This is a genomic window from Pantoea sp. S61, from assembly GCF_016625145.1.
GTDB classification, from domain to species: domain Bacteria; phylum Pseudomonadota; class Gammaproteobacteria; order Enterobacterales; family Enterobacteriaceae; genus Pantoea; species Pantoea rwandensis_B.
Window position 1 is genome coordinate 1 of record NZ_JACVUO010000015.1, and the last position, 114,535, is coordinate 114,535.

The 114,535-nt window shown below is 56.1% G+C and carries 108 protein-coding genes, 2 tRNA genes and 1 riboswitch (1 of these 111 cut by a window edge); of the genes, 67 read left to right on the plus strand and 43 right to left on the minus strand.

The window, feature by feature from the left end; all coding sequences use genetic code 11:
- Positions 1-415: 415 nt before the first annotated feature.
- The 4 genes from IAE30_RS22325 to IAE30_RS22340 form a co-directional block, all read right to left on the minus strand.
- Positions 416-492: transfer RNA gene (locus IAE30_RS22325), tRNA-Pro, on the minus strand.
- A gap of 125 nt (positions 493-617) precedes the next feature.
- The gene (gene eptB / locus IAE30_RS22330) at positions 618-2,309 is read right to left on the minus strand and encodes a kdo(2)-lipid A phosphoethanolamine 7''-transferase (RefSeq protein WP_200681042.1); all 1,692 of its coding nucleotides are present in this window, start codon (positions 2,307-2,309) and stop codon (positions 618-620) included.
- 259 nt (positions 2,310-2,568) lie between these two features.
- Positions 2,569-2,997 carry an organic hydroperoxide resistance protein gene (locus IAE30_RS22335; RefSeq protein WP_038643852.1) on the minus strand — a complete coding sequence of 143 codons (429 nt, stop codon included), beginning with the start codon at positions 2,995-2,997 and terminating at the stop codon, positions 2,569-2,571.
- A gap of 97 nt (positions 2,998-3,094) precedes the next feature.
- Positions 3,095-3,559 (minus strand): MarR family winged helix-turn-helix transcriptional regulator, encoded by a 465-nt coding sequence (locus IAE30_RS22340; protein ID WP_038643853.1) that lies wholly within the window; start codon positions 3,557-3,559, stop codon positions 3,095-3,097.
- A gap of 61 nt (positions 3,560-3,620) precedes the next feature.
- On the opposite strand from IAE30_RS22340, the gene IAE30_RS22345 reads away from it, so the two are divergent.
- Positions 3,621-4,214 (plus strand): HD domain-containing protein, encoded by a 594-nt coding sequence (locus tag IAE30_RS22345; protein ID WP_200681043.1) that lies wholly within the window; start codon positions 3,621-3,623, stop codon positions 4,212-4,214.
- 43 nt (positions 4,215-4,257) lie between these two features.
- Here IAE30_RS22345 and IAE30_RS22350 read toward each other — a convergent pair whose 3' ends face one another.
- From IAE30_RS22350 to IAE30_RS22380, 7 genes are all read right to left on the minus strand, one after another.
- Positions 4,258-4,554 carry an HTH-type transcriptional regulator gene (locus tag IAE30_RS22350; RefSeq protein WP_034827767.1) on the minus strand — a complete coding sequence of 99 codons (297 nt, stop codon included), beginning with the start codon at positions 4,552-4,554 and terminating at the stop codon, positions 4,258-4,260.
- Positions 4,555-4,923: 369 nt separating this feature from the next.
- Positions 4,924-8,523: an urea carboxylase gene (gene uca, locus IAE30_RS22355; RefSeq protein WP_200681044.1), complete on the minus strand. Its 3,600-nt coding sequence runs from the start codon at positions 8,521-8,523 to the stop codon at positions 4,924-4,926.
- A gap of 80 nt (positions 8,524-8,603) precedes the next feature.
- Positions 8,604-9,239 carry an urea amidolyase associated protein UAAP2 gene (locus IAE30_RS22360; protein ID WP_038643857.1) on the minus strand — a complete coding sequence of 212 codons (636 nt, stop codon included), beginning with the start codon at positions 9,237-9,239 and terminating at the stop codon, positions 8,604-8,606.
- Positions 9,239-9,946, minus strand: a complete 708-nt coding sequence (locus IAE30_RS22365) for an urea amidolyase associated protein UAAP1 (protein WP_200681045.1) — start codon at positions 9,944-9,946, stop codon at positions 9,239-9,241. Before IAE30_RS22365 ends, IAE30_RS22360 begins: the two co-directional genes overlap by 1 nt.
- Positions 9,947-9,957: 11 nt before the next feature.
- The gene (locus tag IAE30_RS22370) at positions 9,958-10,719 is read right to left on the minus strand and encodes an ABC transporter ATP-binding protein (RefSeq protein ID WP_200681046.1); all 762 of its coding nucleotides are present in this window, start codon (positions 10,717-10,719) and stop codon (positions 9,958-9,960) included.
- 14 nt (positions 10,720-10,733) lie between these two features.
- Entirely contained in the window at positions 10,734-11,546 is an 813-nt protein-coding gene (locus tag IAE30_RS22375; protein ID WP_034827756.1) for an ABC transporter permease, read from the minus strand.
- A 14-nt stretch (positions 11,547-11,560) separates the two neighbouring features.
- Entirely contained in the window at positions 11,561-12,619 is a 1,059-nt protein-coding gene (locus IAE30_RS22380; protein WP_200681047.1) for a putative urea ABC transporter substrate-binding protein, read from the minus strand.
- Positions 12,620-12,681: 62 nt separating this feature from the next.
- Positions 12,682-12,776, minus strand: a riboswitch (guanidine-I (ykkC/yxkD leader).
- 408 nt (positions 12,777-13,184) lie between these two features.
- On the opposite strand from IAE30_RS22380, the gene IAE30_RS22385 reads away from it, so the two are divergent.
- From IAE30_RS22385 to IAE30_RS22440, 12 genes are all read left to right on the plus strand, one after another.
- On the plus strand, positions 13,185-13,907 hold the full coding sequence (locus IAE30_RS22385; RefSeq protein ID WP_038643864.1) for a FadR/GntR family transcriptional regulator: 723 nt from the start codon (positions 13,185-13,187) through the stop codon (positions 13,905-13,907).
- Entirely contained in the window at positions 13,904-14,899 is a 996-nt protein-coding gene (locus IAE30_RS22390) for an ABC transporter ATP-binding protein (RefSeq protein ID WP_038643865.1), read from the plus strand. The genes IAE30_RS22385 and IAE30_RS22390 overlap by 4 nt, the downstream gene beginning before the upstream one ends.
- Entirely contained in the window at positions 14,896-15,957 is a 1,062-nt protein-coding gene (locus IAE30_RS22395; RefSeq protein WP_200681048.1) for an ABC transporter ATP-binding protein, read from the plus strand. Before IAE30_RS22390 ends, IAE30_RS22395 begins: the two co-directional genes overlap by 4 nt.
- 18 nt (positions 15,958-15,975) lie before the next feature.
- Positions 15,976-17,493, plus strand: coding sequence for an ABC transporter substrate-binding protein (locus IAE30_RS22400; RefSeq protein WP_200538354.1), 1,518 nt, complete (start codon positions 15,976-15,978; stop codon positions 17,491-17,493).
- Positions 17,494-17,510: 17 nt separating this feature from the next.
- Positions 17,511-18,452: an ABC transporter permease gene (locus IAE30_RS22405; RefSeq protein WP_045815032.1), complete on the plus strand. Its 942-nt coding sequence runs from the start codon at positions 17,511-17,513 to the stop codon at positions 18,450-18,452.
- A gap of 2 nt (positions 18,453-18,454) precedes the next feature.
- Positions 18,455-19,336: an ABC transporter permease gene (locus IAE30_RS22410; protein ID WP_200681049.1), complete on the plus strand. Its 882-nt coding sequence runs from the start codon at positions 18,455-18,457 to the stop codon at positions 19,334-19,336.
- A gap of 9 nt (positions 19,337-19,345) precedes the next feature.
- Positions 19,346-20,944, plus strand: a complete 1,599-nt coding sequence (locus IAE30_RS22415; protein WP_200681050.1) for a gamma-glutamyltransferase family protein — start codon at positions 19,346-19,348, stop codon at positions 20,942-20,944.
- Positions 20,945-21,218: 274 nt separating this feature from the next.
- Positions 21,219-21,932: a DUF3053 domain-containing protein gene (locus IAE30_RS22420; RefSeq protein ID WP_038643872.1), complete on the plus strand. Its 714-nt coding sequence runs from the start codon at positions 21,219-21,221 to the stop codon at positions 21,930-21,932.
- Between the two features lie 479 nt (positions 21,933-22,411).
- Positions 22,412-24,346, plus strand: coding sequence for a PTS mannitol transporter subunit IICBA (locus IAE30_RS22425; protein ID WP_200681051.1), 1,935 nt, complete (start codon positions 22,412-22,414; stop codon positions 24,344-24,346).
- Between the two features lie 94 nt (positions 24,347-24,440).
- Positions 24,441-25,589, plus strand: coding sequence for a mannitol-1-phosphate 5-dehydrogenase (mtlD, locus tag IAE30_RS22430; protein WP_038643875.1), 1,149 nt, complete (start codon positions 24,441-24,443; stop codon positions 25,587-25,589).
- Between the two features lie 76 nt (positions 25,590-25,665).
- Positions 25,666-26,199, plus strand: coding sequence for an MltR family transcriptional regulator (locus IAE30_RS22435; RefSeq protein ID WP_038643876.1), 534 nt, complete (start codon positions 25,666-25,668; stop codon positions 26,197-26,199).
- Between the two features lie 88 nt (positions 26,200-26,287).
- Complete coding sequence (locus IAE30_RS22440; RefSeq protein ID WP_038643877.1) at positions 26,288-26,650, plus strand: YibL family ribosome-associated protein; 363 nt, start codon at positions 26,288-26,290, stop codon at positions 26,648-26,650.
- 7 nt (positions 26,651-26,657) lie between these two features.
- Here the strand turns inward: IAE30_RS22440 and IAE30_RS22445 are convergent, their stop codons facing one another.
- From IAE30_RS22445 to IAE30_RS22455, 3 genes are all read right to left on the minus strand, one after another.
- Positions 26,658-27,662 carry a VirK/YbjX family protein gene (locus IAE30_RS22445; RefSeq protein WP_200681052.1) on the minus strand — a complete coding sequence of 335 codons (1,005 nt, stop codon included), beginning with the start codon at positions 27,660-27,662 and terminating at the stop codon, positions 26,658-26,660.
- 191 nt (positions 27,663-27,853) lie between these two features.
- The gene (gene sodA, locus IAE30_RS22450) at positions 27,854-28,471 is read right to left on the minus strand and encodes a superoxide dismutase [Mn] (RefSeq protein ID WP_038643878.1); all 618 of its coding nucleotides are present in this window, start codon (positions 28,469-28,471) and stop codon (positions 27,854-27,856) included.
- 187 nt (positions 28,472-28,658) lie between these two features.
- Positions 28,659-29,684, minus strand: a complete 1,026-nt coding sequence (locus tag IAE30_RS22455) for a LacI family DNA-binding transcriptional regulator (protein WP_200681053.1) — start codon at positions 29,682-29,684, stop codon at positions 28,659-28,661.
- A 294-nt stretch (positions 29,685-29,978) separates the two neighbouring features.
- On the opposite strand from IAE30_RS22455, the gene IAE30_RS22460 reads away from it, so the two are divergent.
- Genes IAE30_RS22460 through alsE form a run of 4 tightly spaced genes read left to right on the plus strand, consistent with a single transcriptional unit; the run spans position 29,979 to position 32,728 of the window.
- Positions 29,979-30,419 (plus strand): PTS sugar transporter subunit IIA, encoded by a 441-nt coding sequence (locus IAE30_RS22460; protein ID WP_038643880.1) that lies wholly within the window; start codon positions 29,979-29,981, stop codon positions 30,417-30,419.
- 18 nt (positions 30,420-30,437) lie between these two features.
- Positions 30,438-30,704: a PTS sugar transporter subunit IIB gene (locus IAE30_RS22465; protein ID WP_034827725.1), complete on the plus strand. Its 267-nt coding sequence runs from the start codon at positions 30,438-30,440 to the stop codon at positions 30,702-30,704.
- 29 nt (positions 30,705-30,733) lie between these two features.
- On the plus strand, positions 30,734-31,996 hold the full coding sequence (locus tag IAE30_RS22470; protein WP_034827723.1) for a PTS ascorbate transporter subunit IIC: 1,263 nt from the start codon (positions 30,734-30,736) through the stop codon (positions 31,994-31,996).
- A 51-nt stretch (positions 31,997-32,047) separates the two neighbouring features.
- Positions 32,048-32,728 carry a D-allulose 6-phosphate 3-epimerase gene (alsE, locus tag IAE30_RS22475; protein WP_038643882.1) on the plus strand — a complete coding sequence of 227 codons (681 nt, stop codon included), beginning with the start codon at positions 32,048-32,050 and terminating at the stop codon, positions 32,726-32,728.
- A 109-nt stretch (positions 32,729-32,837) separates the two neighbouring features.
- Here alsE and IAE30_RS22480 read toward each other — a convergent pair whose 3' ends face one another.
- Positions 32,838-34,178 carry an aspartate aminotransferase family protein gene (locus IAE30_RS22480; RefSeq protein ID WP_045815038.1) on the minus strand — a complete coding sequence of 447 codons (1,341 nt, stop codon included), beginning with the start codon at positions 34,176-34,178 and terminating at the stop codon, positions 32,838-32,840.
- Positions 34,179-34,350: 172 nt separating this feature from the next.
- On the opposite strand from IAE30_RS22480, the gene IAE30_RS22485 reads away from it, so the two are divergent.
- Complete coding sequence (locus tag IAE30_RS22485; RefSeq protein WP_045815039.1) at positions 34,351-35,127, plus strand: DeoR/GlpR family DNA-binding transcription regulator; 777 nt, start codon at positions 34,351-34,353, stop codon at positions 35,125-35,127.
- Here the strand turns inward: IAE30_RS22485 and fdhD are convergent.
- Complete coding sequence (gene fdhD / locus IAE30_RS22490) at positions 35,124-35,906, minus strand: formate dehydrogenase accessory sulfurtransferase FdhD (RefSeq protein WP_231638497.1); 783 nt, start codon at positions 35,904-35,906, stop codon at positions 35,124-35,126. The two genes, IAE30_RS22485 and fdhD, sit on opposite strands and share 4 nt — an antisense overlap.
- A 304-nt stretch (positions 35,907-36,210) precedes the next feature.
- Here fdhD and fdnG point away from each other — a divergent pair, with 304 nt between their 5' ends.
- From fdnG to IAE30_RS22535, 9 genes are all read left to right on the plus strand, one after another.
- Positions 36,211-39,258 carry a formate dehydrogenase-N subunit alpha gene (gene fdnG, locus IAE30_RS22495; protein WP_200681054.1) on the plus strand — a complete coding sequence of 1,016 codons (3,048 nt, stop codon included), beginning with the start codon at positions 36,211-36,213 and terminating at the stop codon, positions 39,256-39,258.
- A gap of 10 nt (positions 39,259-39,268) precedes the next feature.
- On the plus strand, positions 39,269-40,168 hold the full coding sequence (fdxH, locus tag IAE30_RS22500; protein WP_038643888.1) for a formate dehydrogenase subunit beta: 900 nt from the start codon (positions 39,269-39,271) through the stop codon (positions 40,166-40,168).
- On the plus strand, positions 40,168-40,809 hold the full coding sequence (gene fdoI / locus IAE30_RS22505; RefSeq protein WP_045815103.1) for a formate dehydrogenase cytochrome b556 subunit: 642 nt from the start codon (positions 40,168-40,170) through the stop codon (positions 40,807-40,809). The genes fdxH and fdoI overlap by 1 nt, the downstream gene beginning before the upstream one ends.
- Positions 40,809-41,735 (plus strand): formate dehydrogenase accessory protein FdhE, encoded by a 927-nt coding sequence (fdhE, locus tag IAE30_RS22510; protein WP_200681055.1) that lies wholly within the window; start codon positions 40,809-40,811, stop codon positions 41,733-41,735. Before fdoI ends, fdhE begins: the two co-directional genes overlap by 1 nt.
- A 129-nt stretch (positions 41,736-41,864) precedes the next feature.
- A complete protein-coding gene (locus IAE30_RS22515; RefSeq protein WP_034827706.1) occupies positions 41,865-42,476 on the plus strand; it encodes a glutathione S-transferase in 612 nt (203 codons plus the stop codon).
- A gap of 13 nt (positions 42,477-42,489) precedes the next feature.
- The gene (selA, locus tag IAE30_RS22520) at positions 42,490-43,869 is read left to right on the plus strand and encodes an L-seryl-tRNA(Sec) selenium transferase (RefSeq protein WP_200681056.1); all 1,380 of its coding nucleotides are present in this window, start codon (positions 42,490-42,492) and stop codon (positions 43,867-43,869) included.
- A complete protein-coding gene (gene selB, locus IAE30_RS22525; RefSeq protein ID WP_200681057.1) occupies positions 43,866-45,716 on the plus strand; it encodes a selenocysteine-specific translation elongation factor in 1,851 nt (616 codons plus the stop codon). The genes selA and selB overlap by 4 nt, the downstream gene beginning before the upstream one ends.
- Positions 45,717-45,825: 109 nt before the next feature.
- The gene (locus tag IAE30_RS22530) at positions 45,826-46,110 is read left to right on the plus strand and encodes a type II toxin-antitoxin system ParD family antitoxin (protein ID WP_045834139.1); all 285 of its coding nucleotides are present in this window, start codon (positions 45,826-45,828) and stop codon (positions 46,108-46,110) included.
- On the plus strand, positions 46,097-46,384 hold the full coding sequence (locus tag IAE30_RS22535; RefSeq protein WP_197080242.1) for a type II toxin-antitoxin system RelE/ParE family toxin: 288 nt from the start codon (positions 46,097-46,099) through the stop codon (positions 46,382-46,384). Before IAE30_RS22530 ends, IAE30_RS22535 begins: the two co-directional genes overlap by 14 nt.
- Before the next feature lie 49 nt (positions 46,385-46,433).
- Here the strand turns inward: IAE30_RS22535 and glyS are convergent, their stop codons facing one another.
- Both glyS and glyQ read right to left on the minus strand, forming a co-directional pair.
- Positions 46,434-48,503: a glycine--tRNA ligase subunit beta gene (gene glyS, locus IAE30_RS22540; RefSeq protein ID WP_200681058.1), complete on the minus strand. Its 2,070-nt coding sequence runs from the start codon at positions 48,501-48,503 to the stop codon at positions 46,434-46,436.
- 9 nt (positions 48,504-48,512) lie between these two features.
- On the minus strand, positions 48,513-49,424 hold the full coding sequence (glyQ, locus tag IAE30_RS22545) for a glycine--tRNA ligase subunit alpha (protein WP_034827699.1): 912 nt from the start codon (positions 49,422-49,424) through the stop codon (positions 48,513-48,515).
- A gap of 342 nt (positions 49,425-49,766) precedes the next feature.
- Here glyQ and IAE30_RS22550 point away from each other — a divergent pair, with 342 nt between their 5' ends.
- The 10 genes from IAE30_RS22550 to IAE30_RS22595 all read left to right on the plus strand — a co-directional run bounded on the left by IAE30_RS22550 (position 49,767) and on the right by IAE30_RS22595 (position 60,278).
- Positions 49,767-50,159, plus strand: coding sequence for a RidA family protein (locus IAE30_RS22550; protein ID WP_038643895.1), 393 nt, complete (start codon positions 49,767-49,769; stop codon positions 50,157-50,159).
- A complete protein-coding gene (locus tag IAE30_RS22555; protein ID WP_200538347.1) occupies positions 50,159-51,130 on the plus strand; it encodes a D-2-hydroxyacid dehydrogenase in 972 nt (323 codons plus the stop codon). Before IAE30_RS22550 ends, IAE30_RS22555 begins: the two co-directional genes overlap by 1 nt.
- 86 nt (positions 51,131-51,216) lie before the next feature.
- The gene (locus IAE30_RS22560; protein WP_038643898.1) at positions 51,217-52,113 is read left to right on the plus strand and encodes a transporter substrate-binding domain-containing protein; all 897 of its coding nucleotides are present in this window, start codon (positions 51,217-51,219) and stop codon (positions 52,111-52,113) included.
- A 76-nt stretch (positions 52,114-52,189) separates the two neighbouring features.
- Positions 52,190-53,716 carry an amino acid ABC transporter permease/ATP-binding protein gene (locus tag IAE30_RS22565; protein WP_038643899.1) on the plus strand — a complete coding sequence of 509 codons (1,527 nt, stop codon included), beginning with the start codon at positions 52,190-52,192 and terminating at the stop codon, positions 53,714-53,716.
- Complete coding sequence (locus IAE30_RS22570; protein WP_038643900.1) at positions 53,703-54,743, plus strand: alpha-hydroxy acid oxidase; 1,041 nt, start codon at positions 53,703-53,705, stop codon at positions 54,741-54,743. The genes IAE30_RS22565 and IAE30_RS22570 overlap by 14 nt, the downstream gene beginning before the upstream one ends.
- Complete coding sequence (locus IAE30_RS22575; RefSeq protein WP_200681059.1) at positions 54,743-55,666, plus strand: ABC transporter substrate-binding protein; 924 nt, start codon at positions 54,743-54,745, stop codon at positions 55,664-55,666. Before IAE30_RS22570 ends, IAE30_RS22575 begins: the two co-directional genes overlap by 1 nt.
- Positions 55,666-57,042, plus strand: coding sequence for a dihydroorotase family protein (locus tag IAE30_RS22580; protein ID WP_200681060.1), 1,377 nt, complete (start codon positions 55,666-55,668; stop codon positions 57,040-57,042). Before IAE30_RS22575 ends, IAE30_RS22580 begins: the two co-directional genes overlap by 1 nt.
- Positions 57,043-57,056: 14 nt before the next feature.
- Entirely contained in the window at positions 57,057-57,818 is a 762-nt protein-coding gene (locus IAE30_RS22585; protein WP_045815052.1) for a GntR family transcriptional regulator, read from the plus strand.
- 36 nt (positions 57,819-57,854) lie between these two features.
- Complete coding sequence (locus tag IAE30_RS22590) at positions 57,855-58,970, plus strand: mandelate racemase/muconate lactonizing enzyme family protein (protein WP_200681061.1); 1,116 nt, start codon at positions 57,855-57,857, stop codon at positions 58,968-58,970.
- 312 nt (positions 58,971-59,282) lie between these two features.
- On the plus strand, positions 59,283-60,278 hold the full coding sequence (locus IAE30_RS22595) for an acyltransferase (RefSeq protein WP_200681062.1): 996 nt from the start codon (positions 59,283-59,285) through the stop codon (positions 60,276-60,278).
- On the opposite strand, the gene IAE30_RS22600 is transcribed toward IAE30_RS22595, so the two are convergent.
- Together IAE30_RS22600 and xylB are read right to left on the minus strand one after the other, a co-directional pair.
- Entirely contained in the window at positions 60,263-61,195 is a 933-nt protein-coding gene (locus tag IAE30_RS22600; RefSeq protein WP_200681063.1) for a GlxA family transcriptional regulator, read from the minus strand. The genes IAE30_RS22595 and IAE30_RS22600 overlap by 16 nt on opposite strands.
- A 231-nt stretch (positions 61,196-61,426) precedes the next feature.
- Entirely contained in the window at positions 61,427-62,869 is a 1,443-nt protein-coding gene (gene xylB / locus IAE30_RS22605; RefSeq protein ID WP_200681064.1) for a xylulokinase, read from the minus strand.
- A 167-nt stretch (positions 62,870-63,036) separates the two neighbouring features.
- On the opposite strand from xylB, the gene IAE30_RS22610 reads away from it, so the two are divergent.
- Together IAE30_RS22610 and IAE30_RS22615 are read left to right on the plus strand one after the other, a co-directional pair.
- Positions 63,037-63,131: transfer RNA gene (locus IAE30_RS22610), tRNA-Sec, on the plus strand.
- Positions 63,132-63,296: 165 nt separating this feature from the next.
- Positions 63,297-64,148: an AraC family transcriptional regulator gene (locus IAE30_RS22615; RefSeq protein WP_200538339.1), complete on the plus strand. Its 852-nt coding sequence runs from the start codon at positions 63,297-63,299 to the stop codon at positions 64,146-64,148.
- Here IAE30_RS22615 and IAE30_RS22620 read toward each other — a convergent pair.
- Positions 64,102-64,500, minus strand: a complete 399-nt coding sequence (locus tag IAE30_RS22620) for a helix-turn-helix domain-containing protein (RefSeq protein ID WP_038643912.1) — start codon at positions 64,498-64,500, stop codon at positions 64,102-64,104. The genes IAE30_RS22615 and IAE30_RS22620 overlap by 47 nt on opposite strands.
- Positions 64,501-64,691: 191 nt before the next feature.
- On the opposite strand from IAE30_RS22620, the gene IAE30_RS22625 reads away from it, so the two are divergent.
- Positions 64,692-65,069 (plus strand): DUF1360 domain-containing protein, encoded by a 378-nt coding sequence (locus IAE30_RS22625; RefSeq protein ID WP_200538338.1) that lies wholly within the window; start codon positions 64,692-64,694, stop codon positions 65,067-65,069.
- Positions 65,070-65,071: 2 nt separating this feature from the next.
- Here IAE30_RS22625 and IAE30_RS22630 read toward each other — a convergent pair whose 3' ends face one another.
- Together IAE30_RS22630 and IAE30_RS22635 are read right to left on the minus strand one after the other, a co-directional pair.
- A complete protein-coding gene (locus IAE30_RS22630; protein ID WP_200538337.1) occupies positions 65,072-65,536 on the minus strand; it encodes an Rrf2 family transcriptional regulator in 465 nt (154 codons plus the stop codon).
- A gap of 77 nt (positions 65,537-65,613) precedes the next feature.
- Complete coding sequence (locus tag IAE30_RS22635) at positions 65,614-66,606, minus strand: LacI family DNA-binding transcriptional regulator (protein WP_200681065.1); 993 nt, start codon at positions 66,604-66,606, stop codon at positions 65,614-65,616.
- Positions 66,607-67,009: 403 nt separating this feature from the next.
- Here IAE30_RS22635 and IAE30_RS22640 point away from each other — a divergent pair, with 403 nt between their 5' ends.
- Entirely contained in the window at positions 67,010-68,473 is a 1,464-nt protein-coding gene (locus tag IAE30_RS22640) for a sugar porter family MFS transporter (protein ID WP_045815060.1), read from the plus strand.
- A gap of 21 nt (positions 68,474-68,494) precedes the next feature.
- On the opposite strand, the gene IAE30_RS22645 is transcribed toward IAE30_RS22640, so the two are convergent.
- From IAE30_RS22645 to IAE30_RS22660, 4 genes are all read right to left on the minus strand, one after another.
- Entirely contained in the window at positions 68,495-69,628 is a 1,134-nt protein-coding gene (locus IAE30_RS22645; RefSeq protein ID WP_200538335.1) for an ROK family protein, read from the minus strand.
- A gap of 16 nt (positions 69,629-69,644) precedes the next feature.
- On the minus strand, positions 69,645-70,385 hold the full coding sequence (dnaC, locus tag IAE30_RS22650) for a DNA replication protein DnaC (protein WP_034829969.1): 741 nt from the start codon (positions 70,383-70,385) through the stop codon (positions 69,645-69,647).
- Positions 70,385-70,921 carry a primosomal protein DnaT gene (dnaT, locus tag IAE30_RS22655; RefSeq protein WP_200538334.1) on the minus strand — a complete coding sequence of 179 codons (537 nt, stop codon included), beginning with the start codon at positions 70,919-70,921 and terminating at the stop codon, positions 70,385-70,387. Before dnaT ends, dnaC begins: the two co-directional genes overlap by 1 nt.
- 92 nt (positions 70,922-71,013) lie before the next feature.
- Entirely contained in the window at positions 71,014-71,706 is a 693-nt protein-coding gene (locus IAE30_RS22660; RefSeq protein ID WP_200681066.1) for an autotransporter domain-containing protein, read from the minus strand.
- A gap of 142 nt (positions 71,707-71,848) precedes the next feature.
- Here IAE30_RS22660 and IAE30_RS22665 point away from each other — a divergent pair, with 142 nt between their 5' ends.
- The 9 genes from IAE30_RS22665 (at position 71,849) to IAE30_RS22705 (ending at position 81,083) form a co-directional block, all read left to right on the plus strand.
- Positions 71,849-72,409 (plus strand): DNA-3-methyladenine glycosylase I, encoded by a 561-nt coding sequence (locus tag IAE30_RS22665; RefSeq protein ID WP_200538332.1) that lies wholly within the window; start codon positions 71,849-71,851, stop codon positions 72,407-72,409.
- A 110-nt stretch (positions 72,410-72,519) separates the two neighbouring features.
- A complete protein-coding gene (locus IAE30_RS22670; protein ID WP_200681067.1) occupies positions 72,520-73,182 on the plus strand; it encodes an OmpA family lipoprotein in 663 nt (220 codons plus the stop codon).
- Between the two features lie 161 nt (positions 73,183-73,343).
- Positions 73,344-74,348, plus strand: coding sequence for a LacI family DNA-binding transcriptional regulator (locus IAE30_RS22675; RefSeq protein ID WP_038643921.1), 1,005 nt, complete (start codon positions 73,344-73,346; stop codon positions 74,346-74,348).
- 58 nt (positions 74,349-74,406) lie between these two features.
- Positions 74,407-75,432 (plus strand): LacI family DNA-binding transcriptional regulator, encoded by a 1,026-nt coding sequence (locus IAE30_RS22680; RefSeq protein WP_200538330.1) that lies wholly within the window; start codon positions 74,407-74,409, stop codon positions 75,430-75,432.
- Positions 75,433-75,588: 156 nt separating this feature from the next.
- On the plus strand, positions 75,589-76,338 hold the full coding sequence (locus IAE30_RS22685) for a sugar phosphate isomerase/epimerase (RefSeq protein WP_200538329.1): 750 nt from the start codon (positions 75,589-75,591) through the stop codon (positions 76,336-76,338).
- 7 nt (positions 76,339-76,345) lie between these two features.
- Positions 76,346-77,287, plus strand: a complete 942-nt coding sequence (locus IAE30_RS22690) for a sugar kinase (RefSeq protein ID WP_200538328.1) — start codon at positions 76,346-76,348, stop codon at positions 77,285-77,287.
- A gap of 141 nt (positions 77,288-77,428) precedes the next feature.
- A complete protein-coding gene (locus tag IAE30_RS22695; protein ID WP_200538327.1) occupies positions 77,429-78,709 on the plus strand; it encodes an MFS transporter in 1,281 nt (426 codons plus the stop codon).
- A gap of 66 nt (positions 78,710-78,775) precedes the next feature.
- Complete coding sequence (ghrB, locus tag IAE30_RS22700; protein WP_200538372.1) at positions 78,776-79,750, plus strand: glyoxylate/hydroxypyruvate reductase GhrB; 975 nt, start codon at positions 78,776-78,778, stop codon at positions 79,748-79,750.
- Between the two features lie 82 nt (positions 79,751-79,832).
- Positions 79,833-81,083 (plus strand): valine--pyruvate transaminase, encoded by a 1,251-nt coding sequence (locus tag IAE30_RS22705; protein WP_038643928.1) that lies wholly within the window; start codon positions 79,833-79,835, stop codon positions 81,081-81,083.
- On the opposite strand, the gene IAE30_RS22710 is transcribed toward IAE30_RS22705, so the two are convergent.
- Positions 81,080-82,528, minus strand: a complete 1,449-nt coding sequence (locus IAE30_RS22710) for a PLP-dependent aminotransferase family protein (RefSeq protein ID WP_038643930.1) — start codon at positions 82,526-82,528, stop codon at positions 81,080-81,082. The two genes, IAE30_RS22705 and IAE30_RS22710, sit on opposite strands and share 4 nt — an antisense overlap.
- Positions 82,529-82,710: 182 nt before the next feature.
- Between IAE30_RS22710 and IAE30_RS22715 the strand changes: the two genes are divergently transcribed.
- The 6 genes from IAE30_RS22715 to IAE30_RS22740 are packed head-to-tail and all read left to right on the plus strand — an operon-like array spanning position 82,711 to position 88,433.
- Positions 82,711-84,177, plus strand: coding sequence for a hypothetical protein (locus IAE30_RS22715; protein ID WP_200681068.1), 1,467 nt, complete (start codon positions 82,711-82,713; stop codon positions 84,175-84,177).
- Positions 84,178-84,194: 17 nt separating this feature from the next.
- On the plus strand, positions 84,195-85,472 hold the full coding sequence (locus IAE30_RS22720) for an acetyl-CoA carboxylase biotin carboxylase subunit family protein (RefSeq protein WP_200681069.1): 1,278 nt from the start codon (positions 84,195-84,197) through the stop codon (positions 85,470-85,472).
- On the plus strand, positions 85,460-86,170 hold the full coding sequence (locus tag IAE30_RS22725; RefSeq protein ID WP_038643933.1) for a class II glutamine amidotransferase: 711 nt from the start codon (positions 85,460-85,462) through the stop codon (positions 86,168-86,170). Before IAE30_RS22720 ends, IAE30_RS22725 begins: the two co-directional genes overlap by 13 nt.
- A gap of 5 nt (positions 86,171-86,175) precedes the next feature.
- Positions 86,176-86,976 carry a 2OG-Fe(II) oxygenase gene (locus IAE30_RS22730; RefSeq protein ID WP_045815106.1) on the plus strand — a complete coding sequence of 267 codons (801 nt, stop codon included), beginning with the start codon at positions 86,176-86,178 and terminating at the stop codon, positions 86,974-86,976.
- A gap of 27 nt (positions 86,977-87,003) precedes the next feature.
- Positions 87,004-87,504: a YbaK/EbsC family protein gene (locus IAE30_RS22735; RefSeq protein ID WP_038643934.1), complete on the plus strand. Its 501-nt coding sequence runs from the start codon at positions 87,004-87,006 to the stop codon at positions 87,502-87,504.
- A gap of 23 nt (positions 87,505-87,527) precedes the next feature.
- Entirely contained in the window at positions 87,528-88,433 is a 906-nt protein-coding gene (locus IAE30_RS22740) for an EamA family transporter (RefSeq protein ID WP_200538320.1), read from the plus strand.
- A gap of 56 nt (positions 88,434-88,489) precedes the next feature.
- Here the strand turns inward: IAE30_RS22740 and ibpA are convergent, their stop codons facing one another.
- A complete protein-coding gene (gene ibpA, locus IAE30_RS22745) occupies positions 88,490-88,906 on the minus strand; it encodes a small heat shock chaperone IbpA (RefSeq protein ID WP_200538319.1) in 417 nt (138 codons plus the stop codon).
- Between the two features lie 277 nt (positions 88,907-89,183).
- Here ibpA and IAE30_RS22750 point away from each other — a divergent pair, with 277 nt between their 5' ends.
- Positions 89,184-89,531 (plus strand): YceK/YidQ family lipoprotein, encoded by a 348-nt coding sequence (locus IAE30_RS22750; RefSeq protein WP_045815074.1) that lies wholly within the window; start codon positions 89,184-89,186, stop codon positions 89,529-89,531.
- Here the strand turns inward: IAE30_RS22750 and IAE30_RS22755 are convergent.
- The 7 genes from IAE30_RS22755 to yidA form a co-directional block, all read right to left on the minus strand.
- On the minus strand, positions 89,509-90,771 hold the full coding sequence (locus IAE30_RS22755; RefSeq protein ID WP_200538318.1) for a DUF3748 domain-containing protein: 1,263 nt from the start codon (positions 90,769-90,771) through the stop codon (positions 89,509-89,511). The two genes, IAE30_RS22750 and IAE30_RS22755, sit on opposite strands and share 23 nt — an antisense overlap.
- Positions 90,772-91,019: 248 nt before the next feature.
- The gene (locus IAE30_RS22760) at positions 91,020-92,312 is read right to left on the minus strand and encodes an MFS transporter (protein WP_038643942.1); all 1,293 of its coding nucleotides are present in this window, start codon (positions 92,310-92,312) and stop codon (positions 91,020-91,022) included.
- Positions 92,313-92,608: 296 nt separating this feature from the next.
- The gene (gene dgoD, locus IAE30_RS22765) at positions 92,609-93,757 is read right to left on the minus strand and encodes a galactonate dehydratase (RefSeq protein WP_038643943.1); all 1,149 of its coding nucleotides are present in this window, start codon (positions 93,755-93,757) and stop codon (positions 92,609-92,611) included.
- Positions 93,754-94,371: a 2-dehydro-3-deoxy-6-phosphogalactonate aldolase gene (locus IAE30_RS22770; protein ID WP_045833469.1), complete on the minus strand. Its 618-nt coding sequence runs from the start codon at positions 94,369-94,371 to the stop codon at positions 93,754-93,756. The genes dgoD and IAE30_RS22770 overlap by 4 nt, the downstream gene beginning before the upstream one ends.
- A complete protein-coding gene (locus tag IAE30_RS22775; RefSeq protein ID WP_200681070.1) occupies positions 94,355-95,230 on the minus strand; it encodes a 2-dehydro-3-deoxygalactonokinase in 876 nt (291 codons plus the stop codon). The genes IAE30_RS22770 and IAE30_RS22775 overlap by 17 nt, the downstream gene beginning before the upstream one ends.
- Positions 95,227-95,925, minus strand: a complete 699-nt coding sequence (locus tag IAE30_RS22780; protein WP_034829999.1) for a FadR/GntR family transcriptional regulator — start codon at positions 95,923-95,925, stop codon at positions 95,227-95,229. Before IAE30_RS22780 ends, IAE30_RS22775 begins: the two co-directional genes overlap by 4 nt.
- Positions 95,926-96,370: 445 nt before the next feature.
- Complete coding sequence (gene yidA / locus IAE30_RS22785; protein ID WP_038643948.1) at positions 96,371-97,180, minus strand: sugar-phosphatase; 810 nt, start codon at positions 97,178-97,180, stop codon at positions 96,371-96,373.
- Between the two features lie 204 nt (positions 97,181-97,384).
- Here yidA and IAE30_RS22790 point away from each other — a divergent pair, with 204 nt between their 5' ends.
- Positions 97,385-97,741 (plus strand): type II toxin-antitoxin system RelE/ParE family toxin, encoded by a 357-nt coding sequence (locus tag IAE30_RS22790; RefSeq protein WP_038643949.1) that lies wholly within the window; start codon positions 97,385-97,387, stop codon positions 97,739-97,741.
- Positions 97,734-98,039 carry a helix-turn-helix domain-containing protein gene (locus tag IAE30_RS22795; RefSeq protein WP_038643950.1) on the plus strand — a complete coding sequence of 102 codons (306 nt, stop codon included), beginning with the start codon at positions 97,734-97,736 and terminating at the stop codon, positions 98,037-98,039. Before IAE30_RS22790 ends, IAE30_RS22795 begins: the two co-directional genes overlap by 8 nt.
- Positions 98,040-98,086: 47 nt before the next feature.
- Here IAE30_RS22795 and gyrB read toward each other — a convergent pair whose 3' ends face one another.
- From gyrB to dnaA, 4 genes are all read right to left on the minus strand, one after another.
- Complete coding sequence (gene gyrB / locus IAE30_RS22800) at positions 98,087-100,495, minus strand: DNA topoisomerase (ATP-hydrolyzing) subunit B (RefSeq protein ID WP_038643951.1); 2,409 nt, start codon at positions 100,493-100,495, stop codon at positions 98,087-98,089.
- Between the two features lie 17 nt (positions 100,496-100,512).
- Positions 100,513-101,598: a DNA replication/repair protein RecF gene (gene recF, locus IAE30_RS22805; protein ID WP_034830004.1), complete on the minus strand. Its 1,086-nt coding sequence runs from the start codon at positions 101,596-101,598 to the stop codon at positions 100,513-100,515.
- Positions 101,599-101,777: 179 nt separating this feature from the next.
- A complete protein-coding gene (gene dnaN / locus IAE30_RS22810; RefSeq protein WP_034830010.1) occupies positions 101,778-102,878 on the minus strand; it encodes a DNA polymerase III subunit beta in 1,101 nt (366 codons plus the stop codon).
- 5 nt (positions 102,879-102,883) lie between these two features.
- Positions 102,884-104,284: a chromosomal replication initiator protein DnaA gene (dnaA, locus tag IAE30_RS22815; RefSeq protein WP_034830012.1), complete on the minus strand. Its 1,401-nt coding sequence runs from the start codon at positions 104,282-104,284 to the stop codon at positions 102,884-102,886.
- Positions 104,285-104,883: 599 nt separating this feature from the next.
- Here dnaA and rpmH point away from each other — a divergent pair.
- The 6 genes from rpmH to IAE30_RS22845 all read left to right on the plus strand — a co-directional run bounded on the left by rpmH (position 104,884) and on the right by IAE30_RS22845 (position 109,858).
- Positions 104,884-105,024 carry a 50S ribosomal protein L34 gene (rpmH, locus tag IAE30_RS22820; RefSeq protein ID WP_000831330.1) on the plus strand — a complete coding sequence of 47 codons (141 nt, stop codon included), beginning with the start codon at positions 104,884-104,886 and terminating at the stop codon, positions 105,022-105,024.
- A 14-nt stretch (positions 105,025-105,038) separates the two neighbouring features.
- Complete coding sequence (rnpA, locus tag IAE30_RS22825; protein WP_034830013.1) at positions 105,039-105,398, plus strand: ribonuclease P protein component; 360 nt, start codon at positions 105,039-105,041, stop codon at positions 105,396-105,398.
- On the plus strand, positions 105,362-105,619 hold the full coding sequence (yidD, locus tag IAE30_RS22830) for a membrane protein insertion efficiency factor YidD (protein ID WP_007893564.1): 258 nt from the start codon (positions 105,362-105,364) through the stop codon (positions 105,617-105,619). The genes rnpA and yidD overlap by 37 nt, the downstream gene beginning before the upstream one ends.
- Before the next feature lie 2 nt (positions 105,620-105,621).
- Positions 105,622-107,268 (plus strand): membrane protein insertase YidC, encoded by a 1,647-nt coding sequence (gene yidC, locus IAE30_RS22835; protein ID WP_038643953.1) that lies wholly within the window; start codon positions 105,622-105,624, stop codon positions 107,266-107,268.
- Between the two features lie 277 nt (positions 107,269-107,545).
- A complete protein-coding gene (mnmE, locus tag IAE30_RS22840; RefSeq protein WP_038643954.1) occupies positions 107,546-108,910 on the plus strand; it encodes a tRNA uridine-5-carboxymethylaminomethyl(34) synthesis GTPase MnmE in 1,365 nt (454 codons plus the stop codon).
- A gap of 357 nt (positions 108,911-109,267) precedes the next feature.
- Positions 109,268-109,858 (plus strand): malonic semialdehyde reductase, encoded by a 591-nt coding sequence (locus IAE30_RS22845; protein WP_038643955.1) that lies wholly within the window; start codon positions 109,268-109,270, stop codon positions 109,856-109,858.
- A gap of 43 nt (positions 109,859-109,901) precedes the next feature.
- On the opposite strand, the gene IAE30_RS22850 is transcribed toward IAE30_RS22845, so the two are convergent.
- Positions 109,902-110,411, minus strand: a complete 510-nt coding sequence (locus IAE30_RS22850; protein ID WP_034830017.1) for a flavin reductase family protein — start codon at positions 110,409-110,411, stop codon at positions 109,902-109,904.
- Between the two features lie 291 nt (positions 110,412-110,702).
- Here IAE30_RS22850 and IAE30_RS22855 point away from each other — a divergent pair, with 291 nt between their 5' ends.
- A complete protein-coding gene (locus IAE30_RS22855) occupies positions 110,703-111,452 on the plus strand; it encodes a 4'-phosphopantetheinyl transferase superfamily protein (RefSeq protein ID WP_045815082.1) in 750 nt (249 codons plus the stop codon).
- A 31-nt stretch (positions 111,453-111,483) separates the two neighbouring features.
- Here the strand turns inward: IAE30_RS22855 and IAE30_RS22860 are convergent, their stop codons facing one another.
- Positions 111,484-112,797, minus strand: a complete 1,314-nt coding sequence (locus tag IAE30_RS22860) for an NCS2 family permease (protein ID WP_038643959.1) — start codon at positions 112,795-112,797, stop codon at positions 111,484-111,486.
- A 150-nt stretch (positions 112,798-112,947) separates the two neighbouring features.
- Between IAE30_RS22860 and yieH the strand changes: the two genes are divergently transcribed.
- Positions 112,948-113,607 (plus strand): 6-phosphogluconate phosphatase, encoded by a 660-nt coding sequence (yieH, locus tag IAE30_RS22865; RefSeq protein ID WP_200681071.1) that lies wholly within the window; start codon positions 112,948-112,950, stop codon positions 113,605-113,607.
- A 234-nt stretch (positions 113,608-113,841) separates the two neighbouring features.
- Here yieH and IAE30_RS22870 read toward each other — a convergent pair whose 3' ends face one another.
- Positions 113,842-114,535: the 3' portion of an MFS transporter gene (locus tag IAE30_RS22870; protein ID WP_038643961.1), read on the minus strand. It continues 545 nt past the right edge of the window; 694 of the gene's 1,239 nt are visible here — the last part of the coding sequence; its start codon lies off the right edge, out of view; it ends in the stop codon at positions 113,842-113,844.

Genomic DNA, 114,535 nt, shown 5'->3' on the forward strand with positions numbered 1-114,535 from the left:
ATCAGGGACGAGACAGCGACTTTACGCAGCGGCCCCGTATTCACTCCTGGCGGCACCGGTTCCGCTTTTAACCCCGCACCGAATCAACAACCTCGCCACGAGAAATAAACACAAAAACGAATATCAGCTTCCCAAAACGCGCACAGAATCTAACGAAGGAGGGAATACGGGGCCGCGGAGTAAAGCGTTACACGCCAGGGATGGCGTGTGTCGAGCGATCAGGGACGAGACAGCGACTTTACGCAGCGGCCCCGTATTCACTCCTGGCAGCACCGGTTCCGCTTTTAAATCCAGTACAGAATCAACAACTTCGCCTTTGAAACCGCACGCAGAACCATCTTCCATCCTGAGGGCACCGATTCCACGATCGACAGACGAAAAAAAACCTGCTTTTTCAAGCAGGTTTCTTCAAATATGGTCGGCGAGAGAGGATTCGAACCTCCGACCCACTGGTCCCAAACCAGTTGCGCTACCAAGCTGCGCTACTCGCCGATGGGGGCGAATATTACTGCTCCCCCCGGAGAGCGTCAATCCCTTTTCCGTAAAATCCGCCCGATCGCCTGGAAAGCAAACAGCACCGCAAAAAGCCCTGCCGCTCAACACCTTCCAGAAAACCCTTACAACGCTTTAGCAGGCGTCGCCGCGGGTGCCTGACACCAGTTATTCGCCGCTTTAATCCCGCCATCCGGCGAACTGTAACCCAGGCAGCCTAAAATGGTATCGAACAACTCAACATGACGATGGGTTTTCCCTACGCGCTGCTGCGCCTGCAAACGCTCGAAGTTACTGCGGTTGGTGGGATCTTCAAGATATTTATCAGAGGCCCAAACCATCATCGGCACGCGGAACTGCTCCGGCGGAGCCATCTCACGCGGCGTGCCGTGCAAGTGCATATTATCGCTGATCGACTCACCATGATCAGCGGCATAAAACACAATTGCCTTCTTATCACGTAGCTGATCGAGCACGCTATCCAGCATGGTATCAACGTACAGAATCGAGTTGTCATAAGCATTGATCAACTGCGCTTTGCTACAAGTCTCATCCACGCCCATACATTCCGGCTGATAACGTGCGAAGCTGCGCGGATAACGCTGAGAATAAAGGTAATGCGAACCTTTGGTGTGCAACACCACCAGATGCTTACCTTTCGGGAAACGTTGCAGTGAAGCCTGCAGTTCCGGCACCAGCAGCATGTCATCCACCGCTTTACCCTGATTACGCTTCTCAGAACCAATCTGCTCACGGAATGAGAAATTATTCACATCGGCGTTATCGTAAAACCACACTTCACTCTGCATGGCGAACAGCTCAGAAGTAAAGCCCAGCTCCTTCATCACTGCAAAAACGTTCTGCTCTTTCAGCGTGCGGCCAGGGTTATCCATGGTACCGCCTTCACGCACAAACATGCAGCGCAGCGACAATTTGGTGGCGGTATCACAAGACTCACCACGGAACGCCACCAGGTTTTTCTCTTTGGAAAGCTTCGGCGTGGTATCGCGGTCATAGCCCAGCAAACCCATGTGATCCCAACGCGTGGTCTCGCCAATCACAAACACCACATAGGTATCATCAATGCCTGGCGGTGCCACGTAAGTAAACTTCTTCGCTGGATCGAGCAGCTCCGCTCCATCCACCTCTTCATCAACTTTGGTCCAGGCAAACAGCCCTAGCGCCGCAATCCAGTTAGAAGGCAGATACGAGTGCGCCACCACCCCGCCGTAGCTTGGCAGATCGATATTGGTGAGCTCTTCATTCACTTTTTGCAGTTTGTCGAAATAGCGAATCGGCAACCACACCAGCGCGACGCTCAGCAGCATAATCACCGCTGGCTTCAGACGCTGACCCGGCGTTTTTAATTGCTCAATCAACGTCTGGCTGAGGTTATTGCGCCAAATCATCAGCAGCGGCAGCGCGCTGACCAGCACCATCCACATCACAAAACGCATGCCGACCACTTCTTTAGAGAGATCGACATCAGTGGTCATCACTGAGGCCACGATGCCGTAGCCGATCACCACATTAAAGAAAGCCATGTAATAGGCGGCAGCCACGGAAATCACCACGGTTAACGTGGCAAGGATGCGATAAACCCACTTACCACCCAGCGATAGCAGACGCATCAGGAAAAACGTCAGCAACACCGCAGCCGTCACTTCGGCTACCGCAGAAAGCCAGTTAGAGAGCGTGGATTTCGTTAAGAAGCCGTCAAATCGGCGATAAAAAATGGGCAAATTCAACAAGATGCCGAGATAGAGCGCAAGCAACAGCGACAGCTTTTGCTGCGTTAACGTTTTGATATAATTCATTTACTTATTCATTCCTGACCCGGTGTCAATAAACCAACCTTAAATGTGACTATTTAAAGTCAATAGAGTTCGTCCGTGAGCGAGAAAAGCGCAAGCAGCGAGCAGGAACGGGACGAATCTGAACCGGAACGGCAATAAAGGCGCATGCAGCGCAGCAGTAGAACATTTAACCAATGGTAAGACCAGACAATAATTGATCTGACCCCATAAAATGATAAAAGGCCCCTGACGGAGCCTCTTTTTCCAACTGGCTGCGACCTTAGCGAATGATGTTCAGGGTCACATCAATATTGCCACGGGTCGCGTTAGAGTACGGGCAAACAATGTGTGCCGCATCCACCAGCTTCTGCGCTTCTGCTGCATCCATTTCTGGCAGATGGATATTCAGTTTGGCTTCAATACCAAAACCGGTTGGGATTGGGCCAATACCTACTTCCCCTTCAATCCACGCATCTTTCGGCATGGTGATTTTGTCGCGACCCGCTACGAACTTCATCGCACCCAGGAAGCACGCTGAGTAACCCGCAGCGAACAGCTGCTCTGGGTTAGTGACTTCACCGCCTGCGCCGCCCATCTCTTTTGGCACGCCCAGTTTCACATCCAGCACATTGTCAGAAGAAGTCGCACGACCATCACGGCCGCCAGTGGCTTTGGCTTTTGCGGTATAAACAACTTTATCTAAAGACATGATAACCTCACTATTCACTATATAATCGCGCACTATATATATACGCAGTTTTTGACATTGATAGTCAGAATGCCGCCTTGACGACATCCGTCATACTTTATTTGGCGCGGTTGAGATTGGCGCGCAAATCGTCGAGCTGATTTTTTAATGCAATCAATGTGTCATCGTCGCAGGCCGTGGCGCAGCGCACCGCTTCGGGAATGCTTTGTGCCCGTTCACGCAGCGCATGACCTTCATCGGTCAGTGTCACCACCACCTGGCGCTCATCCCGACGCGAACGCTGGCGGCGCAATAAACCTGCGACCTCCAGACGCTTTAACAGCGGCGTCAGGGTGGCTGAATCAAGAAACAGCTGCTCGCCAATCTCAGATACTGTCACATCATCCTGATTCCACAACACCAGCATCACCAGATATTGCGGATAGGTAATTTCCAGCTCAGCCAGCAGCTGGCGATAGACTTTGTGCATCGCGAGGTTCGCGGAATAGAGCGCGAAGCAGAGATGTTGATCAACCTGGAGTGGCATCTGCTGCACTTTTTTGTCATCTTGATTACTGTTCATGCGATTCAATATAGATAGCGCGCTAGATAATTGCAAGCAACTTTATTCCGGAGCGTTAAAGATGCGTGATTCACTGGAAGAACAAGCGCGCCGTTATGCCACGCAAGCACATGCTGCTGCGGGCCAGCGTCGCAAATACACCGATGAACCTTACATTGTGCACCCGGCAGCGGTGGCCGAACTGGTACGCAGCGTCACCGATGATGAACAGATGATTGCCGCCGCGTGGCTGCATGACACCGTTGAAGATACCCCGAGCACCTTACAGGACATTGAAAGCCATTTTGGTCCGCGCGTCGCAAAGCTCGTCGATATGCTGACTGACAGCGCGCAGCCCGAGGCGAAAAACCGCGCCGCGCGTAAACTGGCGCACTTCCGTCATACCGCCGAAGCCTGTCCCGATGCGCAAACCATCAAGCTGGCCGATATCATCGATAATACCCGCGCCATTGTGCATTTCGATCCCGACTTTGCGCGTATCTACCTGATTGAAAAAAAGGTACAGATCCAGCTGTTGAATGAGGGAAACCCGCAATTATGGCAGCAGGCTGAGCAGATTATTCAACACGGCATTGATCAACTGGCGCAACCTCCGCACAGCGTGCCAGAGAGTTGGTTTGTGAAACAGGCGGCTAAATACGGCGGATTAAGCTAAAAAAAACCCGCCGTGCAGGCGGGTCAGAGAACCGATAGTCTTCTTACTCGAGTAACTGCCGTCCCAGATAGGGGTTTGCTTGCAGCAGTTTCATCAGTTTACGCGCCGTAGCGGATGGGCGCGTGCGTTGCGCCTCCCAACTTTTTACAGATGAAACGCTCACCCCCATCACGCGGGCGAACTCATCCACCTGCATGCCGGTCATTTCGCGTAAACGCTGTGGCTCGGGAACGGATACTGCGTTGAGTGTAATTTCTGATACGGAAGGCTGTGCATCACGTGTCAAAACAATCTGCTCAAGGCTACTCAATAACTCGACCATTGGATCTTTTATTTCCATAGAGAACTCCTTAAAAACTCACTATGAAGCACGTGAAAGTAGAGAGGTAAGCGCCACCAGGCGCTGAAACCCGGCCAAGTCAGGCTGTATCCCGCAACGGTCTTCCCTTCGTCCTTTTGTTTACTGAGGCGTTGGCTGCTCTCGTCCCCCGAGACACTTACTGTAGCAAGCTCACGGGATGGCTTCATTTGCTGCCTTTCTGCACCCAAAATGACTGTGGAGATTGATTGTTTTAGTAAACCGTTACGGGACACAGCCTGTTGCACACTGCGAAAAGATGTCATAGCAATGCAACAATCAGCCGGGTTACTAATTATGGGTCAGATCCCCGGCTTTGCTGCCTGATTACTGATTATTTTTTATTCTTACTTATGCCGCAGAAGGATCGATCACCATAAGCAATTGACCCGCCTGCACTTGTTGCCCAGCCTGGCGATAGAAACAATGGATTTTTCCACTGACTGGCGCCACGATCGGGATCTCCATCTTCATGGATTCGAGTATGCCTACCGTGGCACCCGCTTCAATCTCACTGCCTTCGTCAACCAACCATTGCCACACGCTGCCCGCCACCTGGCTCTCTACCGGGCTACACCCTGCAGGCACCGTAATTTCTTCTGCACGCTGTTCCTGTAACTGGCTGTCGAAGGTAAATTGCCCTTCGGCGCGCCAGCGTGCCAGCTCACTGTCAAAAGCCTGCTGACGCTGTTGCTGGAAGGCGTCGATTTCACCAGCCTGCTCCACCAGCATCGCCTGATAATCTGCAAGCCGGAATTCGCCCTCTTCGCTACGCAGCGGATAGTCACCCCACGGGAAACGCTCGCGAATGCTGAGCAATTCCTCGGCGCTAACCGGATAAAAGCGGATTTGATCGAAAAAGCGCAGCAGCCACGGCTGAGTGAACGCAGCGGTCTGCCGATCGCGATTCCACATCTGCATGGTGCGCCCGACAAACTGATAACCGCCCGGCCCTTCCATGCCATAGACGCACATGTAAGCGCCACCAATACCTACCGAGTTTTCCGCTGTCCAGGTGCGTGCCGGATTGTACTTCGTGGTCACCAGGCGATGACGCGGATCGAGCGGCGTCGCCACGGGTGCACCGAGATAGACATCGCCCAGCCCCATCACCAGATAGGCGGCGCTGAACACGATCTCCTTCACCTCATCAATGTTGGTAAGGCCATTGATGCGGCGGATAAATTCAATATTGCTGGGGCACCAGGGCGCATCAGGGCGTACAGACTGGCTGTAGCGGGTAATCGCCTCACGGCAGGCCGCATCGTCCCAGCTGAGCGGCAACCATACGGTGCGTGAGGGCACTGAGGCCTCGCTGAGGTCGCCTAACTCTCTATCAATGTGCAAAATTTGCGCCAACAGCTCACTTCTCACACAGCACTGTGCATCGTAGTGCACCTGCAGCGAACGAATGCCCGGCGTTAATTCCAGCTGACCCGGCAGCGGATGGGCTTGCAGCTGTTGCATCAACGCGTGCACGCGGAAACGCAGGGCGATATCCAGCATCAAATCGCCATACTCCACCAACAGGAAGCGGTCACCTGCCGCACGCACACTGAGCGATGGGCGGCCATTTTCTGCCGCCTGATGGTGCAATAGTGGATCAATAAGGGGCAGCGCAGCGTTCACTGTAAGTGGTACGGATTGCAGTTTGATGATCGCTTCACGCTCTGCCTGCGACAGTTGATCTGCACTGTTAAGATCGATCGGCAGGAAGCGCACATGATCCCCGGCTTTGAGCTGTCCGAGCTTCCACAGATCGGCTTCGATCACCGTGGCCGGACAGACAAAGCCACCGAGTGAGGGGCCGTCCGGGCCGAGGATAACCGGCATATCACCGGTAAAATCCACCGTGCCGAAGGCATAGGCGTTGTCGTGAATGTTGGACGGATGCATACCCGCTTCGCCGCCGTCGCTGCGTGCCCAGGTCGGTTTCGGTCCGATCAGGCGGATGCCGGTGCGGCTGGAGTTGTAGTGCACCTGCCACTCGGCGGCAAAGAACTCCGCGATGTCATCATCGGTAAAGAAGGTCGGTGCGCCGTGCGGGCCGTAAATCACCCGCAGCTGCCATTCGCCGTTAAGTTCCGGCACCAACTCGCCAGGCAAGTCTGCCGTTGCCAGCACCTGCGGATCGGCAAGATGCAACACATCGCCCGCACGTAAAGCGCGCCCGGCGTGACCGCCAAACTTGCCGAGCGTAAAGGTGCTGCGGCTGCCGAGATAGCGCGGGGTATCCAAGCCCCCTGCCAGCAGCAGATAGCTGCGGCACCCTTCGCTGATATCGCCCAGCGTCAGGGTTTGCCCGGCCTGTGCGGTGACAATCTGGTGCATCGTTAACGTCTGCTGATCCAGCTGCGCGGCAATCGGTGCCCCGGTGATGACAAAGCTGCACGCCTGGTTAAAACGCAGCGTGGGACCACGCAGGGTGATCTCCAGCCCCGCCGCCTGCGCGTCGTTTTTCAGCAGGCGGTTCCCCAGCTGGAACGCGCGGCTGTCAAACGGGCCAGACGGCGGCACACCCACGTGCCAGTAGCCGACGCGGCCAGGCGCATCCTGCACCGTCGTTAAGGTGCCGCCGCTGAGGATATCCAGCGTGGGCGGTTGCCACTGCACGCCGCCCAGCGTGGCGGTAATGATACGGCCCTGCTGCACTTCTGGCAGCGAACAGAGGTGGCGCAACCACAGCAAATTGGTTTCGATGCCGTACAGCTCGGTGGCGTCCAGCACCTGCGCCATGCTGCGCAATGCCACTTCACGGTTAGCCGCATGCACAATCACTTTTGCCAGCATCGGATCGTAGAACGGCGAAACCTCCATCCCGGTTTCCACGCTGCTGTCGATGCGCAGCGTGGCATCATCAATCTCTGCGGGGAACTTAACGTGGCTAAGCAAACCGGCACTGGGCTGGAACTGTTTGGCCGGATCTTCGGCGTACAGGCGCACCTGTATCGCATGGCCTTGCGCCTCAGTCGATAAGGTGTGCAGCGGCGGCAACGTTTGCTGCGCCAGCTCCACCATCCAGCGTACCAAATCCACGCCATACACCATTTCAGTGACGCCGTGCTCCACCTGCAAACGGGTGTTCACTTCAAGGAACCAGAACTGCTGGCTGGCATCATCGTAGACATACTCCACGGTACCCGCGCTGCGGTAGTTGACCGCGCACGCCAGCCGCACCGCCGTAGCCTGTAGCTCTGCGCGAACGGCCGCACTCAATCCCGGCGCGGGTGTTTCTTCCAGCACTTTTTGGTTGCGGCGCTGGGCGGAACAATCACGCTCGCCGAGGGCGATGACGTTGCCGGCCCCATCGCCAAAAATCTGCACTTCAATGTGGCGCGCGCGGGCGATGAACTTCTCTAAAAATACGCCATCGTCGGCGAAATTATTGCCTGCTAAACGTTTAACACGCGTAAATGCCGCACTCAGCTGTTCGGCATCATCACAGCGCTGCATGCCAATTCCGCCGCCACCGGCGGTGCTTTTCAACATCACCGGATAGCCAATCTGTTCCGCCATCACTCGCGCTTCGTCCAGCGAAGTCAGCAAACCACTGCCGGGCAACAGCGGCACCTGATTTTCCTGTGCCAGCGCACGCGCACGATGTTTCAAACCAAATGCCGCCATCTGTTCGGTCGTTGGGCCAAGGAACTGCACGCCGGCCGCTTCACAGCGCGTCACAAACTCGGGATTTTCACTGAGGAAACCGTAGCCGGGATGCACCGCCTGCGCCCCGCTCTGTGCGGCAATTTCCAGTATTTTTTGCTGATTGAGATAAGTGTCTCGCACCTGCCCCTCGCCCAACGACCAGGCTTCATCGGCCAGTCGCACATGGCGCGCGTGGCGATCGGCTTCGGCATACACCGCAATCGCGCGGATGTTCATGGCTTGCAAGGTACGGATGATGCGCACGGCAATCGCGCCACGGTTGGCAATCAATACGCGATCAATCATGAGTGAAATCTCTTATTACGGCAGGTCGTCCTGCGTGGACAATGACGGCAAAAAACGGGTCGTCCCGTTGCGTCAAAGCATCACCACACGCTGACTAAGATCGGCGTGGGGTTGTACCCGTTACAGGGATTGTTGAGCTGCGGGCAGTTGGAGATCAGCACCAGGATGTTCATCTGCGCCACCATCTCGACGTATTTGCCCGGTGCAGAAATGCCATCGGCAAAGGTCAGACCGCCGTCGTGCGTCACCGGCACGTTCATAAAGAAGTTGATGTTGTGGGTGATATCACGGCGCGTCAGGCCGAATTCCGGTTTTTCGGCCACTGCCAGCATCCAGCTATCGCGGCAGGAGTGCATATGACGCTTCTCCAGGTCGTAGCGCACGGTGTTGCTCTCACAGGAACAGGCACCGCCCAGCGTATCGTGGCGGCCACAGGTATCGGCGGTGATCGTCAGCATCGGACGATCTAAGTTGGAACGCAGCACGCTGCCTGCACTCAGAAACACATTTTTTTGCCCGCGCAGCGTATCGCTCATGCTGTAGCGTTCGGCAGTATCGTCGGCATTGAAGAACAGGGTATCGGCAGCCTGATTACCTTCCAGATCGGTGATACGCAACGTCTGGCCCGCTTCGATACGCTGCAACCAGTAATCACCGGCATTCACCTGCTGCTGGAATGGCGCTTCGGCGGGATTGAGTAAGCTTTCAGTGATCATCAGATTTCTCCTTGCAGCTGATAGAGCGCGTTGTTGCGCAGACCGCGCTGGTTCTCACCACGCGCCAGGCAAATTTCCGGCAGCGGCGCGCGCTGAGCATCCAGTGCGATCTGCACCGGCTGGCGCGGATATTCGCTGCTGGCATTCAGCGGATGCGGGCAGGAGTGCAGGATCACCAGCGTGTCCATGGCGAAACGCAGCCGCACCTGTGCGCCAGGTGCACCCTGCTGCTCCAGTTGCAGCGCGCCGTTATCATCGGCGCGCACCCTGGCAAACAGGTTGAGGCAAGAGGCCATATCACGCTGGCCGAGGCCGTATTTTGCCAGCTCGACGAGGAAACTGTCGTAGCCGTTTTGATGGCGCAGATTGCGCGCCTGCTGATAGTCGCTGGTGCCGAAGCGTGCGGCAGTTTGCTCAGCATTTAAGGTGCCGCAAACGCTCTCATGCCAGCCGAAACTGTCTTCTTCGATGCCGCAGAAAATGCGCCCCATATCGGAATAAAGGCAGTGCCCGGCTGTCAGACGGAAGGTGTGCTGGCACTTCAACGTATCGGGCGCGTTGTAGCGCTCCAGCAGATTTTCCGGGTTGTAGAACAGCATGCCGACGTTGGCGCCGCCTTCAATATCGGTCAGTGTCAGCGCGGTGCCGCTGCGCATCACCAGCGACCAATGCGATCCCGCCGGTAACAGGGTTTGATAAGCATTCATGTGGTGCTCCTTTAAGCCACCTGCGGCTCAGACGGCAGGCCAGCAGCGGGCTGGTCGCGGTCGAGTGGCAGATCGTAAGTGATAGTCGCGCCCCAGGCTTGCGGCGCGTGCGGGTCATGACGCAGTTTGTCGAACACCAGCAGGCGCGAAGCCAGGCTGAAGCCCTCTTTCAAATCATGCGTGATCATAAAAATGGTCAGGTTATGCTGCTGCCACAGGCGGGTAATCAGCTGGTGCATCTCGCTGCGAATGCCAGGATCGAGCGCCCCAAAGGGTTCGTCGAGCAGCAGGATACGCGGCTGTATCATCAGCGCCTGTGCCAGCGCCAGGCGTTGCTGCATGCCGCCCGAGAGCTGGTGCGGGTATTTGTTTTGCGCATGCTCCAGGCCAACCTGCGCCAGCATTGCCTGCGCACGCTGACGTATCACCTGGCGCTTTTTACCCCACACACGTCCCAGCCAGCGGGCGGTGCTGAACTCTTCCGCCAGCATCACGTTGCCGAGCACCGTCAAGTGGGGAAACACCGAGTAGCGCTGAAACACCACACCGCGATGGGCATCGGGTTCATCGGGGATCGGTTCGCCGTCCAGCAGAAGTTGCCCTTTGGTGGGCGATTCGGTGCCGAGCAGCATGTTGAGAAAAGTGGTTTTGCCACAGCCGGATGCCCCGACAATCGCCACAAATTCTCCCTCTTCCACATCGATATTGAGTCGCTCCAGCACCACCTGTTCGCCGTAGTGTTTTTCCAGATTTTTCAGTTGCAGTAATGGCATCGCTCGATCTCCCGTTATTTCGCGTGATACCACGGCCAGCAGCGACGGCTGATCAGCCGCAGCAGCAGGTCGAGCACAAAGGCCAGCAGCGCGATCCACGCCACGTACGGCAAAATCACATCCATCGCCAGATAACGGCGCATCAGGAAGATGCGGTAACCCAACCCTTCAGTGGCGGCAATCGCTTCGGCAGCAATCAGGAACAGCCACGCCGACGCCAGCGACAGACGCACCGCATCCAGCAGACGCGGCATCAGCTGCGGCAGGATCACGCGCCACAAAATCTGCGCGCTGTGCCCACCGAGTGTCTGCGCTTTCACCAACTGCTCGCGCGGGATCTTCTCCACCTGCAGCTGTAAATCGCGTGCAATCAGCGGGGTAATGCCGATCACGATCAGCACCACTTTCGACACTTCTCCCAGGCCAAAGCAGATAAACAGAATCGGCAGAATCGCCAGCGGTGGCACCAGCGCGACGACCGTCACCAGCGGTGCCAGCACTGCCCGCACCACCGGCAGCGCGCCGGTGAACAGGCCAATCGCCAGCGCCAGCAGTGCGCTGATCGCCACGCCGCTCAGCAGACGCATCAGGCTAGCAGCGGTGTCGGTCCACAGCAGGTATTCCCCGGTACGCGGGCTGGGCTGAAACGCCATGCGACTGATGGCGTCCCCCATCGCGTTAAACCCCGGCAACAGTTTGTCTGCGGCGTTCAGGCTGAGACGCGCATCCGACGCGAACAGATAGACCAGCAGCAGCGCCAGCAGCGGCAGGATGCCAAGCAGCAGGCGACCAAGCGGCAGCGGTTGGTAGTTGATCAATTTACGCATCGGCATCGTCTCGCTTATAGCTGACCCGCAGCGGCCAGTTTGGTGAACTCATCGGTGAAGCGCAGTTTCAGGTTATTGGTATCGCCCCAGTTGCCTGCTGGCGTTTCCACGCCCACCACATCAGCACTTGGTGCGCCTTCTCCCAGTAATCCATGCTTGAAGGAGAACTCTGCGACCAGCTGCATGGTGGCTTTCAGCTGCGGGCTGTCGACAAAATCGAGGGTGGTTTTGGCATCGCTGAACAAGTGAGTGGCGGCCAGCTGCTGATCGAAGCCCGCCAGATCGGTGCCGGAAGCCTGCGCCATTTGCGTGCGGGCAGCTTTGGCGCTGTTACTCGCACCGGACATGGTTTTCAGGGTTTCATACCAGGCACCGGTCAGCGCCTTGCCCAGCTGCGGATACTTTTTCAAGGTGGCGGTATTCACCACCAGCAGATCGAGGATTTCACCGGGGATTTGTGCTGAAGAGAAAATTAAATGGCTGTCCGGCTGCTTCTCAGCTTCGGCCAGCAGCGGGTTCCAGGTCACGATAGAGTGCACGTCCGAGGTGCCAAATGCCGCCACCAGATCGGCATCCGCGGTGTTCACCACTTTGACATCCTTCTCGCTCATGCCAGATTTCTCCAGTGCACGCGCCAGCAGATAGTGAGACACAGAGAGTTCGACCAGATTGATCGGTTTGCCTTTCAGCGAGGCAATGTTGCCTTTGCCTTTCAGCAGAATGCCGTCATTGCCGTTGGAGTAGTCGCCGACGATCAGCGCGGTGCTGTCCACGCCGCCGGTGGCAGGAATGGTCAGCGCATCCATGTTGGTCATGGTGCAGCCGTCAAAGCCACCGGCGGTGTACTGATTCACCGACTCGATGTAGTCATTGACCTGCACCAACTGGATATCGATGCCGTATTTATCGGCCCATTTTTTCACGATGCCGCTTTGCTGGGCGTAATCCCACGGCATCCAGCCCGCGTAAATGGACCAACAGATCTTGAAGGAGGGTTTGTCGGCAGCCAGCGTATTGACGCTGAACAGTGCGACGGTGCAAAGCAACAGCAAGCGAAGGCAGGCTTTGATCATGATGGTTCCTCTGGCGTTAACGGGCGAAAAAAAGCAGGAGGCGGCGAGCAACGATCTCGCTTTCCTCCCGGGCTTTTGTCCCGCCGTGTAACCGTCAGAGGACGGTCGGTCACTCTCGGACCAGCATCTTTCGACCGGAACCCTAGTGACCCATTGCAAATTGTCTGGCGACGTCGGTTACCCGCTATCGCTCCTGCATCTGTTTAAACACATTCAAAAAAAGTGCCAATATTTCAAGGTAATGAAATTAAACACTATTTAGATAAACGACTTCCTTACCCTCCTGTGTATTGCACAGCCATGCAGCGCAGGCGCACCAAATTGAAGCGCACACCCTAGGGCGAATATTGATGCACCTCTCAGATTTAAACGAAGCCCGAAAAAACTTTTACTTACTCTTCAAAGGGTTATTTCTGTCATGTGGTTGTCATTTTTGAACCAATCCAATATTGGTTCACTTCTTGCCTAAGCTGAGAAAGCCGATTGCTCAGCCTTTCATCAGTAAAAGTGCTGGTTAATCCGGGATTACCGATCTTTTTCTGATGATTAAACAGGCGAACCAATCATGAGTCACACGTCAGATAACGCGCGCAACTCCAGTTCTGCTCTGGAGCAACTGCGCCAACTGATCCAGCAACAGGAGCAGCAGCCCGACCGCGCGTTGCCTACGGAACGTGAACTGGCGGAGCGCTTTGGCGTCGGACGCCGTGAGATTCGTCGCGCGCTTGACGTGCTCGAAGAGGAGGGGCGCATCTGGCGCAAGCAGGGCAAAGGCACCTTTGTTGGCCCGGCGGCACCGGTACAGCCGCTGGCGCTGCACGATTTGCCGCAGCAGTCGAACCTGCTGGAGGTGATGGAAGCCCGCTTGCAACTGGAACCCGGATTGGCGCGACTGGCCGCCCTGCGCGCCAGTAAAGAGCAGATCGCGCTGATGAAGCGCCTGCTGGAACGCATGAATGGCATCACAGCCCCGGAGGATGGCGACCAGCACGAACTGTGGGACAGCGCCTTTCATCGCGCCATCGCCGAAGCTGCTGGAAATCGCCTGATGCTGGGATTATTCGACGCGGTAGATGCCGTGCGCCGCGATCCAGGCTGGCAGCATCTGCGTGTGCAGGCGCGCACGCCCGCCCGCCTCAACAATTACGACGACCATCACCAGCGCCTGGTGAATCACATCGCGCAACGCCAGCCCCATGAAGCCGCTGCTGCGATGCGCGAACACTTACTGGCGCTGCAACAGGCGCTGCTTGAAGCGCTTTACAGCCATCAAGAGGAGACGCCATGAACGATCACCCGGTGCTTAGCGTTCGCAACCTGCGCGTGCAGTTTCGCGGTTCGCCCGTCACGGTATTGGACGACATCTCTCTGACGCTGCATGCCGGTGAAACGCTGGCACTGGTTGGGGAATCGGGCTGCGGCAAAAGCATCACCTCACTCACCCTGATGGGCCTGCAACCCGCCAGTGCGGAGATTTTACAAGGTGAAATGCAGTTCGACGGACGCAGCCTGCGCGATCTCAGCGCCAGCGACTACGCCAGCCTGCGCGGCAATCAGCTGGCGATGATTTTCCAGGAGCCGATGACCTCGCTCAACCCGGCCTTCACCCTCGGCGACCAGCTCAGCGAAGCGGTGATGCGCCATCGCCACGTCAATCGCCGCACCGCGATGGAAGCCGCGCTGACCATCCTGCAAAAAGTGCAGATTCCTGCCCCGGAGATGCGGCTGAAAGCCTATCCTCACCAGCTCTCTGGCGGCATGCGACAACGCGTAATGATCGCCATGGCATTGATTAACAATCCTAAGCTGCTGATTGCCGATGAGCCAACCACCGCGCTCGACGTCACCATTCAGGCACAGATTCTGGCGCTGCTGAACACCCTGAAACAGGAAACCGGTACCGCCGTATTAATGATCACCCACGACCTGGGCGTGGTGGCCGAAGTCGCGCAGCGCGTCGCGGTGATGTACGCCGGCCAGGTGGTGGAGACCGGCAGCGTGGAAGCGATTTTCAACGATCCCCAGCATCCGTACACCATTGGCCTGATGGGGTCGATTCCCAGCCTGAGCGCGCGCAGCGGCCCACTGGCGACCATTCCCGGCCAGGTTCCGCTGCCGGATAACATGCCTGCGGGCTGCCGCTTTGCCAATCGTTGCCCGTTTGCCGAACTCCGCTGTCAGCACAACCGCCCAGCGCTGCGTGCACTGGCGAACGATCATCAGGTCGCCTGTTTCCGCGCCCCACTGGAACAGCATGTCACGCTGGGAGAGACCGCATGAAACCGATTTTAGAGTGCCGCGATTTAAGCAAAACCTTCGCCGGGCCCAACCGCTTATTCAAACGCAATCGCGGCGTCACGGCGGTGGATCGCGTGTCGTTACAGGTGATGCCGGGCGAAACGCTGGCCATTGTCGGCGAGTCAGGATCAGGCAAATCGACCCTCGGCCGTTTGCTGCTACGCCTGCTGGCGGCCAGTGCCGGAGATGTGTTTTATCAGGGCGAAAGCATTACCGATGCCAGCGGCGCACGCCTGAATCAACTGCGTCGCGAACTGCAAATCATCTTTCAGGACCCCTTTGCCTCGCTCAATCCACGCATGACGGTGCAACAGATTGTCGGCGAGCCGCTGTGGCTGCATGAAAAACTGAGCCGAGAGGCGCGCCATGCTCGTGTTGCGGAACTGCTTCGCACCGTGGGTTTACCGGCGGCCTGGGCAGAGCGTTATCCGCACGAATTTTCCGGCGGTCAGCGTCAGCGTATCGGCATCGCCCGTGCCCTCGCCTCCCAACCCAAATTGCTGCTGGGCGATGAGCCGGTTTCCGCCTTAGACGTTTCCGTGCAGGCGCAGGTGGTGAATCTGCTGGAGAGCCTGAAACAGCAGTTTGGCCTGACGATGATCGTCGTGGCGCACGGTCTGGCAGTGATTCGCCATATGAGCGATCGCGTGGCGGTGATGTACCTCGGACAGATTGTTGAAGTCGCCACCGTGGACGAGATTTTTGACGCGCCGCTGCACCCCTATACCCAAGCGCTGATCGCCTCCGCGCCGCAGATGCAACCCGGTGTCAGCCGCCAGATTCCAATGTTGCAGGGCGACCTGCCCAATCCAGCCAATCCGCCCAGTGGCTGTCGTTTTCACACCCGCTGCCCATGGGCGACAGCAGATTGTCGTCAGTTTGAACCCATTAACCAGGTGCTGAGCGGTGGCCGCCAGATTGCCTGCCATCGCTGGCAGGAAATTAACCGCGATCGCAGCGTTATCACTATCGCACCACCTTCTGCCGCCTTTTTACGTCGCCGCGCGCTGTTTGAGCAGGCGGTCAAACAACAAGCCTAACCCTCTGGAGATTCGCCTGTGAAGAAAGCTCGTATTACGTTACTCACGGCCTTAAGCGGCCTGCTCTTGCTCGGTGCCAGTGCACACAGTCAGGCGGAAAGCGTGATTCGTATTGGCCTCGGTGCCGACCCGGACATGCTCGATCCACATCTGGCGCGCACCTATTACGGACGTTTTGTGTTTGCCGCCATGTGTGACCGCTTGGTAGATGTGGATGAGAACCTGAAAGTGGTGCCCGGCCTGGCAACCGATTGGGCGTGGAGCGATGACGGCAAAACCCTGACCATGAACCTGCGCGAGGGCGTGACCTTCCAGGATGGCGAGAAGTTTGATGCCAACGCGGTGAAGTTTAATATCGAGCGCGCGCTAACGCTGCCGGGTTCGCTGCGTAAAAGCGAAATCTCCTCTATCGACAGCGTGGAAGTGAGTGGGCCAATGCAGGTGAAGTTCCACCTGAAAACGCCCGATGCCGCGCTGCTCAGCCAGCTCACCGACCGTGCGGGCGCCATGCTGGCACCGGAAGCGGCCAAAAAACCAGATTTCGCGACGCATCCGGTCTGCTCCGGCCCGTATCAATTCGCCAGCCGCGTACAGCAGGACCGTATCGTGCTGACGCGGTTTGAAAACTACTGGAATAAGAGCGCTTATCACTTCGATAAAGTGATTTTCCTGCCGATTCCGGATGCCTCGGTGCGTCTCGCCAACCTGCGCGCAGGCGATCTCGACCTGACGGAAGGCGTCGCGGCCAGCGATGTGAAAACGGTAGAAGGCGACAGCAAGCTGGCGCTGGCCAAAGTCACCGGCCTCGGCTATCAGGGCATCACTTTCAATATCAATAACGGCAAGGTAGACGCCAACAGTCCACTGAAAGATCCGCGTGTACGCGAAGCCTTTTCGCTGGCGATTGACCGCGACGCGCTGAATCAGGTGGCGTTTGAAGGGTTATATACCCCGTCCAACCAGGCGTTCTCACCGGTCAGTCCCTATCACGTTAACACCCCAGTCAGTACGCGCGATGTGGAGAAAGCCAAAGCATTGCTGAAGGCGGCGGGCGTCACCACGCCGCTCAATCTCACGCTGCTGGTCACCAACAACCCAACCGCACAGCAGGTTGGTCAGGTGATTCAGGCAATGGTCGGTGAAGCGGGCATAAACCTCAACTTGCAGATGAGTGAGTTCGCCAGCTTGCTGGATCGTCAGCAGCGTGGCGATTACCAGCTTAGCTTATCCGGCTGGTCCGGCCGTCCCGATCCCGATGGCAGCATCTACTCATTTATCAACAGCAAAGGCACGCTCAACGACGGTCGCTACAGCAATGCCCAGGTTGATGAGTGGTTGAGCGCCGCACGCCTCACCAACGATCAGGCGCAGCGCCAGGCGTTGTACACCAAGGTGGTGAATCAGCTGCAAACCGATATGCCGATTGCCTATCTCTACTTCGAGCCGCGCATCTTCGGCATGACGAAAAAACTGCAGGGCTTTAAAGCCTGGCCTGATGGCTTAGTACGCCTCGCGGGTGTGAGCCTGGCGCAGTAAACCGCTGAGGAGCGATGATGCTGGAACTGATTGTTAAACGCTTGTTGCTGGCGATCCCCACGCTGCTGCTGGTGAGCATCATGGTGTTTGCGCTGCAAAAGCTGCTGCCGGGCGATCCGGTGCTGGCGATGGCGGGTGAGGAGCGCGATCCCGCGGTCATCGCGCAGCTGCGGGCGGAATATCATCTGGATGACCCGATCCCCACGCAGTATTTCGCGTGGATCGGCAATGCGCTGAAGGGTGACTTAGGCATGTCACTGCGCACCAAAGAGCCGGTGACTTCGCTGATCGCCAGCAAGTTGCCGGTAACGCTGGAGCTGTCGCTGCTGGCGATGGTGATTGCGCTGGGGATTGGCATCAGCATGGGCATTATCGCGGCGGTGCGCAAAGACACCTGGGTCGATCACACCACCAATTTTGTCGCGCTCTCCGGCATATCGGTGCCGCATTTCTGGCTGGGCATTCTGCTGATCCTGCTGTTTTCGGTGCATCTGCAATGGTTACCGGCCTCCGGCTTTGTACCCATCAGTGAAGATGTCGCGCAGAACCTGAAAACCCTGCTGCTGCCCGCTTTAGTGCTGGGGACGGGTCTTGCTGCCACACTGATGCGCCATACGCGGGCATCAATGATCAGCGTGCTAAAGGCCGATTACATCCGCACCGCGCGCGCCAAAGGTCTGCTGGCCCCCAAAGTGGTGCTGAAGCATGCCTTCCGTAACGCACTGATGCCGATCGTCACGCTCACCACCTTGCTGTTTGGTGAGCTGCTGGGCGGTGCGGTGTTAACCGAGCAGGTTTTCACCCTGCCCGGTTTCGGCAAGATGATTGTCGATGCGGTGTTTAACCGTGATTACGCGGTGGTACAGGGCGTGGTGCTGGTGGTGGCGATCGGCTTCCTGCTACTGAACCTGCTGGCGGATGTGCTCTATCTGTTAATCAACCCGAAAATGCGAGGCTAACCATGAGCGAGGTGTTAACAGCAGGCGCAGTGCCTGCAGTTGCAAAGCCCAACCGCCGGGTGCTGAAGAAATTTCTGCGTAATAAGAGTGCGCTGATCGGCGCAGTGATCGTGCTGCTGTTTGTAGCCGTGGCGTTGCTGGCCCCCTGGCTGGCACCGGCCGATCCGATCAAGGCAAACTTCCTTGCCGTGCGCAAAGTCCCTTCCGCGCTGTTTTGGTTGGGGACCGATGAGCTGGGCCGCGATATTCTGTCGCGTCTGATTTGGGGGGCGCGCACCTCACTTCTGGCAGGCTGCATCTCCGTGATGATTGCCATTTTGATTGGTGTGCCGCTGGGCTTAATTGCCGGTTACTGGCAGGGCTGGTGCGATGGCATTATCTCGCGCTTTATCGAAGCGCTGCTTGCCTGCCCGTTTCTGATTCTGGCGATTGCGTTGGGTGCCTTCCTCGGGCCGAGCTTGTCGAATGCGATGATCGCCATTGGGCTTTCCGCCATGCCGATCTTTGCCCGTTTGACGCGCGGCCAGGTGATTGCCATCCGCCATGAAGAGTATATCGACGGGGCGCGCGCCATCGGTTTGCCGGACCGCTGGATCATCCTGCGTTATGTGTTGCCCAACGTGCTATCACCGATTCTGGTGCAGGCCACGCTGGCGATTGCTTCCGCCATTATTACCGAAGCCAGCCTGTCATTCATCGGACTCGGCCAACAGCCGCCCTCACCTTCCTGGGGCGCGATGCTGAACACCGCTAAGGGCTACCTGGAGCAGGCACCCTGGATGTCTATTTTCCCTGGGCTGGCGATTTTTCTCACCGTGCAGGGCTTCAATCTGCTGGGCGATGGACTGCGCGACGCGCTTGATCCGCGCAATGACTCACATTAAGGAACCGTTATGAGCGATTTGGATTTCAACGTTAGTTATGCCTCGCACCGTGCCCCAATGATGGGCCGCAATGCAGTCGCCACCTCACAGCCGCTGGCGGCACAGGCGGGGATGCGCATGTTGCAACAGGGCGGCAATGCCGTGGATGCAGCGATTGCCAGCGCGATGGCGCTGACGGTGCTGGAACCCACTGGCAACGGCATTGGCAGCGATGCGTTTGCCATTATCTGGGATGGCAAAGAGCTGCATGGCTTAAATGCCTCCGGCCGATCCCCCGCCAGCTGGAATGCAGAACGCTTTGCCGGACAGAGCGCCATGCCGGAAATCGGTTGGGAAACGGTGACCGTGCCGGGCGCGGTTTCTGCCTGGGTGACGCTGGCCGAGCGCTTTGCCACATTGCCGCTGACCACGCTGGCACAACCGGCTATCGAATACGCCCGTGACGGCTTCCCGGTTTCGCCGCTGATCGCCCATCTGTGGCAGCGCGGCTACAACAAACTGAAGTCTCAGCCGGGTTTTGTTGAGTGTTTTGCGCCAGACGGCCGACCGCCGCGTGCCGGTGAGCTGTTCCGTAACCCGGCGCAGGCCGAGACATTACAGAAAATCGCCGAAACCAAGGGTGAAGCCTTCTATCGGGGTGAGCTAGCCGAGAAAATAGTGGCATTTGCCGAACAGCACGGCGCAGCACTCAGCATGGCCGATCTCAACAACCATCGTGCCGATTGGGTGGATCTGCTATCACGCCCGTTTGCCAACGGTTCGGTGCAGGAGCTGCCACCCAACGGTCAGGGCATCGCCACCTTAATTGCGCTCGGAATTCTCGAGCAGTGGGACATCGGCAGCTACACGCCGGATTCCGTGCCGTGGCTGCACTTATCCATCGAGGCGATGAAGCTGGCATTAGTCGATCTGGATCGCTACGTCACCGACTACGACCATCTGGAGTTCCCGGCAAAACTGCTGTTGAGCGACAGCTATCTTAAACAGCGCGCCCAGCTCATCAATCCTGACCAGGCCGGTGATTTTACCTTCGGCTCCCCGCAGCAGAGCGGCACCGTGTATCTCTCGACTGCCGATGCCAGCGGCATGATGGTTTCGTTTATTCAGTCCAACTATATGGGCTTCGGGTCGGGCGTGGTAGTGCCGGACACCGGCATCAGCTTGCAGAACCGCGGCTGCGGCTTCTCACTCGATCCGCAGCATCCGAATGTGGTGGCCGGTAGCAAACGCCCGTTCCACACCATTATTCCGGCGTTTGCGCTGGATGCGGCGGGACAGCCATTAATGTCGTTTGGCGTGATGGGTGGTCCAATGCAGGCGCAGGGACATCTGCAACTGGCGCTCCGCATTATGCAGCACAAGCAGAATCCGCAGGCGGCGATAGATGCACCGCGCTGGCGTGTTGAGCAAGGTCGCGCGGTAGTAGTGGAACCGGGTATCGATCGTAATGTGCTGGCGAAACTGCGCGAAATGGGTCACCAGATTACGGTGGAAGATCCGTTACAGAGCTACAATTTCGGTGGTGCGCAGGCGATTGTGCGTGACCCGCAGGGCTTCTACATTGCCGCCACTGAAAGCCGGAAGGATGGGCAGGCGCTGGTGTTTTAAATCACAACCTGGCGGCATCAGTGCGGCCTGCCTGATGCCGCCAGGTGATTTCGGCCTTTAGGTTCAGTTTGTTGCCTGCGTTCGTTGGTGTCGGTGGAGCACAACCTTTAGGGTCGACCACCAGCACATTTCTTTCATTACCTTTATCCGGCGCACCAGGGTGCGCGCTTTGCCACAGTTTGCCGCCTCTCAACCCGTTGTACACGCCAGGCCATTGCACTATCCTTTAGGACCATTCCCACCGAATCGAAATTAGCCATAACAGGAGTTCAACATGGCGTCAGGATTATCCCGCATCTGGATGCGTACCGGCATGCTTATGGTCAGCGCACTGGTTGTGCTGCAACTTACCGCCTGTGGCGATAAAGAAGGCGATCAGCGCAAAGCTTTCACCGATTTCCTGCAGAATACCGCGATGCGCAGCGGCGAGCATCTGCCCAGCCTGAGCGAAAACCAGAAGCAGACCTTCGGTAACTACGCGGGCGACTACGCCATTCTGTATGGCTTCTCACAGCAGGCCAATCAGGCGGTTGAGCAAGGCATGCGCCCTGTGGTTGATGAACTGGCCGCGATTCGTGTGCCACAAGATTATCTGACCCGTCGCGACAGTCTGCGTCAGGCGAGCGGCAACCTCAGTGTGCTGTCACAGCAGATTCAGAGCGCCAAAATGCAGGCCGACAGCAGCAAAGCCACGTTGAAGCAGCCAGACGATCTGAAGAAAGTGTATGACAGCGTCTACGCCAAAGTGGTGACGCAGCCGGCAGGTACGCTGATTCCATTGCTGCCTCAGCTGCAGGCGTTGAGCCAGGCGGCGGTGCAAACCGGTGATTATCTGCAGTCGCAGGGCACGCGTGTGACCTTCAATGACGGTGGCGTTCAGTTCCCAACGCAGGATCAGGCCACGCAGTACAACACCCTGATGAGCAACCTTTCCAGCAATGCTCAAGCCCTGACTCAGGCACAGAACGCTGTGCAGGGTGGTTTGTAACCTCGCTTTTAATGCGTTCAGGGGCGACTAACAGGCCGCCCCTTTCCTGACATACTCTTCATAGCATCTTTCAGATTTTTCGTCACTTCCTTACACCTCACTTATCTGCATCGCTATTGTGTGATCTGGCGCATTTTCAACCAAAAATAGTTTGTGATCTCAATCACACTTATGAAACAAACCACAGCACTTCAAAGGTGACTCAAGTCACATTTATCCCGTTGTTTTGCTTAAAATTTCGCCTTCGTACTTTTCTTACACTCTATTTATGTGATCTTCATCACCTTATAGCACCCTGACCACCCCAATTTTGAGTGATCTGCATCACACTTATCCCGGATGCTACGCAGCGTAATAAACTAGTGCTAGAGTCCGCGTGCATACAGTGATGCCACGGCCCGCGCCGGAACGGCTCAATAAAAGTCTTAACAAAAACAACCGCGCTCTTATTGCAGCGCGTCTCAATAAGGGGTGGGTTTATGTCCTCATCAGCGAAGGTCAAGGTCCAGAGCTTTGGTCGCTTTCTGAGTAACATGGTGATGCCAAACATCGGTGCGTTTATCGCCTGGGGTATCATCACAGCACTGTTTATCCCAACCGGATGGATTCCAAACGCAACGCTGGCGAAACTCGTCGGCCCTATGATCACTTACCTGCTGCCATTGTTGATCGGTTTCACCGGTGGACGCCTGGTGGGCGGCGATCGCGGCGGCGTGGTCGGTGCTATTACCACCATGGGTGTGATTGTCGGTGCAGATATGCCGATGTTCCTCGGCGCGATGATTGCCGGTCCACTGGGCGGCTGGGCGATCAAAACCTTTGACCGTATGGTTGATGGTAAAATCAAAAGCGGCTTTGAGATGCTGGTTAACAACTTCTCAGCCGGTATCATCGGTATGCTGTTGGCGCTGCTGGCGTTCATCGGCATCGGTCCATTGGTTGAAGGTCTGTCACACATCCTTGCGGCGGGCGTAAATCTGATGGTGCAGAACAACCTGCTGCCACTGACCTCTATCTTTGTTGAACCGGCGAAAATCCTGTTCCTCAATAACGCCATCAACCACGGTATCTTCTCGCCACTGGGTATCCAGCAGGCCAGCGAAGCCGGTAAATCTATCTTCTTCCTGATTGAAGCTAACCCAGGCCCAGGTATGGGTGTGCTGGTTGCCTACATGATTTTTGGTCGCGGTAGCGCCAAGCAGTCTGCAGGCGGTGCGGCCATCATCCACTTCCTTGGTGGTATCCACGAAATTTACTTCCCGTACGTGCTGATGGCGCCACGTCTGCTGCTGGCGGTGATCCTCGGTGGTATGACAGGCGTGTTCACCCTGACCGTACTGAACGGCGGTCTGGTGTCTCCAGCGTCTCCGGGTTCTATCCTTGCAGTTCTGGCGATGACGCCAAAAGGCGCATACTTCGCCAACATCGCGGCCATCATCGCGGCGTTTGCTGTCTCCTTCGTGGTCTCTTCTATCCTGCTGAAAACCAGCAAAGTGAAAGAAGATGACGATATCGAAGCTGCGACTCAGCGTATGCGTGATATGAAAGCGCAGTCGAAAGGTCAGGCCGTTGCGGGTTCTCCGGTTATCGCCGATGCCAACAGTGTTGATGTGAGCCACGTGCGTAAAATCATCGTGGCCTGTGATGCCGGTATGGGTTCAAGCGCCATGGGTGCAGGTGTGCTGCGTAAGAAAGTGCTGGATGCCGGCCTGAGCAATATCTCGGTAACCAACAGTGCGATTAACTCACTGCCGGGCGATGTGGATCTGGTGATTACCCACCGCGATCTGACGGAACGCGCGATGCGTCAGGCACCGCAGGCGCAGCATATTTCACTGAACAACTTCCTCGATAGCGCGCTTTACAGCAATCTGACTGAACGTCTGATCGCCGCTAACCGCAGTGAAGCACATCGTGAAACCGTGCAGACCACGCTGGCAGACAGCTATGACGATGGCAGCGCTAATTTGTTCAAACTGGGCGCGGACAACGTGTTCCTCGGCTTGAGCGCCAGCAACAAAGAGCAGGCGATTCGATTTGCTGGTGAGCAGCTGGTGAAAGGCGGTTATGTCCAGCCAGAGTACGTTGAAGCAATGCTGGAACGTGAAAAGCTGACCCCGACCTATCTCGGTGAGTCTATCGCTGTGCCGCACGGCACCGTGGAAGCCAAAGATCGCGTGCTGAAAACTGGCGTGGTGTTCTGCCAGTACCCAGCAGGTGTGCTGTTTGGTGAAGAAGCCGATGACGTAGCGCGCCTGGTGATTGGTATTGCCGCTCGCAATAACGAACACATTCAGGTGATTACCAGCCTGACCAACGCGCTGGATGATGACAGCGTGATTGAGAAGCTGGCGAACACCACCAGCGTGCAGGATGTGCTGGATCTGCTGTCAGGTAGCACCGCGAAAGCGTAAAACCACGTTTTAACTTTCCTGGGGCGGGCAAGCCCGTCCCACATTTCCGGGGCGGATTTGCCCGCCCTTTCGTCATTTGATATGGGTCAAATTTATGAAAGCGTTACATTTTGGAGCAGGTAACATCGGTCGCGGTTTTATCGGTAAGTTGCTGGCTGATGCCGGTATCGAACTGGTTTTCGCGGATGTGAATCAGGTGGTTCTGGATGCCCTTAACGCCCGTCATGAGTATCCGGTTCATGTAGTTGGCGAGCAGGCAAAGGTCGAAATCGTTACCGGCGTTAGCGCAGTGAACAGCACCAGCGACGACATCGTTACGCTGATTGCTGAGGTTGATATCGTTACCACGGCGGTTGGTCCGCAAATTCTGGAGCGCATCGCAGGCGGTGTGGCGAAAGGTCTGGCCAAACGCAGCGACAACGGTAATGTCCGTCCGCTGAATATCATCGCCTGTGAAAACATGGTGCGCGGCACCAGTCAGTTGAAGCAACATGTGCTGAAAGCGCTGCCAGAGCACTATCACGCGTGGGTTGAAGAGCATGTTGGCTTCGTCGACTCCGCCGTTGACCGCATCGTGCCGCCTTCTGAGGCCGGCAGCAACGATCCGCTGGAAGTGACAGTCGAAACCTTCAGCGAATGGATTGTGGATAAAACTCAGTTCAAGGGTGAATTGCCAAACATTCCTGGCATGGAGCTGACCGACAACCTGATGGCATTTGTCGAGCGCAAACTCTTCACACTGAATACCGGCCATGCCATCACCGCCTATCTTGGCCAGTTAGCCGGCCACGCCACCATCCGTGATGCGATTCTGGATGAGAAAGTGCGTGCCGTGGTGCAGGGTGCGATGCAGGAGAGCGGCGAGGTGCTGATCAAACGCTATGGCTTTGATGCCGACAAGCACGCCGCTTACATCCAGAAAATCCTCACTCGTTTTGAAAATCCATACCTGAAAGATGATGTTGAACGTGTTGGCCGCCAGCCGCTGCGTAAACTCAGCGCGGGCGATCGTCTGATTAAACCCACGCTCGGCACCCTTGAGTACCAGCTGCCACACGCCAACCTGGTGCAGGGTATCGCTGCCGCGATGCACTACCGCAGTGAAGCCGATCCACAGGCACAGGAACTGGCTGCCCTGTTGGCTGAGAAAGGCCCACAGGCAACACTGGCCGAGATCTCTGGACTGGAAGCCAATAGCGAAGTGGTCACCTCAGTGGTGAGTGCTTACAACGCTATGGCATAATGCGCGCCTTTTAATAGCTCACTCGGGCGCGGTGCCAACCGTGCCCGTCGGCGGTAGCGGAACGATGCAGGCAATAATGGAAGAGAAGCAAGCTTTTGAAAACCGGGTGCTTGAGCGCCTGAACGCCGGTCGATCGGTGAGAAGCTTCCTGATCGCCGCTGTTGAGCTATTGGCTGAAGCGGTCAACCTGCTGGTGTTGCAGGTTTTCCGCAAAGACGATTATGCCGTGAAATACGCGGTTGAACCGTTGCTGCTCGGCGACGGTCCGCTGGGCGAGCTGTCGGTGCGTTTGAAACTGATTTACGGCTTGGGCGTGATTAATCGCCATGAATATGAAGATTGTGAGCTGCTGCTGGCGCTACGTGAAGAACTCGATCACGACACCAGCGACTACCGCTTTACTGACGATGAGATTTTGGGGCCGTTTGGTGAACTGCACTGCGTCGTAGCGTGGCCGCCACAACCTGACTTCACCCGAGACGACGAGGCATTACGCAGTATGCAGCAACAGCGCTATCTGCAGATGGTGCGCTCGACCATGGTGCTGTCACTCACCGAGCTGATATCGCGCATCTCCCACAAGCAAGCCTTTAAGAAGCCGGCCGTTTAGGGGCACTGTCGCGGTCGAATCCGCCCCGCTGCAAAATCGCCCCGTTTTGATGTATCCTTTGCCTGTTTTCCTTAACGAGTTTCCCCTGATGAAAGAACAAGAAAAAGCCGAGATCAAACTGCTCAGTGATCAACTGGACGCATTGAATCGCAAAGAACCCCAGCTGCTGGAATCTGGCGATGCCGAAAAACTCGGCGAGTTGCTGCGTGAAAAAGAGAAGCTGGTGCAGGAAATTGAACGTCTGCGCAGTGTTCGCGATGAGAAGCTGAGCAAAGAAGCGCAACAGCTGCAGAAGCTGGGCTTCAGCCGTGAGATCACCAAGAAAGAACAAGCCAACATGGGCGCATTTAAGAAGAGCGTGCGCGGCCTGGTGGTGGTGCATCCAATGACCGCGCTGGGGCGTGAGATGGGGCTGAAGGTGATGACCGGCTACGCGAAGCAGCCGTTCTGATACCCGATTACGCGGCGTGTGATACGTCGCGTTCTACGCTCTCTTCCTGCAGTGGTTCAGCCCCTGCAACGGGTTCAACCCCTGCGGCCAGCAATACCTGGGTGTTCAACGCATCCAACAGTGCATAGCGACGGCGATACTCCGCGCGTTTCTTACTGGCGATCTCTTCCAGTGCTTTCCTTTCCATCTGCAGCGGCAACGTAAACAGGTCGTCGGCACGGGCTTCACCGCCCAGTGACAGCCAGAACTCGCTGTAGCTGGCAAAGAACTTATCACCTTTACTGTGGCGATAACGCATGCTGCGGAACACATGCGTGGTATCTCCTACCGCGCAAATCGCTTGCACGCCACATTGTTGCGCCAGAATAAATACCGCTTCCATTAACAGACGTTTCGGGAATACGCCATGTGCGGCTTTGGTTGCATCGCGGATCACATCATTTGAGATGTGTTTGCGCGGCCCCTGCAATCCACCAATCAATAATGTGCGCTTGCCCTTTTCCTGAATAATGGAAAATGAGAGCGAGGCAATATTCAGGGTTTGATAATGCAGTGTCAGGGTTATTTCACCTTCACGGTCAAAATGTCCTGGGCAGCAATTAATAGCAAACACCTCATCGTTTTTTCCGTTAAAGGCGGCAATCACATTTAAAACCGGACTCAGCAGTAACTGGCGCAGTTTGGTATTATCCAGTTGATCCATCAGCGTGTAATGGTCAAGCAGTGCATGCGCGCGTTGCGCCACGCTGAAGCCCGCGCGCAGGTAAGGGCGATGCGGTTTAGCCGGCAGCAAACCCTGCATTTTCAGCAGTTGGGGTAGAAATGGCAGTTTCGCTAACTCGTTAAGGTAATTAAATGTTGTAACAGGAAAGATTAAAGACCTTAAAGCAAATTTAAAGCGGAACATACTGCTATTCCATAACTTATCAGGTCTGACTTTTCCGCTAATTAACGGCAAAAACAGGGATGCCGACGAATCTTTATTCGCCACAGGGGTAGTGATAGTAGACATAATTATTTTACTTTCGTGTGATCAACTGCGGCTACTGTATGCCCCAAATTATCAACGACAGGTTAATAACGACCGTAACGGTATTGTCAGAAGAGATAATCTTGAAGTGGTTTAAGAAGTGTTTAGTTTTCGTAAAGAAAAAAACCGGTGAAGCAGCTTCACCGGTTTTGTGCGTTGGCTATCGCCTGAACTTACTTAGCAGCAGCGAAACGTGCAGCCGCTTCGTCCCAGTTCACCACGTTCCAGAATGCTTTGATGTAATCAGGACGTTTGTTCTGATACTTCAGGTAGTAAGCGTGTTCCCACACATCCAGACCGATGATTGGCTCACCGGATGCGCCAGAAATGGCTTCACCCATCAGCGGGCTATCCTGGTTAGCGGTTGAAACCACAGCCAGCTTGTCGCCCTTTTTCACCAGCCACGCCCAGCCTGAGCCGAAACGAGTGGTAGCGGCTTTCTCAAACTCAGCCTGGAAAGCTTCAACGCTGCCGAAATCTTTTTCGATAGCGGCTTTCAGTTCGCCTTGCAGGCTGGTGCCCAGTTTCAGGCCTTTCCAGAAGAAGCTGTGGTTAGCGTGGCCGCCCGCGTTGTTACGCAGTGGACCTTTTTTGTCTGCTGGCAGCTGATCCAGTTTAGCGATCAGTTCTTCAACCGGCAGATTAGCGAATTCGGACCCTTCCAGCGCTGCATTCGCGTTGTTAACGTAAGCCTGGTGGTGTTTAGAGTGATGGATTTCCATCGTCTGCTTGTCGAAGTGTGGTTCCAGTGCGTCGTACGCGTAAGGCAGGGATGGCAGTGAATAACTCATGTTCTTCCTCTCCATTTAGTGTTTTGCAGCATCACCTTAACAGGGTGCCGCGTAAGCAGTCGGATCATTATAGTTAAAATCATGATCGGTAAAAGGGTTATCAATGCCTTAGTAATGATAAGGATTTGATCAATCTGGGAAAAGCACCGCACATAGCGTGACATCTTTTGTCAGCTGGGCCGCAGGGTTAAATCTTGTGCGTACTGGCACGCAACTTCAGCTGCACCGGCAGTTCGTTGAGGGTGGGTGGCTCATCTCCCTTCAATGCGGCGAGTAAGCGCTTGCCTGCCATGCGCCCCATCTCTTCATAGGGCAGTACAACGCTGGTCAGCGGCGGCGAGCAAACCGCCGCCAGTGGGCCGCCGCCGATGCTGGCAATCGCCAGCTGGCTGGGAATTGAGATGCCTGCGGCGTGGCAAGCCATGATGGCGCCACACGCCACTTCGTCACTGGTGCAAATCAGCACATCCAGCTCAGGCCAGGTGAGCCGGATCTCAGCCAGCAGGCTATGCCCGGCGGCAAAGGTAGGCATTTTTGGCGAGGTCACCACGCGGTGCGGCGCCTGATTCGCTGCCAGCATGCCACTGTGCCAGCCATTCAGCAGCTGGCGGAAAATCGTGGTATTGGTTTGCGTGCACAACAAGCCGAGATGACGATAACCGCGCTCGACCAAACTTTGCACCAGCTGGCGAATCGCTTTGGCAAAATCAACACCGATACTAATACCCGCAGATTCCTGATGCACACCGCCGATGTCCATCACCGGCAGGCCGGAATTACTCAGCAAACGATGGGCTTCGGCGGCATTGTCGAAGTTGAAATGCACCATCGCCGCCGGATTATAGGAGAGCAGCATCTCAATCAACTCGCTCTCTTCCGCCGCCGAGTGGTTGGCTTCCGCCAGCATCATGTTGTAACCCTGCGGACGCAGAATTTCTTGCAGCGCTTCCGATACAATTGCACTGCCCGGCGTGGCGAACGAAGGCACCACCATGGTGATGAGCTTCGACGATGCCGACGCCAGATTACGCGCCTGGATATTTGGCACGTAGGCCAATTCGGCGACAGCCGCATCAATTTTGGCGCGAATTTCAGGTGAGACTTTTTCCGGCATGCGTAACGCACGTGATGCCGTCATGGTGCTCACGCCGACCAAACGGGCAACATCGGCCAGTGTGCTTTTGCCGGTACCGCGCCGTTTTTTCTCTGCCATGCCTTCTCCTATCTGACTTGCTACAAATGCCCGCACGCAGCTTAAAACCAAATGCGCCAACGTGCCACGTTAATCACCACAGATTCGGGCACACCTCACCTGCTGAGCATTTTCAGAATCTCCGAGCATGTCAGGTGCTTGCAACGATGACAAACGGGCTGCACAAAAATGTTAGCGATAACACATTTTTTAACAACATCGGTGTTAGCGCTAACTTTTGCGACAATCATCACAGAAAAGCGGTGAGAAAATCACCTAAAGTGCACTCCATCGACGAATAACCAGGAATTACTGATGCTCACTCAATGGCTGACACCGCAACATATTCGCATCGTAGAGCAGGTCAGCAACTGGCAGGACGCGGTACGTTTATCCGCTGAGCCGCTGCTGGCCGAAGGGGCGATCACCCCGGCTTACCTCGATGCCATCTTCACTTCGCATGCCGAACTGGGACCTTACTACGTACTGGCACCCGGCCTGGCGATGCCGCATGCCCGTCCAGAACAGGGCGCGCGTAAGAATGGTTTGTCGCTGCTGCATGTGAAAAACGGTGTGAGTTTTGCAGCGGATGAAAACGATCCGGTGTATGTGGTGATTATGCTGTGCGCCGTTTCCGGCGACGATCATATCCAGATGATCACAGCATTAGCCGAAGTATTCAGTGACGAATCTCGCCTGCAGCAGTTGCTGAAGGCGGCAACCCTACCAGCGATTGAAGCTGTTATTACAAATTAACCACCAGAGAATCCTATTATGAAAAAAGTCCTGATTGTGTGCGGTAATGGTTTAGGCAGCAGCTTTATTGTGGAAATGAACGTGAAGAAAATTGTGGCGGAATTAGGTAAAGAGGCTGAAGTGGGCCATACCGATTTAACCACGGCGAAATCTGAGCAGGCTGATTTAATCATCAGCGCCAAAGATATTGCCGATCAATTATCCGGGCATAGCGCGCAGGTATTTGGTCTGACGAATTTATTAGATAACGCCAAAATTAAAGAAATCCTGGCGGAAAATCTGTAATAGCCCGATTTTACTCACATGGAGTAATTATGCTGCAATTTATCATCAAGGATGTTCTCGGAACACCCGCAATACTTGTCGGCCTTTTTTCCCTGATTGGTTTATTACTGCAAAAGAAACCGGTGTCGGATGTGATTTCCGGCACGCTGAAAACCATCATGGGCTTTGTGATTCTTATCGCCGGGGCCAACCTGATTGCGGCAACACTGACTATTTTCAGCCAGCTGTTTGAGCACTCGTTCAATATTCAGGGTGTCGTGCCGAATACTGATGCGATGGCCGCGCTGGCGCAGAAGAGTTACGGCACTGAAACCGCGATGATCATGGTGTTCGGTATGCTGGTGAACATCCTGCTGGCGCGTATCACCCCGCTGAAGTACATCTTCCTGACCGGTCATCACACGCTCTATATGTCAGCGATGCTGGCGGTGATTCTTTCCGTCGGCGGCGTACATGGCTTCTGGCTGGTGCTCATCGGTTCACTGATTCTCGGCACCATGATGGTGGTGTGCCCGGCGATTCTGCAGCCGTTCACACGTAAAATCACCAATTCGGACGATTTGGCGCTCGGCCACTTCGGCTCGACCGGTTACCTGCTGTCTGCGCTGGTCGGTAAAGCGGTGGGCAAAGGCAGTCCATCCACCGAAGAGTTGAAGGTGCCGAAAACCCTCAACTTCCTGCGTGACTCCTCGGTCGCAATTTCGCTGACCATGATGATTCTGTTTATCGCGCTGGTGTTGGTGGCGGGTAAAGAGTTCACCGAAAGTCAGGTGAGCGGCGGTCAGAACTTCATCGTGTTCGCGATTATTCAGTCCATCACCTTTGCGGCGGGCGTTTATATCATTCTCGCCGGTGTGCGTATGGTGATTGCCGAGATCGTGCCCGCCTTCAAAGGCATCGCGGATAAGTTAGTGCCTAACGCCAAACCGGCGCTGGACTGCCCAACGGTGTTCCCGTTTGCGCCGAATGCGGTGATCATCGGCTTCCTGTGCAGTTTCTCCGCCGGTCTGATCAGCATGTTCCTGTGCCCACTGTTTGGTCTGAGCGTGATTGTTCCTGGTCTGGTGCCCCACTTCTTCTGCGGTGCCACCGCGGGTGTTTATGGCAACATTACGGGTGGACGTCGCGGCGCGGTGGTCGGCTCCTTTGTACAAGGGCTGCTGATCTCCTTCCTGCCTGCGATTCTGCTGCCGCTGATGGGCGACCTGGGCTTTGCTTCCACCACCTTTGGCGACGCGGACTTCGGTATTGTCGGCATCGTACTCGGCCACATTATTTCATTCTTCCATTGATGTCATAAACAGCGCCTGCGGGCGCTGGATTATGTAATGAGGAAATAAACAATGAACGCTCAATTTTCACCGTCATTAATGTGCATGGATCTCACCCGTTTTCGTGAACAGATCGAAGCGATGAATAGCACTGCGGCTTTTTATCATGTCGATATTATGGATGGCAGCTACGTTAAAAACATTACGTTATCGCCGTTCTTTATCGAGAATCTGCGTAAGATCACCGATGTGCCGATTGATGTGCATTTAATGGTGAACCACCCGGAAGATATTATTCCGATGTGCATCGAAGCGGGTGCGGATATTATTAGCTTCCATCCAGAAACAGCGAATAACAAAATATTCCGTCTGCTGAATCAGATCAAAGAAGCGGGCCGTCGCTGCGGCGTGGTATTAAATCCGGCGACACCTGCCGAGAGCATTCGTGAGTATGCACATCTGCTGGATAAGGTTACGGTGATGTCGGTGGACCCTGGCTTTGCGGGGCAGAAATTTATCCCGGAAACACTGAACAAGATTCGCCAGCTGATTACCCTGCGCGAAGAGCACGGTTATCACTATCTGACCGAGATTGATGGTTCCTGCAATGCGCGCACCTTTAGGCAGATTGCCGCGTCAGGGGTGGATGTGTTTATCGTTGGCACATCAGGTTTGTTTAATCTGGATGAGGATGTCGCGCAGGCGTGGCAGAAGATGGAAAGCATTTTTGCGACCGAGACCGCAGCCGCCTGACTCTTTGCAGGTCCGCACCCGGAGTAAATTGTGCTGATTCTCAGCCGGGTCGCCATGAATGGCGACCCGGTTCATCATCCTGAAACCGCGTTAAGCCAACCGTCCAGGTTTACCGACCCAGCTCGGTCAGTGACTTATCCAGCGCACCCACCAGCCAATCAATATCCGATTCCTGGAAAGCCAATGGTGGACGCAGCTTCAGTACGTTGCCGTACGGCCCGGCCACCGACGTCAGCACATGGTGATCGCGCAGCTTCTCGGTGAGGTCCAGCGCCAGCGCTTTATCCGGCGTTTTGCTCTCCCGATCCTGCACCAGTTCAAAGCCGATAAACAGCCCTGCTCCGCGCACATCGCCAATGCTCTCATGGCGATCCATCAGCTTCTGCAACTCGGCGAGCAGTTTGGCACCCACCACGCGGCTATGCTCCTGCAAGCCCTCTTCTTTAATCACCGTCAGGACCGCCTGCGCCGCCGCCATAGCAACCGGGTTGCCGCCAAAGGTATTGAAGTAAGGGATATCGTCACTAAACGCCGCCAGCACATGACTCTTCGCCAGCAGGCCGGAAACCGGAATACCGTTACCCATCGGTTTACCGGTGGTGACCACATCCGGCACCACGCCGTGACGGGCAAAGCCCCAGAATGCATCACCGGTACGACCAAAGCCTGGCTGCACTTCATCGGCAATGAAAATACCGCCGTTAGCGTGCACCACATCCACCGCTTTTTGCAGGAAACCGCGAGGGTTCGGCAAAACACCATCGGAAGAGAAGATTGAATCGGCGAGGAAGCCAGCAAACTTAATGCCGTGCGCCTTCATGTCATCAATCTGTTTCTGGATTTCGTTGGCAAACCATTCACCGAGATCCGGTGTATTGACACGATAAGCATCCGGCGGCGAAACCAGGCGTGTCGTGGCCGCCAGTGGCTGCCCGCTGCCCAGTGCCGGAGAGACGCCAGACGTGAGATCGCTGGTGCCGTGATAGGCTTCCTGCGACACGATGATGCCCGTACCGCCGCTGAAAGCACGCGCCACGCGAATGGCCAAATCGTTAGCTTCTGATCCGGTGCACATATACATGGCACGGTCGATAGCGTCTGGCGTGGTTGCCAGCAGCTCTTCGGTGTAATCGAGAATGCGTTCGTGCAGATAGCGGGTGTGGGTATTCAGCATCTTCATCTGCTGATTTACCGCTTCGATCACCGCCGGATGGCAGTGGCCAATGCTGGCCACGTTGTTGTACACATCGAGATATTTGTTACCTGCGGCATCCCACAGATACTGCCCTTCACCGCGCACCAGATGCACCGGCTTACGATAAAACAGGCGATATGACTCGCCCAACACTTTGCTGCGCTTGTCTGTTAGCTGGCGGGTTGCCGCATCCAGACCGTCGGCGTGCTCAGCACGAAAACTGTTGGTGTCCATGATGGTGGAACGTGTAGCCATGGTAACTCCCGTTGCGAAGGTGAAAGGGGTGCATGATGTGTGACCGTTGTCACCATCATGCCTGCTTTAACGAGAAATGCAACAAAATACACAAATACAACTAAATACACATGACGCCGTAATGACACTCAGGTAAGCTTAGGCCCAGATTATTACGCTACAGGGAAAAGTCATGCTGCAGGAAACCCGCTTACACCGCATTCGAGCCCTGCTGACCACGCAGCATCAGGTCAGCACCGAGCGCATTATCAATGAGCTGGGTATTTCGCGGGAAACGGCACGGCGAGACATTATTGAGCTGGAAGCGCAGGGTTTAGCCCGACGGGTGCATGGCGGTTTGGTGGCGGTAGATAGCCAGCCGGAAGCACCGCTGCAAGTGCGCCGCAGTGCCCAGGCAAAAGAGAAGCGTTCAATTGCCATAGCGGCTGCGCAGCATTTGCAGCCGGGCCAAACGCTGTTTCTCGATGCCGGCACCACCACCACCATGCTGGCGGAGCAGCTGCGCAGCATGGCCGGCTTAACCATTATCACTAACAGTTTGCAGGCTGCGCTGGCGCTGAGCGCCGCCGAAGAACATGAAACGCTGAATAATCAGGTGATTTTGCTGGGCGGAATGATGATGGCAGGTGCACAGCAGACGCGCGGTGAAATCACGGTCAACGAGATTTACCGCTATCGCGCCGACGTTGCCCTGCTGTCACCGGTTGGCATTGATGCCAAAAATGGCGCCAGCAGTTTCCATCCACACGAAGCGGCGATCGCCCGCGCCATGGTGCAGCAGGCTTCGCGCACCTTTTTACTGGCGGATCACAGCAAGCTGGGGGTGATCAGTCGCACGGTATATGCGCCGATTGGAGACGTGGATTTGCTGATTTGCGACAGCGGCCCCGCCAAACCCGGCGCATTAGCCGCGCTCCAACAGGCGCTGCCACAGGTACAGGTGGTTTAAATCAGGCGCTGTGGATGGCTATACACCGTAGCGCGTCCCGGTTTACTAAATCCTATCAGCGTTAAATGACAACGCTCGGCGACCTCAACGGCAAGTTGGGTCGCAGCAGATACCGCAAATAAAATCTCAACGCCGCACATCGCTGATTTCTGCACCATCTCATAACTGGCGCGGCTGGAGACTAACACAGCACCTTGTTGCCACGGCTGCTGGCTGCGATGCCCCAGCAGTTTATCCAGCGCCACATGGCGGCCCACGTCTTCGCAGCCACCGAGCAATTCCCCCTGCGGCGACATCCATGCCGCCGCGTGCGTGCATCCGGTGAGATTACCGATGGGTTGGTAATTGCGTAGTTGCGCCAGCCCGCTATCGAGGTTCGCCAGATCGAAGGTTTGGGTAAACGGCAGCGGCTGCAGCGGTTTTCCAATCTGGTCGAGCTGTTCCACGCCGCACACGCCACAGCCGGTGCGCCCCGCCATGGCACGGCGCTGCTCTTTCAGTGCCATAAAGCGGCGGCTGGAGAGTTCGATCTGCACTTCGATACCGTTGCAGCCGGGCACCACATCCATGCCGAAGATCTCATCAGGCTTCTCAATAATGCCTTCTGAGAGTGAGAAACCGAGCGCAAACGCCTCGAGATCGTTGGGCGTGGCCATCATCACCACATGGGAAATGCCGTTATACACCAGCGCGATCGGCACCTCTTGTGCCAGCCAGTCGGTTTCAGACGTGCTGATATCACGCCGCTGACGCACCTGCGCCTGCACTGCGCCTGAGATCTCAATCACACTCTGATGACTTTCCTGTGCTTTGACTTTCACTTTGCTCGCCTCGGACAACAACCATATTAAAGCAGTGGTATTATTCTGCTGCTATTCTCACACTGTTAGTTGGGTCATTGTGAACCTCGGCCCAACGCATCACAAAAAAATTTTTGCCCGTCATTCGGATGGTGACAAGGCAGCAAGCCCCTTCAAGTCGGGAGCTTACACCCGTAAGCGACAGAAACGAATGGTGAAGGTCATGCAGCGACCATTTGAATGACGCAGGCAAATTGTAGCAATGTCGACTCAAGGATTATTCATGAACGTCAGCCGAAGAAAATTCTTCAAAATCTGTGCTGGCGGTATGGCAGGGACATCGGCAGCACTCCTCGGCTTTACGCCAGAGGTGGCGCTGGCGGAAACGCGACAGTACAAGCTGCTGCGTGCCCGCGAAACCCGCAACACCTGCACTTACTGCTCAGTGGGCTGTGGCTTATTAATGTATAGCCTCGGTGACGGCGCGAAAAACGCCAAAGAGACCATTTTCCACATTGAAGGCGATCCAGACCATCCGGTGAGCCGCGGTGCATTGTGCCCGAAAGGCGCTGGCCTGCTGGATTTTGTCCACAGTGAAAGCCGTCTGCACTACCCCGAATACCGCGCGCCAGGTTCGGATAAATGGCAGCGTATCAGTTGGGATGACGCCTTTGATCGTATCGCTAAACTGCTGAAAGCGGATCGCGACGCCAATTTTATCGCGCAAAACGCTGCAGGCGTTACCGTGAACCGCTGGCTCTCATCAGGCATGCTGTGCGCCTCCGCTTCCAGCAATGAAACCGGCTATTTAACCCAGAAATTTACCCGATCGCTCGGCATGTTAGCGGTCGACAACCAGGCACGCGTTTGACACGGACCAACGGTAGCAAGTCTTGCTCCAACATTTGGTCGCGGTGCGATGACCAACCACTGGGTCGACATCCGTAATGCCAATCTGATCGTTGTGATGGGCGGTAACGCCGCTGAAGCGCATCCTGTGGGATTCCGCTGGGCGATGGAAGCCAAGATTCACAACAAAGCCAAATTGATTGTTATCGATCCGCGCTTCACGCGTACGGCATCGGTGGCAGACTTTTATACGCCGATCCGTTCCGGCACCGACATCGCTTTCCTGTCGGGCGTACTTCTGTGGCTGATGCAAAATGACAAAATCCAGCATGAATATGTGCAGGCGTACACTAACGCCAGCCTGATTGTGCGCGAGGACTATCATTTTGATGACGGCCTGTTCAGCGGCTACGACGAAGCCAATCGCAAATATGACAAAACCAGCTGGAACTACGAGCTGGGCGATGACGGCTTTGCCAAACGCGATGACAGCCTGCAACACCCGCGCTGCGTGTGGAATCTGCTGAAACAGCACGTTAGCCGTTACACGCCAGAAATGGTGTCACGCATTTGTGGCACACCAAAAGAGGACTTCCTGCACGTCTGCGAGCTGATCGGTGAAACCAGCGCGCGCGATCGCACCACCTCATTCCTGTATGCACTGGGCTGGACGCAACACTCGGTCGGTGCGCAAAACATCCGCACCATGGCGATGATCCAGCTGTTGCTCGGCAACATGGGCATGGCGGGCGGCGGCGTCAATGCGCTGCGCGGACACTCCAATATTCAGGGGCTCACCGATCTCGGCCTGCTGTCGCAAAGTTTGCCAGGTTATATGACGCTGCCGTCGGAGAAACAGACCGATCTGCAAACCTATCTCGCGGCCAATACGCCGAAACCGACGCTACCCGGCCAGGTGAACTACTGGGGTAACTACCCGAAATTCTTTGTCAGCATGATGAAAGCCTTCTTTGGCGACAAAGCGCAGGCCGAGAATAGCTGGGGCTTCGACTGGCTGCCGAAGTGGGACAAGGGCTACGACGTTTTGCAGTACTTCGAGATGATGTCGCAGGGGAAAGTGAACGGCTATTTATGCCAGGGCTTTAACCCGGTTGCGTCGTTCCCGAACAAACGCAAAGTGATCGATTCGCTGTCGAAACTGAAATTCCTGGTGACCATCGACCCGCTCAACACCGAAACCTCGACCTTCTGGCAAAACCACGGCGAGTTCAACGATGTTGATCCGGCGAAGATTCAGACCGAAGTGTTCCGCCTGCCCTCCACCTGCTTTGCCGAAGAGAATGGCTCTATCGTCAACTCCGGACGCTGGCTGCAGTGGCACTTTAAAGGTCAGGATGCGCCGGGCGAAGCGCTGAATGACGGTGAAATCCTCTCCGGTATCTACAGCCGTCTGCGCAAAATGTACGCCAGCGAAGGCGGTGCCTTGCCGGAGCAGGTGCTGAACATGACATGGAACTACCAGACGCCTGATAACCCGGCTTCGGAAGAAGTGGCGATGGAGAGCAACGGCAAAGCGCTGGCGGATGTGTTCGATGACAAAGGCACGTTGCAGGTGAAAAAAGGCCAGCAGCTCAGCAGTTTTGCGCAGTTGAAAGATGACGGCAGCACCAGCAGCGGCTGCTGGATTTTCGCCGGTAGCTGGACGCCAGATGGCAACCAGATGGCGCGGCGTGATAACACCGATCCGAGTGGATTGGGCAATACGCTGAACTGGAGTTGGGCATGGCCGCTCAATCGCCGCATCCTCTACAACCGTGCATCGGCCGATCCACAGGGCAACCCGTGGGATCCGAAACGGCAAATCCTCAAATGGGATGGCAGCAAATGGGGCGGTATGGATATTCCGGACTACAGCACCGCCGCACCGGGCAGCAACGTCGGGCCGTTTATCATGCAGCCAGAAGGCATGGGCCGCTTGTTCGCACTCGATAAAATGGCCGAAGGTCCGTTCCCGGAACATTACGAGCCGTTTGAAACGCCACTCGGCACGAATCCACTGCATCCGAACGTCATTTCGAACCCGGCAGCACGCGTGTTCAAAGACGATCTGGCGGCGATGGGTAAAGCCGAGCAGTTCCCGTATGTCGGCACCACGTATCGTCTCACCGAGCATTTCCACTACTGGACCAAACACGCGTTGCTCAATGCCATCGCGCAGCCGGAGCAGTTTGTGGAGATTGGTGAGAAGCTGGCCAACAAGCTGGGCATCGTGCAGGGCGATACGGTGAAAGTGAGCTCCAATCGCGGTTTTATCAAAGCCAAAGCGGTGGTCACCAAACGCCTGCGCCCACTCGATGTGGATGGCAAAACCGTCGATACCGTCGGCATTCCGATTCACTGGGGCTATCAGGGCATTGCGAAGAAAGGCTTTATCGCCAATACCCTGACGCCGTTTGTCGGTGATGCCAACACGCAAACGCCAGAGTTCAAGGCGTTCCTGGTTAACGTTGAGAAGGTGTAGGAGAACGTAGATGGCTTATCAATCACAAGACATTATCCGCCGCTCCGCCACCAATGGTTTCACGCCTGCCCCGCAGGCGCGTAATCATCAGCAGGAGGTGGCGAAGCTGATCGACGTGACCACCTGCATCGGTTGCAAAGCCTGCCAGGTGGCGTGTTCAGAGTGGAACGACATCCGCGATGAGGTTGGGCATAACGTTGGGGTGTATGACAACCCAGCGGATCTGACCGCTAAATCCTGGACGGTGATGCGCTTCTCAGAAGTGGAGGAGAACGGCAAGTTAGAGTGGCTTATCCGCAAGGATGGCTGCATGCACTGCGCCGATCCCGGCTGCCTGAAAGCCTGTCCGTCCGAAGGCGCGATTATTCAGTACGCCAACGGCATCGTCGATTTTCAGTCCGAGCAGTGCATTGGCTGCGGCTACTGCATTGCCGGCTGTCCGTTCGACGTGCCGCGCCTGAATAAAGACGACAACCGCGTGTATAAATGCACGCTGTGCGTCGATCGTGTCAATGTGGGTCAGGAACCGGCGTGTGTGAAAACCTGCCCGACCGGCGCCATCCATTTCGGTAGTAAAACCGATATGCAGGCGCTGGCGGCAGAACGCGTGGCGGAGTTGAATACGCGCGGCTATGGCAATGCGGGCTTGTATGATCCGGAAGGCGTCGGCGGCACGCATGTCATGTATGTGCTGCACCATGCCAACAAACCGCAGCTGTATCACGGTTTGCCGGAAAACCCGAGTATCAGTCCGGCGGTCACTTTCTGGAAAGGCATCTGGAAACCGCTGGCGGCGATCGGTTTCGCCGCCACCTTCGCTGCCTCGGTATTCCACTATGTCGGCGTCGGGCCGAACCGGGTGGAAGAGGATGAGGACGAGAACCTGCACGAAAAAGAGGAGCGCGAATGATGAAAAAGCGCGATCGTCTGGTGCGCTACAGCGCACCGGAACGCATCAATCACTGGATTGTGGCGTTCTGTTTTGTTCTGGCAGCCCTGAGCGGACTGGGTTTCTTCTTCCCATCCTTTAACTGGCTGATGCACGTGCTGGGTACGCCACAACTGGCGCGCATCCTGCATCCGTTTGTCGGTGTAGTGATGTTCGCCGCTTTTCTGATCATGTTTTTGCGCTACTGGAAACAGAATCTGATCAATCGCGAAGACCTGATCTGGGCGAAAAACATCAATAAGATCGTGCGCAATGAAGAGGTGGGTGATACCGGCAAATACAACTTCGGGCAGAAGTGTGTGTTCTGGGCTGCTATCATCAGCTTAGTCTTGCTGCTGGCGAGCGGAATTGTTATCTGGCGTCCTTACTTCGCCGGGGCCTTTGCGATTCCGCTGATTCGCGCCGCTTTGGTGGTGCATTCGGTCTCAGCTGTGGCATTGATCGTGGTGATTATGGTGCACATTTATGCGGCCCTGTGGGTTAAAGGCACCATTACTGCCATGGTTGAGGGCTGGGTGCCGGCCGCGTGGGCAAAGAAACATCATCCACGCTGGTATCGTGAGCAGCGCCAACGCCAAACACAACAGGAAAAACGTCCCTGATGAGTATTCGCATTATCCCGCAGGACCAGCTGGAGAAAGGCGAAAAAAACACGGCGGAACAGGTTCCGCCGTTACTTTTCCCTCGGCTGAAAAATCTGTACAGCCGCCGTGCAGCGCGTTTACGTGAGCTGGCAGCGAAGAATCCGCTGGGCGATTATCTGCGCTTTGCTGCAGTGATCGCGCAGGCGCAAGACATCGTGCTGTACGATCATCCGCTGCAACTCGATTTGCGCCAGCGTTTGGCCGAAAGCGCCGAACAGGGCAAACCTCCGCTTGATGTTCACACCTATCCCCGCGATGCCCACTGGCAGCGTCTGCTGCATTCGCTGATTGCCGAGCTGAAGCCCGAGATGAGCGGCCAGGCATTAGCGGTGCTGGAGAACCTGGAAAAAGCCTCTTCTTCCGAGCTGGAAGGCCTGGCCAGCGCGCTACTGGAGGGTGATTTTGCGCAGGTCAGCAGCGATAAAGCCCCGTTTATTTGGGCAGCGCTTTCGATCTATTGGGCGCAAATGGCAGCGCTGATCCCTGGCAAAGCCCGCGCAGAATACGGCGAGCATCGTCAATTCTGCCCGGTATGCGCCAGCGTGCCGGTGACCAGCGTGGTGCATATGGATGTGGGCCAGCAGGGGCTGCGTTATCTACACTGTAATTTGTGTGAAAGTGAATGGTATGTGGTGCGCAGCAAGTGCTCCAACTGCGAGCAAACGCGCGACCTGCACTACTGGTCACTCGACAGCGAAAAAGCCGCGGTGAAAGCCGAAAGCTGTGGTGACTGTGGCACCTATCTGAAGATGTTGTATCAGGAGAAGGATCCGGCGGTGGAACCGGTGGCCGATGATTTGGCCTCGCTGGTGCTGGATGCGCGTATGGAGCAAGAAGGCTTTGCGCGCAGCAGCCTGAATCCGTTTATGTTTCCTGGGGATTGAGCAAATTGCCGCTGTCCTACGAACTGTCGCGGCACGATTTATCGCGCTGTTTTTGCGCCATACAACAACGTGCGATAAATCGCGCCGCTACAATTTGTGTACCTATCACTGTCGCAAAGGAAACGCCTGATGAAACTGATTGGCAGCTACACCAGCCCTTTTGTACGCAAAATTTCGGTGATCCTGTTGGAAAAAGGCCTGGTGTTCGAATTTGTTAACCAGTCGCCTTGGGTGGAAGACAGCCACGTGCCGCACTACAACCCGCTGGGCAAAGTACCTGCACTGGTCGACGATAACCATCTCACCTGGTTTGATTCTTCGATTATCGCCCAGGTCATTGAGCTACGCGGTGACGCCCCTGCTCTGTTGCCGGATGACGCCCTGCTCGCTCTGCAGGTACGTCAGCTGGAAAAGCTCGCCGATGGCATCAACGATGCCGCCGTGATGATTGTGCGCGAACAAATGCGCCCCGGCGATCAGCAATCCGAAGAAGTGCTAATGCGTAATCGCGAGAAAATTTTGCGTGGGTTGGACGCGCTGGAAACGGCAGCGGCTCAGGGTGAACTGCTGAACAGCGGTACGCTCAATCTGGCCGACATCGCCACTGGCTGCATGATTGGTTATCTCAACTTCCGTCGGGTGCTGCCTAACTGGTGCGTGAACCGCCCGGCCTTGATCAAGCTGGCCGATACGTTGTTTGCGCGGGAGAGTTTTGCCCGCACCGTTCCGCCTTCCAGCTAAGCTAAGCCACCCGATGAAAACACTGTATTCACAACTGCCGGCTATCGACAGCCTGCTGCGCGATCCCGCGATGCAGCCGCTGCTGCTGCAATCGGGCACTGCGTTTACCACCCGTCAGCTGCGCGCCATGCAGCAAGAAGCACGCACGCATATTCAACAGCATCAAACTTTACCCGGCTGGCATCTTAACTGGCCAGAGGAAGCGCAGCGCCGCGCGCAACAGCAGCAGCAAAGCGCGCTGCGTCCGGTGTTCAATCTCACTGGCACCGTGCTGCACACCAACCTGGGCCGTGCGCAGTTAAGCGCGCGCGCGATTGAGGCAGTCACTGCCTGCTTGCGCCAGCCGGTCACGCTGGAATATGCGCTGGATGATGCGTCACGTGGCCATCGCGATCGTGCGGTGAGTGCGCTGCTGTGTGAACTGACGGGGGCTGAAGCGGCCTGTATCGTGAATAACAATGCCGCCGCCGTGTTGCTGATGCTGGCAGCACTGGCGCCAGGTCGCGAAGTGATTGTCTCACGCGGTGAGCTGGTCGAAATCGGCGGTGCGTTCCGCATCCCTGATGTGATGCGCCAGGCGGGCTGCCAGCTGGTTGAAGTCGGCACCACTAATCGCACCCATCTGAAAGATTATCGTGCTGGCATCAGCGACAACAGCGGTTTGTTGATGAAGGTGCATACCAGCAACTACCAGATTCAGGGCTTCACCCATGCGGTTGCGGAAGCCGAGCTGGTGGCGTTGGCGGCACAACATCAGCTGCCGGTGATCACTGATTTAGGCAGCGGTTCACTCATCGACATGACCGCTTTTCATTTGCCCGCCGAGCCGATGCCGCAACAGCTGATTGCCGCCGGTGTGGATCTGGTGAGTTTTTCCGGCGATAAACTGCTGGGCGGTCCGCAAGCAGGGATTATCGTCGGCAAACAGGCGCTTATCGATCGGCTGCAACAGCATCCGCTTAAGCGTGCTTTACGCGTAGATAAGATGACGCTGGCCGCGCTGGAAGCCACCTTGCAGCTTTACCGCCAACCGGAAACTTTGCGCGAAGCGCTGCCCACGCTGCGTTTGTTGACGCGATCGTCACATGAGATTTTGCAGCAGGCCGAACGACTGATGCCTGCGCTGGAACATGCCTATGGCGCTGAATTTTCCCTTAATATCGCCGCCTGTTCGTCGCAAATCGGCAGCGGTTCATTACCCGTTGAGCGCTTACCGAGTTTTGCCATCACGTTTAGCCCACGTGAATCTCACGGCAGCTCGCTGGATGCACTGGCGCAACGCTGGCGTGCATTATCACAACCGGTGATTGGCCGCATCCAGGAAGGAAGACTGTGGCTGGATTTGCGCTGCCTTGAAGATGAAGCGGCGCTGATACGGACCTTAACCACATGATTATCGCCACCGCTGGACACGTCGATCACGGTAAAACTGCGCTGTTACAGGCGCTCACCGGTGTCGATGCCGATCGCTTGCCAGAAGAGAAACGGCGCGGCATGACTATTGATCTCGGCTACGCCTACTGGCCGCAACCGGATGGCCGCGTTGTGGGCTTTATCGATGTGCCCGGACACGAGAAATTCCTCGCCAATATGCTGGCGGGCATCGGCGGTATTCATCATGCCTTATTGGTGGTGGCGTGCGATGACGGTGTGATGCCGCAAACACGTGAGCATTTGCAACTACTGAGTCTGGCCGGGCAACCTCCACTCAGCGTTGCCTTGACCAAAGCAGATCGCGTGGACGCCGTACGCATCGCCGAAGTGCAGCACCAGGTGGCGGAGTTAACGCAGCAACTGGGCTGGCTGGCGGTACCGCAGTTTGTCACCAGTAGCACCACCCAGCAAGGCATCGACACGCTGCGCCAGCATTTGGGTCAACTATGCGCACCGGCTATCGACACGCACCGCCGCTTTCGCCTCGCCATTGATCGTGCATTTACCCTCAAAGGCAGCGGATTAGTGGTCACCGGCACCGCCCTTTCGGGTGAAGTCAGCGTGGGCGACACCTTATGGCTCAGCAGCCTCAATCGACCCGTACGCGTGCGTTCTCTGCATGCGCAGAATCAGTCAGTCACACGTGCGCAGGCCGGAGAACGCATCGCATTGAATATCGTTGGCGATGTGGAGAAAGACCAGATTGCGCGCGGTGACTGGCTGCTGGCACAACCACAACCCTCGGGCACCCTGCGACTGATCGTGGCACTGCGTTTGCTACAGCCGTTAAGAAATCCCTCGCAGCCAGTCCATCTTCACCATGCCGCCAGCCATGTGACTGGCCGACTGAACCTGATTGCGGGCGAACTGGCGGAACTGGTGCTCAACGAGCCGCTGTGGCTGGCAGAAAACGATCGGCTGATTATCCGCGACAGCAATGCACAGCTCACGCTCGGTGGCGGACGGGTGCTGCTGCTGAACAGCAAGAAACGCGGCAAGCGCCATCCTGATTATCTTGGCTGGCTGCAACAGCTGGCGGCAGCGGAAGCCGATGAAGAGAGTTTGCAGGCGCACCTGGCACAGCAACCCGTCGACATGGCCGAGCTGAGTTGGGCACGCCAGTTGAGTGACGATGCACTCACCAACCTGCTGGACAAGGTGGCGCCCGTCCGGCTCGGCAGCGCCATCATGGCTGCGGAACAGGCCAATGACTGGCAGCATCGACTGCTGGCAGCGCTCACCGCGTTTCATCAGCAGCACCCTGAAGTGCCGGGCATTGGTCGCGATCGCTTGCGTCGCGTGGCTCTTCCCCACCAGCCGCCGGAACAGGTTATTGCACTGATCGATCGGCTGCTTTCACAAGGCCAGTTGCAGCACCGCCAAGGCTGGCTGCATTTGCCTGACTTCGAACCGCGCTTCAATCCCCAGGAAGAAACGCTGTGGCAGCAGGTCGGCCCACAGTTCAGCGACCAGCCGCTATGGGTACGCGACATTGCACTGGCGACCCAGCAAGATGAAGAAACCATTCGCAGCCTGCTGCTCACCGCCGCGCGTCTCGGTCATATCACAGCGATCGTCCGCGATCGCTACTACCGCAGCGACCAGATCCAGATCTTCGCCGATCTGATTCGCCAGCGTGACGCCAACGGAGGTAGCACCAGCGCCGCCGATTTCCGCAACCAGCTCGGCACCGGACGTAAAGTTGCGGTGCAAATTCTCGAGTTTTTTGACCGCAGTGGCTTCACCCGCCGTCGTGGTAACGATCACCTGCTGCGCGACGCCCGCCTGTTCGACACCAGCATTTAATCCTTCGCGTTGCTTCGCAGTTCTCGCTGTAACTGCGCTGCAACGCCGATTCCGCATTGCTCAAAAATGTGCCAGGATGTAAGAATATTTCTTACATTGGGACACGATGATGGCACGTACCATGACAATCGATTTAGGTGATGAACTGCGCGAGTTTGTTGAATCTCTGGTGGCGTCCGGTGACTACCGAACCCAAAGCGAAGTGGTGCGCGATTCGCTGCGTTTACTTCAGGAGAAGCAGGCGGCTTCAAAGCTGGAGAATTTAAGAAGGTTAATCCAGGAGGGGATGGACAGTGGTGAACCCATCGAATGGGATATCGATGTTTTCCTTAAAAAAATGAAAGCCAGGGCGGGCATAGATGAAAAGGACGATAAGGGTAATGCCGGAAGCTGATACCGATCTGGCATCAATCTGGCTATATGGACATTGGAACTTTGGCCTGGAAAAAACAGAGAGATATGTACAGGATATTTATCAACGCTTTCATCAACTATCCGAGAATGAGTTAGGGCGAAGACGTACTGATTTAGGTGACCGGATTTATGCATTGCCTCATCGCGAACATGTTATTTTTTATCGAACCCTATCTGAGAAGGTGATCATCCTGCGTGTCTTACATCATTCCCAGGATGCAATGTCTCATATCAAAACTCCGCAATGGCTCTAAAACAAAAAGGGACGATTTCTCGTCCCTTCGGTTCACTTCAGTACATCACTTATTGCAGCAGTGAAATATCGGCTACCTGCAGGAACAGTGCGCGCAGTTGCGCCAGCAGCGTCAGGCGGTTAATACGCACTTCCGCTTCATCGGCGTTAACCATCACGTTGTCGAAGAAGTTATCGACCGCTTCGCGCAGCTGCGCCAGTTCCACCAGCGCATCCTGATAACGGCCTTCCGCGAAGTAGGGCTGCAGCTTGTCACCCAGCGCCGTCACGAAGGTCGCCAGCTGGATCTCGGCGTTCTCTTTCAGCAACGATGCCTGCACGCTGTCGTTCAGGGTTTCAGTCGCTTTTGCCAGGATGTTAGATACACGCTTGTTAGCCGCAGCCAGCGACGATGCCGCTTCCAGAGTACGGAAGTGGGAAACCGCTTTCATGCGCGCATCGAAGTCCGCCGGGCGGGTTGGACGACGCGCCAACACGGCCTGAATGGTGTCAACGCTGTGGCCTTCTTCCTGATACCAGGTACGGAAACGACCCAGCATGAAGTCGATCACTTCATCCACCGCTTTGCCGTTGCTCAGCTTGCTGCCGTAGAGACGCACCGCTTCCTCGGTCAGAGTTTGCAGATCGAGGGGCAGGTTCTTCTCAACGATAATACGCAGCACGCCCAGCGCAGCACGGCGCAGTGCGAACGGGTCTTTATCGCCTTTCGGATGCTGACCAATGCCGAAGATGCCCGCAAGGGTATCCATCTTGTCGGCAATCGCGACAGCACAAGCCACGAGGTTCGATGGCAGTGCATCACCGGCAAAGCGCGGTTGATACTGCTCGTTCAGCGCCACCGAGACATCTTCGGCTTCGCCATCATGGCGTGCATAGTGCATGCCCATCACGCCCTGCGTATCGGTGAACTCGAAGACCATGTTGGTCATCAGGTCACACTTCGACAGCAGGCCCGCGCGGGTGGCGTGGTTCACATCGGCACCAATCTGAGCGGCAATCCAGCCCGCCAGCGCCTGAATGCGGTCCGTTTTATCCCGCAGCGTACCCAGCTCTTTCTGGAACAGTACGGTCTCCAGACGCGGCAGGTTATCTTCAAGACGCTTTTTACGGTCAGTGTTGAAGAAGAACTCGGCATCGGCCAGACGCGGGCGCACCACCTTCTCGTTACCGGAGATGATTTGCTGCGGATCTTTGGATTCGATGTTGGTGACGAAGATAAAGTTTGGCAGCAGTTTGCCGTCAGCGGAGTACACCGGGAAGTACTTCTGGTCACCCTTCATGGTGTAAACCAGCGCTTCAGAAGGCACCGCGAGGAACTTCTCTTCGAATTTAGCCGTCAGCACCACTGGCCATTCCACCAGCGAGGCCACTTCTTCCAGCAGGCTGTCGCTCAGATCAGCGATACCGCCCAACTGCTGCGCCGCCGCTTCCGCATCCGCTTTGATTTTGGCTTTACGGGTTGCAAAATCAGCCACCACTTTGCCGCGCTCCAGCAGCAATTGCGGATACTGATCGGCGTTGTCGAGGGTGAACTCTGGCTCGCCCATAAAGCGGTGGCCGCGAATCACGCGATCGGACTGAATACCGAGAATCGTCGCCGGGATCAACTCATCACCCAACAGCAGCGTCACAGTATGTACCGGACGCACGAACTGCACGTCGCTTGCACCCCAGCGCATCAGTTTTGGAATCGGCAGCTTGCTTAGCGCGGTTGCCACCATCGCGGGCAGCAGTGCCTGAGCACTTTCGCCTTTCACCGAAGCACGGTGCACCAGCCATTCGCCTTTATCAGTGCTCAGACGCTCAGCCTGATCCACGGTGATGCCGTTACCGCGCGCCCAACCTTCGGCGGCTTTGGTGGCATTGCCATCGGCATCAAACGCGGCAGCAATCGCGGGGCCACGTTTTTCCACTTCACGATCGGCCTGCGCTGTGGCCAATTGGGCCACTTTCAGCGCCAGACGGCGTGGAGAGGCAAACCAGCTCACCTCGCCATGTGCTAAACCGGCGCTGTCCAGTTCTGCGGTAAAGTGCGCAGCAAAGGCTTCTGCCAGGCTACGCAGGGCTTTCGGAGGCAACTCTTCGGTGCCAATTTCCACCAGGAAAGTTTTATCGGTCATGGCTGCCTCTTACTTGTTCTTATTGCACATTGGGAAACCGAGCGCCTCACGAGACGCGTAATAGGCTTCCGCCACGGCTTTCGTCAGGGTGCGGATACGCAGGATATAGCGCTGACGCTCGGTCACCGAGATCGCCTTGCGTGCATCCAGCAGATTAAAGCTGTGTGCCGCTTTCAAGATGCGCTCATAAGCTGGCAACGGCAGGGGTTTTTCCAGCGCCAGCAGCTGCTGCGCTTCTTTCTCGTACTGCTCGAAGCAGGAGAACAGGAAGTCCACATCCGCGTATTCAAAGTTATAGGTCGACTGTTCGACTTCGTTCTGATGGAACACTTCACCGTAGGTGGTTTGGCCAAATGGGCCGTCGCTCCACACCAGATCGTAAACACTGTCGACGCCCTGGATGTACATCGCCAGACGCTCAAGTCCGTAAGTGATCTCACCCGTCACTGGCTTACACTCCATGCCGCCCACCTGCTGGAAGTAAGTGAACTGCGTCACTTCCATGCCGTTGAGCCACACTTCCCAACCCAGTCCCCAGGCACCCAGCGTCGGGTTTTCCCAGTTATCTTCCACGAAGCGAATATCGTGCACGGTCGGATCCAGGCCCAGCTCTTGCAGTGAACCCAGATACAGCTCCTGCAGATTGTCCGGGTTAGGTTTGATCATCACCTGGAACTGATAGTAGTGCTGTAAACGGTTCGGGTTTTCACCGTAGCGACCATCGGTAGGACGGCGTGAAGGCTGCACATAGGCGGTAGCCATCGGCTCTGGGCCAATGGCGCGCAAGCAGGTCATTGGGTGTGAAGTGCCAGCGCCCACTTCCATGTCCAGCGGCTGGACGATGGTGCAGCCCTGACGCGCCCAGTAATCCTGCAAGGTCAGGATCAGGCCCTGAAAGGTCTTGGTATCAAACTTTTGCATGTTGAGTACGCGATAAGGGTCGATTAAAAAAGAGTGCGACAGTATACCCTTTGACCGCGGATTGTGCAGCCGGAAATCCTGGCGTGCCGGGGAGTGGTTTTGCCACGGTTTAACCGGCTAAAACCTTGAGATAAGAAAATCGTATACGATTCAATCCAACACCGCCACGAACGCGTCATCGCTGAAGTTAATCCTTAGATTTCATAAAAATAACCACACTATAACCAAATCCTATTACGTGACACGCATCACCTTTTCGACCCAATGGTCAAATATCGCACATTGACACTTGTATAATCGTATACGAAATTGCGGTGAAACAGTTTTGCTTGGAATTTCACCATGAAGACCGCGATTGCTTATCCAGGAATGAACGCCAGTGACCGCCCAATGGGCCCGGCTCCGCTTTCCGCCGCCGTACTGCACGAACCGATGCTGTTTATCTCCGGCCAGGTGGCGATTGACCCCTACAGCGGTGAGATCAAGGGCAATGACATCGCCAGCCAGACGCGTCAGGTATTGAAAAACGTCGGCGACCTGCTGAGCGAAGCACAGATGACCTTCGATAACGTGGTGCGCGTGACGATCTATCTCACCGACCTCAGCACCTTCAGTGAGATGAACGCGGCTTACAGCGAGTTCTTCCAGTTCCCGTTCCCGGCACGCGCCACCGTCGGCATTCAACTTAACCATCCTGACCTGCTGGTCGAGATGGAAGTCACGGCGATGCGCTAATGCATATTCATATCGAAAACGACGCCAGCGCACCGCAGGCCCTGCATCTGAGCATGCTGCATCTGCAACAGCAATTGGATGCCCATCCGCAACTGCGCGGTCACTTTACCCTGAGCGAAAACAGCCATGCGGCGCATACCGCAGATTTCCTCGCTACCAGCGACATTCTGTGGAGCGGACGCAAGCTGGCGCTCGATACCTTCAGCGCACCGCGCCTTGGCTGGGTGCAGGTGATGTCCGCCGGCGTCGAGCAGTGGCTGACACATCTGCCGCAGGGCGTGACGCTGACCAATGCGTCCGGCGTGCACGGCGATAAAGGTGCCGAGTTCATTCTGATGGCAGCGCTGATGTTCAACTTTGGCATTCCCGGTTTTCTGCAGGATCAGGCCCAACGCCTGTGGCGTCCCACCTTCGGCGGCTGCGCGCGTGGCAAAACGGTCTTGCTGCTCGGCGTCGGCGGTATCGGTACAGCGGCAGCGAAACTGCTGACCGCGCAGGGCTACCGCGTGATTGGCGTGACGCGCAGCGGCCAGTGCGATGCCGACGTAGCGCGTTGTATTCGCATTGATGCGATGGACGATGTCCTACCGCAGGTGGATGTCCTGGTCTCAACGCTGCCGCTCACGCCCCAGACAGACAGGTTGTTTGACCGCCGCCGTCTCGATCTGCTGCCTGCCCGCGCCGGCATCGTGATTGTCGGTCGTGCCGCTGTGTTCGACTACACCGCGATGCGCGAAAAACTGTGCGCCGGTGAACTGGCCGGTGCGGTTCTGGATGTTTATCCGCAAGAGCCACTGCCAGTGGACGATGCGCTGTGGAGCACACCCGGCGTGGTGATGACACCGCACTGCAGCCTGGACGATCACAGTGCCTACCTTGAGGGCTGCCTTGAGGTGTTTATCGATAACCTGGTGCGTTTCCGCAGTGGCCATCCGCTGCGCAACCAGGTTGATGTTGCAAGAGGTTATTGAAGTCGCAGTACCTATAAAAGCCGTAAGACGTTCATAAAACACAAGGTCATCGCTTACACATTCACCAGCACCAGGGGAACCTTATTATGAAATTTGCACGCATCGCATTACTGATCTCTGGCATCACCGGCACGCTGTTAGCGGGCCTCTCCAGCGCCCATGCCGCCAGCACCGACCCGATTACGCCAACCGCCAGCGATTTTGCGGCGATGGCGCAGTGCAAGGCGCTGCAGACCAAATACCCGTCACTTAAAGGCAAAGATCTGGTGGTAGGCCTGGGTGGCTACACCAAAGGCTTCGAAGCCCCTTCCGAAAAAGACCCAAGCATTATTGAAGGTCTCGATCCTTCGCTGTTCGAACGTATCAGCAGCTGCCTTGGGGCAAAACACAGTTATCAGACCGGTTCGTTCAACGTGCTGCTGACCTCCATCTCCAGCGGTCGTGCCGATATCGGTCCGATGCTGTATGTCACCGATGAACGTCTGAAGCAGATCGCTTTCGTCGCCTCCATGCAGGTGCAGGATGGTTCGATTCTGGCGAAGGGCAACCCGAAAAAAATTATCACTGTGGATGACCTGTGCGGCAAAACTGTGGCCGCCGCTGCCGGTTCTTACGAAGCCAACAAACTGGTACCTGAGCAGAGCGCCAAATGCACCGCCGCCGGTAAGCCAGAAGTCAGCATGCTGATGGTACAGAACACTGACAACAGCATTCAGGCGGTGAAAAGCGGTCGCGCCGACATTTATCTGACTGAAGCCGGTTCCGCCATCGCCATCGCCAAAGCCGACAAAACGCTGGAAAGCGGCTTTACCGTTGACCTGCCGATCATGGTTGGCTTCCCTATCGCTAAAGACAACACCACGCTGCGCAGTGCAGTGATGGATGCGATGAAAGTGATTCAGGAGAGCGGTGCGCAGAAAAAATTGCTGGATTACTGGGGTCAGGGCAGCGCTGCTGAACGCCCGGTTGTTGCACGTGGTTAATGCATAAACTCAGTCGGATCAATTGGGTTGCTGCATCACGGGCAACCCAAGCGATCGCATTGAGGGAGATAACGCCTTGGATGATTTTCTTAAGTACCTGACCTTCCCTTACCTGTGGGAAGGGGCCGTCATCGCTGTTCAGCTGCTGGTCGGCGCATTAGCGGGCGGCATCCTGATTGGCTTTTTCCTGGCGTTGGCCAGCACCTCAAAGCACTGGTTTATCCGCGTGCCGGTGAAAACGTACATCTATCTGCTGCGCGGCACGCCGGTGCTGCTGCAACTGATTCTGCTCTACAACGTACTGCCAGAGTTCGGCCTGCGTTTCAGCCCGTTCACCAGTGCCCTGCTGGCGTTGATGATTAATGAAACCGCCTTCTGCGCCGAGATTATTCGCGGCGGCATTATGTCCACCGATCGCGATCAGAGCATGGCAGCGCAGGCCTTTGGCTATTCGCGCACCAAAGAGATGATCCACGTGGTGATTCCGCAAGCGCTGCGCGCCATTCTGCCGACCATGGGCAATGAAACCGTCGGCCTGCTGAAATCGACCTCGCTGGCTTCCGTCGTGGGCGTGAATGAGCTGACGATGCGCGGCCAGGCTATTGTGTCGCAGAACTTCCTGTTCATTCCGGTACTGGTGGCCTCGGGCGGTATTTACCTGATTCTCTCTACGCTGCTGGCGGGTGGTCAGTGGTGGCTGGAGAAATTCTATAACCTCGACGAACGTGCCCGCCGTGCCCGTGCGCGCCTGGCAAAACTGCCGCCAGAAGCGGACGTGATGTCGATGCAGTTGCCGAAACGTCGCTGGGATACGCAAACCGCCGCGCCGGTGCTGGAAGTAGACAACCTGTGCGTCGAATACGCCGGAAAAGCGGTGCTGAAATCCCTGTCGCTGACCGTGCGTCGTGGCGAAGTCGTGGTGCTGCTCGGTCGTTCCGGTTCCGGTAAAAGTACCCTGCTGAAATCGATTCTGGCGCTGACGCCACGCAGTAGCGGCACCATCCAGACCGAAGGCCACTTTATGGGCAGCGATGAAAACGGCCGCCCTCTGGCTGCGCGTCATCTGCCCGCTAACCGCGCCAAATCCGGCATCGGTATCGTGTTCCAGCACTTCGCGCTGTTCGATCACCTCACCGCGCTGGAAAACGTGATGAGTATTCTGCTGCGAGTGCAGGGTGCCCAACCCGAAATCGCCCGCGCTAAAGCAATGCGTGCCCTGAAGATGGTCGGATTGCAGGATTTCGCCGCCTCACTGCCGCATGAGTTGTCCGGCGGGCAGAAACAGCGTGTCGGCATCGCCCGTGCGCTGGCAGCAGAACCACAAATCCTGCTGTTCGATGAGCCGACCTCGGCGCTCGATCCTGAGCTGGTACGTGAAGTGAACCAGACTATGCGCAGCCTGGCGCAAACCGGCATCACCATGATCATCAGCACACATGATATTGCCTTTGCGGCGGGCGTGGCCGATCGCGTGGTGTTCCTGCAGAACGGGGCGCTGATTGAAGAAGGTCCACCGTCGATTTTGCAGAATCCAAAAACGCCGGCTTTTGCCACCTTCCTTGAACATGAAAATGCCGCGGAGGCTCAGCATGCCAATGCATGATCTTGCCGCTCTTGAACGTCTGGGCGATGCGCTGTTCCGCTATATGCAGGGGCAGCCCGCCGATGCGCTCGCTGACGAACCGGATGCTAACCAGCAAGCGCTGCGCCGTTTTCGCTTGCTGCCGCGTGTACTGCAGGGCAATGAGGCGATCAGCACCCAGACCACCCTCCTCAATGAAAACTGGTCTGCTCCGCTCGGCGTCGGTGCCTTTGCGGGGGATCGCATCTTCCATGAAGAGGGATTGCTGCCGATAGCCCGCGCCTGCAAACGTCTGCAACTGCCGCTGGTGATCTCCGAAGAGACGGTCACGCCGCTGGAGCAGATTGGCGCAGAGTACGATCGCTGCTGGCTACAGCTGCGCGCGGCGGGCGATGTTGGGCGTATCAAAGCTTTGATCGATCAGGCTGCACAAGCCGGATTCAAAAATATCGTTCTCACCGTGCTGGCACCGGTGCATCCGGTGCCGGGATTACAGCCAGGCGGCTTCTCAATTGGTGAAGCGCTCAAACAGCGCGGCTGGCACACCGTCGGCGGCACGCAACCGGGCGTTGAACCCTTGCCGGCCTTTCCGGTGTGGCGCTGGCAGGAAATTGACGAGGTGGCCGCAAACTGCGCTGCGCGTCAACTGCCGCTGTGGCTAAAAGGCATTTTGCATCATGACGATGCGGCACCGGCGGCACAGCACGGTGTGAGCGGCATCATCGCCTCGAATATTGGCCTGCGCCAAAGCGCGCGCTGGTCCACACCGGTCGATCAGCTCGCCGATTTACAGGCGGTCACTCGTCTGCCGCTGCTGCTGGATGGCGGCGTGCGCTGCGGCAGTGACGCGGTGGTGGCGCGCTGCCTGGGGGCTTCACTGTCACTCAGCGTGCGACCGATCATCAGCGCCCTGGTGGCCGGTGGCGAGAGCGCAGTGTTCGATCTGCTCTCCGGCTGGATCAATGAGATCACGGCTATCAGCCACTGGTGCGGTGTCAGCGACATGGCTGCGCTCAATGGCAGTTTTGTCACGGAGGTACGCAGCTGATGCACTCGTTAATCTTCAATCAGGGCGATGCCAGCGAATCACGCATCTATTACTGCGCCCACTACCTGGCCGACAGCCTCGGCTTGTTTGCCGCTGAGCAGTTGCAGGTGAGCTTCACCACCAGCGCATCGGGCGGCCATACCGTGCAAGGCGGGCAAGTGCCGGCGGTGTTGAGCCGCGAAGCGGACCTCACGCTGGGCGGACCGATGGTGGTGATGAAGCATTACCAACAGCACGGCGCTGAGTTGCAGTGCTTTTGCGCTTCGGTCGCCGCCAACCCGTGGTTTCTGGCGGCAGCGCAGGCTCAGCCCGATTTTCAGCTCAGTGATTTGCGCGGTAAACGCGTGCTGGATGTCGGAAACGTCGGCACCGCCACGCTGACCTTCCGCTGGCTGCTGACAAAGCACGGTTTGCAGGATCAGGTGGAGTTGATTGCCGGTAGTGGCGATCAGGCACGGGATTTCGCGGCCGTCGCAAGGAGTGAAGCGGACTATGCGCTGCACGCCATGCATATGCTGGCACCGGCGATTGCCGCCGGACAGCTGAGCAGCATCAGTAGCCTCGCTTTACTGTGCGGCAAGGTGCCGTGGAGCGCCTACATTGCGCGGGCCGATGTCCTCACTGAGAAAGCCGCTGCGTTTGCTGCCTTCTCGCGCGCCATTGAACAGGCACTGGCGTGGATCGCCACGCATGATGCTGCAGCGCTGGCCGCACACGTGCAGCACTGTTATCCCGATTATCCGCTTGATGCGCTGGTCACCGGTTTAGCCGCTTATCAGCAAGCCCACGTTTTCGCGCCCAACGGCCTGATTCCAGCAGATGAATTTGACCACTTCAGCCAGTTGCTGAGCGCTATCGGCTGGCTGGATCCCTCTCAGCCCGTTCCCTATCGCGAGCTGGTGACGCAAGCAGGAGCAGAGTGATGAAACAATTAATTATCAACGGTTTGGTGGTGACAGAAACCCGCGCTGCACCCGCCGATGTGCTGATTGAAAATGGCAAAATCAGCGGTCTGCTGATGCCGGGTGCCCTCACTGACGGCGTCGATGAAATCATTGATGCGCAAGGTTTAATCATCGTGCCTGGCGCGATTGATGTGCACACCCATTTCACCGGCTCGCATGATTTTCCGGAGCAGGAACTGCGTGAAGGCACGCGCGGTGCGGCCGCACACGGCGTCACTACCATCGTTGAAATGCCGCACTCGCTGCCGCCTGCCACCAGCCTCGCCAACTTCACCGCTAAACAGCGCTGGCTGGCGGACAACTGCTCGGTGGATTACGCCATGTGGGCCGGACTGGATGGCCGCAACGTGCACGAACTGGCGGCGATGGATCAGGCCGGTGCTCTGGCGTTCAAAGCGTTCCTGTGCAGCGGCGCCCCCAACGGCGAAGCCACAGACGAGAAAGGCTTACCGCGCCTCGATGATGATGGTTTGCTGCGTGCGATGCGTGAACTGGCCACCTTTGACGGTTTGATTGGCGTGCACGCCGAGAACCACGACATCCTGATCGGTGCCGGTAGCGAACTGCGCCGCGCTGGACGCAAAGATACCCGCGCGCATGCGCTGGCCGGGCCAGAAATCGCCGAAATCGAAGCCGTGGGTCGCGTCTTAGCGGTAGCGGAAGAGACCGGCGCACGCTGCCACATCGTGCACGTCAGTTCCGCACGCGCCGCCGAAACCATCGTCGCCGCCAAAAGTAAGGTGCGCGCCAGCTTCGAAACCTGTCCGCACTATCTGATTCTGGATGAAGACGATCTGGTACGCATCGGACCGAATGCGCGCTGTGGCCCGCCGATCCGCCCACGTCCGGTGGTGGATGCGCTGTGGCAGGTGCTGCTGCGCGGTGACGTCGACATGATCGCCTCGGACCACTGCCCCTACACCCCGGCACAGAAACAAGCCGGTGAAGCCAGCATCTGGGACGCCGGAATGGGACTAACTGGCGTTGAAACATTAAGTCCGATGTTCTTCAGCGCGGCGCATATCGATCGCGGTCTGGCCCTCACGGAATTTGCCCGTATGACCGCCAGCGGCCCCGCCAAAGCCTTCCAGCTGTGGGGAAAAAAAGGCGCGATTGCACCCGGCTTCGATGCCGATTTGGTGTTCATCGATGCGCAGCAAAGCTGGATCGTGGAGGGGGAAAAATTCCAGGGGCTCGGCAAGTGGAGCGCATTTGAAGGGATGCGCTGTCAGGGTAAAGTGGTGCGCACACTTATTCGTGGTGTCACGGTATTCCAGGATGACCAGATGCAGGTTGAACCCGGCTTTGGTCAGTTCGTGACCCGACAGGTTTAAACAGGACAATCACCATGGCAGGAAAATCATCCACCCCAAGCCGTAAAAGCAGCGCACCGCTGGCGCAGGAAGCCGCCACAGACGGCAACTGGCAAGCCGCGCGTCCGCGCACGCTGGTCGATCATGCGGTAGACGCTATTCTCAGCGCCGCCTCACGCGGGCTGATTTTACCCGGTGACCGCATCGCTGAACCGGATCTGGTGGCAAAACTCGGCATGAGCCGCGTGCCGATTCGTGAAGCGCTGCGCATTCTCGAAAGCCAGGGCATCGTCACCAGCGAGCCGTATAAGGGCATTCGTTTGATGGAGATCTCCCATCAGCGGCTGGAGCAGATTATTGATGTGCGCATCCCGCTGGAGACGCTGGCCTGTCGCCGTGCGATTGAAGCCGGACGCAACGGCGCTGAGCAACTCACTCTGCTGTATCAGGGCGTGGCACAGATGCAAACCATGATGCAAAACGACGATGTGTATGGCTTTGCCTCGGCGGACACCGATTTCCACCGCACGCTGTGCAGCTTCGCCCACAACCCGGTATTGAGCAATTTGTGGGAGTCGATCGCACGCCAGCTGACGGTGATTTTCGGCCTCTCCACCATGGGTAAATCGATGAGCGACATCATTGAAGAACACCAGCGGCTGATCAACGTGTTCGCCGAGGGCGATATCGCGCAGATGACCGATGAGATTGAAAACCACATCCGCATTCAGGCACTGGATGTGGATTACGAGACCTTGATTACGCAGCGCCGACAGCAGCGTTCCGCTGTGGGCTGATGCTTTATTGATTGCCTTTACACCAGGAAAACCACGATGAAGATCACCAACGTTGAAGCGTTTTATCTGCGTCTGCCGGTTATTGAGCAGCGCACCGATAGCTCGCAGGATGCACTGCTTATCAAAATCACCACCGATGCGGGCATCACCGGTTGGGGTGAAGTGGATGGCAGCCCGTATGTCACCAAAGCCATTATCGAAGCGCCCTATTCGCACACCATGGTCACCGGGCTGAAATCGCTGCTGATCGGCGAGAACCCGCTGGAGACCGGCCGCCTGTGGAAGAAGATGCACAAAGCCACCATTTACTACGGGCGCAGCGGTGCAGTGCTGCAGGCGATGGCAGGGATTGATATCGCCCTGTGGGACATCAAAGGCAAAGCTCTGAGCAAACCGATTGTTGAGCTGCTGGGCGGCGCGATGCGCGACAAGATGCGCGTTTACTCCTCCAACATGTTCCAGTACAGCGTAGAAGAAACGGTGGCGCGCGCGCAGCACGCCATCGATACCGGCCACACTGGCGTGAAATTTGGCTGGGAGCCGTTTGGCACCGATGAAGCGCTGGATCTGCGCTATCTGGAAGCGCTACGTACGGCGATGGGTGACAAAGTGGATCTGATGCTGGATGTGGGTCATGTCTGGGATGCGAAAACCACCGTGCGCCGCAGCCAGCGCTATGAACATCTCAATTTGTTCTGGATCGAAGAGCCGCTGCACCCGGACAACTATGCCGGTTATGGTCAGGTCTCTGCTGCCTGTCAGCAGCACATCGCCGCCGGTGAGCAAGAGTGTTCGGTGGTCGGGTTCCAGCGCCTGATTGATGAAGGCGGCATCGACATCGTGCAGATCGACCTGACGCGCACCGGCTTTACTCAGGCGATGGAGATCGCCAGCTACGCGCACAGCCGTGGCCGCAAAGTGTGTAACCATAACTTCACCACCGACATCAACACCGCCGCCTCGCTGCATTTCCTGTGTGCGATTGAGAACGCGCTGGTGATGGAGTATTGCGTGGAGCCAGGTGAGATCAGCCGTTCGCTGGCGAAAAATCCAGTGCGCATCGCCGATGGTTACGCGTGGTTGCCGAGCGAGCCAGGTTTAGGTGTGGAGCCAAACGAAGCGGTGATCGAGAAGTTTCTCGTACGCGATTAAGCCACCGCATGGCACACACCGGGTAGCGGCGCGAGTTACCCATTACTCAGCACACGCTCGGTCGCGGCGCGATTTATCGCTCGTCAGTTTTATTCGCAAAAGCGGCCACGGTTAAACGTGGCCGCTTTTTTCATTTGAGTGAGCATGCCGGCGTGCAGGCCCCAGCACCGCGGCTTTTGCCGGGCTCTCCTCACGCTGCCACCAGACAGCGTCACCCGTAACAGAGTGATCCGAATTTCAGTCCCAAAGGTTGTTGACGCACCGCGCTGTGACTACCCTTCTTCGCACGGACGTATTGCCGACGAGGAAGACATGTCGCAAAAAATACACTGGATCGACAACTTACGTGCGGTTGCCTGCCTGATGGTGATCGTCATTCACACCACTACCTGGTACATCACCGGGCCAGTGGCCGTCACGGGGTTCAGCTGGGATGTGGCGAACCTGCTCAACTCCGCGTCGCGCGTCTGTGTGCCGCTGTTTTTTATGATCTCAGGCTATCTGTTTTTTGGTGAACGCAGCGCGCAAGGACGGCATCTGCTGCGCATCGTGCTGTGTTTACTGTTCTACAGCGCCGTAGCGCTGGCCTATATCACCTGGCTGACGCCGATCAGCGAAGGCCGCTCGTTGCTGAAACTGCTGCAAAAACCGGTGTTCTATCACCTGTGGTTTTTCTTCGCCATCATCGGCATCTACCTGCTGTCACCATTGATTCAGGTAAAGAGTGTGCAACCGCGCTACGTGGTGCTTTTGGTGATCGTGCTGGCGGTGCTGGCGAATCCCAACACCGTGAGCCAATCGCTGGGCCCTTTCCACTGGCTGCCGGTCAATCTCTACGTCAGTGGTAACAGCATCTATTACCTGCTGTATGCGCTACTGGGACGGGCGATTGGCTGCATGGACACGGATAAGCGCGGCATCAGCTGGCTGGCGGGATTGGGCTTTATCGCCTGCTGGATTGGCATTACGCTCGGCACGAAGCAGATGCTGAAAATCAACGGCGCGTTCAACGACACCTGGTATCTCTACTGCGGCCCGCTGGTGTTTATCGCCGCCATCAGCTTGCTGGTGCTGTTCAAGAATGTGCTGAACCGCCGCACGCTGCCGATGCTGGCAACAATTTCGCGCTACTCACTGCCGATTTATGGCTTTCACGCGCTGTTTATCCACTATTTGCGCACCAACCATTACGACGATATGTCACGTCCGTGGCTGGATCTGCCGTGGGTATTTGGCATCACGCTGATCGGCAGCTTGCTGCTGGCCGCGCTGCTAAAACGCGTGGACAAATATCATCTGGTGAGCTGATCGTCCCAGCGCTGATGCGCGCGACGCAGCTGGCGTGCCGAGGAGAATCCGGCCGCCAGCGCAGCTTTCTCCGCCGCTTCGCCCTGCTGCTGACGCTGGCGCGCAATCACCAATCGCAGCTGTTCGTGGTATTCACGCACGCTGATGCCGAGATGCTGGCGGAACAGGCGCGTTAAGTGACGTTCGCTGACGTGTGCACGCTCGGCCAGCATGGTGAGCGACCAGTCATGTTCGGGATGGGCGATCATCACGTCCTGCGCGCGGTGAATCGCCGGATGCAGGTGATTGCGATAGCGCAGCCACGGCGACAGTTGTGGATCGTCACCGGAACGCCGGAACCATACCACCATTTCCCGCGCCACTTTCAGCGCCTGCGGTGCACCGCACAGTCGATTGATCAGATGCAATGCCAGATCGATGCCCGCCGTGATGCCCGCGCTGGTCCAGATGCCATGATCTTCCACGAACACGCGGTTATCTTTCACTAACGCAGCCGGTGCGGCGGCTTTCAGGCGCGGTAACACATCGTGGTGAGTGGTGCACTGGACACCATTCAACAATCCAGCCTGCGCCGAGAGCAGTGCACCGGAACAGATGCAGACTAATGTGATGCGTTTAGACTGGATGGCGGACTGTTGTGAGCGTAGCCAGTCGCGCGCGGCAGCAGCAGGTGCCGTATCGAACCAGACTTTGGAGTCATTCACGCCGGGTACCACCAGCAGGCTGTTATCGGGCAGGCTATCGGGCAGCGGCGCGATATCCGCGATCGTCATGCCGGTGGAGCAGCGCACGCTGGGTTGCGGGCCGATGTAGTGCAAGGCAAAAAAGCCATCCGCCAGTTGCAGGGTTTCCGCCGGGCCAGTGAGATCGAGCGCCATCACGCCAGGAAGAACCAGAAAATAGACGGGCTGCGGCATCAAAGTCTCCAGATGGGATGATGTGTTTAGCTCTCCACCTCGGCATGGCAGTGGAGAACCGTTCGCGGGCTGAGATTACTTTCCTGCTGTCTCAGCCTTTTTGGCTATACTCTCCTGCTGATCACGGGCGAGTGCCAGGGACAATTCAGGCCATACAACATAACCTGAATGGCTCATCATAGCCGAATAAAAGTCAAAACCACGACCGAATCCGGCCATCACCCAACCGAATCAGGACATCAGCGGTTGGAGTTGCTGATACAGCTGCGCAAACTTCTCGCGCTGCGGCTGATAAGCCTGATAACGATCCGCATCGGGTTGATGCCGCTGCACCAACTCTGGCGCGGGCCACTCGCTCTGTGGATCGATGGCCAGCTGCGCCAGACATGCCGCACCCAGCGCCGGGCCCACTTCGCCGCCGTGGCAATAATCCAGGGTTAATCCGCTGATATCCGCCAGCATTTGCCGCCAGTAAGCACTGCGCGCGCCGCCGCCAATCAGCATCACCGTTTGGGGTTGCACCCCGCACTCGTGCACCGCTTCCATGCCTTCAGCCAGCGCAAAGCCTACCCCGGCCAGCACCGCGCGTGCCAGCTCAGGGCGTCCATGCTGATGAGTTAAACCAAAGAAGGCGCCCTGCGCCTGCGGATTGTTATGCGGAGTGCGTTCACCGGAGAGATAAGGCAGGAACCAGATCGGTGCGGCTTCACGGCTGGCTTTTTCCGCTTCCGCCAGCAGCTCAGGCACGTCTTTACAGCCGGTGAGCGCGGCGGCCCAGTCAAGGCAGGATGCGGCACTCAGCATCACCGACATCAAATGCCAGCGGTTGGGTAGCGCATGGCAAAAACTGTGTACCGCACGCTGCGGGTTGCTGAGGTAACCGTCGCTGACCAGGAAATAGACGCCAGAAGTGCCGAGCGACAGCATGCCCTGGCCCGGCGCCACCATACCGACACCCACTGCGCCCGCGGCGTTATCCCCGCCGCCCGCCACGATCGGCACCGCGTTCATCTTCCAGCGTGCGGCAACGTCAGGTGATAAGGTTCCGGTGATCTGGTTGCCTTCATAAAGTGCAGGCATCTGGTTGCGGTTGAGATCGCAGGCGCTGAGCATGACATCGCTCCAGTCGCGCTTTGCCACGTCGAGCCACATCGTGCCCGCTGCATCGGACATGTCGCTGGCGAAGTCGCCGCTCATACACCAGCGCAGGTAATCCTTGGGCAGCAGGACTTTCGCCACCTTCCCAAACACCTCCGGTTCGTGTTGCTGCACCCATAGCAGCTTGGGTGCGGTAAAGCCCGGCATCATCAGGTTTCCGGTGATTTGGCGGGAGTCCGGTACGCGCTGTTCCAGCTCATGACACTGCTCGCTGCTGCGACCGTCGTTCCACAGGATGGCGGGACGTAACACCTGATTTTTGGCATCCAGCAAGGTGGCGCCGTGCATCTGGCCACTCAGGCCAATCGCGTTCAGCTCGCTGAGATCGTGCTGCTGTGCCAGTGCCTGCATCGCCCTATCCGTAGCCTTCCACCAGCTCTCGGGATCCTGCTCGCTCCACAACGGCTGCGGGCGCGACACCTGCAACGGCGACGTCTCCACCGCAATGACCTGACCTTGCGCATCCAGCAACACCACTTTGACGCCAGAGGTGCCTAAATCGATCCCGATAACCATGTTCAGCTCCTGATGCAGTAAGAAATCATAACTGTAGCCTGAGGAGAAGGATTACATCACCTCTGCACGGCGACGCGTCATACCAGAGCGTGAGAACGTGCTGTAGCGCACGAGTAAGATCAAGATTTTGCGATGGGTTGTGGCTATAATTGCGCGGCATCTTCAAAGGAAGATCGTCGTCTCCGGTGAGGCGGCCGGATTTCAAATCCGGTTGGGGCCGCCAGCGGTCCCGGGCAGGTTCGACTCCTGTGATCTTCCGCCACTAGTTCCCCCATCTCACACCAATGCATAAAAAGTGACTTAGGCAACCTGTAAGTCTTCATTACAAGTTGGAAAGATTAAGCCAAAAGCGGCACAGCAAGGCTGGCACTTTACTTCTGCACGGTTCTCCGCCACTTTGCACTAAGATAAATTTTCGGAACCCCCCATGCTCATCCATCCCACCGACAACCTCACCTTCTCCGGCGATCCGCGTGCAGATGAGCTGCGCAAAAAACTGCTGCAACCCAATGCCCCCAAAGTGATCGCGGCGGCGTTGTCCAAGCAGTTGGATCGCGAAAGCCGCACTCACAGCCATGCCGCCGGGCAACTTTATTGCCTGAAGCAGGGCATGATGACGGTCAACACGCCGTCGGGCATCTTCGCCAATCCACCGCGCCTGGTGGGTTGGATTCCGCCACACTTCGAACACGCGATTATCGGGCCAGGCCGTGTACTTGGCTGGACGGTGTTAGTGGATGAAGCACTCAGCGCCCCCTTGCCTAAACATCCCGTACTGCTCTCCTGCCCTTCGGTGCTGGAACCGCTGGCTGAGCGGCTGGCAAGTTTGTCGCCGGATAGCTGGGGCAGCGATCGCTACAACCGATTATGCGATGTTTTTCTTGATGAGTTATATGAGTCGACCGAGCATGCCCTGACATTGCCGCTCCCCGAAGAGCCGCGTCTGCGGCAGATTGCGCGCCTGCTGATGGACAATCCGGCGGACACGCGCACCGCACCCGAACTGGCACAGTGGGCGGGACTCAGTCCACGCAGTCTGAGCCGTCATTGGGCCAGCGCAGTGGGCATGAGCTTGTCGCGCTATCGCCAGGTCTCGCGACTGTTGAAATCACTGGAAGGACTGGCCGACGGCAAAAGTGTGCAGCAGGTGGCGTGGCAGGTCGGCTTTGATAGCGTGAGCAGTTACATCAGCGCGTTTCGCAGCGCCTTTGGTTCCACGCCCGGCAAATATTTTACGCCGCCTGACGCGTCTGCGGTTGCAGTATCAGAAGACTCGTAGGCCCATCGATCGCTGGCAGGCTGTGATGATATTTGCGACGAAACGCCCCGGGCGGCAGATCGTACATGCGACGGAAGGTGCGGCACCATGTCTGTTGAGACTCAAAGCCATACTTAATCGCAATCTCCATCAGCGGCATATGGCCGTTCATCAAGGCAATCGCCGATGCCGTGAGTTTTCGTTCACGAATATAACTGCCCAGCGCAATACCAGTATGGTGGCGGAACATACGTTGCAGATGCCACTGCGAGTAACCAGCCCGACGCGCCACGGTCTCCAGCGTCAGTCGCTGTTCTATGTTGTCTTCGATCCAGAGCATCAGTTGATGCATACAGGCTGCCTGAATATCCATCTTTCCTCCTGATGGCGGATTAAAAATCATCAGCATTATAAAAAAGCCTCAGCTGGCTATGTTTAGCGTTAAAGCCAATAAATAACGATATCTCGCCAAACTTGCGCACGTATCATTCGAGCTCAGCGCTTGCAGCTGGAACTATCATGTAATATTGTAAGTTACATGATAAATGCCTGACAGGAGAATGTATGAATAGTTGGATCACTTCAGACGTGGGAACTTGTGTCGCGATAGCCCTGGCAGCGGCCAGTATCGCGATGACCCTCACCCAAACCGAGTTGTTTGCCGGCCTGCGCGCATGGACCGCCAAAAAGCACGCGCTACTCGGCCATCTGTTCCACTGCTTTTACTGCATGAGCCATTGGACGGTGCTCGCGGGCATGGTGATTTATCGCCCTGCGCTATTGCACAGCGATATGGCACTCGTTGATTGGGTGATGACGGCGTTCATTACCTTAACCCTGACCACCTTTATCAACGGTCTGATGTTCAAGGTGTTCCAGGCAGCAGTCACCACGCATGTGATGAAGCACAATGCGCAGATCACTTTGCAGAAGCAGGATTGAGGTTATTCACTGCACAGCGGATGGGGCTCAGATTCCAGCCCCAGTTTTGCCATTTTCTTGAGATAATCATCGGCAATATCAGCCACGGTAATCTGGCTAAAGCGTTGAAGCAGCAGCACTTCCGCTTCATTGAGCGCCTGATCCAGACGCTCATCGACCGCATGTTCAACTAAACACGGCGAAGGATCGGCAGCAGGCCCGATGCTGAACAGCGCAGGCGACCCAATCGCCTGATACACATCCAGTAGCGTAATCGCGCTGAGTTCCACCCGCAGCTCCCAACCGCCGCCGTGCCCCTTCTCCGACACCACATAGCCTTTTTCGCGCAGGCCGGACATCATGCGGCGTACCACCACCGGATTGGTGCCCAACATCTTCGCCATCGCTTCCGAGGTGGCGCGTTTAACGTGCCGATCAAGATGAATTAAGGCGTGCAGTGAGCGGGACATTCGGTTGTCGCGGGGCATGGATCATTCCTCTAAAGTTCACGACACTTTAGCAAAGCCACCCGATAGCAACAATTTATCCTGTCTGAATGATCCCTCTAGATAGTCGCTCCCATCGAGAGCCGATAATGCAAGTTAACCTGTTCGATAGTCGGCTGCTGATTGATCTTTTTCAACACGATCTCAGTGGCGACTTTGCCCATCTCAAAGCGTGGCGTGATCACGCTGGCTAAGCGCGGCGTAGTGGCCTGGCCAATCTCCAGCCCGTGAAAACCGGCAATCGCCATCGTCTGCGGCACGGCAATCCCCGCCGCCTGACACTCCTGCAATACGCCGACGGCCAGATCATCATTGGTGCAGAGAATCGCGTCCATTTCCGGATAGAGCTGGCGTGCCAGCGTCATCATGCCCGTACCAATCGAGACTGAAGAGACCTTGTTCGGCACAATTCTTCCCGCCGGGAAGCCCGCCGCTTCCATCGCATCACGATAACCCGCATAGCGCTGCTCATCGCGGCGATCGGACATCGAACCAAAATAGATGACGCGCTGTTTGCCGCTGGCCAGCAGCATCGAGGTCATATCGTAACCGGCGCGATAGTTGTCAAAACCGACGTTGATCCGCCCGCTGGCTTCCGTCAGCCCCATCACTTCCGCCACCGGAATATTGGCGGCATTGAGGTATTTCTCGGCGCGCACCGTATGCACTGATTCGGTGAGGATCAGCCCTTTGATGTTAAACGCCAGCACCGTGGCGATCTGCTCCTCTTCACGCTGGGCATTGTAGTCGTAGTTGACCACCAGCGTCTGATAGCCGTGTGCACTGGTGACTGACTCGATGCCCGCCAGCAGATCGGCAAAAATTTGGTTATTAAACGAGGGCACCAGCACGCCGATGCGCGGCGGGTTTTGTTTGGTTGAGCTGGAGTTGTAGCTATCGGGGACGTAGCCGATTTCAGCCATGACGCTGGCGATTTTCTCCGCCGTTTCCGTTTTAACCTTTTCCGGAGTACGTAAATAACGGCTCACCGTCATTTTGGTGACGCCCGCCAGGGTAGCAATATCGTCCAGAGTGATGCGCTGCGTTTTCATTGCGACGTCCGCAAAGATGGCCTGTCAATCAACGTATTATGCCCGTTGCCCGACAAAAAATGAAACCCACGCTTAACCACTCTCAGAAAGAGAAATCAGGGTTGCATTACAGAATAAAAATTTCACACCGTTGCAAGAAAAAACAAGAAACGTCATGTGGCGCCAATCATGCCTGATAAAAAACCTATCATTTCAGCCAAATATGGCCCTGCCGTGAATATTGCCATCAGCAATTTTCGCAACACCCTTCACACTTCCTGGAAAAAATGATCCAAAAACCATCATTTAGAACATATATTCCAAAGCGATGACCTTGAGTGAACAACGCTGAACATCGATAACCTACACCACTCCTCTTTCTGAACACGTAACGTTCAGGCCGTAGAGACAAGGGGCTATAACAATGGATACCAGGCAAAAACGCTACAACATGAAGTATGTCATTCTCTGCTGTACCGTCGCGGCATTTGGCGGACTGCTGATGGGCTATGACTCTTCTATTATCTCCGGTGCAATCGAACCTTTAAGTGAATATTTCCAGTTAACCCCGGCTGAAACCGGCTGGGCTGTTTCCAACATTCTGCTGGGTAGCTTAGTGGGATGCTTTATCGCCCCCCGCCTGAGCGACAAACTCGGACGCAAAAAATCGCTCGCCATTACCGCGCTGCTGTTCACCGTTTCGGTGATCGGAACGGCGATCGCCCACAACTTCACGGTGTTTGTGCTGTTCCGTATCATTGGTGGACTGGCGATTGGCCTCGCCTCGGTGATTTCGCCGATTTACCTCGCGGAACTGTCGCCGTCGAAGTTTCGCGGCCGTACCACTGCACTCTATGCGGTATGCTGTGTCGGTGGACAATCGGTGGTATTACTGACCAACTACTTCATCACCAAATCGACGCTGCCCGAGGTGATGATCAACATGGGCTGGCGTTACATTCTGGCTACGGCACTGGTGCCCTGTGCGCTGTTCATCTTCTTCATCGCCTTTATCCCGGAATCTCCGCGCTGGAACGTGCTCAAGGGCAAATACGATGAAGCGCTGGATACGCTGACCAAAATTTCCAATCGCGAGCATGCCGAGAGCGTGTTCAATGAAATCAAACACTCGTTCTCAGACAAAACTGCACACCAACATAAATCGCGCCTGCGTCTGGATAAAACCACCATTCCGCTGCTGGTGATCGGTATCGGTCTGGCGGTCGGTAACCAAATCAGCGGCATTAACGTGATTCAATACTTCGGCCCGACATTGCTGAAGAACGTGGCGGGCAGCACCGATTCAGCATTGCTGCAGACCTTCTGGCTATCAATTTGTCAGTTTATTGGCGTGCTGGCGGGCATGATGGTGATTGATAAAATTGGCCGCCGTAAGCTGCTGCTGCTGGGGGCCATCACCTCCTGCATCTGCCTCGCTTACTCGTTCATCGCCTTCTATTATCACCTGCCGGGTATGCTGGCGGTGGTGGGTCTGTTTGCCTATATGATTTTCTTCGGCATGACCTGGGGCCAGATCGTCTGGACCGTGCTGGGCGAAATCTTCCCTACCGAAATTCGTTCGATTTGCGTCGGAATTTCCATCTGTGCCATGTCGCTGGCGAACTTTGTGATCAGCAGTACTTTCCCGATCATGAACAGCAGCCCAATGCTGCTGGATCTGTTCCACGGTGGCTTCCCTCTGTTGCTGTTCGCGATTTTCTCTCTGGGAATGTACTTCTTTACCTTCCGCTACCTGCCAGAGACCGCGGGCGTGTCGCTGGAGAAAATTCATGGGCTGGTGCTGGAGAAGTTTAACGTCGAAGCGGAACTGCCGCAGAGCACCTCGCCGGCCAAGTCCAGCGAGTCGTTTGATATTCCACGGCATTAAGAGGGTGTGATGAGGGCGCGCCTAAGAGATGGCGCGCTCATATTGCTCAATCACCGCCAGCGCCAAACCGTTGGCAGGATCAATACGCTGTGGCAGGAAATGCAGCTGCGTGTGGGAGAAGGTAAAGGCCAGCGTGCTGGCCTGCGCCGTTTCTTCAACCGCCTGGATAAAGGCAGGATGCGTATTCCACGGCCCATCAATAATGATGCTCGCCGGGTTCACCAGCTGCATCACATGGCTCAGGGCGTGGCCCAAATGTTGACCGGTTAACGCCATCACCTCACTCGCGATCTGCGGTTCACTGGCGGCGTTCTGCCAGCGCAGCCCTGTTTTTCGCTGCCCCAACTGCTGTTGAATCGCGGGCTGACTGATCAGCGTTTCCAGGCAGCCTGAACGTCCACAGCTACAACGCAACCCTTTGGGTTGCACCTGCAAATGACCAATCTCCCCTGCGGTCCAGCTGCTGCCGACAAACACTTCACCCTGCTCTACCAGCGAGCCGCCAACCCCTTCACCGATACGCAGATAAAAATGGCTCTGTGCTCTATCCAGATCGAGTTGCTCCACCGAGAGCAGCGCAGCGGCTTTGACGTTATGCATAATGCGCAGCGGCAAACGGCAGGCGCTGACCAGCGGCGTCAAAACATCGACATCCTGCCAGCCAAGATGGGCGGAAAAGTGCACCCGGCCACGCTGTGGATCGATGATACCGGGAAAGCCTACGGCGATGCCCAGCAGTTCAGGATGCGCGGCGTGCAAGGTCTGGCACACTTCCTCCAGCTCAAGCAGCAGCGGCTCGGGATCAGCAGTCGCCGTTTGCCAGGTTTGTTCCGCAATCACCTGCGAGAAATAATCACAGACGCGCCAGTGAATGGCGTTGCGCTCCACCATGATGCCGGCGCTTTTTAGCTTTTCCGCGCGTAGCGAAATTTCGATTTTTGGGCGTCCGGCCGCAGCCACGCTCACCGGGCCGAGTTCGTGAATCAGGCCCTGCGCCAGCAAATCATCCACAATCAGGGAAACGGTGTTTTTACTCAGCTGCAGCGCCAGCGCGATATCCTGGCGGGAAGTAATACGCGTGCTACGCAGTTGCGTCATCACGCGCTTAAGGTTGTTTAATCGAAGTAATGCGGGGCCTTTACCGGCTGCTTTCATCGCGCGCCCACCTGACTCAATACTCATCACCGCGTACACGGCTGCGATAGCTTTCCCAATCGAAGCGCACCCACAAACTGGTGCCGAGACGCATACGATCCATCACGCGCTCGCCTAATAAGCCGTTCATTCCCGCCGGGTCCAGATTCGACAACATGCCGGTTGGGCGTTTTGACGATGAGCGACGATCGACAATCTGATTGATGATCACTTTTTCGTAGCGGGATTCGCTCTGCATGCCGATCTCATCGATCACCAGCAGATCCACATGGCTGAGATCCTGCAGCAAGCGCTCTTCAGTGATGTCGCTGCCACCGCTGAAGGTGCCTTTCATGCTCGACATCAAATCGGCCACGGTGACAATCAATACGCTCTTGCCACGCAGAATGAGGTCGTTACCAATGGCGGCGGCCAGATGGTTTTTTCCGGTGCCAGGGCGGCCAGAAAACACGAAGCTGGCGATGCTGTTGTCGAACCCGGCGGCATACTCCCGCGCCAGCGCGAGTGCTTTGCGCTGACCATCATTCTCGACACGATAGTTATCAAACGAGCAGTTCATGTGCAGCTCACGGATACCAGAACGCCCCATGATGCGCTGCATTTTCATGGCGCGGTTTTCGCGCACGATGGCTTCAGAGCGCAGACGGCCCTGCTCCTGATTCCACGCCAGCAGCTCTTCACCGTTTTTAAATTTCGGCTGCACATCCGCAGGCATAAATTTTTTCAGGCGACTGAAAAGATCGTTCGGCGTTTTCATCACTCACCTCGGAATCCATCGGGAATATCATATTGAGTATTGCTGATCTGGGTGATATCGCGCTTGGGCTGACCACCGTTGGCAGCGCGGTTCATTTGTACGCTGCGCGCCAGTTTCTGCTGCCACTGCACATGATGGAACAGTCGGCCTTCGGCCTGCCAGTAAGCCACAAAGGTGGCCAATTCGGCCGCCGTTACCGGTTCACTCAGCGCCACACCCCAGATGGCGGCCTGTCGCTGAAAATCATGATCCGGCTGCCAGCCCGCGTACATGGCAAACTTGCCCACCGGTGTGGCAATCGGTGCCGCATCGGTATGGAACAGGCTGTCATCCAGCGTGACATCATTTGGCTGCTGCGCTGCGGCTTCCAGCGCCAGCAACTGTGCCAGACGCTGCGGTGTCAGCGCATAAAAAGCGGGCGCATTGTTGTACAGCACCGCCAGCACGCCGTTATCGGCCTGCTGCAACACGGCAAGCGGATCCTGGCAAAAGCCATCCAGCCCCACCAGCGTTGAAGATAAGATTTTAACTGACATGAAGAAACCTGACGTTGACCAACCCGGAGCGCCTATAGGTTTAGCGCTAAGCGGTCAGTGTACCTGTTTTAACGCGATGGATCGCGCAGGATTTAGAAGCTGGCGCTGACGCCAAGGCTGTAAATAAACTGTTCACCGCTGATCACCGCACCGGTTTGCGAGAAGGAGACGAAAGCCGCCATATTTTGCCCAAACGGCACATTGGCCCCCACGCTGACATCAACCCAGTTGCTTTCGTGGCCGATCTCCTCGGGGCGATCGCGCAACGATGACGCGTTTTCATCACTCAATTGATGGCTGTAGCTAACCTGTGCCCAGGGTGAAATCCAGTCAAGGGTGGAATCAACGCGCCAGCCCAGTGAGGCAATATGCCCGGCGTGATTGCCATCGACAAATTCACACTTCGGGCAACTCACTCGCGAATCATCCACCGCGAATTGCGCCACCGGACCGGTGCGCAGCGTCGCACTCATCGGCATCTGCCAGCCTGCCGAATAGCGGTTAGCAAAGGGGGCATTCCCCACGCTGGCTTTTTCACTGTGCAGCACCATGGCACTCTCATCCGGTGAATTCAGCGCGGCATCCATCAGGCTGATGTCACGATCTTCTGTCAACATCAGGTGATTACTGGAAATCTTTTCAGCAAGTATCGCATTGTAATCCGGCACATAATCCGCGCCCGATTCATCCCAGGCGTAAGCCGGCGCCGCCGTAAATAACAGCCACACACTGCCAAAAGCCAGCATGAGATTGTGCTGGCCTGTCCGCTGACTTTTCTGCAACATGAAAGACTCCTGACGAGCCAGAAAGGAAACGGGCGTTAAGATTCAGGTTTATTGATTATCGGCACCCATTGTTTAACTATTAATCGATTCTGTAATACGTCAAGGGATTAACTGTATTTTCCTCATGCTTAGGGAGAGTAATATGCAACGTTGTGGCTGGGTAACACAGGATCCGCTCTATCTGGCGTACCACGATAATGAGTGGGGCGTGCCGCAAACTGATAAGCGAGCCTTATTTGAAATGATCTGCCTTGAGGGGCAACAGGCGGGTTTATCGTGGATCACCGTGCTCAAGAAACGTGAGAACTATCGTCGCGCGTTCCACGAATTTGCTCCTCAGGCCGTGGCGTTGATGGATGAGGCAGACATGCTGCGCTTGCTGCAGGACAGCGGATTAATCCGTCATCGCGGCAAGCTGGAGGCGATCATCAATAACGCCAAAGCCATGCTGGCGCTGGAAGCGGAAGGCGAAGACTTTTCACGCTTTGTCTGGTCATTTGTCGATAATCAGCCGATTTTGCACCGTTTCGCCGATTACAAGCTGGCGCCCACTACCTCCGAGCCTGCCATTGCGCTCTCTAAAGCGTTAAAGAAGCGTGGTTTTAAATTCGTCGGTCCGACAACCTGCCACTCATTTTTGCAGGCGTGCGGGCTGATTAACGATCATCAAACCAGCTGTTTCTGCCATCCCGATAATCTTTAAAGCAAAACTTTACACTTTAAGACTGACCCTCACGCCTTTCCCCATTATTGAACGGCATAATAGTGCCGTTTTGGGGCATTTTCCCCGTGTGACTTTGTGAGGGATTTTCAATGAAAAAGCGTAGTTTGACGCTGGCCTTGTTACTTAGCGGCAGCGTTGTGCTGTCAGGTTGTACCACCAATCCTTATACCGGCGAATCGCAGGCAGGGAAATCCGGCATCGGCGCGGGCTTAGGTGCCGTGCTGGGTGCAGGCGTTGGCGTGTTGTCATCATCGAAGAAAGATCGCGGCAAAGGTGCGTTGATTGGTGCCGCGTCAGGGGCTGCCGTTGGCGGTGGCGTCGGGTATTACATGGATGTGCAGGAAGCGAAGCTGCGCGATAAAATGCGCGGTACCGGCGTCAGCGTGACGCGTCAGGGCGATAACATCGTGCTGAATATGCCGAATAACGTTACCTTTGACTCCAACAGCAGCAACCTGAAACCGGCAGGCGCCAATACGTTAACAGGTGTCGCGATGGTGTTGAAAGAGTATCCTAAAACTGCTGTCAATGTGGTGGGCTTCACCGACAGCACCGGTACACGCGCGCTGAATATGCGTCTGTCGCAACAACGTGCGGAGAGCGTGGCCAGCGGCCTGATTTTGCAAGGCGTAGCCCAGAATCGTCTGCGCACGCAGGGCATGGGCCCGGATAATCCGGTGGCCAGCAACAGCACCGAAGCGGGTAAAGCACAAAACCGCCGCGTCGAGATCACGCTGAGTCCACTGGGTTAATCCCGCTCGCCGATCTGTTTCTGCAGATCGGCTTTTCCGCACGTTTTTACACCGCAATTGACGCTTTTTGTATCAGATAACGCTCTATAATCGTCAACCAATAGAGCCGTGAAATACTTTATGCTAGCGTGATCAAAATTTGATCAGTGGAAAACGTCATCATGTCGCTCAAAGCCATTGCCGCTGCCCTCGGCCTCTCTGTTACCACCGTGAGTCGTGCGCTAAATGGCTATGACGATGTTGCGGCCGCCACGCGTAAACGTATTGAAGAAGAAGCCACTTCACGCGGCTATCGTCCGAATGATGCCGCACGCCGCCTGAAGACCGGCCGCGCCAATGCCGTCGGGCTGGTTTTCCCGGTCAGCACCGCCTCTTTGAATGACAGTTACTACAGTGAAATGCTGTTGACGCTGGATCAGCGCCTTGCTCAGCATGACATTGATCTGATGATTCTGCCGGATAAACCGCAGGATAAGCACCGCACGCTGATGCGCTTGCTGCGCAGTGGCGCGCTGGATGCGCTGATTCTCACCCATACCCAACCGCATGATATCCGTCTGCAGCGTTTGCAGCAGAAAGGCTATCGCTTTCTCACGCTGGGCCGCAGCCAGCTGCCGCAACCTTATGCCTGGTTTGATTACGATAATCATGCAGGTACCTTGCTGGCCGCTGAACACTGCCTGCAACAAGGGCTGACGCGGCTTGCCTATCTTGGCGGCAACGAGCCCTGCACGTATATCCTCGATCGTCGCCACGGCTTTATCGATGCCCTCACACAGCATCAACCGCCTATCGCGCCGACGATGCTGGCCGCGCTGCCAATGACGCGTCGTGCCGGTTATCAGCAAACGCAGCGCTGGCTGGCGCAGGATATCGCGCCTCAAGCCATCATCACGGATTGTGCGCCGCTGGGTGAAGGCGCGGCCATCGCGCTGCAGCAGGCCGACCGTTTAAGCGGTGCGCGGGCGATCCCACTGTACGTCTATGATGGCTTGCCGCATGACTCCATTATCGATCAGCCGGTGAACGCGATTCTGCAACTGTCGCAGCAGCGCATTGGCGAACGCGTGGCCGAGATGGTGCTGCAACTGCTGGAAGGTGCACCGCTCGAGGAACTCCAGACGCTGTGGCAACCGATGTTGCGCCTCACTTCTGATGCACAATGATTGCGTGTGCGCCGTGCTGTGGTAGTCTTCGCCTGATTTTATTATTCAGGTGTACGCAATGAAAACCAGGCCGCCACGAGCCACAATCAGTGACGTTGCCCGTACGGCAAAAACCGGTAAAACCAGCGTTTCCCGCTATCTCAATGGCGAAGTGAATCTGCTTTCGCCCGATCTCAAAGCCCGTATTGAACAGGCGATTGCCGATCTTGATTATCGTCCCAGCCAGATGGCGCGCGGACTGAAGCGTGGCCGCACGCGGCTGATTGGCCTGATTATCGCGGATATTACCAATCCCTATTCAGTGGATGTTCTGAGCGGCATTGAAGCGGCCTGTCGCGCGCAGGGTTTTACGCTGCTGATGTGTAACACCAATAACGAAGTCGATCGTGAACAGTATTATCTGCAATTGCTCAGCAGTTATCAGGTCGAGGGCATCGTGGTCAATGCGGTGGGGATGCACGAAGAGGTGCTTAAACGCTTGCAGCAGTCGATGCTGCCGATGGTGTTGATCGACCGCAAAATTCCTGACTTCGCCTGCGATGTGGTTGGCCTGAATAATCCCGAAGCCGCGCAAATTGCCACCCAGCACCTGCTGGACAATGGTTACGATGCTCTGCTGTTCCTCAGCGAACCGTTGGGCAGCGTCAACACCCGCCGTGAACGCCTTGGCGCCTTCTATGACACCAGCAAAGCCCATGCCGGGGTGATGGCGGAAAACGCCGAAGTGCCCTTACATCAGCCAGAGCAGCTGGAGCAGGTACTGCGGACATTCCAGCAACGCCACAGTGACAAACGCTGCGCGGTGATGGCCGCCAACGGTGCGCTGACCTTGCAAGTGGCGCGCGCCTTGCAGCGCCTCGAACAACGCTGGGGGGAAACCATTGGCCTGCTTGGCTTTGATGAGCTGGAGTGGGCTGCACTGGCAGGCGTGGGCATCACCACCCTGAAACAGCCCACCTGGCAAATTGGTTATGCGGCGCTGGAACAGGTGATCGCGCGCATTGACGGCAACGAACAGCCGATTAGCGAGCAGGTTTTCCCCGGCGAGTTGATTGTGCGCGGCTCAAGCCAGCCGCTGCGCTAATTCCCCTTTCTCTGGCTCACTTCGTGAGCAGGATCATAATTCCACACTCTCTTCCTTTCATTTGGAACCGGTTCCATTTAGGTTTTTTTTAAGACATCGATTTTAAGACAACGGGCGGCTCTGACCGCATCCTTCCCAGTTCAATGGAGAGACAACATGCCACATCCCGAAATCATCGTGGTCACCGCCGCCTACGGCACGCACAAAGTCGCTGAGTTAGGTGGCCAGACTGCGCTGCTGCCGCTGATCAAAGCCGCTGGCGCGGATGGTGTGGAAATCCGTCGTGAGCTATTCAGTGAAGACGACCTGCTGCAGTTGCATTCGCTGAATAAAGCCATTGCTCAACAGCAACTCAGCGCCAGCTATTCGGTACCAGAAGCCCTGTGGCTGGAGGACGGCTCGCTCAACCCTCGTTTGGGACAGTTCCTGCTGGAAGCGGAGCAGATGGGCGCTAAGCGCTTGAAAATCGCCCTCGGTCACTTTGTCGATCTCAGCGACGCTTCGCTGGTTGAGGTATTGGCCGCATCGCCAGTGACCGTGGTGGTGGAAAATGATCAAACGCCAGACAGCAAACTGGCCCCGATGCAAACCTTCTTCCATCGTACCTGTGATGCCGCCTTGCCGCTGGATATGACCTTCGACATGGGTAACTGGCAGTGGACCGGTGAAGACGCCATGCAGGCCGCAGCTCAGCTCAGTCGTTACGTCAGCTACATTCACGTTAAAGCCGCAGTGCCGCATGGCGAGAGCTTCCGTGCAGTAGCACTGGACGAAACCGACGGCAGCTGGCGCGTATTGCTGAAAGCACTGCCTGCTGATGCGCCGCGCGGCATCGAGTTCCCGCTCGAAGGTGAAGACCTGCTGGCCGTGACACGCCATTACGTTGATCTGCTGCGTGCAGTATAAGGAGCCGATGATGAAGCAACTGGATGTGGTCACGATTGGCGAAGCGATGGCGATGTTTATCGCTCAGCAAAGTGGGGATCTCGCCGCCGCAGAGGGCTTCGTCAAACGTATTGCCGGTGCCGAACTGAATGTGGCCATCGGACTGGCGCGTCTCGGTTTACAGGTCGGTTGGGTCAGCCGTGTCGGCGATGACAGTTTCGGCCGTTTTACGCTGCAACAGCTGGAGAAAGAGAAGGTCGATCACCACTGTGTGACCACGGATAGCCGCTATCGCACCGGTTTTCAGCTCAAGTCGCGCGTTGATGACGGTTCCGATCCTGAAGTGGAATATTTCCGCGCAGGCTCCGCTGCCAGCCATCTCTCGCCGCAGGATTTTGATGCGGATTACTTCGGCGGCGCGCGTCACCTGCACCTGAGCGGCGTGGCCGCCGCCCTCTCCGACAGCTCGCTTGAGTTGACCAAACATGCGGCCAAAGAGATGCGTTCGCGCGGCAAAACCATCTCCTTCGATCCGAATTTGCGCCCGGTGTTATGGCGCAGCGAGGAGGAGATGCGTAAGCAGCTGAATCTGCTGGCAGAGTACGCAGACTGGGTGCTGCCGGGTGAGAAAGAGGGTTTGATTCTCACCGGCTATCGTCAGCCAGAAGCCATCGCCGATTTCTATCTGGATAAAGGTGTACGGGCGGTGGTGATCAAAACCGGCTGCGACGGCGCCTGGTACAAAACCGCCGACGGTGAAAAGGGCAATGTCGCACCGATTCTCGTCGATAACGTGGTGGATACCGTGGGCGCGGGCGATGGTTTTGCCGTGGGCCTGATCAGCGCACTGCTGGAAGGCAAATCGCTGCCGCAGGCGATTCTGCGCGGTAACAAGATTGGTTCGCTGGCGATTCAGGTCGCGGGCGACAGTGAAGGGCTGCCGACGCGCGCGGCGCTTGGCGATTTTTAATCAAGCGGTTGCCTTCATTGGCAACCCTGCAGTTAGGGTACGCATTGATGTTTACCTGGTGAAACAGTCTGTCTCTACACAACCCGAATATTTCGAGGCGCATCCATTGAATGTGCCCGCCTCAAAACAGAGGAGTCACCCATGAAATCGCAGACAATCGCGCCAAAACGCTGGTGGTTTATCATGCCCATCGTGTTTATCACCTACAGTCTGGCGTATCTGGACCGGGCGAACTTTAGCTTCGCCTCTGCCGCAGGGATTAATGACGATCTCGGCATCACCAAAGGCATGTCATCGCTGCTGGGTGCCCTGTTCTTCCTTGGCTATTTCTTCTTCCAGATCCCCGGCGCGGTGTATGCCGAACGCCGCAGCGTGAAGAAGCTGATTTTCTGGTGCCTGATTTTGTGGGGCGGCTGTGCCTCGTTAACCGGCGTGGTGAGCAACATTCCAATGCTGGCCGCGATTCGTTTTGTGCTCGGCGTGGTGGAAGCAGCGGTGATGCCGGCAATGCTGATTTACATCAGCAACTGGTTCACCAAATCGGAACGCTCGCGCGCCAACACCTTCTTGATCCTCGGCAATCCGGTCACGGTACTGTGGATGTCGGTGGTTTCCGGCTATCTGATTAATGCCTTCGGCTGGCGTGAAATGTTTATCTTCGAAGGTATCCCGGCGGTGATCTGGGCCGTGGCCTGGTGGTTCCTGGTGCAGGACAAGCCAGCACAGGCCAAATGGATGAGCGACGAAGAGAAATCTGCCCTGCAGGCGCAGTTGCAGAAAGAGCAGGAAGGCATCAAAGCGGTGCGCAACTATGGCGAAGCCTTCCGTAATCGCAACGTGATCATTCTGTGCATGCAATATTTTGCCTGGAGCATTGGCGTGTACGGTTTCGTACTGTGGCTGCCTTCGATTCTGCGCAACGGCACACAGATGGGCATGGTAGAAGCGGGCTGGCTGTCGGCGGTGCCTTATCTGGTGGCGACCATTGCGATGGTCGTGGTGTCGTGGGCATCTGACAAAATGCAGAACCGTAAACTGTTTGTCTGGCCACTGCTGCTGATTGGGGCGCTGGCGTTCATCGGCTCCTATCTGGTCGGCTCCAGCCACTTCTGGCTGTCGTATGCCTTGCTGGTGATTGCCGGTGGCGCGATGTATGCCCCTTACGGCCCGTTCTTCGCCCTGATTACTGAAATGCTGCCACGCAATGTTGCCGGCGGTGCCATGGCACTCATTAACAGCATGGGCGCACTCGGTTCCTTCATCGGATCGTGGATTGTAGGCTATCTTAATGGCGCGACCGGCAGTCCTGCCGCCTCTTACATCTTTATGGGTGCCGCGCTGCTGGTGTCGGTGTGGCTGACGTTAATCGTCAAGCCCGCCGAGAACAAGGCAGCACCGATTCATGGGGCGAAACACGCCTGAAAGCGTAAGAAATGACTTTTCCGGGCGACTCAGGTCGCCCGTCACACGTTCTACAGGGAGCAAATGATGAAACCTGCTGTGATTCTTTATAAGAGCCTGCCAGACGATCTGCGCGCTAAACTGGATGCCCATTTTACCGTCACCGAAGTGCATGACGTCTCCCCCGAAACCGTGCAGCAGCATGCCGCACAGTTTGCGCAAGCCGAAGGTTTGCTCGGCTCAGGCGGTAAAGTCAATGGTGATCTGCTGGCAAAGATGCCCGCACTGCGCGCCTGCTCCACCGTTTCCGTGGGCTATGACAATTTCGATGTTGAAGCACTGAATCAGCGCAATGTACTGCTGATGCACACGCCAACTGTTCTGACCGAAACCGTGGCCGATACCATGATGGCACTGGTGCTGAGCACCGCCCGTCGCGTCACCGAATTGGATCAATGGGTTAAAAGTGGTGAGTGGAAGAAAAGCATCGGGCCAGAGCATTTTGGTATCGATGTGCATCACAAAACGCTGGGTATTCTCGGCATGGGCCGTATCGGCCTGGCGCTGGCGCAGCGTGCACACTTCGGCTTCGGCATGAATATCCTCTACAACGCACGACGTCAGCATGAAGAGGCGGAAACCCGCTTCGGTGCACGCGCCTGCGATCTTGAAACGCTGCTGAAAGAGAGTGATTTTGTTTGCATCAGCCTGCCGCTGACCGAGCAGACACATCATATGATTGGCGCTGCACAGCTCAAGATGATGAAACCCAGCGCCATCCTGATTAATGCCGGTCGCGGCCCGGTGGTTGATGAGCAAGCGCTGACGGCGGCATTGAAAGACGGCACGATTCACGCTGCAGGTCTGGATGTGTTTGAAGTCGAACCGGTGCCCGCTGATGCGGAGATCCTCAAGCTGCCGAACGTTGTGGCGCTGCCGCACATCGGTTCAGCCACTCATGAAACGCGTTACGGCATGGCGCGTGATGCGGTGGACAATCTGATTGCTGCACTGAGCGGCAAAGTCGAGAAAAACTGCGTTAACACGCAAATCCAGGCCTAAGCTTGCTGCTTTAGCCATTGCGCCTGCCCGTGGCGGGCGCTATGGTGGTTGCCCATTCCCGATTACAATGTTTTAACTTCCTATGTCCTTTTCTCAGTTCGGCGACAAATTTACTCAACATTCCGGCATCTCACGTCTGATGGAAGACATGGGTGAAGGCCTGCGCACGCCTGGCACCATTATGCTCGGCGGCGGCAACCCGGCGCAGATCCCGGCCATCAATGACTATTTCAATCAGCTGCTGCTGCAAATGCATCAGGACGGCAAACTGAGCGAAGCACTGTGCAACTACGATGGTCCGCGCGGCAAAACGCTGCTGCTGGATGCGCTGGCGAACATGCTGCGTGAAGAGCTGGGCTGGCCGATCACCGCGCAAAATATTGCGCTGACCAACGGCAGCCAGAGCGCGTTCTTCTATCTGTTCAATCTGTTTGCCGGGCGCCGTGCTGACGGCAGTAAAAAGCGCGTGCTGTTCCCGCTGGCGCCGGAATATCTCGGTTACGCTGATGCCGGGCTGGAAGAAGATCTGTTTGTTTCCGCCAGGCCAAACATTGAGCTGCTGCCCGAGGGCCAGTTCAAGTATCACGTTGATTTCGACCATCTGCCGCTGAATGAGGACGTGGGCCTGATTTGCGTGTCGCGCCCGACCAACCCAACCGGCAACGTGATCACCGATGACGAGCTGATGCAGTTGGATGCGCTGGCACAGCAGCATGGCGTGCCTCTCCTGATCGATAACGCCTACGGAGTGCCCTTCCCCGGCATTATCTTCAGCGAAGCCCGTCCGCTGTGGAACCCAAATACCATTCTGTGTATGAGCCTGTCGAAACTTGGCCTGCCGGGTGCACGTTGCGGCATTATCGTTGCCGATGAAAGCACGATTAGCGCGATTGGTAACATGAACGGCATCATCAGCTTAGCGCCAGGCAGCATCGGCCCGGCGATTGCCACTGAAATGATTGTGCGCGGTGATTTGCTGCGTCTGTCGGAAGAGGTGATCAAGCCGTTTTATCAGGCCAAGGTAAGCGAGACGATTGCCATTCTGCGCCGCTATCTGCCGGAAGATCGCTGCCTGATCCACAAACCCGAAGGCGCGATTTTCCTTTGGTTGTGGTTCCGCGATCTGCCGATCAGCACCGAAGCGTTGTATCAGCGCCTGAAAGCGCGCGGCGTGCTGATGGTGCCGGGCCACTTCTTCTTCCCCGGTCTGGAACAGGAATGGCCGCATACGCATCAGTGCATGCGCATGAACTATGTGCCGGACGCGGAGAAAATTGAACGCGCGGTGCAGATTCTGGCGGAAGAGCTGGAAATGATAGCTAACGAGGCTTAATCCGCCGTTAATGACAGCTGGCACCACTCTGCCAGCTGTTTGATCGCCTGCTCCACTTCCGCATTCCAGCCAAAACCGGCATTCAGCCGGAAACAGTGATCGTAGCGATGATCGGTGGCAAAGATGTGCCCTGGCGCGATGCCGATGCCCGCGTTACGCGCCTTCAGAAACAGTGCGCGCACGTTTAACGACTGAATTGGCATTTCCACCCACAACACATAGCCGCCTTCCGGATCCGATACACGCGTACCCGCAGGGAAATAACGCAACACTGCCTGGCGCATATGGTGGATTTGATTCTTCAGCTCACGACGCAATTTGCGCAGATGCGCATCGTAGCCGCCGCTGCGCAGCAGTTCGGCAATCGCCGCTTGTGACAGCACCGAGGTGCCCATGCTGGTGGTGTATTTCAGCGAGGCGATTTTGCGCATGTAATTACTGCTGTGCACCCAGCCAATGCGGATACCGGGCGCCACCGTTTTCGAGAAGCCGCTGCACAGAATGGCATTCGGGCTGAAGGCGCGCATCGGGAACGGACGGCGATCGCCAAAGGCCGTATCACCAAAGATATCGTCCTCAATAATCACCACATCATTCTCATCGGCCTGACGCGCAATATAAGCCTTCTGCTCGTTGGGAATGCTTTTCCCCAGCGGATTATTGATGTTGTTGATGGTGAGATAGGCCTGCACCGCTTTACGCTGAAACAGCGCGGTGAGCTTGCTGACGTTAACATAACCTTCCGGCCCGGCTTCCACTTCAATCACGCGCAGATTGAGGTTATGCAGCATCTGCAACAGCACGAAGTAGCACGGCGATTCCACTGCCACGATATCGCCGGGGCGGGTCGTGGCGCGCAGAGCCAGTGAGATAGCTTCGATGCAGCCGTTGGTGATCAGGATGTCATCAGCGCTGATATTGCAGCCATAATCCACCGCGCGGCGTGCAATCTCGGCTTTGAGCGGCGCATAGCCGGTGCCTTTCACCGTGTTTCCGAGCAGCGCCGGTTTGCTGTAGCCCATCTGGCGCATCAGCAATCCAATTTTCTTGACCGGATAGAGCGAGATATCGCCATTGGCCAGATCCAGCCGCACACGACAATCGGAGCCCAGCATCGCCAGATGCAGCTCGGTTTGCTCATCCAGCGGGGCGACTTCACGCGGCTGTTCGCTGTGGATGGCTGCGGGTAACGCCCTGGGAACCTGACGGGGTGCAACAAAAAAGCCGGACTTGGGACGCGCCACCGCATAGTGTTCATCCTCCAGCGTCCGTAATGTTTTCAGGGCGGTGGTCATGCTGACGCTGTACTGTGTCGCTAGTGTACGTACCGACGGTAAACGGCTATCGGGCGGCAACGATCCGCTGTGAATCGCCTGCTTTATCTGCTCTGCAATCTGACGGTAACGACTACTCTGACTCTCCTGTTCACCCGTTCCATCCGCCATCTGTTCCACCCTATATCGTGCTGATCTGTGCGTATCCATCAGATTACATTCAAAGTACTTTAGGCTGCATCTGTTTATTCAGCCTCAGACATTCATTCCGTTGCAACTTCGTGGCCCCTTTTCCTGCCCGTTGCCGCCAGCACGGTAACGGCGATTTTAATAGCCAAAGGATGAAGTGAAAAATGAATAATCTGTCCACCATGATGAGAGAAATTGAAGGTTATCTCACGCCCGCGATTATCGATTCTGCTCAACGCTGTTCTCAACGCTTAATTGCCGCCCTGCCCGATAGCAAAAACCCCGCGAACAATCGCGTGCTGCTCGCCTATGGCGGCGGGAAAGACAGCAGCTATATGGTGGCGTATGTGCGCTACATTCAGGGGTTGATCTGGCAGCAGCAGGGCAGCACCTTCCAGCTGCGCATCAGCACCAATCGTCACGCGGCGATGAACGACAGCGTGATGGAGAATATCGACCGGGTATATCGTGCACTGCACATTCCGGGGGATGACTTTACCGAATGCCTGGTGACCGATGGCCTGCAAATCCGCCACTTCGAACGCCATTTGCCAATGCCCGATAGCGTGCGTCAGCAGAATCGCAACGATGTGCTGATGAATGGCCATCGCTTCCGTGCCGATGCGCGTTCCACTTTCTGTAACGCCTGCAACCTCAGCATGGTGAACTCGTTTGGCCTTGCCGCGCATTACGAGGGCGGCGTGGATGTGATCATCACCGGTGATTCGCCGCAGGAGCAAACCGCTTACCTCGCCTGGGCTCGTCATCTTTCACGCCTGTTTGATGCGCCCGTTGCCGACAAATCACGCGGCTTTAGCGGCTTCCTGCAAACCCTCGATGGCGTGGCAGAACGCTATTTCGCCGACATTTACGGCGCCGATCAGGTTACCCCGGCCCATCGCATCACCTGGCAGCTGGCGCGCGATCCGCTGTTCTTCAACATCTATCAGGACACCGCCTATGAAGCCGGTGCGCACTGGTCACTGCTCACTGAATTTATGCACTTCCGCTTTGATGAGCTGATGTTCAGCTTCTCTGAATCGGACTGCGGCAACCCGACGTTAATGGCACATATTCGCGGTCTGCGAGCGGAGACGCTGATGCAGCGTAGCTACGCCGAAGGCATTCGCGAATATGTGCGCTTTGCGCTCGGCCTGATGGAGAAGAAAGATTTCCCGCCGCAACTGATTGCGGAAATGGCGGCGCGTTATCAGGACGATGCGGCGATTGAACGTGCTCGCCAGCGTGCAGCACAGTTTGCCGAACAGGCCTTTGGCCTCAACGAAACCCAGCTGGTGTGCATGATCTATTCGCCGTTTATCGCGCAGGGCCACCAGCTCAACGTCTGGCTGCAACAGCTCAACCAGGCACCCAATGAGCAGGCGGTGCGGGCGCTGCTGTGTGGCGATAGCGATGACCTGCTGCTGACTCAGCAGCTTGAGCACCTCTCCGGCCTGACCATTGCGCAGATGCGCCAGTGCTGGCGCAGTGCGCAGGTTAATACATTGCTGGAAGGTACGCGCGGCGATGCGCTCTCACGCGTGATGCGTTTCGATCCGCACAAAGCAGTGATTCAGGTCAACAACGGTGCCTTGCAAGACATCGTTACTGAAGTGATCTCCGGGCGATAACCCGGTAAGGCGACGCGATGAGAAAGATTTTCCTGCAGATTGGTGCCACGCGTGACGGGCAAAATCCGTACTGTGCGGTGGCAAAACGCGAGGGCTATTTTACCGTGCTGGCGGAGATGGGCGACTTTGTCGACTATCAAAGCTTAAGCATTCAGCTGCCGTTCGATCTGATTGTGCGTCTCGATCGCCCGGAAAATCCGTGGGATGTGTTACAAGCCTGCCTGCGAGCGGGCTTACTGGAACATCCTCAAGTGGTGCTGGCGGGCTTTGAAGCCTACAACACCAGCGCCGGTCGCGTGCGTGAATTGCTGGCCGGGCCGGATGCCGGCCCGAGCTTTATTCCGCCGGATAAGTACGCGCAGCGCATGGCTCTGCGTAAAGCCTGGCCGCGCTTCCCACAGCCGGAGTTTCGCTTCTTTGCCTCACCACTGAGCATTCGTGACGCGCGTGATGCGCTGCTGTATCCCTGCGTGATCAAACCGGTGGATGGCGGCGGCGGATTAGGGATCTGGCTGGTGGAAGAGGCCAGCCAGCTCGATGCGGTGATCGGCAAGCTGGTGGAGACCATGAACTACGGCGGACGCGGCTTCAGCGGTTTTATCGTCGAAAGCTGGCTGCCGGGCGACGAATATTCACTACAAGGTGTGGTGGATAACGGACACGCGGTGGCGCTGACCTGCTGCCAGAAGGTGATCGAGCACCACATAGATGCCGAAGGCTGTATCAGCTTTTACGAATCCGGCCATGTGGCGATGGCCGCGCAACAGCTGCCTGCAGCTTTTGCCAGTTTGATGAGCTTTTGCTGCGAGACCTTTGGCTATCGCCAGGGTGCCTTCCACATCGATTTCATTATGGTGAACGGTGAACCGCACTTCCTGGAAATGGGTTTCCGTTTGTCGGGCATGGGCGTGGTGAATCTGGTCGAGGAAGTCACCGGCATTAACTGGGCAGACGTAGCGTTTCAGATTGAAGCCGGGCGCGGTTTGCCTGTGCTGCACTTCCCGGAGCAACCCCAGACAATTGGCCGCCTGCGCCTGCGTCAGCGCCTGCAATTCGACGCTGCGGAGCGCTGGATCGCTGAACATCAGCGCGGTCAGCTACTGCCACCGCTCAATCTGCCCGCGCTGGCCGTCTCGCCGCGATCCTCGTTGTATGCCGATCTCACTCGCCATGCCGGTATTCTCGCCACCTTCCGCCTCGCGGCAGACAGCCGGGACGATGTGCTGGCCGTTTTCCAGCAGATTCTCGACGTTCCGTCTTTAGCCACCCGGAGAGATCTTCTATGTGCAGAATGATTCTGGCATATGGCCAGTTTGATGCAGCCGCGGTACTGGACGCCGCACGCGCGATGAGCTGCGGCGAAACCGCGACCCATGAGGGCCCGATTAAACAGCACCCGAATGGCTGGGGCTGTTTGTGGCTGGATCAGGGAAAGATGCGCACCCTGCATGGCACAGGCACTTTTGCGGATGCGCTGCCCGGCATTGATGTGGATGCTCTGCGTCATAGCCGTTTTCTGGCGGTGCATGTGCGCCACGCCACGCTGAGCAAAAATCATGGCATCGAGTTTTCTCATCCGCTGTGGCGTACCAGCGGTGCTACACAGTGGTACATGATGCACAACGGCTTTTTACCCACGGTTTATGCGCAACTGGGCATGGCGGAATCGCGCTTTGACTCCGCCGAATACCTGGAATACATCGTCGATCAGGTGACGCCTGCCGATTTTACCCGTGACTACCTGCGCAGCAAGATGGCGCGCGTGGCACCGGGCGGCAGTGCGGCTAATGCGATTTTTGTCACCCGGGATAAAGCCTGGGCGTGGCAGTGGCATCCCGATGACACCCCTTATCCTGACTATTTCACGTTGCACCATTATCAAAACAACAGCACCACTTTTATCTCTTCTGAACCTATTGCTGCACTGGGCACGGCGTCTGACTGGCGTCGCATGAACAACCATGAACTTCATGAATTTCCACTTGGGGAGTGATCAGCATGGCCATTTTCAATCAGATACGCGTTATCCATCCAAAAATGTTCGTCGAAAGCACCTGGCTGGATGACATCGTGACCGCGCGCGTGCCGCTGTTGGTGCTGCGCAATTTCCTGACGCCTGAAGTGCGTGAAGCGGTGGTGGACGATCTGCAACAGTGCCGCGATCAGGTGCGCGTCTCGCGCTATCCGAATGGCGCACTGACCACGCTCGGCCCCTATCTGGCTAAACACACTCGCGCACCAGAAAATTACTTCACCGAGCTGCGCGACATCCAGCCTGCTCTGCCACCGTCACTGCACTGCCTGCGCGATCAGGTTTACAACTGGGTGAAGCACTCATTGCGTCTGGAGAGTCTGCACACTGCCCGCGAGCCGGAGTTGGGCGATTATGCGGGTTCGATTGTGCGCTTTCATGCCAACGGCGTCGCCAATCCACTGCATAACGACAACATCGTACGCGATGCCGCGGGCAGTGGTTTGGCCGTCACCAACATCCTGCACCAACTGAGCTGTGTGGTCTGTTTGCAGGAGTGTCACGCGGGCGGGGAACTGCGGATATTCAACAAGAAGTGGCATCCGGTGGATGAGCGCTTCAAAACGCCAGGTGAACTCGGCTATCAGACTGGCGTCATTGAGCAAAGCGAGGCGTGTGAGTTCTCCCCACGCAGCGGCGATATCTATCTGTTTAATCCTGCGTTTTATCACGAGATTGATCGCGTGGAAGGCGACACGCGCATCACCATGGGCTTTTTCTTTGGCCTGACCGACAAAAAAATGAAGCACGCCATTGCCTGGAGTTAATGCCGGGCCTTCGACGAGGAGAGGAAGATGAATACCTTTGAAAAAATCACCGCCCTGCTTGATCAACATCACGCGGACTATCGCGTGGTGGAGCATGAGGCCATCGGCCAGACCGATGTGATCAGCAGCATTCGCGGCAACGATCTCAATCAGGCGGCCAAAGCAATGGTGCTGGAAGTCACGATGCCGGACGGCGCCGATGCGCGCTACCTGCTGGCGATTGTACCGGGTGATTGCAAGATCAACTTCAAAAGTGCCGCGCGCGCCATTGGCGGCAAGAAGTCGAGCTTTGCCGCGCCAGAGAAAGCGCAGGATCTGACGCAGTGTGTGATGGGCGCGGTGCCGCCCTTTAGTTTTGATGACCGACTGGCGTTGCGCGTTGATACGCGCCTGCGTGATGTCGGCACGCTGTGGTTTAACGCCGGTGCGCTGGAGCGTTCCGTGGCGCTGAATGTGGATGATTTTTTTCGTGTTGTCGGCGATGACTGTTGTGCAGACATTGCCACTCCGATGACGGCGACTGCCTGAAACGGCTGCAGTAAGGAACGAGTATGTCAGTAAAAGATATGATGTTAGCCCTGTGCGTGGTGGTGGTGTGGGGCGTGAATTTCGTGGTGATCAAACTGGGCCTGCACGATATGCCGCCGTTTCTGCTGGCGGGATTACGTTTTGCGTTAGTGGCGTTTCCGGCGATCTTCTTTGTGAAGCGGCCGCAGATCCCTTTGCGCTGGCTGATTGTGTACGGCATGACCATCAGCTTTGGTCAGTTCGCTTTCTTGTTTCTGGCGATCAAACTCGGCATGCCAGCAGGACTGGCCTCACTGGTGTTACAGGCGCAGGCGTTCTTTACGCTGCTGCTGGGGGCTTTATTGCTGGCGGAAAAACTGCGCTGGAACCACATCGCTGGGATTTTGGTGGCGACACTTGGCATGTTTATGCTGGCAACAGCGGGCATGGAGGGGCAAACCACCGCTGGGATTACGCTGACCACCATGATGCTGACGCTGGCGGCGGCGCTGTCGTGGGGACTGGGCAATATCACCAACAAGATCATATTGCGTAACCGTAAGGTGCCGGTAATGTCGCTGGTGGTGTGGAGTGCACTGGTGCCGATCTTGCCCTTTTTCGCCTGCTCATGGTGGTTCGATGGCGAGGCAGCGATCGTCACCAGTCTGCTGCATATCTCGTTGCAGACTCTACTGGCGCTGATTTATCTCGCGTTTATTGCCACCATTGTCGGCTATGCGATCTGGGGCAATCTGCTCGGTCGCTATGAGACCTGGCGTGTTGCGCCGCTGTCACTGCTGGTGCCAGTGGTGGGCATCCTCAGTGCCGCGCTGGTGCTCGACGAGACCTTGTCAGCGCAGGAGATTCTCGGCGCATCGGTGATTATTCTCGGCCTGCTGGTAAACGTGTTTGGCGGGATGGTAAGCCAGCGATTATGGGTGCGCACCTGATCGACAGAAACAAAAACGCCGCATTTCTGCGGCGTTTTCTTCTCAACACAATATCCTTAATTCAGGATTTCAATGCGACGCGGTTTCGCTTCTTCAGGAACGATGCGTTCCAGATCGATGCTCAGCAGGCCCAGTTCGAGACGCGCATCGCGCACCACGATGTGATCGGCCAGTTGGAATTTGCGCTCAAAGTTACGTTCGGCGATACCCTGATACAGGTATTTGCGCTCCAGTTGCTCTTCGGGGTGCGCACCGCGAATAATCAGCACATTGTCGTGTGAGGTGATATCTAACTCGCTCTGGGCAAAGCCCGCAACGGCAATGGTGATGCGATAGTGGTTTTCATCCACCAGCTCAACATTGTAAGGAGGATAGCCACCATTGGCCTGGTTCTGATTGGACTCAAGCAGACTAAACAGACGGTCGAAACCAATAGCAGAACGATAAAGCGGAGTAAGATCAAAGTTACGCATAAAAAGACTCCTGAAAATCAGCAAGTTTTGGCAACCTTCCACCATGGACAGGTTGTGCGGCCCGCTGCTGTCCCTGTCGGCGACAGCAAGGCGACCCTGTAGTAAAAATGGGTGCACTTTGATCGCTTTCAAGGGCAATACGTATTTTCTTGCGGCAATTTTGACGAAATAGCATACACTCAGAAATTCTTCGCCTGCATCGCATGACATCGCCACAGAGCTTTGCTGCAGCAGGAGACACACTCCAGCCAGAAGTGATGGCTGTAGGGATGATGAAATGAAAATGATGAAAAGCTTTCCGCTCACCGGCCTGCTGGTCTGTAGCGTCTTGACTACTTCGGGTTGCTCCAGCGTCATGTCTCACACTGGCGCCAGCCAGGGTTATTATCCCGGCACACGCGCCAGCGCAGATATGATTGCCGATGACAATACCAGCTGGGCGATTAAGCCGCTGGCGGTGATCGATCTGCCCTTCTCCGCCGTACTGGATACGATTCTGTTGCCGTGGGATTACTTCCGCACTGACAAAGATTCGGCGCATGACCGTGTGCTGCAAAGCGAAAAATTGGCTGGCACTGACGCCAGCCTGGCAACCGCAGCGGCTATGCCACCGACGTCGCATTGACGCGGAACAGCTGACGCCAGCCATCCACATCTCGCATATAGGCTACCTGCTTGCCGTCCGGTGACCATACCACCGCATCACCGGAAGGCGGCTGCTCGCTGCGTTTTGTTAAGCGTGTACAGTGCCCGGTCGCTACCTCACAACGCATCACGCTGTTATCGCAAATAAAGGCGATCGCCTCGCCTGAGGGTTGCCAGCTGAATGCCGACTGAATACTGCTGCTGAGCTGCGTAATCTGGCCCGCTTCGCCCCCGTTGGGCGACACACTCCACAGCTGCACAACACCCTGTTGATCCGCCATCAGGAAGGCGATGGCGCTACCATCCGGCGATGCGCGCAACCAGTGGCGGGGCTGCAATGCTAATCCTTTACTGTGAGTGATGCGGCGCTGCTGCACGCCGGCAGGCGGTGCAGGCAGTTTTTCCGTCGTGCCCTGCAAGGGTATTGCGCCGGGTTTAGCGTAATCACTCAGCGCCTCGGGCAAATCCACCACAAACACTTCCGGCACTTTCTCGCCGTTGGCAGCACGTGTATCGCCGATAAACGCCAGCGCCCAGCGCTGCCAGCTGCCATCGGTTTTCAGATAGCCACGATCGCCTATCCAGCCCTCTTCATAAGCGCGGTCAATCTGATCGCTGCCCGGCTGCGGATCGCGCGTGGTCTGGCTCACCAGCACGCAGTAATGGCTGCCATCGTATTCACGGGGATGCTGTTTAGGCGGACACACCGGATGCAGCGGTACGGCCACGCCGACATTACGCAAATCCTCACGCGCATCTTTCTCATGCATCACATGGTCGTTATACGTAAAGCTGAGGCGCGATCCGTCTGGACTGAATACATGGACATGCGAGCCGCCGCGCAATGCGCCGGGCGTATAAGGTGCGGTGATGTCGCAGGCATCGAGATTTTCCGCATTACCCTGCTGCACGATGACGCCGCGACGATGATGGAAATCGTAATGCCAGTGCGCATCGGGATGCTCCGGGCCATGAATACACACATAGCGCGGCGGCAGATCCGGGCTGACGGTGACCACGCCGACATGCGCGCCGTCGCGTGCCTGATAGAGCACCTCCACCACACCGCTTTCGACGTTGACACGTTCGATGGTCAGACTGGTAAAGGACGCGCCCGACGGACGGACATCAAACGCCAGCCACTGGCTGTCAGCGGTCCAGACGTTGATATTGGTGAGCTGATGATGACGCTGTGCAAAGGTGAGTTGTTTTTCTGACATGAGGCAACCTTACATCCAACAGTTGCCGAACAAAGTACGCGATTATCGGGTGAGGTGCAGCAGGCGTGGCGCAATAATTTGCGAGCGGTTGGCGCGATGCAATACGCATCGATGCGTTAGAAATGAGTGACAGATTGCAGAATAAAGCACTAACGGATTGCGCGACTAAACGCGGGCAGACGCGCCATAAATGATGCCGCTACGCATCATGTATGTCCGTAGCGGCAGGTTTTATCGCGCGTTATCGATCACCCTACGCGCTTCACATCCCCGACCAGCAGGATGTACGACAGCGCACCGACCAACGCCACGGCAGAGATATACACCAGCGCCGGGGCAAAGCCGTAGTCCTGCGCCAGGTAGCCCACCACCAGCGGCACCGTGATGCCACCTAATCCACCGATAAAGTTGAACATCCCACCGGTCAAACCAATCAGGCGAACCGGCGCCAGCGACGACACCAGCGACCAGGTAATAGAGGCGAAGCCGTTGCCGAAGAACGCGATGGCCATCAGCGTCATGATCCACACCGGATCGTTGGTGTAGTTAGCCCCCATGATGCAGGTAGAGATCAGCAATCCGCAGATAATCGGCGTTTTACGCGCAAAACCAAGGGAACGCCCGCTGCGCACCAGACGATCGGCCACGATGCCAGAAAGAATCACACCAAAGAAGGCGGCCAGGAACGGCACGGTCGTCATAAAACCGGCCGTAAGCGCAGAGATGTGTTTTTCCTGCGTCAGATAGTTCGGGAACCAGGTCAGGAAGAACCACAGCGTAGATGTCACCGCGAACTGGCCAAGATACACGCCGCACAGTTTGCGATGGAACACCAGCTTCCAGTCGGCAGCGGTGAGTTTGGTGCGCGTTTTTTTCGCCGCGGGTGCATCGCCGTCCACCATCGCCCCCCCTTCACGGATATAGTCCAGTTCCGCCTGGTTGATGCCTTTGCTCTGGCTTGGGGCTTGATAGAACTTGATCCACACCAGCGACCAGATGATGCCGATAGCGCCTGTGATGATGAACACCCAGTGCCAGCTCAACAGTTCCTGAATCCAGATCAGCAACGGTGTAAGAAAGGCGAGACCGACAAACTGACCGGAGGTATAAAAGCCCACGGCAGAGGCGCGCTCCTGCTCCGGGAACCAGCTGGTGACCAGGCGATTGTTGGTCGGGAACGCGGGCGCTTCAAAGATGCCGGTAATGGCACGCAAGCCAATCAGCGATAATAATCCGCTGGCAAAACCCTGGAATAACGTGGCGACCGACCAGCCGAAGATGGCAATAAAATAGGTCAGGCGGGAACCGACGCGATCGAGGAACCAGCCGCCGGGGATCTGGCACAGCGTATATAACCAGGCAAAGGCAGAGAAGACATATCCCATCTCCGCTTTACTGATGCCGAACTCTTCCTGAATATGCGCAGAGGCCACCGCTAAATTAGCGCGGTCGACATAGCAAATCACCACCGTAATAAAAATCATCAGCAGCGTAATATAACGGCGCCGGGTTGGTTTGGCCTGAACAGCAGAGAGATCCATGGTGTGTCTCCGTAATCATATTTGTAGTTCAGGCGTGACGATGCCCGCCGCTACAAATGCAGGGTAAGGATAGTGAAGGTAAAACCGCACAGGCGGTAAATGTCATCTGCCGGGATAAGGCTGAGCGAGGCCCTATGCCTTATTTCACCGGCATATCTTTATCTAAAAGATGTTATAAATTCTTATACCCTAAATAATTCGACGTGCAGAAAGGTGGCAAGGGAATATATTCCCAGCAGCTTACTTAAGGTGAGTAAGCACAGCCAACGCATCTGTAGCTTAAATTATGACGGGTATTACCACTCAGCGACCGATCCGTCTGGGAAACGCCATAATGGATTGCGCCAGTCCGGTGCATTTTTACTTCTTTCAATCACCAGCTCTTCGTTAATTTCCACACCGAGACCCGGTTTATTCAGTGGATAGAAGTGACCATCATCCATTTTGAAATCATCTTTATTGATGACGTAATCCAGCAGTTCAGCACCCTGATTATAGTGAATGCCCATGCTCTGCTCCTGGAACACCGCGTTGCGTGACACGAAATCGACGTGCAGGCAGGCAGCCAGCGCGATGGGGCCGAGCGGGCAGTGTGGTGCCAGCGCCACATCGTAAGACTCTGCCATCGCGGCAATTTTGTAGCATTCGGTGATACCGCCCGCATGCGACAGATCCGGTTGCAGAATCGCCAGGCCACCCGCTTCCAGCACACGCTTGAACTCGAAGCGCGAGAACATACGTTCGCCTGCGGCAATCGGAATATGGGTTTGCGCCGCCAGGCGCGGATAATATTCCGCCTGTTCCGCCAGCACCGGTTCTTCAATAAACAGCGGACGATACGGCTCCAGCTCTTTGATCAGCACTTTCGCCATTGGCGCACTGACGCGGCCGTGGAAATCGAGACCGAACTCAATCTCTTTGCCAAAGGCTTCGCGAATCTGTGCCACGGTATTCACCGCTGCATCCACTTTGCGCGAGTTGTCGATAATGCCCATCTCTTCGCAGCCATTCAGCTTGAAGGTGTCGAAGCCAATCTTGCGCAGTTTCTTGATGCCATCGACGACTTCTTCCGGGCGATCGCCGCCTACCCAGCTATACGCCTTGATGCTGTCACGCACCAGACCACCAAGCAACTGATACACTGGCACACCCAGCGCTTTGCCTTTGATATCCCACAATGCCTGGTCGATACCGGCGATGGCGCTCATCAAAATCGGACCGCCGCGATAGAATCCACCGCGATACATCACCTGCCACAAATCGTTGATGCGTGCCGGGTCCTGACCAATCAGATATTCCGACAGCTCATGCACGGCCGCTTCGACGCTGCGTGCGCGCCCTTCAATCACCGGTTCGCCCCAGCCAACGATGCCTTCATCGGTTTCGATTTTCAGGAACATCCAGCGCGGCGGCAGGCGATAAGTGGTCAGTTTGGTAATTTTCATCGTACAGCATCCTTATAAGCAGCAATAAATGCGCGAGCTTTCTCCACAGTGCGCGACAGCGGCTGGCCGGCGCGATAGAGATCGCTGCCCAAACCTGCGCCAATGCAGCCTGCGGCCAAAAATTCATGCAGATTTTCTGGCGTCACGCCGCCCACCGCAAACACCGGCACTTCCGGCGGCAGCACCGCTTTCAAAGCCTTGATGTAGCCGGGACCAAACGCCGACGAGGGGAAGATTTTCAGCGCCTGGGCACCCGCCTGCAGTGCGGTGAAGGCTTCGGTAGCAGTGGCGCAACCTGCAGCTACAATCATCCCTTTCGCCACGGCCTGACGGATCACGGCCGCATCGGTATTCGGCGTCACTACCAGCTTACTGTTAAGCGTGGCCAGCTCATCGACCTGCGCCGGATGCAACACGGTGCCCGCACCGATCAGCGCTTTATCGCCGAAAGTCTGCACCATCGCGCCGATGCTTTTGGCCCATTCCGGTGAATTCAGCGGGATCTCGATGGCATCGAAACCCGCTTCAATCAGGGCACCCACGTGCGCTTCGGCCTCGTCTGGCGTGATGCCACGCAGGATGGCGATCAATGGCAATTTAGTGTGCCAGGTCATCTGCAATACTCCTTATTCCATGCTGGAACGCGCGGTCGCCTTCCAGGGTAACTGAATCCATGCCGATAAATTGCAGCGCCTGCTGATAGCGCTGCGCCAGCGCATTTCCGGCAATAATGATGATCGGTTGGCTGCGATCCGCGTGTTGCGTCATCAACGCCACTTCATGGCCAATCAGCAGGCCGGATAGGAAATCGCTGATATGGCGGCGATCGCGTGCGCCCAATACATGAGAAGCACGCACTTCGAACAGCCGGGAAAGGATCGATGCGTCGTGGCTGCCGACCGCCAAGCCCTCACGGAAAGCGGCCGGATTCTCTTCCTGCTCGGGTAAACCCGCGCCGATTAGCGACTGTTTCAGCAGCAGATGATGCAGTTCACCCGTCATCACCGTGCGAAAGTCCTGCACACGCTGCTGCTCCACCTGCACCCATTTGGCATGCGTGCCAGGCATCACATACTGCGTGGCGGGTTGCAGCGCTAAGGCACCTAGCAATTGCGTTTCTTCACCGCGCATCACGTTGTAGTTGTCAGCCCGTTCGACACTCAATCCCGGCACGATCCATGCTTTGTCTTCAACGCGGGTCAGGCGGCTGCTGAGTTGGTCCAACGCCACCGGACAGGCCAGATAAGGCACTGCAAGCCAGCCTGCATTGCTACCGACCATGCCCGCCATCACCACCGGCACGTCATTCACTGGCCAGCCATCTGTCACACTGGCAAATACCTCCGCGGGCGTGCGTCCGCCAAGACGCGTGACGCCCGCTTCTGACCGGCGCTCATCAACGCAGTTGCCCTGCTGATAATGCCAGGCACGCAGATTAGTTGAGCCCCAATCAATCGCGATATAGCTGGTCACATAATCTCCTTGAGTCGGGCAGTGGAGCTGGCGATCATCGCTTTCGCCGCCTGCTCCGCCGCATCGCCATCCTGGTGTCGGATAGCATCAAATAGCGCTTTGTGTTCGGCTAAGGTGCGCGGCATGTTGCCGGAATCCGCCATGTAGGTTTTCGCAAACACCGCTTTCTGTAACTGGCTGATCGCCACGTTAAGCTGCTGCAATACCGGATTGTGCACCGAAGCTAGCACCGCTTCGTGGTAGCGGATATCCGCCTCATTGAATGCTTCCCGATCGAGATGATGAGCAACCATGTCGTTATAAGCCTGCTCAATCGCCGCCAAATCGTTGGAGGTCGCGCGTTCCGCCGACCAGCGCGCAATCTGCGGCTCCACCAGCACGCGCACTTCACTCATGGCGGCAATCAGTCTGGGATCTTGATCGTGCGCCAGTGCCCATTGCAGGACATCGCTGTCGAGGTAATTCCACTGATTGCGCGGCGTCACAAAGGCGCCACGGTAACGCTTCATCTCCATCAACCGCTTTGCCATCAGCGAGCGAAATACTTCGCGGATGATGTTGCGCGAGGTGCCAAACCGTTCACACAACTCGGCTTCGGCTGGCAACGCAGCGCCCGGCACATACTTCCCTGCTACAATTTCTTCACCCAGCGTCAGGATGATGCGCTCGGTTTTGCTTAATTGTTCTTGCGTCATGATGTTCCATTCAGTGAAAGACGGTAGCCCATCAGATTACTGCTTTCGTGTGGTGAAACCCAACTGACACCTTAATCTGCGATGCCGATTGTAGTACTAAAAATATTGGTTGTACTACAATCTGGATCACATAATAGACAATCCATGGGCGCATAATTGAGCTCCGACGCAATCGAGCTGCGCATGGGTTGGGGCCTTGCCTATAAAGGATCAGTGCGTACTCGGCAGAAACTGAGAAGCTCGCTCGTTGGGTGATCATTCATGGTGTAGCAATGCGTACTGTGCGGAAACTGGACTGACCGTTCGCTGGTTCATCATTTGTGGAGTATGCATACACGTAAACCGGAACGATCATTCGTTGTGTCGGCATTGATGGTGACCGATGGGCATTTGCAGGATGAGTTCAGAGAGGCGGACAGCTGCGCGCTGCCCGCAAAAGAATGGATTACAGCACCAGCTCTTCAATGGCATGCGCGACGCCATCTTCCATATTGGTTTTGGTCACGAATTGCGCAATGTTTTTGACTGAATCAATGGCATTACCCATCGCGACGCCAGTTCCCGCGTACTCAATCATCGCCAGGTCGTTTTCCTGATCGCCAATCGCCATCACTTCCGACTGATGCAGGCCGAGTTTGTCCGCCAGCATTTTCACGCCGTAGCCTTTATTGACCAGTGGATTGAGAATTTCGAGGTAGTACGGTGCACTTTTCAGGATGGTGTAGCTGTCACGCGCACGCGCAGGCAGGCCAGCAATCGCTTTATCCAGCAAATGTGGCTTGTCGATCATCATCAGTTTCGGGAAGCGTGTGGCCGGGTCCATCTCTTCCACCGCGCGGTAGCGTACCGGAATGCCGGTCAGGCTGGCTTCATGGATGGTGTATTCGCTGATGTCTTTATTTGGCGTGTAGAGGAAAGATTTGTCGAACGCCTGGAAATGCACACCGAGGTCGCGCGCCAGCTGCTCAAGGTAGAGATAGTCATCAAAACTGAGCGTCTGTTCAGCCACCACGTCGCCGCTGTCCGCGCTGTGCACCAGCGCACCATTGTTACTGATGCAATACTGGCCGGGCTGCTGCATATCCAGTTCCATCAGGTAGCGCTCGACACCCACAAATGGACGGCCAGTCGCCAGCACGATAGAGACACCTTTATCGCGTGCACGACCAATGGCCGATTTCACCGCCGCCGTCACTTCGTGCTGCGGGTTAAGCAGCGTGCCGTCCATATCGATCGCAATCAATTTTATCGCCATAACATCCTCGGTTAAGTCAGAGTTTGTTTAATGCTAGCGCGATTCAGCTCACATTGACCAGTTAATCGGCAACGGAGGGGGAGGTTAGTTTGTGTTGTCGCTTCCACGTCAGCACTTAGACCTTTTACAATCGGGAGGCGACTTGACTATATAAGCTATTGCTTATAAATTTGTATAAGCAATCACTTATATGGAGATTGCGTAATGTGGCAGGTCCAATTAACCGAACCGTTTGAGGAGTGGTTGCTCCAGCAAGATAGCGGCTTAAGAAAACGCGTCGCGGCAGCATTATTAAACCTTCAGCATTATGGCCCATTGCTCCCCCGCCCCTACGCTGACACGGTGAGCGGATCGCGCTTTCACAATATGAAAGAGCTCAGGGTGCAATATGCGGGTCACCCTATTCGCGCGTTTTATGCGTTCGATATTCAGCGTAAAGCTATCGTGTTGTGTGCTGGAGATAAAACGGGTGATAAGCATTTTTATCAGCGCATGATTGAATCTGCCGATGAAATTTTTTCCTGCCACCTGGCTGATCTGGAGGGTAAAGCAAATGACTGACCTTAAAGACTTTTTGAATGACGCCTTTTCTGCCTCTGAACGTGCTGACATTCAGCAAATGGCTGATGAGCTGATCCTGGAAACCGGATTGCAGCTATTGCGCGAGGAGTTGGAGCTGTCACAAAAAACAGTGGCTGAAGCGATGGGGGTGAAGCAACCTCGTATCACACAGATTGAACAAGCGGGAGCCGATCAGCGCCTGATTACTATTAAACGTTATATTGAGGCGATGGGTGGAAAACTCAGCTTGTTGATTGAAATGCCGGACGGATCCGTAGGCAGGACGATTCGGGTTTAAACAGCTAAAAAAACCCTTCCAGGTATGGAAGGGTTTTTTTGTTCACATCAGATATCGATGTTAGCGGCTTTCAGCGCGTTCTCTTCGATGAAGGCGCGGCGCGGTTCAACCGCATCGCCCATCAGCGTGGTGAACAGCTGGTCAGCCGCGATGGCGTCTTTGATGGTGACGCGCAGCATGCGGCGGCTATCTGGATCCATGGTGGTTTCCCACAGCTGCTCTGGGTTCATTTCGCCCAGACCTTTATAGCGCTGGACTGACAGACCACGGCGTGACTCTTTCACCAGCCACTCAATTGCCTGCTCAAAGCTGGTCACTGGCTGACGGCGATCGCCACGTTCGATAAACGCATCTTCTTCAATCAGGCCGCGCAGCTGCTCGCCCAGACCACAGATTTTACGGTATTCCGGTCCATCAATGAACTCGCTGTCCATCGGATAGTCGGTATCAACGCCGTGCGTACGCACACGCAATACCGGTTCGAACACGTTCAGTTCGCTGTTGGTGCGTACGTGCGCCATATAGCTGCTGCCGTGCGCTTCGCGCTCGGTCAGGTATGCGACTAAACCTTCAATCCAGCCTTTAACTGCGGCTTCATTGCTGAGATCGCTCAGGGTTGGATGGTAGATCAGGCCACGCAGCATTGCCGTTGGGAAGCGACGTTCCATACGCTTGATCATGCGCTGGGTGCTGTTGAAATCGCCCACCAGATTTTCCAGCGGTTGGCCGCCGAGCGCCGGTGCACTGGCGTTGGTGTGCAGTGTTGCGCCATCAAGCGCGATAGCGATCTGGTACTGATCCATCGCTTCGTCATCTTTAATGTACTGTTCTTGCTTGCCTTTCTTCACTTTGTACAGTGGCGGCTGAGCAATATAAACATGACCACGCTCGACGATTTCCGGCATCTGACGGTAGAAGAAGGTCAACAGCAGCGTACGGATGTGCGAGCCATCGACGTCAGCATCGGTCATGATGATGATGCTGTGATAACGCAGTTTGTCCGGGTTATATTCGTCGCGTCCGATACCACAACCGAGTGCGGTGATCAGCGTAGCCACTTCCTGGGAAGAGAGCATCTTGTCGAAACGCGCTTTCTCTACGTTGAGGATTTTACCTTTCAACGGCAGGATCGCCTGGTTCTTACGGTTACGTCCCTGCTTCGCAGAGCCGCCCGCTGAGTCCCCTTCCACAAGGTAAATTTCAGACAACGCAGGGTCACGTTCCTGGCAATCCGCCAGCTTGCCCGGCAGACCAGCCAAGTCCAGCGCGCCTTTACGACGGGTCATTTCACGGGCGCGGCGTGCCGCTTCACGTGCACGCGCGGCATCGATGATTTTGCCAACTACGATTTTCGCGTCTGACGGGTTTTCCAGCAGGTATTCGCTCAGCAGTTCGTTCATCTGCTGCTCAACCGCCGATTTCACCTCAGAAGAGACCAGCTTGTCTTTGGTCTGTGAGGAGAACTTCGGATCCGGTACTTTCACCGAGACGACCGCAATCAGGCCTTCACGCGCATCATCACCGGTGGCGCTGACTTTGGCTTTTTTGCTGTAGCCTTCTTTATCCATGTAGGCGTTCAGCGTACGCGTCATTGCCGCACGGAAGCCGGCCAGGTGCGTACCGCCATCGCGCTGTGGAATGTTGTTGGTGAAGCAGTAGATGTTTTCCTGGAAACCATCGTTCCACTGCAGCGCGACTTCCACACCAATACCGTCTTTCTCGTTAGAGAAATAGAACACGGTTGGGTGAATCGGGGTTTTGTTCTTGTTGAGGTACTCAACAAACGCCTTGATACCGCCTTCGTAGTGGAAGTGGTCGCTCTTGCCGTCACGCTTGTCTTCCAGACGGATAGAGACGCCTGAGTTCAGGAACGACAATTCACGCAGGCGTTTTGCCAGGATGTCGTATTCGAATTCGATCACGTTGGTGAAGGTTTCGTAGCTCGGCCAGAAACGGACGCGCGTACCGGTGGCTTCGGTTTCACCGGATACCGCCAGCGGTGCCTGCGGCACGCCGTGCTGATAAATCTGCTGGTGGACTTTGCCTTCGCGACGAATCGTCAGCTCCAGCTTCTGCGACAGGGCGTTAACCACTGACACGCCCACGCCGTGCAGACCACCGGAAACTTTATACGAGTTATCGTCGAATTTACCGCCGGCGTGTAACACGGTCATGATCACTTCTGCCGCAGACACACCCTCTTCCGGGTGAATGCCGGTCGGAATACCACGGCCATCATCCTGGACAGACACAGAATTGTCCGCATGGATGGTGACGACGATGTCACTACAGTGACCCGCGAGCGCTTCGTCGATTGCGTTATCCACGACCTCGAATACCATGTGATGCAGACCGGTGCCGTCATCGGTATCACCGATATACATACCCGGGCGTTTGCGTACCGCATCAAGCCCTTTAAGGACTTTGATACTTGAGGAGTCATAAGAATTCGACATCAACGTTTCTCGCTCATTTAATCTTCAGGTTGAACCGCTATTTTACCCTGTTCCACGCGGAACATCTTGCCCTTTTCGTCACTCATGTCGATTACATGTTCGACACCAATGGCGCTGACAAATACCTGAGCCTGCGTGGCTTTCAGGCGCTCGGCAAGCAACCGACGACGCGAATCGTCCAGCTCCGAAGCAAAGTCATCAATCAGGTACAAACAGCGACGTCCGCTGCTGCGCGTCAGATATTCACCCTGCGCTAAACGCAGTGCACACATCAGCAGCTTTAATTGACCGCGTGAGAGTAAATCTTCCACCGGCGTGCCTTCCGCACGAATGCGAAAATCCGCTTTGTGCGGGCCGCTGGCGGTATAGGTGAGCGCGCGATCGCGCTCGAAATTACGTTCCAGCAGTTCGGCAAAGTCGCTCTCTTTATCCCAGCCGCGCTGAAACGAAAACGACAACTCAAACTCTGGTAAAAACTGACTGCAGGTAGCGATAATCTCTTTCGAGATCGCCGCACTGTACTCGGCTCGCCACTGGCTAATCTGTTCGGCCAGCGGCACCAGTTCCTGATCCCACGGGCGAATTTGGCTGTAACGCGAAACTTGTCTCAGCGCGGCGTTACGCTGTTTCATCAGACGCCGTAGATTATTCCAGGCATTGAAGAAACCGGGTGCGGAGTGAAAGCATCCCCAATCAATATAGGCTCTACGGTATTTGGGGCCGCCGTTGAGCAAAGTAAACCCTTCCGGCGTGATCAACTGCATCGGCAGCAACTGCGCCAGCTCCGCCACTTTATGACCGTCACTGCCGTCGATGCGCACTTTGCTATCACCGGCGCGATTTTTGGTCAGCCCCACGGCCAATTCGCGCTCGCTGCCTTCAATTCGTCCGTGCAGGACAAACGCATCCTGATCGTGACGAATCACGCGTCCAGCCTGCAAACTGCGAAATGCGCGGCCATGTCCGAGGGTGTAGATGGCCTCCAGCACGCTGGTTTTACCGCTGCCGTTAGCACCCACGAGGAAATTAAAGCCTGGTGCCAGCGTGAGATCGGCCTGCTCGATGTTGCGGAAATCTTTAATCAGGAGGCGGGTTAAAGCCATGAACGAATCCAGCTGCGCATTAAGAAGTGGTTTTCACCTAACCCTGCAATTGAGGGCGTTAACGGCGAAGCTAGTTTGCTCACGGCCAGCGCGCAGGCCCTGGGAGCATACTGAAGTATGTGACCAGGGACGAGCACTGCCCGGGGGCAAAATAGCGAGTAAGTTAGCCCGCTATAAGATCACAAGCGCATGGGCATGACGACGTATGCCGCCGCTGGGCTGGCAACGTCTTCAATCTGCACACTCGAAACCGAATCGGTCAGCAGCAACCGCACGTTTTCGCACTTCAGCGCATTCAGCACATCCAGCACGTAACTCACGTTAAAGCCAATCTCCAGTTCAGTGCCGCTGTACGACACATCCAGCATCTCTTCCGCCTCTTCCTGTTCAGGGTTATTGGCGGTGATCTTGAGCTGATTCTCGGTGATATAGATGCGAACACCGCGGAATTTCTCATTGGAGAGAATCGCTGCACGGGCAAACGCCTGTTTCAGCAGATCGCATCCCGCTTCCAGCGCTTTGTCCGGGTTTTTCGGCAATACACGGCGATAATCCGGGAAACGGCCATCAACCAGCTTAGAGGTAAAGATAAAGTCACCAACGTGGGCGCGAATGTTGCTGCTGCCGATCTGTACCTGCAGCGGAGTCTCGCCGCCATCAAGCAAACGGACTAATTCAATCACACCTTTACGTGGCACGATCACCGAATGGTTAGGCAACGCCTGGCCAATCGGCATGGAGCATACCGCCAGACGGTGACCATCGGTGGCGACGGTGCGCAACTCTTCACCTTCGGTCTCAAACAGCATGCCGTTGAGGTAGTAACGCACATCCTGATGCGCCATCGAGAACTGGGTCGCTTCAATCAGACGTTTCAGCGTGGCCTGTGGCAAGGTGAACTCCACCTCGCTCTGCCAGTCATCCAGATTAGGGAAGTCAGTGGCGGGCAGCGTCGATAAGGAAAAACGGCTGCGGCCAGAACGCACCAGCATTCTGTCACCTTCCAGCGTCAGGCTAATTTCCGCGCCCTCTGGCAAACCGCGACAGATATCGAGGAATTTACGCGCGGGGACGGTGGTCGCACCGGGCTCGTGGGGCTGCGTTAATGCAACGCGGGCCACCATCTCCATTTCCAAATCGGTGCCGGTCAGACGCAGTACGCCTTCACTCACCTGCAACAGTAAATTTCCGAGGATCGGTAAGGTCGGACGTCCACCAAGCGGGCCGCTAACCTGTTGCAGTGGTTTCAGCAACTGCTCACGTTCTACAATAAATTTCATATGCGTCAGGAAGATAATGTTCGAATGAGGTTAGAGAAATCTTCTTTGATGTCGTGGCTCTCTTCACGCAACTGCTCAATTTTACGGCAGGCATGGAGCACGGTGGTATGATCGCGGCCACCAAACGCATCGCCAATTTCCGGCAGGCTATGGTTGGTCAACTCTTTCGCCATTGCCATTGCCATCTGACGCGGACGTGCCACCGAGCGCGAACGGCGCTTCGACAGTAAATCCGCGACTTTGATCTTGTAGTATTCGGCCACCGTTTTCTGGATGTTATCGATGGTGACCAGCTTTTCCTGCAGCGCCAGCAAATCGCGCAGCGCTTCGCGCACGAAATCGATGGTGATCGCGCGGCCGGTAAAGTTGGCATTGGCGATGACGCGGTTCAGCGCCCCTTCCAGCTCACGCACATTGGAGCGCAGACGCTTGGCAATAAAGAAGGCGACTTCGCCCGGCAGACGAATATCGTTTTCATCCGCTTTCTTCATCAGGATCGCCACTCGCGTTTCCAGCTCAGGCGGCTCGATCGCGACGGTTAATCCCCAGCCAAAGCGCGACTTCAGGCGATCTTCAACACCATTGATCTCTTTTGGATAGCGATCCGAGGTCAAAATGATCTGCTGATTGCCTTCCAGCAGGGCGTTAAAGGTATGGAAAAACTCTTCCTGCGAGCGCTCTTTATTGGCAAAGAACTGAATGTCATCGATCAACAGTGCATCGACGGAGCGGTAATAACGCTTAAATTCTTCAATGGCGTTGTTCTGCAGCGCTTTTACCATGTCCTGCACAAAACGTTCTGAGTGCATGTAAACCACTTTGGCATTCGGTTTGCGCGCAATAATGCCATTTCCCACCGCATGTAACAGGTGAGTTTTACCTAAACCGGTTCCGCCATAAAGGAAGAGCGGGTTGTAAGCACCACCAGGATTATCCGCCACCTGACGTGCCGCCGCGCGCGCCAGCTGGTTAGATTTACCTTCAACGAAGTTATCGAAGTTATGGCGGTTATTCACATTTGAGCGGTAGGTGACATCCGCCGGGGCGGGCACTGAGTCCCAGCTTGGACGCAAGATTTGCGCCGGAGCAGGACGGTTTTCAACAGGAGCAGGGGTGCTGTAAGCCGCCATGGCAGGCTGGCTGGCTGCAACCTGTGCAGCCGGGCGCGTGCCTACTTCAAAACGCAGCAAAGGCACATTCGGACCGCAGAATTCATTCAGCAGCCCATTAATACTATTGAGATATTTATCCCGAACCCAGTCGAGTACAAACCGATTTGGTGCATACAAGGTCAGCGTATTGTCGTTTAATTCAGCTTGCAGCGGACGAATCCACATGCTGAATTCGGTGGCAGGAAGCTCATCCTGCAAACGGGCAAGACACTGTTGCCAAAGCGTAAGTGACACGGCGGACTCCACTCGTACAAAATCGATAAGAATTTCAGGCGCTAATAATAGAAACTGTCTTTTTTGACACAGGCGATCAGAAAGCGCCTGCGACCGCTATCCGCGGTAGTCATCCCCGGCGATCGCAGTGAGGATCGTCAGCGGAAGGGCGGATCATAGCGCAAAGCGGCACAGAGATCTTCCCTTTCTACACAGTTTTGATCCAATTTATCCACAGGCTAGTGAAGCGCTAATGAGTTTACGCTTTCTGTGGAAAAAGCGAGCGGGGATCTTGCTGAAATAGGTAATTTTTCTGGTCGCCTCTCGTTTCCGCGCAAAAAACTGCAAATTGATCGCAAGAAGATCCTGCGCGATCCTTGCGCTTTACCCTATAGCCCGTATAATTCCCCACCCGGCATTATTGCGTGAAGCCTTGATGCCCGGAATCAGCGGGCTGTATCTGGTTTCCAGGTGCCGCGAACTGCGAAGTAAATTGACTCTGGACTGTACAATTATTACAATCCCGCCTCTTTATTAAAGACACATTGAGGCGTAGGTCGATTTACTGGCCCGAAAACGCGTCACCCAGTGAAAATTTTCAAGTTTAGGTAGAAATCGCCATGAAACGCACTTTTCAACCGTCCGTACTGAAGCGCAACCGTTCACACGGTTTCCGTGCTCGTATGGCAACAAAAAATGGTCGTCAGGTTCTGGCACGTCGTCGTGCTAAAGGCCGTGCTCGTTTGACCGTTTCTAAGTAATAAAGCTAACCCTCGTGGTTAAGCTCGCATTTCCCAGGGAGTTACGTTTGTTAACTCCCACTCATTTCACTTTCGTCTTCCAGCAGCCACAAAGAGCCGGTACGCCGCAAATCACCATCCTCGGCCGCCTTAACTCGCTGGGGCATCCCCGCATCGGTCTTACCGTCGCCAAAAAGCATGTGAAACGCGCCCATGAACGCAACCGGATCAAGCGATTGACCCGCGAAAGCTTTCGTCTGCGCCAACACGAGCTGCCTGCGATGGATTTTGTCATCGTGGCGAAAAAGGGGATTGCTGACCTCGATAACCGTGCGTTAACGGAAGCGTTGGAGAAATTATGGCGTCGTCACTGTCGCCTGGCTCGCGGCTCCTGATCGCCCTGATACGCGTTTATCAACGCGCCATCAGCCCACTACTTGGACCTCATTGTCGGTTCCATCCCACCTGCTCGCAGTATGGGATTGAGGCATTACGTCGTTTCGGCGTCGTAAAAGGTAGTTGGTTGACGATAAAACGCGTATTAAAATGCCACCCTTTGAACCCGGGTGGTGACGATCCTGTGCCGCCAAAAACCTTTGATACCAGAGAACATTAACGATGGATTCGCAACGCAATCTCTTTCTCATCGCTTTTCTGTTCGTGTCTTTTATGATCTGGCAAGCCTGGCAGACGGACCACGCTCCGCAGCCACAGCAGACTCAGACCACGCAGAACACAAGCAGCGCAGCGGGTGATGCCGCCTCTTCCGGCGTGCCGGCTAGCGGTCAGGGCCAAACGATCACCGTTAAGACTGATGTCCTGTCACTCAGCATCAATACTCGCGGTGGCGATATTGAGCAGGCACAGCTGCTGACTTACCCAGACAAACTGGGTTCAGACGCACCGTTCCAGTTGCTGGAAACCACCCCTGCCTTCGTTTATCAGGCGCAGAGTGGCTTAACCGGTCGTAATGGCCCGGATAACCCGAACAATGGCGCTCGTCCGCTGTTCACCACCACTCAGGATCACTTCGAGATGGCCGATGGCCAGACCGAGCTGCGTGTACCACTGACCTGGACCGATGAAAAAGGTGTGGTTTATACCAAAACCTTCGTGTTCAAGCGTGGCGACTTCGCGGTTAACGTTGACTACAACATCAATAACGCCTCGCAGCAGCCGCTGGAAGTGTCGATGTTCGGTCAGCTGAAGCAGACCATTGATCTGCCGAAGCACCGTGATACCGGCAGCAATAACTTTGCCCTGCACACCTTCCGTGGCGCAGCGTACTCGACCAGCGAAGCGAAATACGAAAAATACAAATTCGATACCATCGCGGATAACGAGAACCTGAACGCGACCACCAGCAATGGTTGGGTGGCGATGCTGCAGCAGTACTTCGCTACCGCCTGGGTGCCGCGTACTCAGGGTAACAACACCCTGTACACCAGCAACCTTGGTAACGGCGTTGCGGCAATCGGTTATAAATCTTCACCGGTGACCGTGGCAGCCGGCGCACAGCAAGACCTGGGCGCAACCCTGTGGTTGGGGCCGGAAATCCAGGACAAAATGGCGGCTATCGCGCCTCACCTGGATCTGACCGTAGATTACGGTTGGTTGTGGTTCATCTCTCAGCCACTGTTTAAGCTGCTGAAGTTCCTGCACAGCTTTATCGGTAACTGGGGCTTCTCGATTATCGTTATCACCTTCATCGTTCGTGGCATCATGTACCCGCTGACCAAAGCGCAGTACACCTCCATGGCGAAGATGCGCATGCTGCAGCCGAAGATTCAGGCCATGCGTGAGCGTCTGGGCGATGACAAGCAGAAGCAGAGCCAGGAAATGATGGCGCTGTACAAGGCAGAGAAAGTGAACCCGCTGGGCGGCTGCTTACCTCTGGTTATCCAGATGCCAATCTTCCTGGCCTTGTACTACATGCTGTCAGGTTCGATTGAACTGCGTCATGCACCGTTCATTCTGTGGATTCATGACCTGTCCGCGCAGGATCCGTACTACATTCTGCCGGTTATCATGGGTATCACCATGTTCTTCATCCAGAAGATGTCACCGACCACCGTGACCGATCCGATGCAGCAGAAGATCATGACTTATATGCCGGTTATCTTTACCGTGTTCTTCCTGTGGTTCCCTGCGGGTCTGGTGCTGTACTACATCGTCAGTAACTTGGTGACCATCCTCCAGCAGCAGCTGATTTATCGCGGGCTGGAAAAACGTGGTCTGCACAGCCGCGACAAGAAGAAAGCGTAACGTCTGACTGCAACAGCAGCAGCGTATACTCAAGGGGCGGCATTTATGTCGCCCTGTTTTTTTTCAAAATTTGTACCCTAAATAATTCGAGCTGCAGCACAAAAGCGTCGTGAGGCGCTTTTGAACAGCGCTTGCGCTGGCCCGCAGGGTGAGGCCAATGGCCCAATCCCGTGGCAAGCGAAAGAATCCTCAGGAGCTTACTCAAGTCAGTGACTGAGGTGAATGAGCGCAGCCAACGCCGCTGCGGCTTGAAGTATGACGGGTAAGAGAGAGAATCATGAGCCACAGCGATACCATCGTTGCCCAGGCGACGCCTCCCGGCCGTGGCGGCGTCGGCATTCTGCGTATTTCCGGCGCCAAAGCCGCTGACGTCGCGCAAGCCGTGCTCGGTAAATTGCCGAAACCGCGCTATGCCGACTACTTGCCGTTCAACGATGCGGATGGCAGCGTGCTGGATCAGGGGATTGCGCTGTGGTTTCCTGGCCCCAACTCTTTCACTGGCGAAGATGTACTGGAGCTGCAGGGTCACGGCGGCCCGGTAATTCTGGATCTGCTGCTGAAACGCATCGTGGCGCTCTCGGGTGTACGCATCGCTCAACCGGGTGAATTCTCCGAACGTGCGTTCCTTAACGACAAACTCGATCTGGCGCAGGCGGAAGCGATCGCCGACCTGATAGACGCCAGTTCAGAGCAGGCCGCGCGTTCCGCCGTGAACTCACTGCAAGGCGCATTTTCCCTGCGTATCAATACACTCGTGGAAGCACTCACTCACCTGCGCATCTACGTGGAAGCCGCTATCGACTTCCCGGATGAGGAGATCGATTTTCTGTCTGACGGCAAAATCGAAGGTCAGCTAAATGCGGTGATCGGCGATCTTGATAACGTGCGCGCCGAAGCGCGTCAGGGCAGTTTGCTGCGTGAAGGAATGAAAGTGGTGATTGCTGGTCGTCCTAATGCCGGTAAATCCAGCTTGCTGAATGCCCTTGCCGGTCGTGAAGCCGCGATTGTCACCGATATCGCTGGCACCACGCGTGACGTTCTGCGTGAGCATATTCATATCGACGGCATGCCGCTGCACATCATCGATACTGCGGGGCTGCGTGAAGCCAGTGATGAAGTGGAGCGCATTGGAATTGAACGCGCCTGGCAGGAAATCGAGCAAGCCGATCGCGTGCTGTTTATGGTGGATGGCACCACCACCGACGCCACAGAAGCGGCCGCAATCTGGCCTGATTTTGTCGCACGTTTACCGGCACAACTGCCGATTACCGTGGTGCGTAACAAAGCCGATATGACCGGCGAAGTGCTGGGTCTGACAGAAGTGAATGACCACTCACTGATTCGCCTCTCTGCGCGGACGGGGGAAGGCGTGGATGCACTGCGCGATCATCTGAAACAGAGCATGGGCTTCTCTGGCAATATGGAAGGTGGCTTCCTGGCACGCCGACGCCATCTGCAGGCATTGGAGTTAGCAGCCACTCACTTACAGCAGGGTAAAGACCAGCTGCTGGGTGCATGGGCGGGTGAACTGCTGGCGGAAGAGCTGCGTCTGGCGCAGCAGGCACTTAGCGAGATCACCGGTGAGTTCACCTCCGACGATCTGCTCGGCAGGATTTTCTCCAGCTTCTGTATTGGTAAATAAACCCATCTACATTTTTTCTCTTCGCACGCTATAGCAGGTAAAAACAACCTTACCTGTTATAGCGGGTAAGACTGATTTTATCTGCTATAAAGCCTAGATGAGGTTATTGCGCGCGTGACGTCTCAATTGCCTGACGATTTTCCGACAGAAATTCAAACGACTATTCTTGATGGACTCAAAGCACGCTCTGCTCGCTTAACCCCATAGCCTAACAGATGTAAAACATGCATCTTTGTTATTTGGCACCCCCTCTCCTTTGCAGTATAACGATCGCTGGCCCGTGCTAAAGCGTACCGGCCTCACCCACGATTCATGCTAAACATTAGGCGCAAGTTGCTGCCTGAACAGGAGAGAAACATGAGTACACCGCTCGACAGCGTGGCGCTGAACGCGCTGTTCAATGACGCTCGCACCCACAGCTACTGGCAGGACAAACCGATTTCTCATGATGTGCTGCAGCAACTCTATAGCCTGACCGCGCTCGGCCCGACTTCAGCCAACTGTTCACCGGGACGGTTCGTGTTTGTCACTTCGCAGGAAGGCAAAGAGAAGCTGAAACCTGCACTCTCCTCCGGCAACGTGGACAAAACCATGGCAGCACCGGCAACGGTGATCGTGGCGTGGGATCCTGAGTTCTATGAAGCGCTGCCCAAACTCTTCCCGCACGGTGATGCACGCAGCTGGTTCACCAGCAGCCCGGATCTGGCGAAAGAGACGGCCTTCCGCAATAGCAGCCTGCAGGCAGGATATTTAATTCTGGCGGCCCGTTCGCTGGGGCTGGATGCCGGCCCGATGTCCGGTTTTGACCCATCAAAAGTCAATGAAGCCTTCTTTAGCGAAAGCAAATGGCAGGTGAATTTACTGATTAACCTTGGCTACGGTGAAGCCAGCAAACTGCATGCGCGTTTACCGCGCCTTGGCTTTGATGAAGCCAGCAAATTTGCCTGATTGATTCCAGGCGTCGGGCATTGCGCGACGCCTGTCACTCACATTAACCCAGCGAGTGAAAACCGCTATTGAAGTACACCATCGGCTCCGCCGCTTCACCTGGCAGTGAAATGCCAACGATGCGCGCCAGCAGCACGCTGTGCGTATTCCACTCCACCACTTTCTCCAGCTGGCAGTCAAAACTCACCAATGCATCAGCCAGCACCGGTGCACCGGTGTTCAGCGTTTGCCACTCACCGCTCTGGAAGCGTTCTGCGCGACGTGCAGACTGACTGAACTGCGCGCATAAATCGTCATGCTGTTCACGCAAGACGTTCACAGCGAAATGGCCAGCATTCACAAATGCGTCGTGGCTGGATGCACTACGGTTAACACACACCAGCAGGCTTGGCGGCTCGGCAGCCAGTGAGCTAACGGAGGTCGCAATCAGACCCAGCTTTTCGCCCTGAAACTCGGTGGTCACTAAAGAAACGCCTGCGGTCAGGCGGCGCATACCATGACGAAATTCATCAAGTGAGATTGATTCCTGGCGAGTAAGTGAAGTTACTGACATAAAAAAACTCCGACGTGCATGCTGCTGCGATGGGCACGATTATCTTGAGGTGGATTGTTCACGCACTTCGATGTGCTTTTGGTTGCCCAAATCCTACACTACCTCAGACTTTACGGCACCCTATCCGCGCAAAATCAGCAAAAGCGTTATATGCAAATTCATCGGATGGGATTAGCCGCCGCTTCGGTCTTATCTGATTTTTGGTCATTCCATGTTATGCCGGATGCAAACCTCTGAGAAAATTCCTACAATAGCCCTGATGATTATCTGACCATTTTCACGGAGCGACAGATGGCTAGTCATTTTGTACGTTGGATGGGTAACTCGCCGCTCTCTTCAGAGCAGTTGCGGGTTCCACAGGATGTGATTAACAGCGCCGAGCGCTTCCCTGACAAGCGCCGTAGCCGTTTTCTTGCCGCACGCGAATTGCTGGCTCAGCTCATGCTGCGTGTTTATGGCATTCGTGAACTCCCGCCGCTTGTGACCACCAGCAGCGGACGTCCTTGCTTTGCCGATCCAAACCTCCCTGACTTTAGTATTGCTTACGCCGGTAATATGGTTGGTGTGCTGCTGGCGGAAGAAGGCGGGCGGGCGGGATTGGATATGGAGATTGTCCGCGCCCACAGCCGTCAGACGCAGGACACGCTCACGCAGGATCTCTCATCCGGTGAAAAGGCGTGGATCAACGCGCAGCAGGATTTCATGGAAGCGGTGACGCAAATCTGGACGCTGCGCCAGAGCATCCTCAAATTAACGGGTGAAAGTGAGAACGGTGCCGGTTCGCTGCAGTTGCACCCTGCTGCCGGCCGTCTGCGCTCCAGCGTGTTTCCGGATATTCAGGCGGTATGTGATGCTGAGCCGATGCTGGTGTGGTCGTGCGCGCTCTCTCCGGGCACTGAGCGCTTATGCCTGTGGGAGATTGATGCACAGCAGCAATGGCAGCCATTGCGCGACGTTGAAATGAGCAAACCGAATATTGGCCCGCGCTCGCTGCGTCTGACCAGCCTCACTCCCACACCGCAAGAAATCGGACATCTCTAACAAAACAGGCCGCAATCGCGGCCTGTTATTTTTAGTGCGCGTCGATAAACGCGATTTTTAGCACAAACAACAGGGCAACAATCACCACGCACGGGCTGATTTCACGCCAGCGTCCTGTGCCAAGCTTCATCACACAGTACGAGATGAAGCCCAGCGCGATACCTTCGGTGATCGAGAAGCTGAAAGGCATCATCGCCGCCGTGACAAACGCCGGGACCGCTTCGGTAAGATCGTCCCAGCGCACGCGTGACAGTGATGCCGTCATCAATACGCCAACGTAAATCAGCGCTCCAGCTGCCGCATAGGCCGGCACCATCGCAGCCAGCGGCGACAGGAACATCACCAGCAGGAACAGAATGCCGGTGATCACCGCCATCAAACCGGTGCGGCCACCAATCGCCACACCTGAAGAGCTTTCGATATACGCCGTCACCGAAGAAGTGCCGATTAGCGAACCGGTCACCGAGCTGATGCTATCGACATACAGCGCCTGCTTCATGCGCGGGAAAGTGCCCTTTTCATCGGTCAGTCCGGCCTTATCGGTGACACCGATCAGCGTGCCGGAAGAGTCGAACAGGTTGACCAGCATAAAGGAGAAGATCACTCCCGCCATACCGATGTTGAACGCCCCTTTAATATCGACCTGACCCACCACCGATGTCACTGCCGGCGGCGCGGCAAATACACCGCTGAATTTCACATCGCCAATGGCTAAGCCAATCGCCGTAGTGACCACAATTGATACCAGCACCGCCGCGTGGATATTGCGTGAGGCCAGAATCGCGATAATGAAGAAGCCCAGCGCCCCCAGCAGTACGCTATGCGAGGTCAGATTCCCGACCGTCACAATGGTGTCGGCATTCGGCACGATGATACCGGCGTTTTTCAGCCCCATCATAGCGATAAACAGGCCGATACCGGCGGTGATGCCGACGCGCAGGCTCATTGGGATGTTGGCAATCATCCAGTAACGTACGCGCAGCAGCGTGAGGATCAGCAGACCGAGCGCCCCCCAGAAGATCGCCCCCATGCCAACCTGCCATGAGTAACCCATGGCGCCAACCACCACAAACGCGAAGAAAGCGTTCAGCCCCATCGCCGGTGCCAGTGCCACCGGCAAGTTCGCCACCAGCCCCATCAGGATGCTGCCAAAGGCCGCTATCAAACAGGTGGTGACAAACACCGCCTGGGTATCCATGCCTGCCGCGCCCAAAATTTGCGGGTTTACAAAGACGATGTACACCATCGTCAGGAAAGTCGTGAAACCGGCGATCACTTCGGTGCGCGCGGTTGTGCCGTGTTCCTGCAGCTTAAAGATGCGCTGCAACAAGCCCTGATTGTTCATTCAACTGTCCCGGAAAAAAATTTATCGCCGCGTATCCTATAGATTTTAGCCGGGCAAAACACTGATTATTCGCAAACGGTTGCCGGAGTCGCTTTCTGCGCTGAGTGCGCTAGAGTGTCAGCTGGTTGTTTAATAAAAGGATGATGTGCGATGTCAGTTGAATGTGTGTTTTTCGATTGCGACGGTACGCTGGTCGACAGTGAAGTGATCTGTACGCAATCTTACGTCAACACCTTTGCCCAATACGGTATTGAGCTCTCTTTGCAGCAGATGTTTGAGCAGTACAAAGGGGTTAAGCTCTATGACATCGTGCGGGATGTACTGGCGAAGCATCAAATCGACGTTCCCATCGAAGAATTCGAAACCGCCTATCGCGCTGATGTCGCCCGCCTGTTTGACCTCGACCTGAAGCCGATTACCGGTGCCAAAGCGCTGGTGGAAAGCGTGAAAGTGCCGATGTGCGTGGTCTCGAACGGGACAGTGAAGAAGATGCAGCACTCGCTGGGTTTAACCGGCATGCTGCCATACCTCGAAGGTCGGCTGTACAGCGGTTATGACATTAATCACTGGAAGCCCGATCCCGAGTTGATGTATCACGCGGCGGAGCAAATGCAGGTGCCGATTGAGAAGTGCATTCTGGTGGACGATTCAGAGGCTGGTGCGCGTGCGGGGATCGCGGCGGGCATTCCGGTATTTTACTACTGCGCTGATGCGCACAATCCGGAGTTGGATCATCCGCTGGTGACGCGCTTTGACGATATGGCGCAATTGCCAGCGCTGTGGCGCGCAAGGGGTTGGGATTTGGTGTAAACCCAGGGCGGCATGAATGTCGCCCCTGCAGAAACCGGCGCAGGATGTCCGGGCAATGCATGATTCAAATCGACTGACCACAAAAGTGTTACCTCTGTGGTCGGTCTGATCTGTTCCCTGTGTGCCCGGTGGAACCTGGTGCTGCCCCTACAGAGGCCGGTATGCGATTTTGAACAGTTCGCAGGTAAGATCTAATCGGGTGCGCATTTATGCGCACCAGGTAACCTAAACGCCTTAGCCAATCGCGCCCAGCGAATCCTCGTTACTCTGCTTCTTCGGCAGCAGGAACAACGTCGCCACGATATCCAGCAGGTAAATCAGCGCCAGCAGCGTGATCGCCGCGGTAAACGAGATTTGCGCCGCCAGCAGGCCAATCACCAGTGGACCAAAGCCACCTACGCCACGCCCAAGGTTGAACAACACATTCTGCGCGGTAGCGCGCGCCTGCGGTGGGAAGGTGTCGGAGATCAGCGCGCCGTAACCGCCAATCATGCCATTCACAAACATCCCCATGATCGCGCCGGTAAACAGCATAACGGTAGGATCGCGCAACTGCGCATACACCACCACCATCGCCACCGCGCCAAATTGGTACAGCAAGAAGATTTTCCAGCGGGCAAAGCGATCGGCCAGCACACCAAACAGCCAGATACCAAAGGTCATGCCCACCACGGTCACCGCTGTCCACAAGCCGGATTTGGTCAGGCTAAAACCAAAGCTGGATGAGAGGTAACTTGGCATCCAGATCATCAGACCGTAATAACCGAAATTCTGCACCGAGCAGAGAATAAAGATGCCCAAACTCGCTTTGCTGGTGGCGCGATCGGCAAACAGCAGTTTGATACGTGCGGCGAACGACAGCTGCGGTGTTTTTTCCACGTGACGCGTAAAGCCTTCCGGCTCGCCCATACTGCGGCGAATCACAAAC

What these genes read in the sequence shown, in the direction of transcription:
- uca (WP_200681044.1), bottom strand. Translation starts at nt 8,523, where the DNA reads ATGATTGATCGCGTATTGATTGCCAACCGTGGCGCGATTGCCGTGCGC.
- yidA (WP_038643948.1), bottom strand. Translation starts at nt 97,180, where the DNA reads ATGGCGATAAAATTGATTGCGATCGATATGGACGGCACGCTGCTTAAC.
- IAE30_RS22530 (WP_045834139.1), top strand. Translation starts at nt 45,826, where the DNA reads ATGGCACGTACCATGACAATCGATTTAGGTGATGAACTGCGCGAGTTT.
- selA (WP_200681056.1), top strand. Translation starts at nt 42,490, where the DNA reads ATGAAAACACTGTATTCACAACTGCCGGCTATCGACAGCCTGCTGCGC.
- IAE30_RS22760 (WP_038643942.1), bottom strand. Translation starts at nt 92,312, where the DNA reads ATGGATCTCTCTGCTGTTCAGGCCAAACCAACCCGGCGCCGTTATATT.
- mtlD (WP_038643875.1), top strand. Translation starts at nt 24,441, where the DNA reads ATGAAAGCGTTACATTTTGGAGCAGGTAACATCGGTCGCGGTTTTATC.
- IAE30_RS22860 (WP_038643959.1), bottom strand. Translation starts at nt 112,797, where the DNA reads ATGAACAATCAGGGCTTGTTGCAGCGCATCTTTAAGCTGCAGGAACAC.
- IAE30_RS22690 (WP_200538328.1), top strand. Translation starts at nt 76,346, where the DNA reads ATGATGAAGCAACTGGATGTGGTCACGATTGGCGAAGCGATGGCGATG.
- IAE30_RS22695 (WP_200538327.1), top strand. Translation starts at nt 77,429, where the DNA reads ATGAAATCGCAGACAATCGCGCCAAAACGCTGGTGGTTTATCATGCCC.
- IAE30_RS22440 (WP_038643877.1), top strand. Translation starts at nt 26,288, where the DNA reads ATGAAAGAACAAGAAAAAGCCGAGATCAAACTGCTCAGTGATCAACTG.
- dnaN (WP_034830010.1), bottom strand. Translation starts at nt 102,878, where the DNA reads ATGAAATTTATTGTAGAACGTGAGCAGTTGCTGAAACCACTGCAACAG.
- IAE30_RS22720 (WP_200681069.1), top strand. Translation starts at nt 84,195, where the DNA reads ATGAGAAAGATTTTCCTGCAGATTGGTGCCACGCGTGACGGGCAAAAT.
- IAE30_RS22570 (WP_038643900.1), top strand. Translation starts at nt 53,703, where the DNA reads ATGCCAATGCATGATCTTGCCGCTCTTGAACGTCTGGGCGATGCGCTG.
- yidD (WP_007893564.1), top strand. Translation starts at nt 105,362, where the DNA reads ATGGCGTCGTCACTGTCGCCTGGCTCGCGGCTCCTGATCGCCCTGATA.
- IAE30_RS22740 (WP_200538320.1), top strand. Translation starts at nt 87,528, where the DNA reads ATGTCAGTAAAAGATATGATGTTAGCCCTGTGCGTGGTGGTGGTGTGG.
- IAE30_RS22460 (WP_038643880.1), top strand. Translation starts at nt 29,979, where the DNA reads ATGCTCACTCAATGGCTGACACCGCAACATATTCGCATCGTAGAGCAG.
- IAE30_RS22635 (WP_200681065.1), bottom strand. Translation starts at nt 66,606, where the DNA reads ATGAAAACGCAGCGCATCACTCTGGACGATATTGCTACCCTGGCGGGC.
- IAE30_RS22715 (WP_200681068.1), top strand. Translation starts at nt 82,711, where the DNA reads ATGAATAATCTGTCCACCATGATGAGAGAAATTGAAGGTTATCTCACG.
- IAE30_RS22680 (WP_200538330.1), top strand. Translation starts at nt 74,407, where the DNA reads ATGAAAACCAGGCCGCCACGAGCCACAATCAGTGACGTTGCCCGTACG.
- IAE30_RS22345 (WP_200681043.1), top strand. Translation starts at nt 3,621, where the DNA reads ATGCGTGATTCACTGGAAGAACAAGCGCGCCGTTATGCCACGCAAGCA.
- IAE30_RS22710 (WP_038643930.1), bottom strand. Translation starts at nt 82,528, where the DNA reads ATGGCGGATGGAACGGGTGAACAGGAGAGTCAGAGTAGTCGTTACCGT.
- IAE30_RS22625 (WP_200538338.1), top strand. Translation starts at nt 64,692, where the DNA reads ATGAATAGTTGGATCACTTCAGACGTGGGAACTTGTGTCGCGATAGCC.
- IAE30_RS22405 (WP_045815032.1), top strand. Translation starts at nt 17,511, where the DNA reads ATGCTGGAACTGATTGTTAAACGCTTGTTGCTGGCGATCCCCACGCTG.
- ibpA (WP_200538319.1), bottom strand. Translation starts at nt 88,906, where the DNA reads ATGCGTAACTTTGATCTTACTCCGCTTTATCGTTCTGCTATTGGTTTC.
- IAE30_RS22575 (WP_200681059.1), top strand. Translation starts at nt 54,743, where the DNA reads ATGCACTCGTTAATCTTCAATCAGGGCGATGCCAGCGAATCACGCATC.
- IAE30_RS22370 (WP_200681046.1), bottom strand. Translation starts at nt 10,719, where the DNA reads ATGCCATTACTGCAACTGAAAAATCTGGAAAAACACTACGGCGAACAG.
- sodA (WP_038643878.1), bottom strand. Translation starts at nt 28,471, where the DNA reads ATGAGTTATTCACTGCCATCCCTGCCTTACGCGTACGACGCACTGGAA.
- IAE30_RS22415 (WP_200681050.1), top strand. Translation starts at nt 19,346, where the DNA reads ATGAGCGATTTGGATTTCAACGTTAGTTATGCCTCGCACCGTGCCCCA.
- IAE30_RS22560 (WP_038643898.1), top strand. Translation starts at nt 51,217, where the DNA reads ATGAAATTTGCACGCATCGCATTACTGATCTCTGGCATCACCGGCACG.
- IAE30_RS22535 (WP_197080242.1), top strand. Translation starts at nt 46,097, where the DNA reads ATGCCGGAAGCTGATACCGATCTGGCATCAATCTGGCTATATGGACAT.
- IAE30_RS22670 (WP_200681067.1), top strand. Translation starts at nt 72,520, where the DNA reads ATGAAAAAGCGTAGTTTGACGCTGGCCTTGTTACTTAGCGGCAGCGTT.
- IAE30_RS22725 (WP_038643933.1), top strand. Translation starts at nt 85,460, where the DNA reads ATGTGCAGAATGATTCTGGCATATGGCCAGTTTGATGCAGCCGCGGTA.
- IAE30_RS22660 (WP_200681066.1), bottom strand. Translation starts at nt 71,706, where the DNA reads ATGTTGCAGAAAAGTCAGCGGACAGGCCAGCACAATCTCATGCTGGCT.
- glyQ (WP_034827699.1), bottom strand. Translation starts at nt 49,424, where the DNA reads ATGCAAAAGTTTGATACCAAGACCTTTCAGGGCCTGATCCTGACCTTG.
- IAE30_RS22335 (WP_038643852.1), bottom strand. Translation starts at nt 2,997, where the DNA reads ATGTCTTTAGATAAAGTTGTTTATACCGCAAAAGCCAAAGCCACTGGC.
- IAE30_RS22360 (WP_038643857.1), bottom strand. Translation starts at nt 9,239, where the DNA reads ATGATCACTGAAAGCTTACTCAATCCCGCCGAAGCGCCATTCCAGCAG.
- gyrB (WP_038643951.1), bottom strand. Translation starts at nt 100,495, where the DNA reads ATGTCGAATTCTTATGACTCCTCAAGTATCAAAGTCCTTAAAGGGCTT.
- IAE30_RS22730 (WP_045815106.1), top strand. Translation starts at nt 86,176, where the DNA reads ATGGCCATTTTCAATCAGATACGCGTTATCCATCCAAAAATGTTCGTC.
- yieH (WP_200681071.1), top strand. Translation starts at nt 112,948, where the DNA reads ATGTCAGTTGAATGTGTGTTTTTCGATTGCGACGGTACGCTGGTCGAC.
- IAE30_RS22615 (WP_200538339.1), top strand. Translation starts at nt 63,297, where the DNA reads ATGCTCATCCATCCCACCGACAACCTCACCTTCTCCGGCGATCCGCGT.
- IAE30_RS22395 (WP_200681048.1), top strand. Translation starts at nt 14,896, where the DNA reads ATGAAACCGATTTTAGAGTGCCGCGATTTAAGCAAAACCTTCGCCGGG.
- IAE30_RS22750 (WP_045815074.1), top strand. Translation starts at nt 89,184, where the DNA reads ATGAAAATGATGAAAAGCTTTCCGCTCACCGGCCTGCTGGTCTGTAGC.
- recF (WP_034830004.1), bottom strand. Translation starts at nt 101,598, where the DNA reads ATGGCTTTAACCCGCCTCCTGATTAAAGATTTCCGCAACATCGAGCAG.
- IAE30_RS22665 (WP_200538332.1), top strand. Translation starts at nt 71,849, where the DNA reads ATGCAACGTTGTGGCTGGGTAACACAGGATCCGCTCTATCTGGCGTAC.
- IAE30_RS22780 (WP_034829999.1), bottom strand. Translation starts at nt 95,925, where the DNA reads ATGACGCAAGAACAATTAAGCAAAACCGAGCGCATCATCCTGACGCTG.
- IAE30_RS22350 (WP_034827767.1), bottom strand. Translation starts at nt 4,554, where the DNA reads ATGGAAATAAAAGATCCAATGGTCGAGTTATTGAGTAGCCTTGAGCAG.
- IAE30_RS22465 (WP_034827725.1), top strand. Translation starts at nt 30,438, where the DNA reads ATGAAAAAAGTCCTGATTGTGTGCGGTAATGGTTTAGGCAGCAGCTTT.
- IAE30_RS22340 (WP_038643853.1), bottom strand. Translation starts at nt 3,559, where the DNA reads ATGAACAGTAATCAAGATGACAAAAAAGTGCAGCAGATGCCACTCCAG.
- IAE30_RS22600 (WP_200681063.1), bottom strand. Translation starts at nt 61,195, where the DNA reads ATGCCGCAGCCCGTCTATTTTCTGGTTCTTCCTGGCGTGATGGCGCTC.
- IAE30_RS22485 (WP_045815039.1), top strand. Translation starts at nt 34,351, where the DNA reads ATGCTGCAGGAAACCCGCTTACACCGCATTCGAGCCCTGCTGACCACG.
- ghrB (WP_200538372.1), top strand. Translation starts at nt 78,776, where the DNA reads ATGAAACCTGCTGTGATTCTTTATAAGAGCCTGCCAGACGATCTGCGC.
- fdoI (WP_045815103.1), top strand. Translation starts at nt 40,168, where the DNA reads ATGAAAAAGCGCGATCGTCTGGTGCGCTACAGCGCACCGGAACGCATC.
- IAE30_RS22770 (WP_045833469.1), bottom strand. Translation starts at nt 94,371, where the DNA reads ATGACCTGGCACACTAAATTGCCATTGATCGCCATCCTGCGTGGCATC.
- fdhE (WP_200681055.1), top strand. Translation starts at nt 40,809, where the DNA reads ATGAGTATTCGCATTATCCCGCAGGACCAGCTGGAGAAAGGCGAAAAA.
- IAE30_RS22585 (WP_045815052.1), top strand. Translation starts at nt 57,057, where the DNA reads ATGGCAGGAAAATCATCCACCCCAAGCCGTAAAAGCAGCGCACCGCTG.
- fdxH (WP_038643888.1), top strand. Translation starts at nt 39,269, where the DNA reads ATGGCTTATCAATCACAAGACATTATCCGCCGCTCCGCCACCAATGGT.
- IAE30_RS22435 (WP_038643876.1), top strand. Translation starts at nt 25,666, where the DNA reads ATGGAAGAGAAGCAAGCTTTTGAAAACCGGGTGCTTGAGCGCCTGAAC.
- IAE30_RS22845 (WP_038643955.1), top strand. Translation starts at nt 109,268, where the DNA reads ATGAGTACACCGCTCGACAGCGTGGCGCTGAACGCGCTGTTCAATGAC.
- IAE30_RS22795 (WP_038643950.1), top strand. Translation starts at nt 97,734, where the DNA reads ATGACTGACCTTAAAGACTTTTTGAATGACGCCTTTTCTGCCTCTGAA.
- IAE30_RS22705 (WP_038643928.1), top strand. Translation starts at nt 79,833, where the DNA reads ATGTCCTTTTCTCAGTTCGGCGACAAATTTACTCAACATTCCGGCATC.
- IAE30_RS22390 (WP_038643865.1), top strand. Translation starts at nt 13,904, where the DNA reads ATGAACGATCACCCGGTGCTTAGCGTTCGCAACCTGCGCGTGCAGTTT.
- IAE30_RS22515 (WP_034827706.1), top strand. Translation starts at nt 41,865, where the DNA reads ATGAAACTGATTGGCAGCTACACCAGCCCTTTTGTACGCAAAATTTCG.
- IAE30_RS22420 (WP_038643872.1), top strand. Translation starts at nt 21,219, where the DNA reads ATGGCGTCAGGATTATCCCGCATCTGGATGCGTACCGGCATGCTTATG.
- IAE30_RS22455 (WP_200681053.1), bottom strand. Translation starts at nt 29,684, where the DNA reads ATGGCAGAGAAAAAACGGCGCGGTACCGGCAAAAGCACACTGGCCGAT.
- rpmH (WP_000831330.1), top strand. Translation starts at nt 104,884, where the DNA reads ATGAAACGCACTTTTCAACCGTCCGTACTGAAGCGCAACCGTTCACAC.
- IAE30_RS22685 (WP_200538329.1), top strand. Translation starts at nt 75,589, where the DNA reads ATGCCACATCCCGAAATCATCGTGGTCACCGCCGCCTACGGCACGCAC.
- mnmE (WP_038643954.1), top strand. Translation starts at nt 107,546, where the DNA reads ATGAGCCACAGCGATACCATCGTTGCCCAGGCGACGCCTCCCGGCCGT.
- IAE30_RS22365 (WP_200681045.1), bottom strand. Translation starts at nt 9,946, where the DNA reads ATGAATGCTTATCAAACCCTGTTACCGGCGGGATCGCATTGGTCGCTG.
- IAE30_RS22755 (WP_200538318.1), bottom strand. Translation starts at nt 90,771, where the DNA reads ATGTCAGAAAAACAACTCACCTTTGCACAGCGTCATCATCAGCTCACC.
- IAE30_RS22855 (WP_045815082.1), top strand. Translation starts at nt 110,703, where the DNA reads ATGGCTAGTCATTTTGTACGTTGGATGGGTAACTCGCCGCTCTCTTCA.
- IAE30_RS22445 (WP_200681052.1), bottom strand. Translation starts at nt 27,662, where the DNA reads ATGTCTACTATCACTACCCCTGTGGCGAATAAAGATTCGTCGGCATCC.
- IAE30_RS22790 (WP_038643949.1), top strand. Translation starts at nt 97,385, where the DNA reads ATGTGGCAGGTCCAATTAACCGAACCGTTTGAGGAGTGGTTGCTCCAG.
- yidC (WP_038643953.1), top strand. Translation starts at nt 105,622, where the DNA reads ATGGATTCGCAACGCAATCTCTTTCTCATCGCTTTTCTGTTCGTGTCT.
- IAE30_RS22580 (WP_200681060.1), top strand. Translation starts at nt 55,666, where the DNA reads ATGAAACAATTAATTATCAACGGTTTGGTGGTGACAGAAACCCGCGCT.
- IAE30_RS22550 (WP_038643895.1), top strand. Translation starts at nt 49,767, where the DNA reads ATGAAGACCGCGATTGCTTATCCAGGAATGAACGCCAGTGACCGCCCA.
- IAE30_RS22630 (WP_200538337.1), bottom strand. Translation starts at nt 65,536, where the DNA reads ATGCCCCGCGACAACCGAATGTCCCGCTCACTGCACGCCTTAATTCAT.
- IAE30_RS22590 (WP_200681061.1), top strand. Translation starts at nt 57,855, where the DNA reads ATGAAGATCACCAACGTTGAAGCGTTTTATCTGCGTCTGCCGGTTATT.
- dnaT (WP_200538334.1), bottom strand. Translation starts at nt 70,921, where the DNA reads ATGTCAGTTAAAATCTTATCTTCAACGCTGGTGGGGCTGGATGGCTTT.
- selB (WP_200681057.1), top strand. Translation starts at nt 43,866, where the DNA reads ATGATTATCGCCACCGCTGGACACGTCGATCACGGTAAAACTGCGCTG.
- IAE30_RS22425 (WP_200681051.1), top strand. Translation starts at nt 22,412, where the DNA reads ATGTCCTCATCAGCGAAGGTCAAGGTCCAGAGCTTTGGTCGCTTTCTG.
- IAE30_RS22645 (WP_200538335.1), bottom strand. Translation starts at nt 69,628, where the DNA reads ATGAAAGCAGCCGGTAAAGGCCCCGCATTACTTCGATTAAACAACCTT.
- IAE30_RS22470 (WP_034827723.1), top strand. Translation starts at nt 30,734, where the DNA reads ATGCTGCAATTTATCATCAAGGATGTTCTCGGAACACCCGCAATACTT.
- IAE30_RS22640 (WP_045815060.1), top strand. Translation starts at nt 67,010, where the DNA reads ATGGATACCAGGCAAAAACGCTACAACATGAAGTATGTCATTCTCTGC.
- IAE30_RS22480 (WP_045815038.1), bottom strand. Translation starts at nt 34,178, where the DNA reads ATGGCTACACGTTCCACCATCATGGACACCAACAGTTTTCGTGCTGAG.
- IAE30_RS22555 (WP_200538347.1), top strand. Translation starts at nt 50,159, where the DNA reads ATGCATATTCATATCGAAAACGACGCCAGCGCACCGCAGGCCCTGCAT.
- xylB (WP_200681064.1), bottom strand. Translation starts at nt 62,869, where the DNA reads ATGGTTATCGGGATCGATTTAGGCACCTCTGGCGTCAAAGTGGTGTTG.
- alsE (WP_038643882.1), top strand. Translation starts at nt 32,048, where the DNA reads ATGAACGCTCAATTTTCACCGTCATTAATGTGCATGGATCTCACCCGT.
- IAE30_RS22385 (WP_038643864.1), top strand. Translation starts at nt 13,185, where the DNA reads ATGAGTCACACGTCAGATAACGCGCGCAACTCCAGTTCTGCTCTGGAG.
- IAE30_RS22850 (WP_034830017.1), bottom strand. Translation starts at nt 110,411, where the DNA reads ATGTCAGTAACTTCACTTACTCGCCAGGAATCAATCTCACTTGATGAA.
- eptB (WP_200681042.1), bottom strand. Translation starts at nt 2,309, where the DNA reads ATGAATTATATCAAAACGTTAACGCAGCAAAAGCTGTCGCTGTTGCTT.
- dnaC (WP_034829969.1), bottom strand. Translation starts at nt 70,385, where the DNA reads ATGAAAACGCCGAACGATCTTTTCAGTCGCCTGAAAAAATTTATGCCT.
- IAE30_RS22375 (WP_034827756.1), bottom strand. Translation starts at nt 11,546, where the DNA reads ATGCGTAAATTGATCAACTACCAACCGCTGCCGCTTGGTCGCCTGCTG.
- IAE30_RS22620 (WP_038643912.1), bottom strand. Translation starts at nt 64,500, where the DNA reads ATGGATATTCAGGCAGCCTGTATGCATCAACTGATGCTCTGGATCGAA.
- IAE30_RS22735 (WP_038643934.1), top strand. Translation starts at nt 87,004, where the DNA reads ATGAATACCTTTGAAAAAATCACCGCCCTGCTTGATCAACATCACGCG.
- IAE30_RS22595 (WP_200681062.1), top strand. Translation starts at nt 59,283, where the DNA reads ATGTCGCAAAAAATACACTGGATCGACAACTTACGTGCGGTTGCCTGC.
- glyS (WP_200681058.1), bottom strand. Translation starts at nt 48,503, where the DNA reads ATGACCGATAAAACTTTCCTGGTGGAAATTGGCACCGAAGAGTTGCCT.
- IAE30_RS22675 (WP_038643921.1), top strand. Translation starts at nt 73,344, where the DNA reads ATGTCGCTCAAAGCCATTGCCGCTGCCCTCGGCCTCTCTGTTACCACC.
- dgoD (WP_038643943.1), bottom strand. Translation starts at nt 93,757, where the DNA reads ATGAAAATTACCAAACTGACCACTTATCGCCTGCCGCCGCGCTGGATG.
- IAE30_RS22410 (WP_200681049.1), top strand. Translation starts at nt 18,455, where the DNA reads ATGAGCGAGGTGTTAACAGCAGGCGCAGTGCCTGCAGTTGCAAAGCCC.
- IAE30_RS22380 (WP_200681047.1), bottom strand. Translation starts at nt 12,619, where the DNA reads ATGATCAAAGCCTGCCTTCGCTTGCTGTTGCTTTGCACCGTCGCACTG.